The organism is Bacillus bruguierae (assembly GCF_037104725.1).
Lineage (GTDB): Bacteria > Bacillota > Bacilli > Bacillales > Bacillaceae_G > Bacillus_A > Bacillus_A bruguierae.
In genome coordinates, this window is the sequence record NZ_JBAWSX010000008.1 from 57,672 (window position 1) to 173,014 (window position 115,343).

General features: G+C 34.9%; 111 protein-coding genes, 8 pseudogenes, 2 riboswitches and 4 other annotated features (2 of these 125 cut by a window edge). Of the genes and pseudogenes, 42 read left to right on the top strand and 77 right to left on the bottom strand.

Annotation, left to right across the window (positions count from 1 at the left end; all coding sequences use genetic code 11):
• From WAZ07_RS14485 to WAZ07_RS14520, 8 genes are all read right to left on the bottom strand, one after another.
• Positions 1-566, bottom strand: partial view of a kinase gene (locus WAZ07_RS14485; RefSeq protein ID WP_336473032.1) — the 5' portion only. Its footprint begins 28 nt before the window's first position; only the first 566 of its 594 coding nucleotides appear in the window; it begins with the start codon at positions 564-566; its stop codon lies off the left edge, out of view.
• A 107-nt stretch (positions 567-673) separates the two neighbouring features.
• Positions 674-1,414, bottom strand: a complete 741-nt coding sequence (locus WAZ07_RS14490) for an NAD-dependent protein deacylase (protein ID WP_336473033.1) — start codon at positions 1,412-1,414, stop codon at positions 674-676.
• A gap of 185 nt (positions 1,415-1,599) precedes the next feature.
• Positions 1,600-2,142, bottom strand: a complete 543-nt coding sequence (gene lepB, locus WAZ07_RS14495) for a signal peptidase I (RefSeq protein WP_336473034.1) — start codon at positions 2,140-2,142, stop codon at positions 1,600-1,602.
• 221 nt (positions 2,143-2,363) lie between these two features.
• Positions 2,364-3,041, bottom strand: a complete 678-nt coding sequence (locus WAZ07_RS14500) for a copper homeostasis protein CutC (RefSeq protein WP_336473035.1) — start codon at positions 3,039-3,041, stop codon at positions 2,364-2,366.
• Positions 3,042-3,101: 60 nt separating this feature from the next.
• The gene (locus WAZ07_RS14505) at positions 3,102-4,256 is read right to left on the bottom strand and encodes an acyl-CoA dehydrogenase family protein (RefSeq protein WP_336473036.1); all 1,155 of its coding nucleotides are present in this window, start codon (positions 4,254-4,256) and stop codon (positions 3,102-3,104) included.
• Positions 4,257-4,382: 126 nt separating this feature from the next.
• Positions 4,383-5,012: a YdcF family protein gene (locus tag WAZ07_RS14510; RefSeq protein WP_336473037.1), complete on the bottom strand. Its 630-nt coding sequence runs from the start codon at positions 5,010-5,012 to the stop codon at positions 4,383-4,385.
• 525 nt (positions 5,013-5,537) lie between these two features.
• Positions 5,538-6,035 (bottom strand): GNAT family N-acetyltransferase, encoded by a 498-nt coding sequence (locus WAZ07_RS14515; RefSeq protein WP_336473038.1) that lies wholly within the window; start codon positions 6,033-6,035, stop codon positions 5,538-5,540.
• A gap of 12 nt (positions 6,036-6,047) precedes the next feature.
• Positions 6,048-6,626 (bottom strand): GNAT family N-acetyltransferase, encoded by a 579-nt coding sequence (locus WAZ07_RS14520; RefSeq protein WP_336473039.1) that lies wholly within the window; start codon positions 6,624-6,626, stop codon positions 6,048-6,050.
• 98 nt (positions 6,627-6,724) lie between these two features.
• Here WAZ07_RS14520 and WAZ07_RS14525 point away from each other — a divergent pair, with 98 nt between their 5' ends.
• Positions 6,725-7,564 (top strand): alpha/beta fold hydrolase, encoded by an 840-nt coding sequence (locus WAZ07_RS14525; protein ID WP_336473040.1) that lies wholly within the window; start codon positions 6,725-6,727, stop codon positions 7,562-7,564.
• A 64-nt stretch (positions 7,565-7,628) separates the two neighbouring features.
• Here the strand turns inward: WAZ07_RS14525 and WAZ07_RS14530 are convergent, their stop codons facing one another.
• The 11 genes from WAZ07_RS14530 to phaZ all read right to left on the bottom strand — a co-directional run bounded on the left by WAZ07_RS14530 (position 7,629) and on the right by phaZ (position 20,521).
• Positions 7,629-8,483 carry a GNAT family N-acetyltransferase gene (locus WAZ07_RS14530; RefSeq protein ID WP_336473041.1) on the bottom strand — a complete coding sequence of 285 codons (855 nt, stop codon included), beginning with the start codon at positions 8,481-8,483 and terminating at the stop codon, positions 7,629-7,631.
• 102 nt (positions 8,484-8,585) lie between these two features.
• Positions 8,586-10,898, bottom strand: coding sequence for an AAA domain-containing protein (locus WAZ07_RS14535; RefSeq protein ID WP_413788891.1), 2,313 nt, complete (start codon positions 10,896-10,898; stop codon positions 8,586-8,588).
• Positions 10,899-11,175: 277 nt separating this feature from the next.
• Positions 11,176-12,567 carry a sensor histidine kinase gene (locus WAZ07_RS14540; protein ID WP_336473043.1) on the bottom strand — a complete coding sequence of 464 codons (1,392 nt, stop codon included), beginning with the start codon at positions 12,565-12,567 and terminating at the stop codon, positions 11,176-11,178.
• Position 12,568: 1 nt separating this feature from the next.
• Positions 12,569-13,246: a response regulator transcription factor gene (locus WAZ07_RS14545; RefSeq protein ID WP_336473168.1), complete on the bottom strand. Its 678-nt coding sequence runs from the start codon at positions 13,244-13,246 to the stop codon at positions 12,569-12,571.
• A 90-nt stretch (positions 13,247-13,336) separates the two neighbouring features.
• Positions 13,337-14,584 (bottom strand): DUF1015 domain-containing protein, encoded by a 1,248-nt coding sequence (locus tag WAZ07_RS14550; protein WP_336473044.1) that lies wholly within the window; start codon positions 14,582-14,584, stop codon positions 13,337-13,339.
• Between the two features lie 87 nt (positions 14,585-14,671).
• Positions 14,672-15,844 (bottom strand): 3-phosphoglycerate dehydrogenase family protein, encoded by a 1,173-nt coding sequence (locus WAZ07_RS14555; protein WP_336473045.1) that lies wholly within the window; start codon positions 15,842-15,844, stop codon positions 14,672-14,674.
• Between the two features lie 12 nt (positions 15,845-15,856).
• Positions 15,857-16,939 carry a 3-phosphoserine/phosphohydroxythreonine transaminase gene (serC, locus tag WAZ07_RS14560; protein ID WP_336473046.1) on the bottom strand — a complete coding sequence of 361 codons (1,083 nt, stop codon included), beginning with the start codon at positions 16,937-16,939 and terminating at the stop codon, positions 15,857-15,859.
• A gap of 214 nt (positions 16,940-17,153) precedes the next feature.
• The gene (locus WAZ07_RS14565; protein WP_090917139.1) at positions 17,154-17,345 is read right to left on the bottom strand and encodes a DUF378 domain-containing protein; all 192 of its coding nucleotides are present in this window, start codon (positions 17,343-17,345) and stop codon (positions 17,154-17,156) included.
• Positions 17,346-17,830: 485 nt separating this feature from the next.
• Entirely contained in the window at positions 17,831-18,037 is a 207-nt protein-coding gene (locus WAZ07_RS14570; RefSeq protein ID WP_090917069.1) for an NETI motif-containing protein, read from the bottom strand.
• Between the two features lie 4 nt (positions 18,038-18,041).
• Entirely contained in the window at positions 18,042-19,217 is a 1,176-nt protein-coding gene (locus WAZ07_RS14575) for an MFS transporter (RefSeq protein WP_336473047.1), read from the bottom strand.
• Between the two features lie 407 nt (positions 19,218-19,624).
• Positions 19,625-20,521, bottom strand: coding sequence for an intracellular short-chain-length polyhydroxyalkanoate depolymerase (gene phaZ, locus WAZ07_RS14580; protein WP_336473048.1), 897 nt, complete (start codon positions 20,519-20,521; stop codon positions 19,625-19,627).
• Positions 20,522-20,714: 193 nt separating this feature from the next.
• Here phaZ and WAZ07_RS14585 point away from each other — a divergent pair, with 193 nt between their 5' ends.
• From WAZ07_RS14585 to WAZ07_RS14595, 3 genes are all read left to right on the top strand, one after another.
• Complete coding sequence (locus tag WAZ07_RS14585; protein ID WP_090917063.1) at positions 20,715-21,131, top strand: MarR family winged helix-turn-helix transcriptional regulator; 417 nt, start codon at positions 20,715-20,717, stop codon at positions 21,129-21,131.
• A 17-nt stretch (positions 21,132-21,148) separates the two neighbouring features.
• A complete protein-coding gene (locus WAZ07_RS14590) occupies positions 21,149-22,348 on the top strand; it encodes an MFS transporter (RefSeq protein ID WP_336473049.1) in 1,200 nt (399 codons plus the stop codon).
• Between the two features lie 94 nt (positions 22,349-22,442).
• Positions 22,443-23,705 carry a serine hydrolase domain-containing protein gene (locus tag WAZ07_RS14595; RefSeq protein ID WP_336473050.1) on the top strand — a complete coding sequence of 421 codons (1,263 nt, stop codon included), beginning with the start codon at positions 22,443-22,445 and terminating at the stop codon, positions 23,703-23,705.
• Positions 23,706-23,744: 39 nt separating this feature from the next.
• On the opposite strand, the gene WAZ07_RS14600 is transcribed toward WAZ07_RS14595, so the two are convergent.
• The 3 genes from WAZ07_RS14600 to WAZ07_RS14610 all read right to left on the bottom strand — a co-directional run bounded on the left by WAZ07_RS14600 (position 23,745) and on the right by WAZ07_RS14610 (position 24,808).
• Positions 23,745-24,113, bottom strand: a complete 369-nt coding sequence (locus WAZ07_RS14600; RefSeq protein ID WP_336473051.1) for a group-specific protein — start codon at positions 24,111-24,113, stop codon at positions 23,745-23,747.
• The gene (locus tag WAZ07_RS14605) at positions 24,110-24,247 is read right to left on the bottom strand and encodes a hypothetical protein (RefSeq protein ID WP_336473052.1); all 138 of its coding nucleotides are present in this window, start codon (positions 24,245-24,247) and stop codon (positions 24,110-24,112) included. The genes WAZ07_RS14600 and WAZ07_RS14605 overlap by 4 nt, the downstream gene beginning before the upstream one ends.
• A 309-nt stretch (positions 24,248-24,556) precedes the next feature.
• Positions 24,557-24,808: a hypothetical protein gene (locus WAZ07_RS14610; protein WP_090917055.1), complete on the bottom strand. Its 252-nt coding sequence runs from the start codon at positions 24,806-24,808 to the stop codon at positions 24,557-24,559.
• Between the two features lie 100 nt (positions 24,809-24,908).
• Positions 24,909-25,007, bottom strand: a riboswitch (SAM riboswitch).
• A 149-nt stretch (positions 25,008-25,156) separates the two neighbouring features.
• Here WAZ07_RS14610 and WAZ07_RS14615 point away from each other — a divergent pair.
• Positions 25,157-25,348, top strand: a complete 192-nt coding sequence (locus WAZ07_RS14615) for a hypothetical protein (RefSeq protein ID WP_090917053.1) — start codon at positions 25,157-25,159, stop codon at positions 25,346-25,348.
• 65 nt (positions 25,349-25,413) lie between these two features.
• Here WAZ07_RS14615 and WAZ07_RS14620 read toward each other — a convergent pair whose 3' ends face one another.
• The 8 genes from WAZ07_RS14620 to rraA all read right to left on the bottom strand — a co-directional run bounded on the left by WAZ07_RS14620 (position 25,414) and on the right by rraA (position 33,489).
• Positions 25,414-26,136, bottom strand: coding sequence for a YwiC-like family protein (locus WAZ07_RS14620; protein ID WP_336473169.1), 723 nt, complete (start codon positions 26,134-26,136; stop codon positions 25,414-25,416).
• 146 nt (positions 26,137-26,282) lie between these two features.
• Positions 26,283-26,747, bottom strand: a complete 465-nt coding sequence (locus tag WAZ07_RS14625; RefSeq protein WP_336473053.1) for a VOC family protein — start codon at positions 26,745-26,747, stop codon at positions 26,283-26,285.
• 333 nt (positions 26,748-27,080) lie between these two features.
• On the bottom strand, positions 27,081-27,767 hold the full coding sequence (locus WAZ07_RS14630; protein WP_336473054.1) for an ECF transporter S component: 687 nt from the start codon (positions 27,765-27,767) through the stop codon (positions 27,081-27,083).
• Complete coding sequence (locus WAZ07_RS14635; RefSeq protein WP_336473170.1) at positions 27,737-29,395, bottom strand: ABC transporter ATP-binding protein; 1,659 nt, start codon at positions 29,393-29,395, stop codon at positions 27,737-27,739. Before WAZ07_RS14635 ends, WAZ07_RS14630 begins: the two co-directional genes overlap by 31 nt.
• Positions 29,374-30,252, bottom strand: a complete 879-nt coding sequence (locus WAZ07_RS14640; protein WP_336473055.1) for an energy-coupling factor transporter transmembrane component T — start codon at positions 30,250-30,252, stop codon at positions 29,374-29,376. Before WAZ07_RS14640 ends, WAZ07_RS14635 begins: the two co-directional genes overlap by 22 nt.
• A gap of 6 nt (positions 30,253-30,258) precedes the next feature.
• Positions 30,259-31,005 carry a DUF4430 domain-containing protein gene (locus WAZ07_RS14645; protein ID WP_336473056.1) on the bottom strand — a complete coding sequence of 249 codons (747 nt, stop codon included), beginning with the start codon at positions 31,003-31,005 and terminating at the stop codon, positions 30,259-30,261.
• Between the two features lie 54 nt (positions 31,006-31,059).
• Entirely contained in the window at positions 31,060-32,703 is a 1,644-nt protein-coding gene (locus WAZ07_RS14650) for a DUF4430 domain-containing protein (RefSeq protein WP_336473057.1), read from the bottom strand.
• Between the two features lie 300 nt (positions 32,704-33,003).
• Positions 33,004-33,489: a ribonuclease E activity regulator RraA gene (gene rraA / locus WAZ07_RS14655; protein WP_336473171.1), complete on the bottom strand. Its 486-nt coding sequence runs from the start codon at positions 33,487-33,489 to the stop codon at positions 33,004-33,006.
• 121 nt (positions 33,490-33,610) lie between these two features.
• On the opposite strand from rraA, the gene ybaK reads away from it, so the two are divergent.
• Together ybaK and WAZ07_RS14665 are read left to right on the top strand one after the other, a co-directional pair.
• Positions 33,611-34,084: a Cys-tRNA(Pro) deacylase gene (ybaK, locus tag WAZ07_RS14660; RefSeq protein ID WP_336473058.1), complete on the top strand. Its 474-nt coding sequence runs from the start codon at positions 33,611-33,613 to the stop codon at positions 34,082-34,084.
• A gap of 604 nt (positions 34,085-34,688) precedes the next feature.
• Positions 34,689-35,987 (top strand): histidine--tRNA ligase, encoded by a 1,299-nt coding sequence (locus tag WAZ07_RS14665; RefSeq protein ID WP_336473059.1) that lies wholly within the window; start codon positions 34,689-34,691, stop codon positions 35,985-35,987.
• 145 nt (positions 35,988-36,132) lie between these two features.
• Here the strand turns inward: WAZ07_RS14665 and WAZ07_RS14670 are convergent, their stop codons facing one another.
• The 4 genes from WAZ07_RS14670 to WAZ07_RS14685 form a co-directional block, all read right to left on the bottom strand.
• Entirely contained in the window at positions 36,133-36,729 is a 597-nt protein-coding gene (locus WAZ07_RS14670; protein ID WP_336473060.1) for a hypothetical protein, read from the bottom strand.
• A gap of 94 nt (positions 36,730-36,823) precedes the next feature.
• The gene (locus WAZ07_RS14675; RefSeq protein WP_336473061.1) at positions 36,824-37,582 is read right to left on the bottom strand and encodes an SDR family oxidoreductase; all 759 of its coding nucleotides are present in this window, start codon (positions 37,580-37,582) and stop codon (positions 36,824-36,826) included.
• Between the two features lie 57 nt (positions 37,583-37,639).
• Positions 37,640-39,295, bottom strand: a complete 1,656-nt coding sequence (locus WAZ07_RS14680) for a putative ABC transporter permease subunit (protein ID WP_336473062.1) — start codon at positions 39,293-39,295, stop codon at positions 37,640-37,642.
• Positions 39,288-40,013: an ABC transporter ATP-binding protein gene (locus tag WAZ07_RS14685; RefSeq protein WP_336473063.1), complete on the bottom strand. Its 726-nt coding sequence runs from the start codon at positions 40,011-40,013 to the stop codon at positions 39,288-39,290. Before WAZ07_RS14685 ends, WAZ07_RS14680 begins: the two co-directional genes overlap by 8 nt.
• A 226-nt stretch (positions 40,014-40,239) precedes the next feature.
• Here WAZ07_RS14685 and WAZ07_RS14690 point away from each other — a divergent pair.
• Positions 40,240-40,754: pseudogene (locus tag WAZ07_RS14690) on the top strand (Ada metal-binding domain-containing protein).
• Positions 40,755-40,935: 181 nt separating this feature from the next.
• On the opposite strand, the gene WAZ07_RS14695 reads toward WAZ07_RS14690, so the two are convergent.
• The 5 genes from WAZ07_RS14695 to WAZ07_RS14715 all read right to left on the bottom strand — a co-directional run bounded on the left by WAZ07_RS14695 (position 40,936) and on the right by WAZ07_RS14715 (position 45,555).
• The gene (locus WAZ07_RS14695; protein WP_336473064.1) at positions 40,936-41,130 is read right to left on the bottom strand and encodes a hypothetical protein; all 195 of its coding nucleotides are present in this window, start codon (positions 41,128-41,130) and stop codon (positions 40,936-40,938) included.
• A gap of 660 nt (positions 41,131-41,790) precedes the next feature.
• A complete protein-coding gene (locus tag WAZ07_RS14700) occupies positions 41,791-42,657 on the bottom strand; it encodes an MBL fold metallo-hydrolase (protein WP_336473065.1) in 867 nt (288 codons plus the stop codon).
• A gap of 126 nt (positions 42,658-42,783) precedes the next feature.
• A complete protein-coding gene (locus tag WAZ07_RS14705) occupies positions 42,784-43,812 on the bottom strand; it encodes a tyrosine-protein phosphatase (protein ID WP_336473066.1) in 1,029 nt (342 codons plus the stop codon).
• Positions 43,813-43,907: 95 nt separating this feature from the next.
• The gene (locus WAZ07_RS14710; RefSeq protein ID WP_336473067.1) at positions 43,908-44,753 is read right to left on the bottom strand and encodes a hypothetical protein; all 846 of its coding nucleotides are present in this window, start codon (positions 44,751-44,753) and stop codon (positions 43,908-43,910) included.
• A gap of 49 nt (positions 44,754-44,802) precedes the next feature.
• The gene (locus WAZ07_RS14715; protein WP_336473068.1) at positions 44,803-45,555 is read right to left on the bottom strand and encodes a GNAT family N-acetyltransferase; all 753 of its coding nucleotides are present in this window, start codon (positions 45,553-45,555) and stop codon (positions 44,803-44,805) included.
• Between the two features lie 162 nt (positions 45,556-45,717).
• Between WAZ07_RS14715 and WAZ07_RS14720 the strand changes: the two genes are divergently transcribed.
• The gene (locus WAZ07_RS14720) at positions 45,718-46,170 is read left to right on the top strand and encodes an NUDIX hydrolase (protein WP_336473069.1); all 453 of its coding nucleotides are present in this window, start codon (positions 45,718-45,720) and stop codon (positions 46,168-46,170) included.
• A gap of 84 nt (positions 46,171-46,254) precedes the next feature.
• On the opposite strand, the gene WAZ07_RS14725 is transcribed toward WAZ07_RS14720, so the two are convergent.
• Both WAZ07_RS14725 and WAZ07_RS14730 read right to left on the bottom strand, forming a co-directional pair.
• A complete protein-coding gene (locus WAZ07_RS14725; protein WP_336473070.1) occupies positions 46,255-47,013 on the bottom strand; it encodes a GNAT family N-acetyltransferase in 759 nt (252 codons plus the stop codon).
• A 142-nt stretch (positions 47,014-47,155) separates the two neighbouring features.
• Positions 47,156-47,389: pseudogene (locus WAZ07_RS14730) on the bottom strand (tryptophan--tRNA ligase); the annotation flags it as partial.
• A 136-nt stretch (positions 47,390-47,525) separates the two neighbouring features.
• Between WAZ07_RS14730 and WAZ07_RS14735 the strand changes: the two are divergent.
• Both WAZ07_RS14735 and WAZ07_RS14740 read left to right on the top strand, forming a co-directional pair.
• Entirely contained in the window at positions 47,526-47,828 is a 303-nt protein-coding gene (locus WAZ07_RS14735) for a hypothetical protein (RefSeq protein WP_336473071.1), read from the top strand.
• Positions 47,818-48,303: pseudogene (locus WAZ07_RS14740) on the top strand (Rpn family recombination-promoting nuclease/putative transposase); the annotation flags it as partial. The gene WAZ07_RS14735 and the pseudogene WAZ07_RS14740, both read left to right, overlap by 11 nt.
• Before the next feature lie 31 nt (positions 48,304-48,334).
• On the opposite strand, the gene WAZ07_RS14745 reads toward WAZ07_RS14740, so the two are convergent.
• Positions 48,335-49,870: a DL-endopeptidase inhibitor IseA family protein gene (locus tag WAZ07_RS14745; RefSeq protein ID WP_336473072.1), complete on the bottom strand. Its 1,536-nt coding sequence runs from the start codon at positions 49,868-49,870 to the stop codon at positions 48,335-48,337.
• 359 nt (positions 49,871-50,229) lie between these two features.
• Entirely contained in the window at positions 50,230-50,901 is a 672-nt protein-coding gene (locus WAZ07_RS14750; protein ID WP_336473073.1) for a DUF6037 family protein, read from the bottom strand.
• Positions 50,902-51,110: 209 nt separating this feature from the next.
• Here WAZ07_RS14750 and WAZ07_RS14755 point away from each other — a divergent pair, with 209 nt between their 5' ends.
• Both WAZ07_RS14755 and WAZ07_RS14760 read left to right on the top strand, forming a co-directional pair.
• Positions 51,111-51,680: a recombinase family protein gene (locus WAZ07_RS14755; RefSeq protein ID WP_336473074.1), complete on the top strand. Its 570-nt coding sequence runs from the start codon at positions 51,111-51,113 to the stop codon at positions 51,678-51,680.
• Positions 51,681-51,771: 91 nt separating this feature from the next.
• Positions 51,772-52,245: a hypothetical protein gene (locus WAZ07_RS14760; RefSeq protein ID WP_336473075.1), complete on the top strand. Its 474-nt coding sequence runs from the start codon at positions 51,772-51,774 to the stop codon at positions 52,243-52,245.
• 375 nt (positions 52,246-52,620) lie between these two features.
• Here WAZ07_RS14760 and WAZ07_RS14765 read toward each other — a convergent pair whose 3' ends face one another.
• From WAZ07_RS14765 to WAZ07_RS14790, 6 genes and pseudogenes are all read right to left on the bottom strand, one after another.
• On the bottom strand, positions 52,621-54,210 hold the full coding sequence (locus WAZ07_RS14765) for a hypothetical protein (RefSeq protein WP_336473076.1): 1,590 nt from the start codon (positions 54,208-54,210) through the stop codon (positions 52,621-52,623).
• Between the two features lie 945 nt (positions 54,211-55,155).
• Positions 55,156-56,283 (bottom strand): MFS transporter, encoded by a 1,128-nt coding sequence (locus tag WAZ07_RS14770; RefSeq protein ID WP_336473077.1) that lies wholly within the window; start codon positions 56,281-56,283, stop codon positions 55,156-55,158.
• Between the two features lie 163 nt (positions 56,284-56,446).
• A complete protein-coding gene (locus WAZ07_RS14775; protein ID WP_336473078.1) occupies positions 56,447-57,073 on the bottom strand; it encodes an FMN-dependent NADH-azoreductase in 627 nt (208 codons plus the stop codon).
• Between the two features lie 201 nt (positions 57,074-57,274).
• Positions 57,275-57,406, bottom strand: a pseudogene (locus tag WAZ07_RS14780) (DsbA family oxidoreductase); the annotation flags it as partial.
• A gap of 52 nt (positions 57,407-57,458) precedes the next feature.
• Positions 57,459-58,049: a DUF3238 domain-containing protein gene (locus WAZ07_RS14785; protein WP_336473079.1), complete on the bottom strand. Its 591-nt coding sequence runs from the start codon at positions 58,047-58,049 to the stop codon at positions 57,459-57,461.
• 153 nt (positions 58,050-58,202) lie between these two features.
• Positions 58,203-58,787 (bottom strand): DUF3238 domain-containing protein, encoded by a 585-nt coding sequence (locus WAZ07_RS14790; RefSeq protein WP_336473080.1) that lies wholly within the window; start codon positions 58,785-58,787, stop codon positions 58,203-58,205.
• A 651-nt stretch (positions 58,788-59,438) separates the two neighbouring features.
• Here WAZ07_RS14790 and WAZ07_RS14795 point away from each other — a divergent pair.
• Both WAZ07_RS14795 and WAZ07_RS14800 read left to right on the top strand, forming a co-directional pair.
• The gene (locus WAZ07_RS14795) at positions 59,439-61,157 is read left to right on the top strand and encodes an NAD-dependent malic enzyme (RefSeq protein WP_336473081.1); all 1,719 of its coding nucleotides are present in this window, start codon (positions 59,439-59,441) and stop codon (positions 61,155-61,157) included.
• Positions 61,158-61,279: 122 nt separating this feature from the next.
• A complete protein-coding gene (locus tag WAZ07_RS14800; protein WP_336473082.1) occupies positions 61,280-62,236 on the top strand; it encodes an AEC family transporter in 957 nt (318 codons plus the stop codon).
• A 312-nt stretch (positions 62,237-62,548) separates the two neighbouring features.
• On the opposite strand, the gene WAZ07_RS14805 is transcribed toward WAZ07_RS14800, so the two are convergent.
• Together WAZ07_RS14805 and WAZ07_RS14810 are read right to left on the bottom strand one after the other, a co-directional pair.
• The gene (locus WAZ07_RS14805; RefSeq protein WP_336473083.1) at positions 62,549-63,184 is read right to left on the bottom strand and encodes an FMN-dependent NADH-azoreductase; all 636 of its coding nucleotides are present in this window, start codon (positions 63,182-63,184) and stop codon (positions 62,549-62,551) included.
• A gap of 175 nt (positions 63,185-63,359) precedes the next feature.
• The gene (locus WAZ07_RS14810; RefSeq protein WP_336473084.1) at positions 63,360-63,677 is read right to left on the bottom strand and encodes a winged helix-turn-helix transcriptional regulator; all 318 of its coding nucleotides are present in this window, start codon (positions 63,675-63,677) and stop codon (positions 63,360-63,362) included.
• Positions 63,678-64,434: 757 nt separating this feature from the next.
• On the opposite strand from WAZ07_RS14810, the gene WAZ07_RS14815 reads away from it, so the two are divergent.
• From WAZ07_RS14815 to WAZ07_RS14835, 5 genes are all read left to right on the top strand, one after another.
• The gene (locus WAZ07_RS14815; protein ID WP_336473085.1) at positions 64,435-64,908 is read left to right on the top strand and encodes a MarR family winged helix-turn-helix transcriptional regulator; all 474 of its coding nucleotides are present in this window, start codon (positions 64,435-64,437) and stop codon (positions 64,906-64,908) included.
• 432 nt (positions 64,909-65,340) lie between these two features.
• Positions 65,341-65,589, top strand: a complete 249-nt coding sequence (locus tag WAZ07_RS14820) for a DUF2164 domain-containing protein (RefSeq protein ID WP_336473086.1) — start codon at positions 65,341-65,343, stop codon at positions 65,587-65,589.
• 349 nt (positions 65,590-65,938) lie between these two features.
• Positions 65,939-66,106, top strand: coding sequence for a hypothetical protein (locus WAZ07_RS14825; protein WP_336473087.1), 168 nt, complete (start codon positions 65,939-65,941; stop codon positions 66,104-66,106).
• Between the two features lie 26 nt (positions 66,107-66,132).
• The gene (locus tag WAZ07_RS14830) at positions 66,133-66,687 is read left to right on the top strand and encodes a DUF4352 domain-containing protein (protein ID WP_336473088.1); all 555 of its coding nucleotides are present in this window, start codon (positions 66,133-66,135) and stop codon (positions 66,685-66,687) included.
• A 598-nt stretch (positions 66,688-67,285) separates the two neighbouring features.
• A complete protein-coding gene (locus WAZ07_RS14835) occupies positions 67,286-68,524 on the top strand; it encodes a cytochrome P450 family protein (RefSeq protein WP_336473089.1) in 1,239 nt (412 codons plus the stop codon).
• Positions 68,525-68,706: 182 nt separating this feature from the next.
• On the opposite strand, the pseudogene WAZ07_RS14840 reads toward WAZ07_RS14835, so the two are convergent.
• Positions 68,707-68,820: pseudogene (locus WAZ07_RS14840) on the bottom strand (IS6 family transposase); the annotation flags it as partial.
• Between the two features lie 224 nt (positions 68,821-69,044).
• Here WAZ07_RS14840 and WAZ07_RS14845 point away from each other — a divergent pair.
• Positions 69,045-69,530 (top strand): DinB family protein, encoded by a 486-nt coding sequence (locus WAZ07_RS14845; RefSeq protein ID WP_336473090.1) that lies wholly within the window; start codon positions 69,045-69,047, stop codon positions 69,528-69,530.
• A 536-nt stretch (positions 69,531-70,066) separates the two neighbouring features.
• Positions 70,067-70,636 (top strand): annotated as a pseudogene (locus tag WAZ07_RS14850) (recombinase family protein).
• A 101-nt stretch (positions 70,637-70,737) separates the two neighbouring features.
• Here the strand turns inward: WAZ07_RS14850 and WAZ07_RS14855 are convergent.
• The 3 genes from WAZ07_RS14855 to WAZ07_RS14865 form a co-directional block, all read right to left on the bottom strand.
• Positions 70,738-72,636, bottom strand: coding sequence for a lectin-like domain-containing protein (locus WAZ07_RS14855; RefSeq protein WP_336473091.1), 1,899 nt, complete (start codon positions 72,634-72,636; stop codon positions 70,738-70,740).
• A gap of 162 nt (positions 72,637-72,798) precedes the next feature.
• Positions 72,799-73,500, bottom strand: coding sequence for a DUF642 domain-containing protein (locus WAZ07_RS14860; protein WP_336473092.1), 702 nt, complete (start codon positions 73,498-73,500; stop codon positions 72,799-72,801).
• A 584-nt stretch (positions 73,501-74,084) separates the two neighbouring features.
• Positions 74,085-74,558, bottom strand: coding sequence for a hypothetical protein (locus WAZ07_RS14865; protein WP_336473093.1), 474 nt, complete (start codon positions 74,556-74,558; stop codon positions 74,085-74,087).
• 812 nt (positions 74,559-75,370) lie between these two features.
• Here WAZ07_RS14865 and WAZ07_RS14870 point away from each other — a divergent pair.
• A pseudogene (locus WAZ07_RS14870) lies at positions 75,371-75,706 on the top strand (DDE-type integrase/transposase/recombinase); the annotation flags it as partial.
• Positions 75,707-75,777: 71 nt separating this feature from the next.
• On the opposite strand, the gene WAZ07_RS14875 reads toward WAZ07_RS14870, so the two are convergent.
• From WAZ07_RS14875 to WAZ07_RS14900, 6 genes and pseudogenes are all read right to left on the bottom strand, one after another.
• Complete coding sequence (locus WAZ07_RS14875) at positions 75,778-76,452, bottom strand: hypothetical protein (RefSeq protein ID WP_336473094.1); 675 nt, start codon at positions 76,450-76,452, stop codon at positions 75,778-75,780.
• Positions 76,453-76,476: 24 nt separating this feature from the next.
• A pseudogene (locus tag WAZ07_RS14880) lies at positions 76,477-78,549 on the bottom strand (RHS repeat-associated core domain-containing protein); the annotation flags it as partial.
• Positions 78,494-82,117, bottom strand: coding sequence for a DNRLRE domain-containing protein (locus WAZ07_RS14885; RefSeq protein WP_336473172.1), 3,624 nt, complete (start codon positions 82,115-82,117; stop codon positions 78,494-78,496). The gene WAZ07_RS14885 and the pseudogene WAZ07_RS14880, both read right to left, overlap by 56 nt.
• Positions 82,118-82,382: 265 nt before the next feature.
• Positions 82,383-82,814, bottom strand: coding sequence for a hypothetical protein (locus tag WAZ07_RS14890; protein WP_336473096.1), 432 nt, complete (start codon positions 82,812-82,814; stop codon positions 82,383-82,385).
• Between the two features lie 446 nt (positions 82,815-83,260).
• Entirely contained in the window at positions 83,261-83,533 is a 273-nt protein-coding gene (locus WAZ07_RS14895; RefSeq protein ID WP_336473097.1) for an HU family DNA-binding protein, read from the bottom strand.
• Between the two features lie 483 nt (positions 83,534-84,016).
• Positions 84,017-84,655 (bottom strand): DUF3267 domain-containing protein, encoded by a 639-nt coding sequence (locus WAZ07_RS14900; protein WP_336473098.1) that lies wholly within the window; start codon positions 84,653-84,655, stop codon positions 84,017-84,019.
• 917 nt (positions 84,656-85,572) lie between these two features.
• Between WAZ07_RS14900 and WAZ07_RS14905 the strand changes: the two genes are divergently transcribed.
• Positions 85,573-85,863 (top strand): hypothetical protein, encoded by a 291-nt coding sequence (locus WAZ07_RS14905; protein WP_336473099.1) that lies wholly within the window; start codon positions 85,573-85,575, stop codon positions 85,861-85,863.
• A gap of 811 nt (positions 85,864-86,674) precedes the next feature.
• Here the strand turns inward: WAZ07_RS14905 and WAZ07_RS14910 are convergent.
• Positions 86,675-87,661 carry a tryptophan--tRNA ligase gene (locus WAZ07_RS14910; RefSeq protein ID WP_336473100.1) on the bottom strand — a complete coding sequence of 329 codons (987 nt, stop codon included), beginning with the start codon at positions 87,659-87,661 and terminating at the stop codon, positions 86,675-86,677.
• Between the two features lie 41 nt (positions 87,662-87,702).
• Positions 87,703-87,916, bottom strand: a binding site (T-box leader).
• A 140-nt stretch (positions 87,917-88,056) separates the two neighbouring features.
• Here WAZ07_RS14910 and WAZ07_RS14915 point away from each other — a divergent pair.
• The 3 genes from WAZ07_RS14915 (at position 88,057) to WAZ07_RS14925 (ending at position 90,150) form a co-directional block, all read left to right on the top strand.
• Complete coding sequence (locus tag WAZ07_RS14915) at positions 88,057-89,211, top strand: 1-deoxy-D-xylulose-5-phosphate reductoisomerase (protein WP_336473101.1); 1,155 nt, start codon at positions 88,057-88,059, stop codon at positions 89,209-89,211.
• Positions 89,212-89,275: 64 nt separating this feature from the next.
• Positions 89,276-89,728 carry a GNAT family N-acetyltransferase gene (locus tag WAZ07_RS14920; protein ID WP_090917284.1) on the top strand — a complete coding sequence of 151 codons (453 nt, stop codon included), beginning with the start codon at positions 89,276-89,278 and terminating at the stop codon, positions 89,726-89,728.
• A 36-nt stretch (positions 89,729-89,764) separates the two neighbouring features.
• A riboswitch (cyclic di-AMP (ydaO/yuaA leader) is annotated at positions 89,765-89,909 on the top strand.
• Between the two features lie 97 nt (positions 89,910-90,006).
• Positions 90,007-90,150: a hypothetical protein gene (locus WAZ07_RS14925; RefSeq protein ID WP_090917286.1), complete on the top strand. Its 144-nt coding sequence runs from the start codon at positions 90,007-90,009 to the stop codon at positions 90,148-90,150.
• Positions 90,151-90,188: 38 nt separating this feature from the next.
• On the opposite strand, the gene WAZ07_RS14930 is transcribed toward WAZ07_RS14925, so the two are convergent.
• Entirely contained in the window at positions 90,189-90,710 is a 522-nt protein-coding gene (locus WAZ07_RS14930; RefSeq protein ID WP_336473173.1) for a CGNR zinc finger domain-containing protein, read from the bottom strand.
• Positions 90,711-90,848: 138 nt separating this feature from the next.
• On the opposite strand from WAZ07_RS14930, the gene WAZ07_RS14935 reads away from it, so the two are divergent.
• The 3 genes from WAZ07_RS14935 (at position 90,849) to WAZ07_RS14945 (ending at position 92,948) form a co-directional block, all read left to right on the top strand.
• Complete coding sequence (locus WAZ07_RS14935) at positions 90,849-92,036, top strand: MDR family MFS transporter (RefSeq protein ID WP_336473102.1); 1,188 nt, start codon at positions 90,849-90,851, stop codon at positions 92,034-92,036.
• A 134-nt stretch (positions 92,037-92,170) separates the two neighbouring features.
• On the top strand, positions 92,171-92,581 hold the full coding sequence (locus WAZ07_RS14940; RefSeq protein ID WP_336473103.1) for a DUF5391 family protein: 411 nt from the start codon (positions 92,171-92,173) through the stop codon (positions 92,579-92,581).
• 46 nt (positions 92,582-92,627) lie between these two features.
• Positions 92,628-92,948: a YqfO family protein gene (locus WAZ07_RS14945; protein WP_336473104.1), complete on the top strand. Its 321-nt coding sequence runs from the start codon at positions 92,628-92,630 to the stop codon at positions 92,946-92,948.
• Between the two features lie 73 nt (positions 92,949-93,021).
• Here WAZ07_RS14945 and WAZ07_RS14950 read toward each other — a convergent pair whose 3' ends face one another.
• The 9 genes from WAZ07_RS14950 to WAZ07_RS14990 all read right to left on the bottom strand — a co-directional run bounded on the left by WAZ07_RS14950 (position 93,022) and on the right by WAZ07_RS14990 (position 100,339).
• The gene (locus WAZ07_RS14950; RefSeq protein WP_336473105.1) at positions 93,022-93,594 is read right to left on the bottom strand and encodes a histidine phosphatase family protein; all 573 of its coding nucleotides are present in this window, start codon (positions 93,592-93,594) and stop codon (positions 93,022-93,024) included.
• Between the two features lie 291 nt (positions 93,595-93,885).
• Positions 93,886-94,602 carry a class I SAM-dependent methyltransferase gene (locus tag WAZ07_RS14955; protein WP_336473106.1) on the bottom strand — a complete coding sequence of 239 codons (717 nt, stop codon included), beginning with the start codon at positions 94,600-94,602 and terminating at the stop codon, positions 93,886-93,888.
• A gap of 262 nt (positions 94,603-94,864) precedes the next feature.
• Positions 94,865-95,248: a VOC family protein gene (locus tag WAZ07_RS14960; RefSeq protein WP_336473107.1), complete on the bottom strand. Its 384-nt coding sequence runs from the start codon at positions 95,246-95,248 to the stop codon at positions 94,865-94,867.
• 389 nt (positions 95,249-95,637) lie between these two features.
• On the bottom strand, positions 95,638-96,525 hold the full coding sequence (locus WAZ07_RS14965) for a Vgb family protein (RefSeq protein WP_336473174.1): 888 nt from the start codon (positions 96,523-96,525) through the stop codon (positions 95,638-95,640).
• 23 nt (positions 96,526-96,548) lie between these two features.
• The gene (gene vat(I) / locus WAZ07_RS14970) at positions 96,549-97,181 is read right to left on the bottom strand and encodes a streptogramin A O-acetyltransferase Vat(I) (protein ID WP_413788895.1); all 633 of its coding nucleotides are present in this window, start codon (positions 97,179-97,181) and stop codon (positions 96,549-96,551) included.
• 172 nt (positions 97,182-97,353) lie between these two features.
• Complete coding sequence (locus tag WAZ07_RS14975; protein ID WP_336473108.1) at positions 97,354-97,578, bottom strand: hypothetical protein; 225 nt, start codon at positions 97,576-97,578, stop codon at positions 97,354-97,356.
• A gap of 184 nt (positions 97,579-97,762) precedes the next feature.
• Positions 97,763-99,082 (bottom strand): hemolysin family protein, encoded by a 1,320-nt coding sequence (locus WAZ07_RS14980; RefSeq protein ID WP_090917298.1) that lies wholly within the window; start codon positions 99,080-99,082, stop codon positions 97,763-97,765.
• A gap of 123 nt (positions 99,083-99,205) precedes the next feature.
• Complete coding sequence (locus tag WAZ07_RS14985; RefSeq protein ID WP_244548040.1) at positions 99,206-99,586, bottom strand: MerR family transcriptional regulator; 381 nt, start codon at positions 99,584-99,586, stop codon at positions 99,206-99,208.
• Between the two features lie 201 nt (positions 99,587-99,787).
• Positions 99,788-100,339, bottom strand: a complete 552-nt coding sequence (locus tag WAZ07_RS14990; protein ID WP_336473109.1) for a cysteine hydrolase family protein — start codon at positions 100,337-100,339, stop codon at positions 99,788-99,790.
• 125 nt (positions 100,340-100,464) lie between these two features.
• On the opposite strand from WAZ07_RS14990, the gene WAZ07_RS14995 reads away from it, so the two are divergent.
• Positions 100,465-100,890, top strand: a complete 426-nt coding sequence (locus WAZ07_RS14995) for an Lrp/AsnC family transcriptional regulator (protein WP_336473110.1) — start codon at positions 100,465-100,467, stop codon at positions 100,888-100,890.
• A 67-nt stretch (positions 100,891-100,957) separates the two neighbouring features.
• Here the strand turns inward: WAZ07_RS14995 and WAZ07_RS15000 are convergent, their stop codons facing one another.
• Positions 100,958-101,416, bottom strand: a complete 459-nt coding sequence (locus WAZ07_RS15000) for an Lrp/AsnC family transcriptional regulator (RefSeq protein ID WP_336473111.1) — start codon at positions 101,414-101,416, stop codon at positions 100,958-100,960.
• 138 nt (positions 101,417-101,554) lie between these two features.
• On the opposite strand from WAZ07_RS15000, the gene WAZ07_RS15005 reads away from it, so the two are divergent.
• Positions 101,555-101,728 (top strand): DUF1272 domain-containing protein, encoded by a 174-nt coding sequence (locus WAZ07_RS15005; protein WP_336473112.1) that lies wholly within the window; start codon positions 101,555-101,557, stop codon positions 101,726-101,728.
• 283 nt (positions 101,729-102,011) lie between these two features.
• Here WAZ07_RS15005 and WAZ07_RS15010 read toward each other — a convergent pair whose 3' ends face one another.
• The gene (locus WAZ07_RS15010) at positions 102,012-102,836 is read right to left on the bottom strand and encodes an MBL fold metallo-hydrolase (protein WP_336473113.1); all 825 of its coding nucleotides are present in this window, start codon (positions 102,834-102,836) and stop codon (positions 102,012-102,014) included.
• Between the two features lie 371 nt (positions 102,837-103,207).
• On the opposite strand from WAZ07_RS15010, the gene brnQ reads away from it, so the two are divergent.
• From brnQ to WAZ07_RS15030, 4 genes are all read left to right on the top strand, one after another.
• Positions 103,208-104,575 carry a branched-chain amino acid transport system II carrier protein gene (gene brnQ, locus WAZ07_RS15015; protein WP_336473114.1) on the top strand — a complete coding sequence of 456 codons (1,368 nt, stop codon included), beginning with the start codon at positions 103,208-103,210 and terminating at the stop codon, positions 104,573-104,575.
• 488 nt (positions 104,576-105,063) lie between these two features.
• The gene (locus WAZ07_RS15020; protein WP_336473115.1) at positions 105,064-106,038 is read left to right on the top strand and encodes a helix-turn-helix transcriptional regulator; all 975 of its coding nucleotides are present in this window, start codon (positions 105,064-105,066) and stop codon (positions 106,036-106,038) included.
• A 70-nt stretch (positions 106,039-106,108) separates the two neighbouring features.
• A complete protein-coding gene (locus WAZ07_RS15025) occupies positions 106,109-106,567 on the top strand; it encodes an SRPBCC domain-containing protein (protein ID WP_336473116.1) in 459 nt (152 codons plus the stop codon).
• Positions 106,568-106,758: 191 nt separating this feature from the next.
• Positions 106,759-106,962, top strand: coding sequence for a hypothetical protein (locus WAZ07_RS15030; RefSeq protein ID WP_336473117.1), 204 nt, complete (start codon positions 106,759-106,761; stop codon positions 106,960-106,962).
• 275 nt (positions 106,963-107,237) lie between these two features.
• On the opposite strand, the gene WAZ07_RS15035 is transcribed toward WAZ07_RS15030, so the two are convergent.
• A complete protein-coding gene (locus WAZ07_RS15035) occupies positions 107,238-108,149 on the bottom strand; it encodes a DNA glycosylase (RefSeq protein WP_336473118.1) in 912 nt (303 codons plus the stop codon).
• A 208-nt stretch (positions 108,150-108,357) separates the two neighbouring features.
• Between WAZ07_RS15035 and WAZ07_RS15040 the strand changes: the two genes are divergently transcribed.
• The 5 genes from WAZ07_RS15040 to WAZ07_RS15060 all read left to right on the top strand — a co-directional run bounded on the left by WAZ07_RS15040 (position 108,358) and on the right by WAZ07_RS15060 (position 111,482).
• The gene (locus WAZ07_RS15040) at positions 108,358-109,071 is read left to right on the top strand and encodes a 2OG-Fe(II) oxygenase (protein ID WP_336473119.1); all 714 of its coding nucleotides are present in this window, start codon (positions 108,358-108,360) and stop codon (positions 109,069-109,071) included.
• An 88-nt stretch (positions 109,072-109,159) separates the two neighbouring features.
• Entirely contained in the window at positions 109,160-109,780 is a 621-nt protein-coding gene (locus WAZ07_RS15045) for a bifunctional transcriptional activator/DNA repair enzyme AdaA (RefSeq protein ID WP_336473120.1), read from the top strand.
• 1 nt (position 109,781) lies between these two features.
• The gene (gene adaB, locus WAZ07_RS15050; RefSeq protein WP_336473121.1) at positions 109,782-110,315 is read left to right on the top strand and encodes a methylated-DNA--[protein]-cysteine S-methyltransferase; all 534 of its coding nucleotides are present in this window, start codon (positions 109,782-109,784) and stop codon (positions 110,313-110,315) included.
• 36 nt (positions 110,316-110,351) lie between these two features.
• Positions 110,352-111,170: an SPL family radical SAM protein gene (locus WAZ07_RS15055; RefSeq protein WP_336473122.1), complete on the top strand. Its 819-nt coding sequence runs from the start codon at positions 110,352-110,354 to the stop codon at positions 111,168-111,170.
• Between the two features lie 18 nt (positions 111,171-111,188).
• Positions 111,189-111,482: an Ada metal-binding domain-containing protein gene (locus WAZ07_RS15060; protein WP_336473123.1), complete on the top strand. Its 294-nt coding sequence runs from the start codon at positions 111,189-111,191 to the stop codon at positions 111,480-111,482.
• 339 nt (positions 111,483-111,821) lie between these two features.
• On the opposite strand, the gene WAZ07_RS15065 is transcribed toward WAZ07_RS15060, so the two are convergent.
• Entirely contained in the window at positions 111,822-112,922 is a 1,101-nt protein-coding gene (locus WAZ07_RS15065) for a DUF58 domain-containing protein (protein ID WP_336473124.1), read from the bottom strand.
• Positions 112,919-113,848, bottom strand: coding sequence for an AAA family ATPase (locus WAZ07_RS15070; protein WP_336473125.1), 930 nt, complete (start codon positions 113,846-113,848; stop codon positions 112,919-112,921). Before WAZ07_RS15070 ends, WAZ07_RS15065 begins: the two co-directional genes overlap by 4 nt.
• Positions 113,849-114,074: 226 nt before the next feature.
• Positions 114,075-114,306, top strand: a binding site (T-box leader).
• Positions 114,307-114,347: 41 nt separating this feature from the next.
• Positions 114,348-114,578, top strand: a binding site (T-box leader).
• Between the two features lie 42 nt (positions 114,579-114,620).
• Positions 114,621-114,851: a binding site (T-box leader), on the top strand.
• Between the two features lie 46 nt (positions 114,852-114,897).
• Here WAZ07_RS15070 and thrS point away from each other — a divergent pair.
• Positions 114,898-115,343 carry the 5' portion of a threonine--tRNA ligase gene (thrS, locus tag WAZ07_RS15075; RefSeq protein WP_336473176.1) on the top strand. It continues 1,477 nt past the right edge of the window, so 446 of the gene's 1,923 nt are visible here — the first part of the coding sequence; it begins with the start codon at positions 114,898-114,900; its stop codon lies off the right edge, out of view.

The following is a 115,343-nucleotide window of genomic DNA, read 5'->3' on the forward strand; positions in this document are numbered from 1 at the left end:
TTGTCAGGAGCTTCTGTGTTTACATAAAATTCTTCAGCTTTCCAATATCTATTCTCAAACTTTGTAATGTTCTTTTGTGTATCTTCACTTTCACGAAGAAATCTCTTACTTCTCGGACAATCTAGATATACAACATAATCATAGAAGCTTCTCCACTCTTTCCGCTGCAGAAAAACACCTTCTACTATAAGAACAGAAGGATTAGAAAGTTGAACTTCCTGCTGACTATGTGTATTAGATTCATCATCATAAACAGGAAGAATAAGATGGTTAGCGGATTTTAGTTTACCGAAAAAATTGCGACTTAACCAATCCGTATCCCATTGTAAGTTGTAATACTCATACCATTCCTCATTCCCCGTATTGTAACGTTTTTCACGCTCTACAATATAATCATCTATGTGAAAGACATGAAACGAGGTCTTCTTTTCTTTCATTTTATGACTAAGTTTTTTCACGAGTGTTGTTTTGCCAGAACGGCTTAAACCATCTATCCCTAAAATAAACCGACTGCCCACGCCGTTATTCTCAATTATTTCCAGTAATATTTTTTCATTCTCCCCCATATTACTCTCCCCTTTGAAACAAATCTCTTTTTTAGTAGCTACAATGAAATTTTAACGAGATTCAAACATATAAGCTATATGCCTTAACAATTTTGGTTTCCGTACAATTACTCTTCCCTATCTTTACCTACTAAAATTCCATTTACAAATTCACCAATTGTTTCATGAAACGCATAATCAAAATATTGCTCTTGTCCTGTTTGTTCATTATTAACAAGTATTGTTGTTGCTCCTATTTCTCGTTTTGCTATTTGCGGAAAGGATGCCACAGGCTGTACTTTCAATGACGTTCCCATCACAAGTAATACATCCGTTTCATACAACCTTTCAACTGCCATTTGAAATTGCGGCAATGTATCTCCGTATAACACAACATCAGGATTCAAAATGAAATTACACTTTTCACAGCGCGGTACTTCATGTTCAATCATATATTGTAAGTTATATTTTGCACGGCACTTCGGACAATGAGCAGATTGAAGCGTACCATGTAAGTCAATGACATGTGTACTCCCGCTCAATTGATGAAGTCCATCAATATTTTGTGTTAACACTACAATATCTTTTCCCGTCTGCTCTAACTGCGCAAGAAACGTATGTCCTTTATTTGGTTTATATTGATGGAATGTATCAATTTGAAAAATTGCCTTATAATGTTTCCAAAATTCTTTCGGATTTCGATTATAGTATCCTCTTGATAAATACATTTCTACGTTTGCATCTGCATACAAACCATTTGCTGATCGAAAGTCTGGAATTCCACTCTCTGTACTTGCACCTGCTCCGGTTAACACTGTAATCTTCTTAGCATTGTTAATAATAGAACGCACTTCTCCATAATGCTGCACAATATTCACCTCTATGTATCATTCTTTTTTCATTATAACAGGCATACGCAATAACTTGGAAATTTTTCCTTAATAACTTATCCTGACTACTATATAAATATCGATTGCACATTCGTTTGTTCTAATGAAAATAAAAGAAGGAATCAAAACAGCAAATGAGTTTTGATTCCTTCTTTCAAAAATTATTATAACGCTCTAGCATGCTGCAATGGCCAAAATACTGCCGAACCTTTTCCTACAATTTGCTTTTCAGAAACAAAACCAAATCGTCGGCTATCCTTAGATACTTGACGATTATCCCCTAGTACAAATACAGAACCTTTCGGAACAGTTTTCTCGCCAGTTAGTTCTTCTAACGTAAAATCAGGAGTTAACATCTCTCCAGATAATTGCTTTTTAAATTCATCTAAATACGACTCATCCATTGCTTTACCATTTACATATAAAATATCATGTTTGTACTCTATTGTATCTCCTGGTAACCCAATTACTCGTTTTACTAAGTCATGCCCTTCATTTCCGTGAAAAACAATAATCTCAAAACGATCTAACCCTTGTAGGCTAAATCCTATCTTATTTACAACCATCCTCTCATTATTCTCTAAAGTTGGCATCATCGATTCACCTTGGACAAGCGATGGTGTAAATAAAAATGCCCGACAAACAAATGCAATAATTAAAGCTAAAGCAATACTTTTAACCCATGACATAATCTCACTTTTTTTCATATATTCACTATCTCCTTTAATAACTAAATGTATATAAGTTTAAAAAACGACATAAACCCCTTTCTTTTTTTACAGGAGAACGAGAGCAACTGGCCGTGCATAGAAGCGGTCAGGGCCTTTTCCTGCCACATACGAGGTTTTCAAACAAAGAGAGCAAGCAAGTGCAGGTCATGATGTATCCTGCATAGTAGCAACTTATATGTCTAAACATTAAAATGGACTTATATAGTCATTTTTGCGATTTCTCGTACAGTTTGAACAACAACTTCACCAAAGCACGATTTTTCTTCTCTCACCGCTGTACCAACGTGAACTTGTGTAATCCCTGTCTTATGCAGTAATTGTTGTACATTCTCTTTCGTCACACCACTACCAACGATCATTTCTATTTGCCCTTCACTTGCCTCGTGCATATGGCGTAAGACCGAAATGTTATCTTCTATTTTTCCTTGTCCGCCAGATGTTAAAATATGCGTGACCTCTTTAAACTTCCGCAATATTTTAACGTCTTTCACTAAATCTTCCATTTCATCAATTGCACGATGAAACGTCACATTCATTCCCTCTACTACTTCTAATAATTTTGCTAACTTTTCTTCATCAATTTCATTCTCTTCATTTAAAACACCTAATACAACACCAGTTGCACCAAGCTCTTTTGCCACTCGAATATCTTCTCTCATTAATCCTATTTCTTCATTAGAATATATGAAAGACTTGGCATGCGGACGAATCATTACATGCACTGGAATAGAAACAGCAGTTATCACATTTTTTATTAACGCATAGCTTGGCGTAAGACCACCTTCTGTAAATGCTGTAATCAATTCTATCCGTTTCCCACCGCCACGTTCAATCCGTTTGGCATCTTCTAAACATGTAGCGATGACTTCTAGCATTTATTAACTCCTTTTCGTACATTTTCTATTTTAATTATATACGAAAAGAAAGAATTGTACCTATTTTTTAACATCAAAATCTTGCAAAGCATGCCGTGCTAATAGCGAAATTGTCACATCATCCATTGGAGGATTATGAAGTCCAGCGCGTACATGTAAGTAATAACGGTGTAATGGATTTTTTTCAGATAAGCTCCTTGCTCCGACGATGCGCATCGCCTTATCAACAATAGAAATCGCTGCATTTGTCACAACATACTTCACCGCGGCCATCTCTGCTTGCAAACTCTGTATTTGTTCTTCTTCATATCGCTTTGCAACGCTATATAAAAAAGAACGAGCTTGCATGATTTCTAATTCTATTTCTCCTATTAATCTTTGCACATTTGGTAGCATCGCTATTGGTGCTTTCAAGCTATTTGGTTGATACGTTGCTGCAAACTGTAGAGCATACTGGCGTGCAGCTAGGGCAATTCCAAGATAACAAGCCGGAATATGCAGAAGCCATCCTCTTCTCTTTTCTATACTACGCGGAGAAATTTTCTCAACAAAATATTTATATGGAACTGCTACTTGTTCTAAAATCAAATCATGACTTGCTGTACCACGCATAGCTACACTATCCCACGTTTCTTCAATGGAGACACCTTCTGTAGTACGCGGAACAAGAAATTCACCTATTTCTTCCGTTCCTTCTATAGATGCGGAAACAAGAAAATAATCTAATACCGGTGCCATCGTTGTAAATGTTTTTCTGCCTGAAATAATCCACATATCTCCTTTTTTTACTGCTGTTGTCTCTGGCTTTCCTCCTCTTGTCGGACTTCCTGTATTTCGTTCTGTTGCTGCTCGGTTTACAAGCGCTCCGTCCTTCACCTTCTCACAAAGCCAAGAAAACATTTCCTTATCCCATAAACGATTTTCAGAAAGCTCATATATAATTCCAAGGTGCCATCCCATACATAGTGCCGTTGCACCATCGCCCTGTGCAATATATTCTTGAAATAGTAAAAAATCATATAAGGACATTCCTAAACCGCCTTCGTCCTTTGGAACTGTCCATGATGTATACTCAATTTCTTTTAAATCTTCTATATTTTCAAAAGGAAATGAATACAATTTATCTAACTGCTGTTCTCTCTTTGAAAATAGAGTGATATATGGTTGTAATTCACTAAGTCGCTCTTGTTGCTCTTTCGTTCTTACAAAATCCATTTCATCAGCCCTTTACACATTCTTTTTCTTAAACATATTAATCCACACCTCAATTGTTGCACTATTCCGACAGAAAAACAATGCTTTAAACAAAAAAAGATTTCCTAATACATTAGGAAATCTCACTTATCCATCCCCCTTCACAAGCCGGACAGGTAAGGATGCAACATAACCAATATAAGAACATAATTCTTTAAAAAAGAACGGTAACTCTGTGTCTAGACTACGGTAAGCAGACGTTGGTGTTGGTGAAGAATATGCATTCATACCGAGATGCTTAGCGATTCGCATCGCTCGTTTCATATGAAGCGGATCGCTTACAATTGTATACGTTTGTAAGCCATGTTCTTTTCCAATCTGCAGAGCATTTTTCAAATTTTCTTCTGTAAAACGCGATTCCGTTTCAATTAAAATGTCTTCATCTCTCACACCATGCTTTAATGCATATATTTTTGACGTACGCGCCTCTTCTAATTCTGCTTCAAATTTCGTACCACCTGTAAAAATAATTTTTTTAACACTTCCATTTTGATAGAGAGAAATGGCATGATTAATTCTCTCGCGAAGTACCGGTGACGGTTTCCCATTCCAAGAAGCGGCCCCTAACACAATTGCCGCATCTGTATCAACTTGATCTGTCTTAGAACGATAATGCCAAATATCATACGCCGCATAGCTCACAAATACAATAATGGAACCAAGTATGAATAAGAGTGCCTGCACCATCCTTATTTTAATACTTCTTTTTTTCTTCATAAACTGATAGCCCCCGTATTTCATACATACTTTATACAAAAATTCATTTAATTGAATAATTGGTTAATTCGTTATTTGAATTCATTTGAAAGAAGGTAGTTTTCTTAATAGCAGTTCTATAAAAGAGGTTGAAATAAAAAAGAGATTTTTATATCTCACACTGATATATATTCATTTTTTCGCCATCTAAGTCGCTGCTATGCAAAACATAACATGACCGCTACTCGCTTTCTTCTTTTGTTTTAAACCTTGCATGTGGCAGGAAAAGGCCCTGACCGCTTCTATGTACGGCCAGCTGCTCTCGTCTCTCCTAAAAGGAAAGAGGTTTTTATGCCGTTCTTTTAACTTATATATATAAGTAGTCTATTTACAATAACAATTTATATTTCTCTCAAATTCTTAACCTCTATATTGTAGCGAATTTTTCTGCAGAATGGAATCATGAAACAAAAGTATATAAAATCCGTAATCGTTTTGTAAGAAAAAATGCCCCCTAACATGCTAGGGAACATTTCTCTTAAACTATTATTTTAAAATCCAATATTTCATATGCTCTTCCTGTAACACACAACAAAAACCGGATTTTTCTAATACCCTCGCAGAAGCAGTATTACTTGTTAAACATTCCGCTTTAATCGTCGTTACATTTTGTTGATTTAATAACCACTGCACAAGACCTTTTACCATCTCTGTAGCATATCCTTTTCCTTGATAATCCGGAACAATACTGTAGCCTATTTCAACAATCCCATTTACATCTGGACCACCTTTACAGCCCATATCACCAATAATTGTATGATCCTCTTTATGAATAATAAGACCACTCCACCTACTACTTTCCGGTTTTTCTTGTAGTTGCTCTGCTTTCCACGGTAAAATTTCCGCATAATCAGGCATAGGCCATTGCTTAGAAATTTTATAAGGAATTATTTTCGAAAGCTCCTCATTTCCTTTTATAGTAGCCTCTACTAATTCTAATGTGAAAGAAATCATTTTTAAACGCTCTGTTTCTATATACGGCAACTTTATCCCCCTCTACCTATAACACATTAATTTATTTTCTAATCGTTCTTTTACACTTGACCAATCTGATGAGATAATACTATAAACAACTGCATCCCTCACATATCCATTTGGAAGTAGCCGTTCATTTCGCATTACTCCCTCTTTTACTGCCCCTAGCCTTTCGATTGCTCGCTGAGACCTTTCATTGCGAGCATCTGTTTTAATTTGTACACGCAACATTCCTAGCTCTTCAAATGCATAGCGAAGCGTCATATATTTGCACTCTGTATTTACACTTGTACGTTGAACGCTTGGACTGTACCAAGTATGTCCAAGCTCGGTTGTTTTGCAATCATTTGATATGTTGTATAGCCGCGTCGTTCCTACAACCTCATTTGTCGTTTGATCAATTACAGTAAATGGAATGTCAACTCCCCTTTTATACTTTTCTATTGACTCTTCAACTAATATTTCCATATCTTCTAAGCAATCCATTTTCGCTATTAAATATGTCCAAATATCTGGGTGTTTTTCAATAATGGCATACAATGGTCCTACATCATTTATAGATAATAATTGCAATTTTGCTCGATTATATATAAATTCCATAAAACAGTCCCCTTTTCTTTCCATCTCTATTATATAATAGTATTAATTGTATAAATTTTCAAAAGTATCGAACTGAAGCGACTTAGGGGGAATATATTTTGAAACACTATTTTATCAACAATGAAAAAACAGATATACATATTACAGAATGGGGCAATGAAAATAACCCTGTAATCTTTTGTTTACACGGATTAGGCAGTACGAGTCTTAGCTTTATCGAAATTGCCGAGCAACTTAAAGAGGAGTATAGGTTTATTGCAATTGATGCGCCTGGACACGGTAAAACTTCTCCATTTGAACAAGCTGAAGAATACGAAATGCCTCGTTTGGCAACGTGGCTAAACGACTTATTGGATCATCTTGAGATTGGTCAATTTTATTTCTTATCACATTCTTGGGGAAGTTTTTTATCATTATTTTATTTAGCGGAATATCCAGAAAGAGTAAAGGGTTCCATTCTTATTGATGGTGGCTATCAAACGAAAAGACTTAAGGAACAAACTATGGAAGAAGAGATCGCTTACCATGAAAAAGATTTTGAGGAATATGTATTTGATGATTGGAAAGGTTTCTTCAAAAGTGAAAAAGAGGCATATACAAGGTGGTCTCCACTCATAGAAATGGCAGTAAAGGATCTTGGCCTAGAAAAGAATAATAAAGTGTGTTGGCACGCAAGAGGCATAGCAGCTGGAAATATTGTGAAAGCTATGCATAAACACGAAACAGCAGATATTTATGAAAACCTGCCATCCAATATTATTTTACTCAGAGCTACATTACCGAGCAGCATGGATGAATATCGAGATAAGACAGCAAACATTTTTGAGCAGAAAACAAGCGGAACAGTAAAACAAATTCCTAACACTACTCATTTGTTACATTGGGATAATCCAGAGGTTGTAGTAGAGGAAATAAGAAAAAATTGGCCTTGTTCTTAATTCACTATCCCCACCTCTCTTTTTTGCTTTTGTCTATATCTTGAGGTGGGAATCTTATTGTCCGTTAATGCGGGATAAATGTAAAACTATAGTCTGTTACTTCCTTGAAACCAAGTTTTTCGTACAAACTTCTAGCTGATATATTATTAGAAGATGTTTGTAAAATAGGGATTTTACCACAATTCAAGCAATCCGAAATCATATGAGACAATAATATTTTTCCACATTTTTGCCCACGAAATTTTTCTTCAACATAAAATGTTGTGAATTCAATGTAATTCTTTGTATAACTTCCATATCTCCCCATTCCGATTGGCACATTGTCATGCATAACAAAAAAAATCCCTTTCTCAATATCATTGCTTATTTTTTCTTTATTGATCAAACGCTGCAACTGTTCTTCATTACTCGGCTGAAAAAAGTGAATGAAAAATTTATGAATGAACGATATATCATATTCATTATGAATAGCTTTTCTAACTATTGGAACATCTGTATCTTTCGTACATTTCTGACTATATACATAATGAATATCCCTACTAATCTCCTCCTTTATCCCTAAATACTTAAAAATACTTTCTACATATTCACTCTTCCCAGCAAGAAGTATAGAGTTTCTTTTCAAACACTCGATCTGTTTTGCGATAACTAAAAGTTTGGTTTTGTCTTTTATCCAAAACGTAGTAAAATATGTATTCCCTTCATCTTTTATATACAAAATGCTAGTTATTTCATTGTCATCCTTCTCCACATACCATTCTCCAAGTTGTTCATTTTCCAAACCTTGAATCGCTAATGTTTGAAACATCTCTTCCCTATATAAACAACATCGTATTTCTTCTTTACAACTTTCATCTATTTCTGTTAACAATTCCATTTCTTTCACCTCATAACATTTATTCGACAAATTCGAAGTCATTCCTTTACAACCTATGTTTAACCAAAATAACCTCAGACACTTTTGTCTGAGGTTATCTTTGATTTATTTCCCATACTATATAAATCCATTTTGAAGAGAACTCTATATTTTTATATCTAAAAACCCTTTTAGTACTCCAATTGTTTGCGGAGCTTGTAGTCTTGCTGTTATATACGGAAATTCTGGACTACCATCAAAGATCATCTGAGATGTTAATGGGGCACCTACCCACATGATATCGTCATCGATAATAACAAATGGCATTACTTTATTTTGACGATGCACTTGTACGTTTTTTATCGGAACTTGACCTTCTGTATAGATCATTACCGACGCTTCTGCACGCGCTAATACTTGCCATACTCTTTTATCTATACGACTTGAATTAGGAATAGATACAATAATTTTCTTTTTCGCTGAGATCATATCTTTTAATAATACTTTTGTTTCTTCTTTGCTTGTTTGTACAAACCACCGCAATCTTTTCGTAATCTTCCGCTCTAGAATCGCCCTCAATGTTGTACGATCATACACATCTCCTTGCCTTTGTATATGAGACGTTAAATGAGATAAAGCTTGTTTTCGCGAAAGATTTCGCCTCATATATTGACAATCTGATAGTTGAATAAATTTCCCTCTCGCCCTCGTAACTGCGACGTTAACGAGACGGTGGTTTTTTTGATCAAAGAAGAGCACACCCGGTCGTTCTTGCGGATAGCTATCAACTGTATCGAACAAAATCATATCACGCTCAGATCCTTGAAATTTATGAACGGTTGCCGCTAGTACCGGCGCATTTTTGAACTTTGTTTTTTGAAGAAATTCCCTTATGCACGTTGATAAAAAGCGCGACTGAGCACGGTATGGTGTTACAATACCAATTGACGGTATTCCATCCAGAAAGCCAATTAGCGTAAGCTGCATCGCTATTAATCCAGAAAAAATATTATAACGTGAACTTGATGCTACGTCTTTTAATGAATAAGCGCCCATATTACTTGTATCTAGTAAAACCGCTGCTTCTTTCATGAAGGGCTGTAAAGTCGCTATTTTATCTCGCTCTATAACAGAAGGATGATCGAACACTTCGTTTTTATAAATAAATTTGTTCGTAAAGCTTGAAATATGTGGATGCATACGCCGCTGCTCTTGCAGCATGTATAAATTCGGATGCTTTTTACGTTCATTTACCACTTCTACTATTCCCGCATGATAAAACATATCTTCTTTTAACCACTTATTCACAAGCTCATGATTTGATAAAGCAATTGGCGGTAATTGTAGAAAGTCCCCGCACACAACAATACGCTTTCCTAAAGAAGCTGCTAAGGCAATTTGCGGAACATATGCCATACTTACTTCATCGACAACCACAAGATCAAACGTTCTTTCGTAAACAAGTGAATCGATTGCACATTTCGATAATGTTGCCCCAATGACTTTTGCATTTTCAATATACTCTTTTTCAACTTCTTTCACTTTTGCTTTTTGCTTGCGAAGATCTCCTTCTATTTCCTGCATTTTTCTCTTTTCAGCAGAAGTCGCTTTATAAGAAAGAATTTTTTGCCTTAATTCTTGTCTTAATTCTTCTAAATAGAGCCTCTCTTCTTCCCATTCTTCATTTGTTGATTCAACTAATCGCGTAGTTAATAACGTTTCATGATTGCGAATTTGTTCATTTTGACTAAAACCATACCGAATCACATCTCCCGGTACCCACTTCTCTTTTTTCTCAATTTGCTTTGTTACTTCGCTCATTAATACATCAACCGCTGCATTACTATGTGCTAATACAAGAACAGATTTCCCGCTTTGATAATGAGTTGCAATAATGCGCGATAAATTGTATGATTTTCCGGTTCCCGGCGGTCCCCAGACGTACGTTGTTGCATTGTAAAAAGCTCGGTATGCAAGTTCATTTTTCACTGTTTTCATTTTCACAATATGTTTTGGTTCACTAGTTCCTTGTAATAACCGTTTCACACGCTGACGCTTTTGTTTATCTTTCCTTACTTCCTTTAAACGTTCTTGCAATTGTTCTAACAGCTGCCACGGCTCACTATATAACACCGCTTCCTGTATATGTTGCTGCATATAACAATTAAGTTTGACTTCAATGTCCAATCCTTGAACAGATAGTACTTCCCCTGTTGCTTCTTCACCGTCAAATTCAATTCGAATCGGTGTTCCGTCTGGTAAACTCACCTCAGAAATAAGCTGAAATACATAGACACTACTTTCATAGTCCGTATATAAAAACCTTCCATTTATAATAGATAATTTGCTTCCACCAACTGTCTTCCAATGTTTAATTTCATATGTTAACGCTTCATGCCACTCTTTCATCGTTTCTGTTAATGAAGAAGTTTGCGCAGATGTAATCATGTTTAAATCTCCTTCCTCTACTGCAAACATACTTTCTCACTATACCATAAATCTATAGCTTGATTAAAAGTGAAATGCTTCCTGATGAAGAATAGATTAAGTGTTTTGAAATAGAATGTAAAAAAAACGCTGTAACATTTTACCGCGTTTTTTCATTTTATCAATTCTTTTTGTACAAGCTTTCTCCCTTTGTTTTAAACCTCGCACGTGGCAGGAAAAGGCCCTGACCGCTTCTATGCACGGCCAGATGCTCTCATCCCCCTAAAAAAGAGATGGGTTCTTATGACATTTTCAACTCGTATATACCTTAAACATTACTAGTTATTTTCGGAAGATAAATTGTAAACGTAGTTCCTTCGCCTTTTACACTGTGTACAGTAATACTTCCTTCATGAAGGTCAATAATTTTTTTCACAATCGAAAGCCCCAGTCCACTGCCTTCGATTGTTCTATTTCGCGCCTCATCCACTTTGTAGAATCGGTCAAAAATCTTGTCAATCTCATCTTCGCTCATACCGAGCCCTGTGTCAGAAATCGCGAGATACAATTCCGTTTCTTTCTCTTCTCCATAAAATGAAATGGTCCCGCCACTTTCTGTGAATTTAATACTATTCGTCAGTAAATTTGTCCACACTTGATGGAGCAAATTTTCATCTCCGTGCACTTGCATACTTGGAACATCCAATTCAATTGCGACATCTTTCTCACGCCATTGCCACTCTAACATAAAAATAACATCTCTTATTTGCTTCCCAACATCAAATGTTTTCTTATCTAAAACCCTCTCTTCTTTATCAAGAGATGCAAGCGTTAATAATTGTTTACACAAAGTAGACATACGTCTACTTTCTGATTCAATTATTTTCAAATAACGCTTACGCTCGGGTTCACTCATCTCATTTGTTTGTAACGTCTTCGAAAACCCTTGAATTGATGAAAGTGGAGATTGAAATTCATGAGAAACGTTTGAAACAAATTCTTGTCTCATCCGATCTAAATCCTTTAGGCTTTTTGCCATTTTCCGAAAGCTGACAGCCAGTGTTCCGATTTCATCTTTTCGATATTCTGGCAGAGCTACTTCATACTCTCCATTTGCAATTTTTTTAGTTGCACTTGTAAAAAGCTGAATAGGACGTACAATAAACCGTGCTGCAATTGCAATACAAATAATACTTAATCCGACCATTAAACATAATAATACAGCAAAGAAAATACGCATTTCACCAAATTGCTGCTGAATATCTGGGCGAATAAAGAGAGCATATTGCTTTCCATCATGTTGAATTGGAATCCCAATACTATTTAAGAGTTCATTATCAAAAAAACCTGTTATAAATAACCTTGTAGGATACGTCGAAATACCGTTGTATGTATGACCCTTTAATACACTCTCTATCGTTTCGTCACTCACGTTAATTTTTCGAAATGCATTTCCATATCGTTTTCCTTGTTTTTGATCATCTACCACATAAATTTCAAAACCAAGATTAGAAATAGATTGCAAATACTCCTCTCGATTTTGTTCATCGGACTGCTCATATAAATGTTTTACTTCTTGTGCGTATTTTAAAATCTTTTCACTATTATACGGTTTCAAATAAAGATGATAATACACATTTGATAATAAAAAACCAATCGTACTACTAACTAGCATAATGACAATCGAAATGATAACAAATCGTGAATATAATGATCTCATTTTATTTCAACTCCAATTTATATCCAAGACCACGCACCGTCTTAATTTGAAAATCATCTGTTCGTTTCGAAAAACGATCACGTAATCGCTTAATATGGACATCTACAGTGCGCTCATCTCCTGAAAAATCAACTCCCCACACAAGTTCAATTAATTCTTCACGAGAAAAAATCCGCCCTGGGTAACTCGCTAGCTGTGATAACAACTCAAATTCTTTTAACGGTAACAAAATGGTTTGTTCCTGGCAACGTACTTCATAGCTTTTTCGATCGATTGTCGTTCCATGCAATTGAATGACATCTGCACTTAACATTTGATAACGGCGTAATAATGCTTTCATTCGAAATAATACTTCAGCAGGTTCAAATGGCTTTACAATATAATCATCTGTCCCGACGGAAAAGCCCTTCTCCTTATCTACTAACTGATCCTTTGCTGTTAACATAATAACTGGTATATCATAATATTTTCTAATTTCTTCACAAAGTGTGTAACCATCTACATGCGGCATCATGATGTCAACAATTGCCAAATGAATCGTTTCTTTCTCTAATATAGACTGTGCTGCTTTTCCATCTTCAGCTTCCCACACTGTATATCCTTCTTTTTGAAGGTGATAACGAAGGAGCTCTCTTATATGTAAATCATCATCAGCTAACAAAATATGTATCATATATATCAAACCCTTTCCTTCAGTCAGTACGACTATACATTATAAGATAGGTACATAATATGCAAGAAAAAAAGAGAAAGCAATTTGCTCCCTCTTCTATTCCAACGAATGAATAAATAAACCGCTGCGAAGTTTTGGTTCAAACCATGTTGATTTTGGCGGCATTACTTCCCCTGCATCTGCAATAGCTAATAAATCTTCCATTGTTGTTGGATACATTGAAAAAGCAACGGCCCATCCTTCCTCATCAACCATTCGCTCTAACGCTTTCAGTCCTCGTATTCCTCCAACAAAATCAATTCTGTCATTTGTACCTGGATCATCAATTTGTAAAATGGTATGCAATAATTGATCTTGTAAAATTGATACATCTAATCTATTTACGACATCCTTTTCATCAATCCTATCTTCTTTTACAGTCAATTTATACCATACTTTATTCAAATACATTCCAAACGTATGACGCTCTGTCGGTTTAAAAGGTGCTACTTCTGCTTTTTCTACATAAAAAGCTTGAGATATCGCTTGTAAAAATTGTGCTTCTGATAACCCATTTATATCTTTTACAATGCGATTGTAATCCCAAATTGATAATTCCTCTTTCGGAAAAAGTACAGATAAAAAGTAATTAAACTCTTCTTCACCTGTATAGTCTGCATGCGCTTCGCGGCGCATCATTCCAACTTTCACAGCCGATGCAGAGCGATGATGACCATCAGCAATATATAAAAAAGGTATGTCCTCAAACAATTCGATTAATGTAGCGATAACTCTTTCTTCATGAATAATCCACGCTTTATGTCCAATTGTATCATCTGCTGTAAAGTCATAAACAGGGCTATGCGTTATTTTCCAATTCGAGATTACATTTACAATTTCATTGTTCCCGCGATATGTTACAAAAATAGGCCCTGTATGAGCATTACAGACATCAACATGACGGATACGATCTTTTTCTTTTTCAGCTCTTGTCCGCTCATGTTTCTTAATTGTGTCGTTTATATATTCATCAATTGATGTACAAACAACAAGTCCAGTTTGAGAACGACCATCCATTGTAAGTTCATAAATGTAAAAACATGGTCGGTCTTCTTGTATAAGCACACTCTCTTCGATCAAATATTGTAAATTTCCCTTCGCTTTCTCATATACCGCATTATCGTATAGAGAAACAGATGGATCTAAGTCAATTTCTGCTTTGTCAATATGCAAAAACGAATACGGATTATCTTTCGCAATTTCTCTTGCTTCCGTACTATTGAGTACATCATATGGAAGAGCAGCTACTTCTTTTGCACGCTCTTGTATAGGACGAATTGCCCGAAATGGTTTAATTGTTGCCACTGAAATCTCCTCCTTATCTATATTAACGGGTAGTAAGCTCGATTCCCATCAACAGGGGATGAATTCCCTACTGATGGAAAATTCACTTTATACAATCATTCGTACTGCTACGACACCTGCAATGTCTCTAATATTTTCTACAACATCTTCTTTAATAATATCATCTATGCCATTATCAATATCAATCATTGTATATGCAAAAGAGCCCTTACTACGGTTAATCATATCTGCAATATTAATATGATGCTCTGCCAAGCATGCCGTAATTTGTCCAACCATGTTTGGAATATTTTGATGCGCAATTGTAATTCGGTTCTTGCCGATATACGGCAATTCTACATTTGGATAATTAACTGAATTGCGGATATTACCCGTTTCTAAAAAGCTTCGCAATTGCCGGGCAGCCATAACCGCACAATTTTCCTCTGATTCGTATGTAGATGCCCCAAGATGCGGCGTTGCAATCACATTTTTCATTTGCAACACACGCTCGTTTGGAAAATCTGTTATATAATGCTTCACACCCCCCATATGAAGCGCTCGTTCTAATGCATCTTCGTCAACAAGCTCCCCTCGAGAAAAATTTAAAATACGAACTCCTTTTTTCATCACTTGAAATGCATGTTTATTTATAAGACCTCGCGTTTGTTCTACTAATGGAACATGCAAGGTAATATAATCGCACGTTGCAAAAACTTCTTCTAAACTAAACGCTCGCTGCACTTGTCTAGATAATCGCCAAGCTGTTTCAACAGAAACATATGGATCATAACCAACAACGTCCATTCCTAATGATAAGGCATCATTTGCAACAAGAGCACCAATTGCACCTAGTCCAATAATCCCAAGACGTTTCGAGGAAATCTCTGAACCAACATATTGCTTTTTCCCTTTCTCGACAAGTTGCGGCACTTCTTCACCTTGCAGCTCTTTTGTCCATACAATACCATCTACAACATTACGAGATGACATAATTAAACTTGCAAGTACAAGTTCTTTTACAGCATTTGCATTAGCCCCTGGTGTATTAAAAACAACAATCCCTTTCTCTGTACACCGTTCCACTGGTATATTATTTACACCTGCCCCCGCTCTTGCAATTGCTTTTAAATCACTTGAGAACTCCTCGTGATGCAATGAGTAGCTTCGTAATAAAATACCATCAGGATTCTTGGTTGTTTCTCCTATTCTATATCTCTCTTTTGAAAACGCAGCAATTCCTTTTTCAGCAATTTGATTCAACGTTTGAATATGAAACATTTTCTCATCCCCTTATTTGTACTTCTTTTCAAATGCATACATGAAATTCACAAGCGTTTGTACGCCTTCCACTGGCATTGCGTTATAAATACTAGCACGCATGCCGCCAACTGAGCGATGCCCTTTTAATTCTTCAAGACCATGCTTTTTCGCTTCTTGAAGAAACAATGCATTTCGTTCATTAGAAGACGTTGTAAATGGAATATTCATTAAAGATCGATATGTAGTATGTACTGGTGAAGTGAACACACTTGATTCATCTAAAAAGTTGTATAGAATTGCTGCTTTTTTGTAATTTCTTTTTTCAATTTCCTGCACGCCTCCTTGCTCTTTCAGCCACTGTAAAACTAGCTTTGTTACATAAATACTGAAAGCTGGTGGCGTATTATAAAGTGAATTATGTTTACTGTAAGTTTCATAGTTTAACATAACCGGGCAAGAAGAATGCGCAGCACCAATTAAATCTTTACGAACGATGACAATCGTTAACCCTGCAGGTCCTAAATTTTTCTGTGCTCCAGCATAAATAAGACCGAACTTTGCTACATCATACTTTTCAGATAAAATATTTGAGGACATATCAGCAACGAGTGGGATTTCTCCTGTCTCGGGAATGTTTACATAACGTGTACCTTCAATTGTATTATTCGTTGTAATATGCATATAATCTATTTCTTGAGAGAGAAGTGTACGATTTATTTCTGGAATAGATGTAAATCGGTCATTCTCAGAAGATGCAACAACTGAAACCGTTCCGATTTTTTCTGCTTCTTGAATTGCTTTCTTTGACCAGGAACCTGTATGTACATATGCGGCTTGTTTATATCGGTGCATTAAATTTAGTGGAATCATGGAGAATTGTAAAGATGCGCCTCCTTGTATAAAAAGTACTTCATAATTTTCAGGGATATTCATTAATTCGCACAGTAGACTTTTCGTTTCGTCTATAATATCCTGAAAAGTTTTAGATCTGTGACTCATTTCCATTATAGACATGCCTGTTTCCTGATAGTTCAATAATTCTTTTTGTACTTGCTCTAAAACAGGAATAGGAAGTGTAGATGGTCCCGCGGAAAAATTGTATACTCGATGCATCTTATTCCCCTCTTTCTTTTATATTTATAAATTTTAAAACTTTCTGAATTATAACTCATATAAAATACTCGGTCAAATTGTTTTCTCCATTTTATTCTAAGAAGCATTGGAACCGTTCTCATGAGCAGTTTTTATGAAGCTCTTTCCTTTCGTATTAATACAAAAAAGTGTTAAGCACGTCTGCTTAACACTTAAAATAATAATTGTATAATTGCTAACTACTTGCAAAAAAACGGTCGTAAATTTGATATAGTGCAGAAAGACCAATAAGCCAATAAACGGTATCAACAAGTGCCGGTACAGAACCAAAAAGTTTTTCCACTAGATTAAAATCTAGCGCAACAAATAACCAGTTTAAACCGCCAATAATCACCAGAATTGCTGTAAGGTACGACAAAAATTTCATTATGATTGCCCCCTTGGTGAAAAATGGTGAAAGGCCTTTCGCTATATTATATGCATGGAATTCTTGAATTTTCCCATTTTTATTTTTATTTTTTCTCTTTAAAAAAGTATTCATACCTTCTTCGTATGAAATGAACACTCCCGCCACTTATCTCCTTCGAATCTTAAAGTGGGTGGGCTTGCCAGCTTTCCGATAAAAACCATGCAAACTATATATCCATTTTCATTTTTCGACATCTTTGTCTAGCTCTGCCTTCTAGGCCCTCATGTCTAAGACCCTTAGTCAACAGGCCTAAACAGTCGGCTGCGCTTTTCTTTATAAGTCGCTGCTATGCAGAATACACCATGACCACTACTTGCTTTCTCCTTTTGTTTTAAACATTGCATGTGGTAGGAAAAGGCCCTGACCGTTTCTATACGCGGCTAGACGCTCTCGTCCTCCCTTAAAAAGAAAGGGGGTTTATCTTGTATATATAGCATTGCATATTATACCGTTTTTATCTTTCCTTCAAATATTATTTTTCGTCCACAAGGCTCTACAACCGTTTTTCCATCTCTTTTCACCTCATGAAAAATAGGCTCTTCCATGCGGCGGGACGGTGCATACCCTTCCTTTTCCATTCTTTCGAGGCACTGTGCAATTGTTTCATCTGGTAATACTTCAAATTTCTTCTTTTTTAATTGCTTTGTCATTGTTTTACCTACTTTCTACTTTCCTTATCATTGCTTGACTTTTCATATATGTCACATAAACAATCGATATTACTGCCATAATGATCATAACGGCAAAGAAAAAGCTTGTATACTGTATTTTCTCTATAAATATTCCACCTAATACAGGACCAGTAATACTTCCGATACTAAAAGCAATTCCGCACAAAATATTTCCTGCTGGCAATAAATGCTTAGATAATAAATCTGTCATATAACCGAGTCCAAGTGAAAAACATGATCCAATAACCATGCCAGCAAATAACATACATATAAATACAAGCCCATAATATTCATCGAATATAGCTGCTAATAGAAAAATCACTGTACTGACGCTAAATGCCCATGTTAAAATACGCTCTCTTCCAAGACGATCACTAAGTATACCAAGTGGTATTTGCGTAACAATTCCACCAATCGAAAACGCTGGCAATAAAAATGAAATTTGTTCAACTGACCAACCTTTCCTCATCGCATATACAGGTAAATTGCTATTAAGCATCCCTTCTAATACACCATAAGCTAACGGTGCAAGTAACGCAATCCATCCGATTATCCACACTTGCTTATAGCGCTGCAAAGATGATTCACTTTCTTGATTCGCTTCTCCTTGATCAGGAAATGCGTTTTGCGTTGGAATTAACAATAACCAACCTATTAAGCAAAGGACAGTTGATACAATAAATGGTGTTGCAATACCGTATTTTACTGTACTTGCTAAGTAAGGTCCCATTGCAAAACCAATACTGAAAAATGCTCCGTATATAGAAACTTGTTTTCCTACCTTGTGCGGACTAGCAGTTGTAGTAATCCACGTCTGTGTTCCAACATGAAGCATATGATCCCCTACCCCAACTAAAAAACGAAGAACAAACCATACCCAAAAAGAAAATGTTTGCGTAAATACAAATAATGCTCCAACAACAATGAATCCTCCAATTACAATAAGAGGTTTCATTCCAAACTTTTGCATCGGTTTCTCAAGCCAAGGTGAAATAACAAGAATACCAATATATAATGCCGTTGCATGAATGCCATTAAAGCTTGAACTAATTCCCTCCTTCTCAAAAATCATTGCGATTGCTGGTAACAGCATGCCTTGTGAAAGTCCAGAAATCGCAACAATTCCAACCATGATCCAAAACGTATACCTTTTTCCCATTTTATTACGCTCCCTCTACAAACTCACATCCTTTATTATAGCTGGTTAATCCTTAAATCGTATACTTTCAATTTCCACAAAAATAAAGCTAGAAGTCCAGACTTCTAGCTTTCATCCTTCCCCTATTTGAGCTTTTACATATGGCTACACAACTACACCTTGTACTAGATGCAAATAAGAATAGGTCATATAATATTTTGTCCCACACACTAGAAGGAATGTCTAAAAATACAATTGTTGAATATACGTATACCAAACTTTATAACTAATTGATTGAGAAACCGTTACTTCTGGAATCAATATCTGTACGAAAGTAGCTGGTTCTGTATAAAAAATCTCCATAATCTTTCTCTTTTTCAAAACGCCCCTATTACACATTTCTTATTTACAGGTAGGAAACAACGCAGCTACTCTTTCAAAAATTCGGTTACTTCATTGATAAATGCTTCTAAACAATCGATAAATGGAGAATGCCCACAATTTTCTAACACGACCAATTTCGCATTTGGCAAATGCTTTGCCAACTCTTCACCAACTACTTTAGGCACCACATAATCACGATTACCTTGAAGAACTAATGTTGGCACTTGAATACGATTCATATCCCCGTTCCCGGCTACAACTCCATTATGCTCATCGGATATATTAAATGTTACAAGTCCATAATTTACATCAACAAAATTGCGCTGCGTCAACATATCATTAAGATATTTTTCATAGCGATCTGGGCTAGGTTGATGATGCGTATAAATAAGTAAATTCCAGATATTACGATAATACTGCTTATCCTTTTGTTTTAAAGCTTGGACAACTGGTGCAATTTGAACAGGATCTTTAGCTATTTCTTCTTTTGTTTTTAAAAGATTAGATACAATCGGTTGACCATTTATGTCCTTCTTAAAAATTGGATATCCTTTCACTCCTACTGATTCTACCAATATGAGTTTATTCACATTCATCGGATAAGCTGCTGCAAACTGCATAGCAACTCCTCCCCCCATTGACCATCCGACCAATGAAAATTTTTTTAATTGCAGTTCATCCACGAACAACTTCACATCTTCTGCAAATTCATTCAATGAATCAATAGGATGATGATAAGTCGAAAATCCAAAACCACGTAAATCAAGGGCATAAATATGATAAGAATCTTGCAGTTGTTCTATAACTAAATCCCAATGCTGTGAAGATGTCATATTTCCGTGAATAAGCACCAATATTTCTGTTCCATTTCCCGCTTCTTGATAAGCAATTGTTTCTCCATTTGATAATGCTACCGATTTCATAATGGCAGGTTTCATCATTCTGTTTCCCCCTCAAAATTATCAATAACACACATTACAAAAGACAGAAAATTCTAACTCAATAATACCACACAGAATATACGTTCTCAATCTGAATTAACTTATTTTTACATAAGCATAACGATGGACTACTAGACAATTCAGAAAAAAACAGATATAGTTAGCTAGGTAACTAATTAGAAAGGGCAAAAATATGGACGAAAAACAACACTTTTTTCACACTGTCAGCCAAACCGCTCGGAAATTTTCCAAGAGATTCAATGAACGTGTTTCCCCAACTGGTTTATACAGTGCGCAGTGGGCTGTAATCTTCAGACTAAATCAAACTGGATCTTGCACGCAAACAGAATTATGTCAATACTTAAACGTTGAGTCACCAACAATGACTCGTACTTTAAAGCGTATGGAATTAATGGGATGGATTGCTCGAACAGAGGGAACAGATCGACGCGAGAAGCTCATTTCTTTATCAGAAACAGCAATCGCAATGATACCGAATTGGCAAGAAGAAGTAGACTCATTTGAGAAAAAGACATTGCAAGATATTAGCGAGGAAGAGCTTCGCCTTGCTTTTCACGTACTACAAAAAGTAATTCGTAATCTTGATTAAAAATTGGAGGGATGACTATGGAAAGTCAAAAGCTTTGGACGAAAGACTTCATTGGAACATGTTTGAGTAGTCTATTTCTCTTTTTAACATTTTATATGCTGATCACAACCTTGCCTGTATATGTTATTGACGGATTAAAAGGAAGGCCTGAAGAAATGGGTCTTGTCGCAACAGTGTTTCTTATTTCCTCTGTAATCTGCCGACCATTTACAGGTAAATGGCTTGATGATTTAGGAAGGAAGAAAATTTTATTCATCTCCCTTTCGTTATTTTTAGCTGCAACAGTCATGTACTTCGGTACGCAAAGCTTATTTTTACTGCTTGCTCTTCGCTTCTTTCATGGTATCGGATTTGGAATGGCAACAACAGCTACTGGTACAATCGTAACAGATGTAGCACCGCCCCACAGGCGCGGTGAAGCACTTGGTTATTATGGAGTGTTTATGAGCTTACCGATGGTTATCGGTCCTTTTTTAGGTTTAACGATTATTTCTAAATTCTCATTTACAGGTTTATTTATCATTTGTTCTATATTTTCTATACTTGCTTTTCTATGTGGACTATTAGTAAATATCCCTAACGAAAAAACAACTGTCAACAGCGAAAAGAAACAGATGCAATGGAAAGATTTAATTGAGCCTTCCACAATTCCAATTGCTCTCACAGGTTGCGTACTTTCCTTTTCCTATAGCGGTATTCTTTCATTTATTCCCGTTTATGCAAAAGAGCTTGGTATGGCTGATATTGCAAGTTATTTCTTTGTTGTATACGCAGTTGTAGTTGTTATTTCCAGACCATTTTCAGGAAAAATATTCGATCGGTTCGGAGAAAATGTTCTCATTTATCCATCTATTATTATCTTTATGATTGGAATGTTTGTTTTAAGCCAAGCACAAACGCCATTTTGGTTACTTGCTGCTGGCGTACTTATTGGCTTTGGATATGGAACTCTAATTCCAAGCTTCCAAACAATTGCAGTTAGTGTCGCACCAAATCACAGGCGCGGATCTGCAACAGCCACTTATTTCTCATTCTTCGATACAGGGATTGGTATTGGCTCTTTCGTACTAGGAATTATCGCAGCACATTCAAGTTATCATCATATGTATTTTATTTCTTCGATTATCGTTGCATTTACATTACTGATTTACTATTTTCTTCATGGACATAAACAAAAGTTCCAAAAGCAAACAACACAAGAAAAATTATCTGCTTAATACTATAAGAGAGAGTAAACTTCTACGTTTACTCTCCTTTTTTTTGCTTCTTTATAAGCTTATCTCTTATAATAAAATGAGAAGGAGGCTTATTATGAGATTTAAAAAATCCTCGCTTATTTTAATCATTTTAATTTTTGTATGTATATTGACTGGTATGGGATTTACATTATTCAATCCAAATAAAAGTTTTTCTTCAAGACAAACAGCAACGAAAAACAACTGGTTACAAGATCCGTATCTTCGCTGGTCATATTCACATATGCGCGAATTTACTTTAACAAAGATTGTCGCTAAAAATCCAAATTACATATCATCAATCCGGGCTAATTTGCAAAATCTAGATAATCTACAAATTACAGATGAAAATGACCATAATACAACGGTTCAGCAACTATTAGAAAAACATAAAACAGATGCTTTCATTGTTTTGCATGATGGAAAGCTTGTGTACGAACGGTACTTTCATGGATATAAAGAAAACGAACCACACGGTATGGCATCGGTAGCAAAAGTATTTACAGGGTTGCTCGTTAATACCCTCATTGAAGAAGGAAAGCTACAACCTAACGCAACTGCAGAAACTTATGTAAAAGAATTAAAAGGAACACCATTTGGAATAGCAACAATTCAACAACTATTAGATATGCAAGTTTCAGTAGAATATCCAACTCATGGTTTCAAACAAGCTGGATTAGAAAATCAAGATGCACAATTATATTTAGCAAGCAACATTCTTCCTCGCAGTAAAAACTATGATGGACCGGTAACAATTTATGACATGTTGCTAGAAGCAAATGAAACCGCTGCTCCAGGAGAAACATTTTCATATAATAATGGTTCTGCTGAAACACTCGCATGGATTATTCGTACTGTAACAGGAAAATCACTCGCAGATCTAATAAGCGAACGTATTTGGTCGCCGATTGGCGCAGAAGAAAATGCTTATTACGTTGTTGACGAAACAGGAGTGGAACAGGCAAGTGCAGGATTAAATACCACCGCTCGAGACATGGCAAGATTCGGGAAGATGATTATAGACAATGGCGTATATGACGGGAAACAAATTATTTCTTCTTCTATTATTGAAGAAATTAAGCATATACAAAAATACGAACTCCCAGTTGGTGATGGTGAGGGATATTCTTACCATAATCAATGGTGGATCTCCCATAACGAGCACGAAGCATTCGAAGTATTTGGCAGTTATGGACAAAGATTATATATCGATCCAACTGCACATATGGTTATCGTTCATTTTTCTTCCAATGCTAATCATAATGGAGAAATACACTCCGCATATGGAAATATGTATTTACAAATCGCGAATCACTTACAGAAAGAGCCCTCTAATTAAGTTAAAATTTTCAAAGTTTTTGTTACGAAAAGAGCTGTCTCATGACAGCTCTTTCTCTATAATTGAAATTACATATTTCCATTGTTCTTCTGAAAAACATAAAGGTTTTAACTGAAATACCATTGAACAGATCTCTTCTATATAATGAACATTTTCCTGTAAAAATTCCCATCGGAGCAACTTAGGTATATGCAAATCTGCAACTTGTTCACTTTGTTCTACTAAAATGTCTACCTCTCTCTTACAAATACCTCTTATAAGATACTCTTCTCGAACTTCTTGTTTGACTTTAGAAAATTGCTTGCTATTCTCCTTTATACCAAATAAACAATCAAGATAAGAACAAAACAAATCATCATCTCTTTTACATACATTCGCAATTTTGTAGATCAGTTCCCTATTTTTCATAATCTTATTACCTTTTTATATATCTTTTGCAGCCATTTCTCTCTTTTTTCTCGTTTACTATTTTTCACTTGTTTCAAAATTGCACCGTTGAAACTATAAGGCTTTGGATGTGCATATACAATTAATATGTTCATTGTAAACAACACCTTCCTTTAATTCCCTTTTGACTTTTTCTATACTCACATGCTATTCTAATACATGTCGAAGGGCAAGCCCCTTTTACAAAGCAACAGACACCTATTCGGCGATGGTGTCTTTTTTATTTGTTAGCCGAGAACGCCCATCTTTCGGGGCACATTTAATTTTTGAACACTACACACTCAGCACCATTTCCTTTTAAAAAGACTGCATAGCACAGTCTTTTTAACTACATAACACTTATCAAATAAAAGTAATTTTCAAACAAATATTACTATAAAAAAGGGAGAATAACTCCCTCTATATTATTTTACCGTGTAGTAAATACCTTTATCATCTATATATTTGTATGGCTCTGCTAAAGTAATTTTCCCATCCAACTTTAACTCATCTAGCAGTCGTAGTAAGTAAAATTGCTGCAGCATCTTCTTCGCAAATTTCCCTTTATGTTCAGTAGCGATATGTTGTTGAATATCCAATAATGTAATCGGCTCTTCCTTTTCTTCCATATATTTATAAATTGCATTACGTAGTGTAATATATTTTTCAAGCGTCATAGTCCACCTACTCCTTTCTTCTCGTTGCCCATCTTTCATTATCGGTTTTTTTACAATAAAAAAACCTCTTCGATAAGAAGAAGTAGATCATATCTCTTCCTTCTTATCTTTCAGAACAAAACTGTTCTGCTGGAATTAGCACCTGCATCGCGGTTGCTGGGTTTCATCGGGCCAGTCCCTCCACCTCTCTGGATAAGAAAATATTCACTTTATCTCTTACTATAATGAGTGTAATTCAAAAAGTCAATTCTTATAAGAATAATCAGGATTTATTTTTTAGAATGCTATGATATTTTCTTTCGTTTTGCTCATACTACAAATGTATACGCCCAAAGGAGGTGTGCACTCATGCAAAAAAATGCACGCGGTCACGTTCAAGATTCTTGTCAAGCTTTACACGAAGCAAAGAACTGTTTACAAAATGCCTTACAAACAGTAGAGAAATCAGATAATCGTCAACGGATTGAACAATCTTTGCAAGCTGTTCAACATGCACTGCAACAATGTGATAGTACAGCGGAAGTTTTGGCTCAGGAATAAAAAATCTACACCAAAAAAGTAAGCACGTATGAATCATGCTTACTTTTTAACTCATGAACTTACTATCAGCCCTTTAATTGAAATAATACTGTAGTAGCAATGAAAAAATAAACTGAATTGACGATTTCCCACACACCAACCTTTAAAATAGTTACTTTTTTACCATACAACACAATCGCACGAATGCAACTTGGAATAAACGCAATGACAAACCAAGGAGACACAATGAACGTACCAACTACAAGTACTAAATGATATCCCCATGAAATCCACCGATATATTGGATTTTTCTTTTCTCGAATCATCGTTTTCACATAGAACGTACTTCCCATAAAGTATAAAAATGAAACAAGTGCAATCAGCCATGCTGTTTCATCAATTGTTTTCATTGTGAAATAATAACTGATCATGCCACCAATACAAAAAACGATAATAGCACTAACGTCATTCAGTAATGCTCGTTCATTCTTTTGACGAGCAAAATAAATGTTTATAAAAAATAATGGAATCATATATATTGCAAAAAAGAGAATTCTCCACTCGTATGTAAGGGAAATTACACCGAACAAAATAGCAAGACTAAAATATATGAGCGCCCAGTGTAAATAGCGCTTTTGTCGCCTTTGTTTCATATACATTAGAAAGGGATATGTTGCTAAATAGACAAATAACCATGCTAAAAAAAGTGGTATGTGTTGCCATGTTGCTTTGCCAATGAAAGCACTCAGCAAAAACGGAATTAGAAGCATCGCCCATGCACCATGTTGCTTCGGAATTACTGGTTTTATCATATAAACACCTCAAAATCGAAAATGATTTTCAATATTCATTATATATAATTTCATTCTTCGACTTTTTATGAAAATGTGTCTATAATTGAACAATTCCAGTTACAACAACACACTGTAATCCTTTTACATCGTAAAAATTTTTCTTAAATCTTTTTATTCTCTAACTCCTTCTCCCATTCACTTAAATAAGGTACATACCCAAGCTCGTTTGGTTCATCAAATAATAGAGAAATGAATTCCAGCTTGTTCCCATCACAATCGAGAAAATACACACTTGCTGCTGGCATCCAACTTTGGACAATAGGCTCTTCATTCCCTTTTTCTTGGCTTCCAATTACCTCTAATCCTCTTTCTTCTAGCCAAATTTTAGAACACTTTAAAAACTCTAAGTCTACTCCAAAAGCAAAATGTTTAAGCTGAATAGAAGCATCTTTTGACTTTTCCCATAACCCTAGCATTTGGTGTCTATCCTCTCCTATCCAAAAAAAGGCTACTTTCCTTTCAATTGATTTTCTTGCTAGCTTTAATCCTAGTTTATTTTTGTAAAAATCAATTGCCCTTTCTAAATCACTTACCTGTAAATGTGTTTCATATATATTCCTTATCATGTTTTTCATCCCCTTTTTAGTAATAATGCGGTACAATATAACGATGATTAGGAAGACTTTTCCCTCTGTACTAATTCATTTCACTTTGTCGCTATCAGTATATAAAAATATAATCTTTCCAACATCCCTCTGTAGTATCTACTTTTATCTATCAACGCCATACCATAGTATGAAAGATTGTAAGTTTCTAAATAAAAAAGACACCTCCTACAAGATGTAAGAAGTGTCTCAAAAGGCAAACGAATATGTAAGTCGCGATCCTACTGTATATATGTATGCCTTACCAAAAGAACTTATTCACTATTTACGTAAGAAAGCGTGTATGGTATATCCTTATTCTAATATGCCATACTTCTTCTTAAAGCGTGTCAATATTTTAAGCCAAGATGTACTAAACATCCAAAGAAACAGGACATTAGAAAGTGCATGGGCAAGATCAAAGTAAAAGCTTGTAATGTATGCTTTTATAAAAGTATCCCATGTTAATTCCTTCAAAAAGCCAATAAGGAACCATACATTCATAATCCAGTTAAACGCAAATCCTGCGATAAAGCCAAAGAGAACTCTACCCCATAATGTTTTCATCATCCACGTATGCCGCAATAGTCCTGCAAAAAATCCCATCATACCCCAGCAAAACATTTGCCACGGCGTCCAAGGTCCTTGTCCTAAAAATATATTAGAAACAAGTGCAGCTGTTGCACCGATAAGAAAACCTGTCTCACTGCCAAATACAATTGCTGATACGATAATGACAAACGACGTTGGTTGTACACTTGGAATGATGGAAAACGGAACACGGCTAATCGCAGCAATTGCCGCTAGGACAGCTACAAGTACAATTTCACGTGAAACAAACGCTTTTTTCTCAAAACGTACATAAAATGGCAGCATAATCACAATTAAAAAGAATAGACTGCACCATATATAGTATTGATCCGTCACAAAAGACGTAAATAAAAGTGTACTGATCAATACGAACAAAACGGCTAAAACGATACAAGCATATCTTTTGGACACGCCTCAAACACATCCTCCCACGTTAAAGCATACGGCAATTGTTTACGAATAAACCGATTAATAGACGTTGTATAAAAAAAGTTCTCACTAAAAAAGCGCGCCGGTGTTTCTTCCATAATAATTTTCCCATCAAATAACATAATACAGTTATCCACATATTTTGCTGCGAATTCAATATCATGCGTCGCCATAACAATTGTCGTTCCTTCTCTTTGTAATTGTTGAAACAACTTGCCCAGTTCTTCTTTCTTCCCTGGATCTAGTCCCTTTGTCGGTTCATCTAATACTAAGAGATTTGGCTTTGATAATAATACTGTACAAAGAGCAATTAATTGCTGTTCCCCGCCGCTGCAATCATGCGGATGGCGATTACGAATATGAAAGATTGAAAACTTCCGAAGCATTTCTTCTACTTTTTCATTTGCTTCCCTTTTATATAGTTCTTCTGCACGGCTAAGCAACTCGTCCCAAACGGTATCATGCGTAAAATGATAGTAAGGATACTGCGATACATAACCGATTTTTTTAAAGCGTTCTTTCGCTTCTACCTTATGAATAGGCTTTCCTTCCCAAACTACTTTTCCTCTGCGACATTTTTGCACTCCTGCTAGAAGCGTTAATAGCGTTGATTTTCCAGTGCCATTTTTTCCAACAAGCGCTGTCCATTGCCCTTGTTTAACATCCAACGTCAAATCCTGTAAAATGAACGGTCCATTCTTTTCATATTGAAATGAAACATGTTTTGCTTGTAGTATTACATCCCTTTTTTCTATATGCTGTAATGGTATGTCACACCGAAACTCATTTAAAATAGAACGAATTTGTTTCTGTGCATCACGAACGGTAAACGGAACATGTTCAGCCTTCCACTCTAAAAACAACCGTGGAATTTGCGGAATATATGGGCGGAATGCTTCTATTTTCCACATTTCTGGTATCACTTCATTTGGTTTTCCATCATACACAACGGTTCCTTCATCCATAAAAACAATTCGATCGGCAAGAGGAACTACTTCGTCTAAACGATGTTCACTCATAATAATTGTAATTCCTAATTCTTCATGAATTCGTTTCAATAGTCCTAAAAAATCTTTTGCTGCAATTGGATCTAACTGTGCTGTCGGTTCATCTAACAACAACAATTTAGGTTGTAAAACAAGTACAGCAGCTAAATTTACAAGCTGCTTTTGCCCTCCAGATAACGTATGTACAGATTGATGCAACATATCTTGAAATCCTAAAAAACTAATTAATTCAGCAATTCTTTTTTGAATGACAGTTGTTTCATAGCCGATGTTCTCTAATGAAAATGCAAGTTCTTGAATTACCGTATCCATCACAAGCTGATTCTCTGGATTTTGAAATACCATACCGATTTCCTGAGCCGATAATAAGTCTGGTATTGCTTCTAAGGATGCTCCATCATAATACATGTTGCCCTCTCTCATACCAATTGGGAGAAGTTCTTTTTTGAAATGTTTTAATAGCGTCGTCTTACCGCAACCAGAACGGCCTGCTAATACAACAAATTCTCCATGGGAAATAGATAAAGATACATTACATAAAGCAGCAGACTCCTCGTCTGTATATGTAAATGACAACTCTTTTATTTCTGCATGCGCCACCATAACCACTCCCTTCCTTCTATTAGAATTGGTAGACTTATATACATAAGAAATGGAAGCAATACAAATACATCATTTTTCTCTAAAAAGAACGATTCTACTTTTGGATAGATTGTTAAAATACCATATCCCTTACTTACACCGAACAGACAACATACAAATAAGATTACGAACAAACTAAGGATTAACCAATCTCTATGTTCCATACGATACCGAATATATGTACTTCGTTTCGTCACTCCAAATCCACGCGCTTGCATAGAATCAGCCGTTTGAAGTGCTTCTTCTAATGAACAAACTAATAATACTTGTAAGAGCTTCATACCATTCCGTGCCCTTTCTTTCAAGGAACCCGCATCCACTTGAACTCCCTTTGTTCTTTGTACAAGTGTAATATGAGTAAGGCGCCTCATAAATAAAGGTACAAAGCGTACTGTAATCATCGTGAGCAATGCTGCTTTTGGTGAAATACGAGAAAATAAATATAAAAACTTATGACTCGAAATCATTTCATTATAAGAGGTGAACGTAAACATAATGACAACCAACGATAACGCCATTGTGCATCCATATGTTACAGCTTCTAATGTAATTGGATTATAACCAATATAAAATAAAATCGTACTGCCTCGATGCGTTAATAACGGATTGGCTATTGTAATAATAAAAGCGAAAAAAAGTGAACTAGGTAACATTTTTCTCAATTTTTCTCCATTACCTTGCGTAATATTTAATATAAGGATCATACAAATTGCACCAATTAAAAAAACAGGGTGAAGACATACCATACATAGTATCATCACCCCTGCATAATATAGAAAATTGACGAATGGATGCATAGAAGAAAATGCTAGTTTCATTGCCCTTTACCGCTCTTCTTTCCTATAATCTAACGTATAAAACCATTCAATTTTATCTCCTTGTTTCACTTTATACCTACCCGCACCCATATTAGCAACAATGCCATTTACACTATATTTCCATCCACTCCCGGCACCTTTAGCTTTCTCGTATAAGTTATTAATCCCTTGAACATATACACCGCTTCCTGAACCTGTATATTCCATTTGAATTCCTTTTTTCTTCAATGTCCGTCCTAACACTTTAAACACAGTATCTCCGTCTTGAAGTTCTACTTCTGTATCTCCTAAAATTGTACCTTGATCATCCCGTACAGATAACGTAACTATCTTTTTCTCTGGTTCTGGTTTCGGCTCCGGTTTTGGTTCTGGTGAAGGTACTGGATTTACTTGTGTCTGCTGTACATTTTCCTGTTTCGGTGTTTCTTTCGGTTCATTTACAACTTTGGATTGTTCTTTTTGATTTTGAGATGGTTCTGCCGTTTTCGTTTTTGACTGATTTTCTTCTATCGATTTTGGTTCTGCCGTTTTTTCATCTTTTCGTTTCTCTTCTTGTTTCTGTTCTTCTGCTGGCTTTTGTTCTTGCTTACTATCTTCTTGTTTATGCTCTTCCTGTTTATTCCCTTCTTGCTTCTTCTCATCTTTTTTCTCTGTTTGTTTTGTAGTTGTATCGGTTTTCGCCTCATTTTGACTACATCCAGCAATAAAGCTAAATGAGAAAACTAACAAGACAAGCCATTTCATCATTTTCATCTTTCTCACACCTTTCATAACAAAATTAGGAGCAAATATTTGCTCCTAATTTTGTCAAGCCGCTTTTCTTCTCCATAATACATATGCACCGGTCATACATAATACGCCTAGTGCAGTTGACGTAGCAATGTCTCTGCCTGACATACCTGTCTCTGGTAAGTAGCGATTCTCTACTTTCGTATCTTTTTGTACAGATTGGTTTTCATCGTTTGAAGCAGAAGGTTCATTTGTTTTCTTTTGTGGTTCTTCTACTTTAGGCTGTTCATTTATTGGTTGCTTTGACTCGTCAGTTGGTTTATTTCCTTCATTTGTTGACGTTTTTGTCCAATCATAAACAGAGCCTTTCCCCGTTAGAAAGTTCTTATATTGCACAAGTGCTAACATTGCTTGTTCCGTGGTCATGCCATTTTCTTCCGTATCAGCTGGCAACCATTTAAACCCACCATTTTCCAGTTGATAAGATAATAGATTTTGGAACGCATTATAATTATTCTTTGTATATGTAGCACTTGTTGGATCGATACCAGCTGCTGCAAGTCCAAGTACAGCTTGCGCTACACTGTTGGCATTTTCTACACCACCAGATAAAAATCCACCTTTACCTGTTTGGACACGAGCTAAATATTGTTTTGCTTTTTCTAACGATTGCTTTACTTCTGCTTGTTCTTGATATGGTGCTAATGCGACAAGAGCCATCCCTGTTATATCAACATTGCCTGGTTCCTCTAATTCCCCTATATACGCCCAGCTACCGTCTGTATGTTGTAATTTTAAAATACCTTTAATTAAGGCGTCACGGTTCCATTTCGCATTCGCTGGCACTTCGTATTTTTTTGTATCTAGCGCTATTAAACTAAAAATATAATCTGTAATAGATTCTGTTTTTTCAAAGTTATATAGCTTTGAAATTAAGTTGTTATTAGCAATGTTTGTTGGATCTCCTTCTACTGCTGTAACTGCTAAAATTGTACGTGCTAATTCAGTAGAAGAAAATTTATTTTCTTTTTCTTCAACACGTTCTACTAACGATTGTAAGTAACTAGACTTTACATCTTTAGAAACTTCTTGGCCTGATTGAGTAAGTCCAATCATTACCCAGTCACCATCAATACCATCTTGCATCATCTTTTGAGCAGTTTTTGCAATCGCTTCATCAACTTTCTTTGTTACATCAACCTTTGTAGGTTCTTGTGGTTTTGGTGCATCTGGCTTATCTGTATTTGGTTTTTCCGTATCCGGTTGTTTCTTACATGTACCAAGTTTATCTAACACTTGCTGCAAAGTTTCTTGACTCATATTGTTCCAATCAACAACATAGCGATACGCTACAACATCTCCAGCCTTTAATTTATAGCTATCTGCTCCAACCATTGGCGACTGATTATTCACCTCATATGTCCACCCGCTTGTTGCACCAGCCATTAACCCATCAATACCTTTAATATATGGACCGTATTTTGTATTTTCTGCTGTTACTTTATTACCCATTTCTTTTTGCAGTAAACTATAGGCTGTTTCCCCATCTTGAATTGCAACTTCTTTTGGACATAACATAATTCCTTTTTGCGAATCCCCAACTATTGCTAACGTTGCTGTATTTCCTTCAGCAAACGTAATATGTACAGTATTTGCAAAAGACAAGACAACCAATGCAACTGTCATAAATGACGTTAATAACCACTTTTTCATTTTCGTCATACCGCTGAATCCTCCCCTCTCTTGTAAATCACATAAAAAAATGCCCACAATGGGTACACATAAACACGCGTCTAAACGAGTATTCAATATGTGCATCCCCCCTGCTGCTTCCTTTACATAGGAAACAACAACTTTTTACATCATAAAATCTTTTGCTCTTACAAATCCATAATGTTACAAAATTCTGTACTATTTTACTATTTATATATTTTTTTGTCTATCATTTCTCACATTTCCTTCTTAGGAATAACTATATTTTTATTCGACCATTTGCAGACAGTAAGCTCCTCATTTTTTATATCATAATCCATGATGAATTTCTTTTTCACTTACGATTACACCATCTTCGTCAACATAAACATAATTTCCTGGAATCCAAGAAACTCCGCCAAAAGACACCGGAATATTTGTTTCTCCATTCCCTTTTTTCACACTTCGCTTGGGCATCGTCGCAATTGCTAAAATACCAAGTTCAATTTTCTGTAGCTCCACACAATCACGAACACATCCGTAAATAATGATGCCTGATAAATTCCGCTGTCTTGCTATGTTTGCTAAGTTATCACCAAGTAATGCGCAATTTGTTGAACCCTCTCCATCCACAACTAATACCGTTCCCTCTGATACCATCTCTAGCGCCCTTTTTACGAGTACGTTATCATCTTTAACTTTTACCGTTGCGATTTTTCCGTGAAACTGTTTTTTCTTTCCATACGATTGAAATAATGGTTTACATACTTGCACTTCCATTTCATTTGCATCATAAAGATCAGTCGTTCTCCACATCATTTTCCCTCTTTCCTTTTCACGATTTATGTTACATATTCTTGTCCATTCCTATTTTCCCTGTCTTAATTTGCGAAATTTTGTATACTAAAAAGAAGAAATAAAAAAGGAAGTGTGGAAAATGAGTAGTAAAACAAATGCTTGTCGTTTATTAGATAAGCACAAAATCGCATATACAGTTCACGAATATGAATGGGATGAGGAGAACTTAGATGCGAAACATGTCGCTCGGCAAGTTCATTTACAATTAGAACAAGTCTTTAAAACACTCGTCCTTCGCGGCGATAAAACTGGGATAATTATGGCTTGTATCCCTTCACATAAAGAGCTTAATTTAAAAGCGCTAGCATCTGCAAGTAAAAATAAAAAAGTTGAAATGGTTCCAACGAAAGAAATACTCGGATTAACAGGATACATACGCGGCGGTGTGTCACCACTTGGTGTGAAGAAAAATTATCCACTCTTTATTGACGAATCTGCTGCAAATTTAAATCCAATTAGCATTAGTGCTGGAAAAAGAGGATTACAAATTTTTATGAACGGCGCTGACCTAATCAAAATTAGTAACGCAACACCTACTTCCATTGCTTCTTAACAAAACCTGTCTCAACAGATGAGACAGGTTTTGTTTATTTAATTTAAAGTTTGACACCTCTTGTTTTATAGAATTATTTCGTAACTACTCAGCTATACCTTTTAGAAATTTAGAAAAGGGTATGATTCTAGTGAAGATGTGTCTCGCTATTACTTATAAATTCATTTTTTGGCATATAGACTGCTGTCATGCAAAAAGGGCAGGGGCCTGCAACTTATTGGCTACTTTTGTTTTCAAACCTTGCACGGGGCAGGAAAAGGCACTGACCGCTCCTATGCATCGCCAGTACCTCTCGCCCACTTAAAAAAATGCTTTTCTGTCGGTTTTTCATAAAGTAACTGAGTAGTTACTTTATTTCTAAATAAAAAAGTTTGATAATTCAAACATCAAGTAGTATACTACTTAAAAAGCTATAGGAGAGATTGCTTATGTTTAGAATAGATTGTTCTTTCCAACTTCATCATCATACATAAAGCCTTGTATCCGAAGAATTTTTTCTTCGTGGGTACAGGGTTATTCCTGTTTACCCACGAAGCGACTATAAAGCTATGTGGGTATTTTCATACCCGCATAGCTTTTTTTATTTCAAAAAGGAGTGATAAACATGAACTTGCAAAATGTAAAAGGAACAAAAGACTATTTACCTGAAGAACAAATGCTGCGTAATACAATTAAACGGACTTGTGAAGAAACATTCGAAGCTTATGGCTGCAAACCACTAGAAACACCTATTTTGAACATGTATGATTTGATGGCTTATAAATACGGAGGAGGATCCGAAATTTTAAAGGAGATGTATACGCTTCAAGATCAAGGGAATCGCGAACTTGCACTGCGTTATGATTTAACCATTCCCTTTGCAAAAGTTGTCGCTATGAATCCAGAAATCCGCCTTCCTTTTAAACGTTATGAAATTGGGAAAGTATTTCGAAACGGCCCAATTAAGCAAGGGAGATTTCGAGAATTCGTACAGTGTGATGTAGATATTGTTGGCGTTGAATCCGTCTTAGCAGAAGCAGAATTAATGGTAATGGCTCTTGATATTTTTAACAAATTGAACTTAGACGTAACCATTCAATATAATAACCGAAAACTATTAACAGGATTGTTACAAGCGATTCAAATCCCTGAATCACAGGTACAAGATGTTATTTTATCTGTAGATAAACTTGAGAAAATCGGCATTGACGGTGTAAGAAATGATTTAATAAATCGAGAGATACAAAGTGAAACGATTGATATATTATGTAAGACGTTAGAAACATGTACATCTATGCCACTTTCTGAATTTAATAAAGCGTTCCCTAATCCTCTTGTTAAAGAAGGAGTTACTGAACTTCAAGAACTTAGGCAATACTTAATTGCACTTGGAATACAATCTAATACAATGTTTTCTCCTTTTCTTGCACGAGGGCTCACAATGTATACCGGAACGATTTATGAAATTTTTTTAACCGATGGCAGTATTACTTCTAGCATTGGTAGTGGTGGGCGCTATGATCACATTATTGGCGCATTTCGAAGTGATAATAAATCTTATCCGACAGTTGGAATCTCATTTGGTTTAGACGTCATTTATACTGCTCTTATCCAAAAAGAATGTGCCTCCTCTTCTGTCGATATCTTTATCATTCCACTCGGAACACAGGAAAAGTGTTTAAAAATTGCTCACACATTGCGAACAAATGAAAATTTAAAGATAGAGCTTGAACTAACAAATCGTAAACTAAAACGAGCTCTTAACTATGCAAACAAAGAAAACATTCCATATGTACTTATTATTGGTGAAGAAGAAATAAATAACGATGTAGCTGTTTTACGAAATATGAAGGAAGGAACAGAACAAACGATTCCTCTTGCTTGTATTGAAAATGGAACTTTCAAACAATATTTATGTCGTTAATTGAATCCTCCCACACATACTTGATTTTTTTATGTATTTGTTGCAACTAATAATAAAAGGAGAAACGTACACATCTGCTACGTTTCTCCTTTTACTACATAGGGGCTATATATAAGATAAAATCTAATTTTGCATTCATTTTTTATTAAAGCTTATTCAAAAATTGATTTAAATCTTGCTTTGTTTTCGTCGTTAACGTCTTTAGCTTCTTTAAATCTTGTTTTTGTTTTCCCATTTCAACAAGGAGTGGATATAAATTTTGCTCAATTGTTTTATAATCGGTTGCATGCTGCGCCTCAACTTCTTTCTCAACTACATCCCATTTATCAGTAAGTTGCTTGCCAAGTTTATTTACAGCTTCTTGTTTTGGAGTTGCTTTCAATTGCTTATCCACTTCTTCTATTAACTGTACAACTTCTTTTACTCCACTCTTCATACTAGCATTTTGCTTTGCATTTGTTGATTTTGTTTCAGTTGTTCCGTTTTTCTCATTTTTTGTTTGTTCTGCATTCGTTGATTTTGTTTCAGTTTTCCCATCGGCACTTGTTGTTTTTGATTCCTTTTCCTCATTTTTACCCGTATTTGTCTGTTCTGCACTTGTTGTTTTCGCTTCTTCTTGATTGTTTGTTTGTTCCTTTTTACTTTGATTTGCTTGGTCTTTTTCTGTTGAGGTACCGCAAGCTGTAATGGAGAGCATCGCTCCAATTGCCAATGAAGCAATCGATATTTTTTTCAATTTCATAATAAGCCTCCTAATATTACAATTTCGCCTCCCAAATAGTTTTCTATATACTTCCAAAAATCCCTTTTTATTATTTATTGAAAATATAAATTTCTTAATAGAATCCTCCAGTCGAATGAATAACCTGTCCCGTCACCCACACTGCTTCTTCACTTGCTAAAAAAGCAATCAACTGAGCTACACCCTTTGGCTCACCAATTCTTCCTGCTGGAAATCTTGTTACAAGATGCTGTCTCACCTCTTTATTCATCCCCCCTGTATTCGTTACTCCTAGATTAACCGCATTTACTGTAATTCCTTTTTTGGCAGCAACTGGTGCAATCGAAGTCGTAAATGTTTCAATTGCACCCTTTGTTACGGCACATGCAAGTTCATCTGGTAACAAATTTAATGATTGCCCCGACGTAAGGTTAATAATTCTTCCACCGTTTTCTTTTGTAAAGTGCTTTATAAATAGTGAACTTAATAAAATTGGCGCTCTTACATTCAATGTATAATGCGAATCTAGCTTTTCCACATCGATTGATTCGTAATTTGTATTTACAGAATGCGCAGCGTTATTGACTAAAATTCCCGGCTCTCCGAAACGTTCTGATACCATATATAACAAACGATTCGGTGCATAAGACTGCGCCAAATTAACCTCAGCCATATCACAACGTACGCCATAACTTTCAACTTCTTCTTTTAATAAAAACGGTTCATCTCTTTTCATTTCCCAAGGTATCGCTTTATCATAGCGGGAACAATAAGTAAAAAAGATATCTGTCCCTTTCTGAGCTAATTCTTTGCAGACCGCTGCTCCAATACCATGTAACCTTGTTGCACCTGTGACTATTGCAATTTTCCCCATAGCGACTTCTCCCCTTCATATAATAAATCCTCTGTATAGTAACAGAGGATTTACGATTTATTTAATATTTGCTAGGATGCGTTCAGCACCAAGTTGTAAACTACGAGACACAATAACATTTACTATTGTAAAAATAACTAGGATACTGAAAAACATACCCCACATTCCAACTCCTAATGAGAAAAATAACGCACATACTCCGCCAACAGTAAGACCGACTAATAATATATTCGCAAAAAAATTCCAAAGCGTAGTATAACGACCTTTAAACATTTTTTGTTCAGAATCCCAATGAATATCAGCTGTTTGTGCATCCCAGCGTGTACCAATTAAATTGTTTAACCATAACCCATTTGCACAAAGCAAAAACCAAAGTAAGATAAATACTGGTGACACACCGCCTACAATGATAAGCACTAGACCAAAGATCGCTAAAATAGTGGTATTAATGAGCCAAGCTGTAAATACTTTCGCAAAGAAAATACCTTCTGCCTTAACGGGCAAATAACGATTGATAAACCAAGTGCGACCTTCTCTTGAAAAAGATGTTGTCGCAATAACATTAGATCCCATTAAAAACATACCTGCACAAAAAGCAAGACCAAGCGCAAGAGCTGTTGTTTCACTATCTTTTATAAATTTATTTAACCAAGCTAAATTCCCGTCTTGTACAAAAATAATAAAGAAAAACATAATTGGCATCACAAAAGTATGCACAATACAATTAAGAAAAAATTGTGGCGTGCGAGTTAAAATACGAAACTCTTTTTTCACATATGCTTTCCAATGTGAATTTTGCACAGTAGCTTTATTAAAATTCTCGGCAGAAATCACTTCTTTTTTCGCAGTACTATTTGAAATTCCAATAACCCCTTTTAAATATGTACGCTCTGCAACATAGAAAAACAATACATAAAATGCAAACGAAATCGCAGCGAAAAGAAGTAAATATAAAAATCCTTTCCACGAAGCACTTTCTGTTAACGCCATTGCTCCAAAGTATGTCGTCGGAAAATAGTTTGTCATTTCTACTAGAAATGAAGATTGATTATTTGTAAGAAAGTCTGCTGCTGTTTTCCCAGAAGCAGCACTTCTATTTTTCCATTGGATAAATATATTAATGCCGACAATTAGCAATAAAGTAAATAAACCCATTAGCATATTACTTCGATCTTTATTTTTTGCGATATTTGTATAACGCATAATGATTGTCATAAGAAGTGAAGCGAGAACTAACGGAATAATCGGGAAAAATAAGTAAACAATTAAAAAGTAAACATAATATGTAATAAAAGCACCACTTTGTAATCCATACACAATGAAGATTGGAAATAAGATAAACGAAGCCATCACATATTGTGTAATTAAAACAGTAATAAACTTCGCCGTAATAATGTGGGCTGGCTTAAGTGGTAGTGGTAATAACATTTCAACGTCATCGCTATAATAAAAGACTGTTAAAATTGTCGTAATACTAAACAAAAATACCCAGATACTTCCAAACGCTAATCCCATACCAATTAGTAAGTTTTCCTGGTCAACTTGTTTTAATACGCCATACATACCATTCGCAAGTGGACCTATAAATAAAAATCCAACAAACAAAAGACCCAATAATGAAAGTAAAGATACAACGCGCTTCTTCTTATCAGTTAACATATCAGCATAGTTCATCTTTAATAAAACTTTAGTTAACATCCAAATTTTATTCATTTTCCGTCATCTCCAAGAACATTTTTTCAAGAGATTCATTAGATTCAAAATGTTCTCGTATTTCTGCTAAATTCCCTTGAAATTGAAGTGTTCCTTTATTAATAATCGCAACTCGATCACATAATTTTTCAGCAACTTCTAACACATGCGTCGAAAAGAACACCGTTTTCCCTTTATCAGCATGTTCACGCATCATCTGTTTTAATATAAATGCCGATTTTGGATCTAATCCAGTCATTGGCTCGTCTAAAATCCAGACATCTGGATCATGCAAAAGAACTCCAATAATAATAATTTTTTGGCGCATTCCATGTGAATAACTTTGAATTTGATCAGACAATGCTTCGTACAAACTAAAGCGTTCTGCTAGTGTTCGGATCTTTTCCTGACGCACGTCTTTCGGAACATCATACATATCCGCCATAAAATTTAAATATTCAATCCCTTTTAAGCGTAAAAACATATCAGGACTGTCAGGAACATACCCAAATAACTTTTTCGCTTCAAGCGGCTCTTTCGTAATATCTTTTCCATTTACAGAAATCGTCCCGCTATCAAGAGAGTGAATACCTGTTATCATCTTAATTGTCGTTGATTTCCCTGCACCATTTGGACCTAAAAAACCAAATATCTCTCCGCTCGGGACTGTTAAATTCAAATCTTTTACCGCAAATTTGCTACCATTATAGCTCTTTGACACATTAACAATTTCAATCATCCATATCCAGCCCTTCTCTTATTTTCCAATAATTACATTTTAATTATAACATAATACGTTTCTGTATTTTATAATCTTTTAGAATTATCAAACACAAAAGAATCTTCTTTGTGACTTAACCTATAAATTTGCATAAAAGCACATACTTGAAGTTCAAATGCTGTACCAAAATAATCAATAGCTTAATGAAAAAAAATTAGATATACCGATTGAATACTAGAATGCAATCATAGAAAATGATTCCTCTTATGATGTATATTCTTTTATGGTGTAAAAACAACTAAAATATTTTGCCGTCCATCTTGCAAATTCAGAATTCCCAACATAGAAAACGTATATATTTTTCATAATATTAAACAAGCTCAATTCAAAACTTTCCGTCCGTGTAAAAGATGCAAGCCAGATAGTTTATGTTTACCTAATGAAGAGTGGATCCAGCAAATCGTTGAATATATTAATCAAAACTATCACGAACAATTTACCTTAAATAAGCTAGCAAATACATACCACGGAAGTCCCTACCATTTGCAACGTACATTTAAAAAAGGAAAAGGAATTAGTCCACTTGCATACATTCAACAAGTACGTATTACTAAAGCCATGTTTTACCTTGTAACCTCAAACAAAAATATAATAGATATCGGAATAGACATAGGGATACCAAATCCAACTTATTTCATAACATTTTTTAAAAAGAAAACAGGTTTAACACCGACTGATTATCGAAAAAAAAACAACTGATGAAAAGATCCAAACATTAGATTAAACTCAAAACAATTTTAAGAAAGCATCTACTTATATAATCAAAAAGGAAGCATAAGTTTGCATTTTATGCAATGTTATGCTTCTTTTCACATTCTTTTTCTTTATCCCACATTATCAAATAGTAATACCTCTTCACTTTCTACTACCCTATGTTTCCTTATCCATAAAAATATATATACGAAGCTACCCCAACTGCTAAAACAATCCCTAAAAGAAGATAAATGATTGAAAGTCTTGCAATATTTCCTTTCGTTGAAGTTCCATAATTTTCTTCTTCACTTTTTCCTACCATTATTGTCACGATAACTGTCACTACTACTATGATTAATACCCCTAATATCCATGCTAACATTTCTACATCTCCTCCCTTCATTTCTAATTTTACGTTATTTATACTATTTATAACGTGGATATCTTTGTAATTATTTTAACAATTTTCAAACTAATTTTAAAATAAAGAAAAGCACTCGAAAAAAGGACAATTTCCTCCAGCCGAAAAGTAATCGTATATAACCTAAACAAAGGTCCAGTGCATATCCCAAGCACTGGACCTTTGTTTGATATTAGAATTGATGATGAAGATAATACATTCGTCATCAGCGTGGATTTCTCAGCCGCGCCCTCTTTCTCTTCCATGTATATAAAAGAGTTTCTCTCTAAAAGAATAGCCCTATTGCATTTATATATATCCATTTTAATTTTTCGACATCTTTGTCTAGCTCTGCCTCCTAAGCCCTCATGTCTAAGAACCTTCCACACGAGAAGGTAAAAAACACCTTCTGTGTGAAAGAACCTTAGCCAACGGGCCTAAACAGTCGGCTCCGCTTTTCTTTATGACCGCTACTTGCTTTCTCCTTTTGTTTTAAACCTTGCATGTGGCAGGAAAAGGCCCTGACCGCTTCTATGTGTGGCCAGATGCTCTCGCCCACCTAAAAAGAAAGACGGTTTTTATGTCGATTTTTTAATTTGTATTTATATAGTGTCGTTCTTCGGATAATGGAAGATTAAAAAATTACAAGTTAACCATTTCATAACCATTTACAAAGTACTCTATTGTTTCTAACTCATATTCGTTTAATTCTCTATCAAGTTCTTGTTTATACGCTATTTTTATTTTTTCTGCATCGCCTTTATGTGTTTCCGTGTAGGTACCTACTGTTTTCAGCAAACGAATCTCTTGCAAAAATTCATTTCTATCAATTGCTTTCCCGTGTGAAAGAATATAAGTCTCAGCATCAAATTTCTCTAATTCTTGTATTAATTCAAACGTTCGTTTTGTTGTATAGTTCCACTTCGAAGAAAAAATATCTGCATAGATACAATCTCCTAAAAACAATATCTTTTCTTCTTTAATATAAATGACAACGGAGTCATGTGAATGGTTCCCTCCTACATGCTTTAACACACATGTCACATCACCAAGGTCTAATTCAAGTTGTTTCTGAAACGTTAATGACGGTAAGACAATTTGAATATTTCTTGGTTGTTCACTGAATTCTTTTTTTATACAAGTAGCACAAAATTCAATTTCTGTACCTTCTTTTACTCGTGCGTCCAAGGCCTCATCTGTCCATTCATAAGGAACGAGTGTATTCATCTCTTTTTTTGTTTCACTATGTGCGATAGACAAAGCATTTTTTAATACAGGTAATCCAAAAATATGATCCCAATGCCAGTGTGTTAATGCAACGAAATCAGGATTTGAGATGTTCTGTTCGTTTAGCATTTCTAAAAACAAATGTGCATGTGCTTCTGAATTACCTGCATCTATCATCAAAGTCTTTTCTTTTCCAACTACCATTCCTAAAATAGGTCTATCTGTTTCAGAAACAGGTGTCATATACCAAAATGAATCTCCTATTTTTTTTATTTGCTGCATAACTATTGCCTCCATTTATGAATGATAATTTTGCCGTTGGACAAAATTTGACGCTTACAAAGAAAATAAAAAAATAGAGATTCTAAAAAATAATCGTATGACTCTTTAAACTCTCCACCTTCTATTTTATTTTTCTTCTAACAATAAAGCACGCAAAGCGTCTAACTGTTCTTTCGTAAGTCCAATTCCTTTTTCAGCATATTGCTCCGCAGAACCATATACATTGTGAATTTCATCAAATGCCGCTTGTAAATATTCAACCCTCGCTTCAAACATTGCACTTAAAATTGCAATACTTGCTTCATCTTTAAGCTGCGCTCCTAAAAAAGCCACCATTTTCTCATTCAACTGTTCCCGAAATCCATTACTCAGTAAATAATCCTGCATGACTGTCTCTTCGGGCACACCTAATAGCAGTAATAATAAAGCGGATGCAAAGCCAGTTCGATCTTTTCCTGCTGTACAATGGTTTAAAAGCGGTAAGTTGTTTGCATCTTGTATAAGCTCTAAAAATGTCACAAATGCTTCATTACCAGTTACAAAATCCCTGTTCATCTTCACTAAATATTCTCCTGGCTTGCCAAGCATTGATAAATCTCCTAAACGGAAAAACTCATTAATATTTAAGTCTTTTGCTAAATCTTGCATAACTGGTAAAGAAACTTGACGAACATCTTGTATTTCTGGATTTGGTTTATGTTGCACTTCGAAATCTGTACGATAATCGCAAACAACTTTCAAGCCTAAATTATGTATATAACGAATATCTTCTTCTGTTAATCCTGCTAATTCTTCAGAGCGGTACAATTTCCCCCATTTCACCACACGGCCATCTTTTGTTGCATACCCACCTAAATCACGAAAGTTAAATGCACCTTGCAGCGGTAAGCGGCGCTCTGCTACTGTAATACGCTCTCCTTCGTTCGGAACTAATCGAAAATAAACTCGCATAGCTGGATTCGGATCTTCGATTGTAATGGAAGAGGCATCTGTTACAACCGTTAATAATTGTCCATTTTCTTCAATATTCTCTGGGGATGTACTCCAATAAACACGCACTGATTCTTCTGCACTGCCCCAGTTTATAGATAAAGTGTTAGCGTTTTCTCGCTCTACTGTTACATCTAAGCCTGTTCGTTTCATGTTCGTTTTCATTTTTTCACCTATCACTTTCTCTATCGTTTCTACCCCCTATTGTATACCACATCATGTAACGCGTCTTACATATTTCATGACATTTTGCAATCAATTTATAAATACAGAGAAAACATTTCTTGTATATTTGTAAAAGATGTACAAGGTATTCCTCGAAATACATAGGCAATTTGTTCATTCCCCAAATCTTGATATACAACTGTACCTCTTTGCGGGTGCACATAGTATTCACAGTTTCCAATCTTTTGCGGGGAACTATAATTTCTTATCCATGAGGATACAGGGTGATAGCTATAATTAGTATGCCGACATGCCCATAGTGTATATAACTGCTCTTTTGCATCCCAATATACATACTGCGTTTCGTTGTCACCAAAACCAACAGACTCTAATTCCCATGAACAGGGAACTAGAAGCGGTAATGATACAAACTCCTTTTCTTTAGGAGAACTCCATGCAAAGCAACGACTGATTTCGCCTCCGCCCTTTTCTATATGAGCCTGAAAACTTAAACGATGAAATGGTAATTTCATTTGTTGTTTTGCTTTCTCTAATTCAAGTGGCTGTAAACCATATAAAAATCCCTCCATCTGATGCTGCTCAATAACTCCATCATCAATAGAAATTTCAATTTGTGTTTTCCACTTAGAAGTGACGTAACTATCGCACCCTTTATAATTTATACCACGCCAATATGTAAGTTTATTATATTGAAAACACTCGCCCTGTGCATGAGACAAACAACTGTCTGGAAAAGTCGGTTCCATAATATCCAGAAAAAACTGTTTCACGCGAAACATTCCTGTAGGAGTAATCACCTGAAACCAAAGCGTTTCCCACTTTTCACTCTCCTGCCGCTGTGATATGTGCTCTACATGCCAGTCTGGAAATAAAACTTCCGGATATAACGGAACCATTCTTTTAAATACTTGTTTTATCATCAAATTCCCCCTTGAGTTATTTCTTCAATAATTCGAGAGGGATCTTCATTTACCCTTTTCTGATCACTCTTGTGTATTTCTCTATCTTCCCTAACTGTATACAGTTGTTGTTAGAAAACACTCGTTTCATGGCATCGTTCATTTCGTCAGTACTCCCCACATAATATGAAGCACCGATTTCTTTTAAAATGTATAACGCTTTTTCATGAAGCATTGTCCCGTATCGTTTTCCACGCATATTCGGGACAATACCAAGATAAAACAATCTCCCTTCTTCTACCGTACCTGGCTCAATATGCGGCAAAATAACTCCTACTGGATTTTCTCCTTGAAAAGCGACTAAGCAATGTTCGTTCCACCTGCCGCCAATTTCTGTTTGAAAAGCATATAATAATTGGTCTATAGATAATGTTTCTTTCGTATTTAAAGAATCCTGCATAGATTCCAGCCAAATTGTTTTAAATGCGTCTTCGCCTACTTCATCTATTGTTTTCAGCGTAAACGGAACTTCCACCTCTGTAACATCAGATAAATCTTTCAGTACCATCACACAACTTTTTTGATGCTGAAATTGTAAATACTGAAACACCTCTTCATAATGTGTATAATTTGGACTTTTGGGTGAAACAACAAAATGTAAATGTAAAACTCCTTTATTCGTTGCTTTTTCTATCCAATATTGCACTACCTCTGTCACTTGTTCCTTTGTATAGGAAACTGAATTATTTTCTTCAATGGTAATATAATGAGGCTCTCCCACTAATACTTTAAAATCCCGTTCCATATTAACAAATTGATTCATTCTTTAACCTCTTTCTACACAATTTTTAAAATAACATGTTTTCTATTGCATGAGCAGGAGTTCTTACATATATGTAGAATACTATGAAGTTAGGATTTACTCCATACGAAACATACTTACAATTTGTACGTATGAAATATAAATAAAGAAACAGGTGTCTATATGGGATATATCGAAGAAATGCGTAGTTTAGTTGGAAATCGGCCACTCATTTTAGTAGGTTCACATGTGATTCTATTAAACAAAAATAATGAAGTACTCCTTCAACTTCGCAGTGATTACAATTGCTGGGGCATAATTGGAGGTGCGCTTGAATGTGGTGAAACGTTAGAAGAGGCTGCTAAACGAGAAGTCTATGAAGAAACAGGATTAATCGTGAAACATTTAGAACCACTTCAAACCTTTTCTGGGAAAGAATTTTTTAATATTTATCCAAATGGAGATCAAGTATACGGTGTTCTCGTTACATACGTTTGTCGTGATTTTGAAGGAACATTACGTATCGATCACGCTGAATCAAAAGATTTGCAATTCTTTCCCATCCACGATCTTCCTCCAAATGTTGGATCAGTACATAAATTAGTTTTAGACACATTCCTAGAAAAATTTTGTTAAATAATATTGTTGATTTGAGCTATAAAACAAGGGAATCCCTATTTACGGAGTTCCCTTGTTTTATTAAAGCCCACTTTAGTTGAATTAGATTAACTCTTTTAACCGTTTTATTGCAGAGTGAACTGTAAGCCTATGATAGGAAACTAATTCATTCTTATAGATGACTCCATAGATACCATAAGGAGTAGGTGAAAGTCTCAACAATTCTTCTCTGTTTTTTATATCAATAATTTCTGTATGAATACCTAATTTGTTCGCTGCTTCAACAACATTATTGGTTGATACATCTACAAACGGACACTGCTGAGTACGGAGGATTGTTAAACCTGTAAAAAGCTTAAGTCGCTCATCCCAATCTTTTGGAAAATATGAGTCAGGTGAATGTCCAAATTTGTTAACAAGTAACTCAAAACCATAAGGTGCATGATCTACTTCTCTAAAATTATTCTTTATAAAAACGTCCTTACTAGGGGTCCAAGAAGTATTTGGATTTGTAATCACAATAACTCCATCTTTATTTTGTTCCTTAGCATCTTGAATACTTTTATGAATCAATTTTGAGGCATACCCTTTTCCCGTAATAGTTATCCATAAGCAATGGATAACCATATAATTTTCACCATAGACAACTCTCGAGGAATATTCAATAGGTGTATATTCAATAAATCCTGCTGGTTTGCTATTCTCCATTATTTTTATATACTTTAACCCTTCATCAAACCTTCCCATAAGCCATTTGTTTTTATTTATGTAACCTGTTGAAGTTGGCTTGCTACGAAGACAATAACACCCTTCATCTTTTAAATTCCCTTCGTCTAATTCTATCAGCTCGACTTGTGCCAATATACTTCTCCCCCCTTGCGAATACGTTCCTTACCATTTGTTCTAACCTGAAATGCTCACTTTTGTGCAGGTCATAAACGTCCTCCACACCTAAATGAAACAAATCAATTGGCTGTTTTCAGATTAACACCCAATCCGTTTTTTTAGTCACAAATTCTTTATACAACATAAATAATGTTTCAAGTTCTTTCGGTTCACTTGGCAAAGAAGAATCTGTTTTTATTTTGAAAATAAGTTTTTTCAGCTTTTCTGGTTCTTCAAATAATGGAATGACATTTCCATAGCTTTTACTCATTTTTCGTCCATCGAGACCTGGTACAATTGCTCCTTCTTCTTGAATGATATACTCTGGCAATACAAAGATTTCACCAAACGTTCCTATACTTTTAATTATAAATTACTATATAGTAAACTTCTTTCTATTATTAAAAAATAACACCTTAAAACCCCATAATTTATTTGTTATACTGAATATTGTAATGGAACCATGTTGGTTTTAAGGAGGACATATTTTGAAAGACACTGTAAAAATACTAAAATGGGTAAGTGGTGGTTTGGAAGCCCTATTCGGAATACCTGTACTAGGTGGAGCAATTATTGTTTCTTTATTTTGGCTACCCCTTCTCTTCATGTTAGCATTACATATCATTACTTTAGTATTAGCTAAACAGAGTGGTATGAACGCTAACGGTAATGTTTTAGGAATTGTAACATCTTGTATTGCTTGGATTCCATTTGTCGGAATGATTATGCACATTTTATCGGCTATCTTTATTATGATGGACGCAGCTCGTAAAGAAGAAACTTCAATTTAAGGAGTATGATGATTTTCGTACGACGGGGAAACTGTAGAATATGCAACAACAAAAGTTTTTAAGTGATGATATAGAAATACATGTCGTGGAAATTCCAAAATTGCTACAGCAGTGGCGCGAGGAGAAAGTGAATCCGTGGGAAAATTCTTTTGTTCGATGGTTATTATTATTACCAGCCAACGAAGATGAACATTTAACACATACCCTGGAGGAGATTGCGATGAACCAGGATCCAATTTTACAGAAGGCAATGGATAAATGGGAGCATATGAGCCAAGATGCTTCGTTCCGTCAAGCTTACGAAGCACGCGAAAAGATCTTGATGGATGAAGCGGCAGGGATTGCACATGCTCGTAATGAGGGGAAAAAAGAAGGTATTCAAGAGGGTATTGAACAAAGAGTCCAGCAAGGAAAAATACAAATGATCAAAGGTATGTATGAACTAGGTGTATCACTTGAAACAATTTCCAAATAAAGTAAATTAAGTTTAAAAGAAGTGAAACGTATTATAAAACAAAATTCATTACAAACGAATAAAAACTTGGCATTTTATTTACCACCCATTGATTATTTTCATAACTGAATTCTATTTCTACATCTTTTGTTACATTTTCATACTCGTTATATGTCTCCACTTTTGCTGCTAACTTAGCATCCTTTAACTGAGAAGAAGTAATCTTTATATATTTAGTCGCAGCTTTTGAACCTGGATCTCCAATAACATAGTGCATTTTTCCGTCTATTTCTTTTACATATTCACTTTGCATATATTCCGTAATAAATTGTTTTGAGAAATATGTAGTCAATGTAGTTTCTAACGCTTTTTTTGTATTATATGCGGGAATGAGCAATTCCCCGTATGAAAAACGCCCCATTGATTTTGAATTCCCTGTGAATGCTCTAGTTTGGATATAGGTGAGTTCTTTTTGTGCATTTAATACTTTGTTTAACATTGCGTCATTAGTTAACGGTTTATCTTTTATTTCATTTGATTTGTTTGTCTTCAGATTTAAAATAACGCCATTATCTGTATATAGATACATATCTCCTGCTATAAAATATAAATAAGATTTAGAAGGTTCAAGAGCTTTGTTATAGACTAATTCTTCACTTCCACCACTGATTTTTCTCTTATAAACACCGTCATTTTTTACATAATAAAAAGTATCCCCTGTTATGTTCATCTGTAAGACGTCCTGTATTAATAACTTTTCTGTATTTTGCTGAACGTCTAACTCGTATATACCGTGCGTAGCTTTATGTGCTTCAAAAGGGAGCGAGAAATCTACAACAGCATATAGTTTTTCATCATGATATACCACACTAGATATTTCTGCATACTTTTCCTTTGACCAGGTTTTGTTATTTTTGGTAACCTGTGTTCCACGATTTTTATTCCAATGTAGAATACTATCATCTATTGTTTGAGCCCAACCAGTGTATTTAAGTGTAGTGTCCTCTTCTTGTCCTGTTTTCAAATCCATTTTTATAATCCCTACAATATCAAAACCACCATGCTCCGAGTATTTTTTCGGATAAAACAAAGTTTGATCTTTTATATATACGTAACTTGTATCTGTTTTCAATGTATCGAGTTTTTTAGCTGAAATGTCATATTTCATTAAAGAAGGCATTTCATTTGAACCTGTATTATCATTTGTAGCCATATGGATAAAATATAAAGATTGACTGTTTATATTTATATAAGAGGCGTTTACATCTTTTACTAAAAGTTCTGATGTTTGAAAATAATCCTTTGTACGATAAATACCTCTTGTATTCTTACTTCCATTGACCGCATAATAAATCCAACCATCACTTTCGACCATTTTCCCTTTGTTAGAAATGTTCCCAACCGTATTTCCTCTTTTTTCAGGCTCTTTTATTTGCTGCTGTACTATTGAATCAGCTTGTGTTTCCTTTTTTTCTTGTTTGACATTTGTTGTATTTGCTGTTTTGTTCTCTGCTTTACAACCAAAAAGAGAAATTGAAATGGCCATGGTTATAATAGTAACTATTATTTTTTCATAAACGTTCCCCATTGTTTACCTCCCTTATAATATTTCAATAGAATTAAACATTGGTAGTAATTGTCTATTTGTGTTTAATTATACCTATTTTTACAAATATAAACAATTTTCCGTTTATTTTTATAACAAAAATTAGTTTTACAAAAGATAAAAAGTATTAAACTTATAAAAGCCATTGATTTCAAGCGAAAATGCTGATATCAATGGCTTTCTATATAGATATTTAACGAACAGTTTTACAAACAATAAAAAGTTCTCAACTTAGTTTTACTTTTTATAAATAATGCATCCTTAAAAGGATACATAAAAACAACGAATCTTCGCTATATCCTTAGTAAAGGTCTCAAGATGTCTAAGTTTAAAAGCCACTTTCAGTCATTTAAAACTAAGGAGCGATTTCTTTCCGCCCATCGTAGAAGTATAGTTTCATCTGAAGTCTCTCTAGCAGGATCCTCAGAAAAACAAAAACTGATTGTTGAATCATCCTTTAGTTTTTCAAATAATTCCGGTCTCAATAGTGCTGCTTTTTGATTATTTTCAGGCCTTCTTTGCCCTAGTGTACCATCATTTTTAAGTCTGTTTCTTTTGACACCAAAACAGTAGATACCAGAAGAAGACTCGGAATCAGATTTATTCAAATACCCTGTTATAGACTTTTCTAATGACGACTCTTTATTTATGATTAATTGATTTGGAATAAAAGTAGAAAAATATTGTGTGAATTGTTGAATGATATCTCCTAAATTTTCTTGATCAAAATTGATTTCGAAAAACTCTCTAAACGACTTATAAGCTGGAAAATGCAATTTATATAAATCTGCATACGCACATAAGCTTTCGGATCCATTTCCTTTTTTTATAAATTCCAGTTTTACAACCGCATATGGACTATCCTTAGTTTCCCCTTTTGAATAAACTTTTACTAAAACAATATATTCTATCTTTTTATACTGAAATAGAAAAGCATCTACAGCCCAATTTCTTTTCTTTAATTCATCTCGGATAAGTTTTAAATTGTATAAAGGAGCTTTTTGTGAACACATTTTATAATCCTCCATCCCTCTTATTTTTTGAATATTCTAACTTAATCACTTTAAATATATAGTAAAATTTTTACAAATTAAACCATGTCATATAATTTAGTGTCCCAAAAAGTAAAGTTTTTGGAATCCTAGTATTTACCAATCAATTTAAACGTGGTATTCTATGTTTAAGACGTTCCAAAAACTTATTCCAAAAGTGGGGTGGAAATTTGATTCGTGGATATGCCAGAGTAAGTAGTAACGATCAAAATTTAGATACACAAATTGAAGCATTAAAAAAATTCGGAGTAGATGTAATTTATCAAGAAAAGGTAAGTGGTGTGTCTGAAAAGCGACCAGAGTTAGAAAGTTTACTTGATGATCTCCAAGAAGGAGATACAGTTGTTGTAGCTAGAATGGATCGTCTGGCTAGAAGTTTGAAACATATGTTGGAGCTGGTTGAGAATTTAGAAAAACGAAATGTTCATATAGTTAGTCTGGATTATAATTTTGATACCAGAACAGCAACTGGAAAAATGTTATTCCATATTATTGGTGCTGTTGCAGAATGGGAACGTGAACTTTTAAAAGAAAAGCAAAAAGCTGGTTTAGATATTGCCAAGAAAAAAGGTGTGCAGCTAGGCCGACCACGTAAGTATGGAAAAAAGCATGAGGGAATGGATCATGCCATTACGTTATATAAAGAAGGAAAGCATACGATAGGGAAAATTTGTAATATAACACAAGTCAGTCGATCAGCTCTATATCGTGAAATTAACAAAAGAGATTTAAAAAAATAACAGGGTGTTGCAAATACAATACGAAGAGTAGCAAATGCATTTTATGACTTTGCTCTTAATAAATTTTAATTAATAAAATGTGGAGGTGTAGATGGTGAATTATAACGATTCATATTATCAAATGATAGAAAATAAATGTAAAGAATTTGAGGTGCCAACAGATTTATATGCGGGTTGGATAAAACAAAAAAAGGAAAGGGATAGTCAAGCAGGCAATAAAGGGTTCACTAGCTTTGTTCTACATCAAGGAACTTTTTCTAATGGCATATATTTCCCGTTCTTTCTTCAAAAATTTGAAGAAGAAACTTTAGAAACAGGAGTTATAGCCATTAAATTATATTTAGATGGAACGCACAAAATTTTATGGGAATACCGCAAGTTTGGGTATCCAGAGGGGGCGTTGCATGCCGAAGAAGGAAAACGTAAATATCTAAAATCAGATGAATTACAACTTTATATTAACGAGGGATATAAATGGTTAGAAACACTCTCTCCGCCAATTTTAATAAATTTTTCACTTGCGGAACAAGGTATATTTCATTCATCATATGAGGACTTAAAATAAAACAAAAACGCACATTATTGTTATGGTACAAATAATCCTTAACGTGTGTTTTATGTTAGTGCGTTGGCTGCACCCCATTGCCATCAAGTTAAGGTTTTGAAGTACCCCCTAAATAAAAATTTTATTTCTCTATAGTTAGTTATTTTGAGAAATGAGCTCATTTTTTTGTTTTTGGGATGTTTACTTTTCTTAAGTTAATGGGCATGTATGGTGACCCCTTATAAGAAACAATAAAAAACAGTAGTGATTTTATACACTACTGTTTTTTATTGTTCATTTTCAAATGTAAACTTTTCATTTTTAGTTAACTGTATATTTTATACATATGGGGTTAACATAACGTTTCACTACCCCAAAATCACTTTCCCATCAACCTCAGCGTGTTTTGCTAATTGTAAATGATGATGCTTTGTCATTAAAATCAGGCAAGTTAAATACCTTTTCACCGTTCGTATCATTAATTAATTCTTTTGTTTCTCCACCATAGTTAGCGTTTTGATAAAGTACAACTTTCGTATATGCACCTACGATTACCGATGAAGCCATATCGTTAAATGAACTACCAATTGGACTATTATCAAATGAAGGGCGAGAGATTGTTTCTGTATAATTATATCCTGAATTTCCATTGTTTTCGTAACTATGTTGTAAAAACGTTACACTATACGCTGGAAGCTGATCAATCTCATACGATGATGTTCTATTATCAAAAGTAGTTAGGTCGTACGTTTTTACATAATCACTATCATTTATAACAGTATGTCTGTATCCAGATTTATTTGAATTTTCGTGAACCACTAATCTTGTATGTGGCTCCAATGCTACACTAGAAATTTTATCATCAAAGTATGAACCTCCTGGACTATCTCCCACCCAATTTCTTGACATTGTGTCTATATATGATTGACCTGATCCGGATAGATTTTCATAAAACGTTACACTGTGAGATGTTGGAGGCGTAGTACCTAATTCAATAATATACGATGACATTTTGTTATCAAAAGAAGTTAAATTTATTAGTTGATCGACATTTGTAGTATTTGTATAGACAGAGGAAGCTCCACCATAGTTTGCATCCTCAAAAACGGTTAGTTTTGTACCTGGAGTTAGTTTCACGCTTGAAGCTCGATCATTAAATTCGTCCCCGCCAGGACTGTTGGACATAAACTGTCTTGATAGGTATGCTCCTCTTACAGTATCTCTAAAGCTTTGTCCATTGCCATTTAACTCGTCATAAAACAACGCATTGAAATAAACTGGATAAGCATTGTATCCATCTAAATGGTACACAATGTAAGAAGAAGTTTTATCATTATAAACTCCATTCGCTATTGTACTGAGGTTATAGAAAACATCTTGGTCTGTATTATTTGAGAGATAATACGTGGAGCCAGTATAGTTTTCTCCATCATAAATTCTCAATTCTGTTCTAGCTGCCAATGTCACACCTGATATATTTTTATTAAACTTCCAGCCACCAGGACTATTATTCACACTGGATCTGGAGACAGATTCAGTATACTCAGCTCCAGTGTTCTTTCCATTTTCATAAAAAGTAACACTATTCGAACCGATATCCTCAATTTTATAAGACGAAGTTTTATCATTGAAACTTTGCGTTAGGTCGAAAAATTTATCTGCATTCGAAGCATTTGTAACGGTATAAGACACACCACTAAAATTTTCACCATCATATAATGTTACTTTTGTATTCTTTCCCACAGTCAAACTTGAGATTGTATCATTTAAATTTGAGCCACCAGGACTACTTCCAAAATTGTTACGTGAATATGAATCAATAAATTTCGTTCCAATACTTGGATCTTGCACATAGAATGTTACATTATTCTTTGAACTTGTAGCTGCTTCAGCTGTACCTACAGAATTTGATAAATTGATAGAATTTCCTAATACTGCAGCTAATGCAACTGAGATTACTAGAAATTTTTTTCTCAATTTACGCATTTTTTCGCCTCCTAATTTTAAGAAAAATAGAATTATTTAATTAGCAAGGATACTTTCAAAGAGGTCCCACCTTCTTCATCTTATTTCGCTAATCAAATTCCTAAGCATTATCACTAAAGTGAAAAAGCTCAACTAAATATTACCATTTTTCAAGTGGTACCTTATTGAGAAAAAAATCAAGAAATTATATTTATATTTTGGTTTTAAGCTATCGTTTCACATCAATTTGATGCAATTGTGTCTAAACGTACAATTTTCTTTTTTTGATATGGTGACCCCATGCCCATCAACTTAAGAATTCAGAATTACCCCAAAACGAAAAAATGAGCTTTTTTGCTACAAGTTAGCACAAAATTTCGTTCTGGGGGCATTTACCTTTCTTAGCTTGATGGCGATGGGGTACCGCCAGCATTTTGGAAAAAAACCACGTTAAGCAAATTTCGACATAAAAATAAGCGATTTTAACAACGCTAAGGCTGCTTAATGCAGCACAATGTCATTTGTGTTGCATTAGAACTAAAAAAGACTAATGCAAATGGGTGTTAACGCAACACAATTTATCGAAATGATCTAATTTCGAATACAACACAATTTAAATTAGCGTTAAAATGGATCGAAAATCCTTAGCGTGGTTTTTTTCCGTTTTGCGGTCTGTACCCCAGTATGGTCACATATTCAGATGAAAATTTAAATTCATATATTAGGCCCAGTACCAGCGTTCTTGTAACCAGGGGCAAAGTAGCGAATTTTATTAATATATACATGTTTTTCAGTAACAAAAAGGTATTTAATCAATAAAGTTACAAATTATTTTTGATACAGTATTTTGTTACAACAACTTCAATAGTTATAAAAGTGGTTGTTTTTTTAAACGAAACGTAACAAAAATGATCGTTTTTGTTACAGTAACTTTATAAAAAAACCACTCATTATTAGAGTGGCTTCTTATAATGTCTTTTTTACAAACAAAATAAAAATTAATAGACTAATAAATCCTGATATCGCGCAAACAATAAATAACATTTGATATCCCATGAGTTGTGAAACAAATCCTAGAATGATAGATCCTAAACCAATCCCTAAATCAAAAGCAGTAAAAAATGTAGCGTTTGCTACACCTCTTTTCTCTGGTGGAGCTAATCGTATCGTTACTATTTGAAGAGCAGGTTGTGCTGATCCGAATCCAATTCCGTACAAAATAGCTGTAATCACTAGTCCAACAAGCCCTTTTGTCATTGCTAGGACGAATAGTGCAATTATCATTATAAAAAGCGCAGGAACAATAATGATCCCTTCTCCACGCTTATCGGATATTTTCCCTGCAATCGGTCTAATTACTATAAGTGTGACAGCATAAACTAAGAAAAAAGTACCAGCGTTCACTTGAATCTTTGCCGCAAACAGTGGTAAAAATGTTGTAATGCCACCAAAAGTAAGGGATAAGAAAAATGTCACAATAGCGATTGGTAAAACCGTTTTTTCAAAAAATGATATTGGTTGTTTTGAGGTATGCTGAACGGCTGAAATTTTTGTACCAAGCGCAAGTATGAATGCAATAAGTGCTAATGCTGTGCATAGTAGAAATAAATAATGAAATGAAAATGATTTCGCTACCCAAAGACCTACTATTGGTCCTAAAGCCATACCTAAAGTCATTGCAAGTCCGTACCATCCCATTCCTTCTCCGCGACGAGATGGTGGAATCACATCAGTCACAGCTGTTCCGATCGAAGTTGTAGCAACCGCCCAGCCGATTCCATGGAGGATACGTAATACCACTAAAAATATAACTCCTGTTACCCAATCATAAAAATACATTGTAATTGCAAAAAATAGTAGTCCGCTTATTATAAATACGCGCCGACCATATCGATCCATTAATCCTCCAACAATAGGACGGAAAATTACTGCCGATATTGTAAATACTCCAATAATAAATCCAACTTGAGATTCACTCCCGCCTAATTGTTTAATAAATATAGGCAGTGTTGGCATTAGTAAATAAAAACCACTAAATAGTAATAATGCTGTAATTGTCAGCATGATATAGTTTTTTGTCCATAAACGTTCCATTGTAATGTAATCCTGCTTTCTATCGTTGAATAAGTTGAGAATAAAAAACTCGTATCAATTAGGTTCTTACTGCTCCAAAATAGCGAGATAAGCAAATAAAAAAGCAGTACCACCGCTATAGAATTGTTGGTACTGCCATATTGAGTGACAAGTGTTTTGTTAATTAGAACGTAGTTGCTACTTTAACAGCCTTTTCAAGACCTGCAGAGATAATTTCTTCTGCTTTATCAGGGAATTGGTTGTGGCCTTCAATCACGACTTTCTCCATAGCTTTTACACCAAAGAAGCTCATCATACTTGCTACATATTTAACAGCCATTTCTACTTCAGCTTTTGGTCCTTCAGAATATACACCGCCACTTGCGTTTAATAATGCAATTTTCTTATCTCCAATAAGACCAACTGGGCCTTCTGGCGTATATTTAAATGTTTTGCCCGCGCGGTTTAAATAGTCAATATATGTGTGTAGTACAGCTGGGATTGTTAAGTTCCATAACGGGAAACCAAATACAACTTTATCAGCTGCAAGGAATTGGTCTAAATATTTATCAGCAACAGCTACTGCTTTCGCTTCCTTTTCTGTTAAATCAAGTCCTCTACTAGCCTTAAATGTACCGTTAATCATATCTACTCCTACATATGGCAATTCTTCATTGTATAAATCAAGCTCTACCACTGTATCATTTGGATGTGATTCTTTGTAGCTCGCTAAAAAAGCCTCATATAATTTCACACTAACCGCTTGGTCTGCTGGGCGATTGTTTGCTTTTACAAATAAAACTGTTGTCATTCTTTTTTCCTCCTATTATTCACTCTTACGTTGTTATATATTTACTCATTAAAAATGGGTATCCCATTTCTTTTATGACAAAAGCAATGTAGTCAACCGAATTGACTACATTGCTTATATTACAATAGAATTCGAATAAAGTCAACTAAATTGACTTTATTCGAGGAGGTTTTATATATAAATCATCAAGTATTTATATCATTAACATTCTCCATCTACAGTACATTGTGGTCCATCTAACTCATTTTCTTTACTTTTTTCTAGTTCTTGATCAATCACCTTTGCTAATCTTCCTTTGCTAGTAAACCCTTGAATGACCTCGTCTCCAATCATGAATGAATACAAATTTATCTTGGTTCAATAACAATGTGGTAAAACATTGTCTTTACAATGTCTTTTTAAAACTGCACTCCATGTCTCCACCTAGCGCTTCAGCTGTATCACCAGTTTCTCTGAAATCATGTGTATGAATTAGTTCAAACGGGCCAAAATCTGTTTGTTTATAAAATTCATAGCAAGGGAATCCATCATGTTTACCTTCAATATCAACAGTACCATCTTTTTTGACATGCACAGTTAAAAGATAGTCAACAGCAGGTGCATTTATATTTAATGGGTTGCTAGCACTTGCACTCATTTGAAACTTGACGTCATTAGAACTCCATTCAATATCAGTGCATACAATACGTTCTGTACTAGCTTTTCCTGTTCTTTTATTAATGGAACCATCTGGAGTTGTAACTCTTTCTGTTGTTATACCCGTATTCCCATATGTGAAAATTTCTTTTTTGTGAAAATCTACAACTACTTCTTGTTCAACTCTAGAACGCATAGCGTTTACAGCATAAGGGGTAAATTCACGTGAGTCACCTTCGAACTCGATTAAGTCTCCCGTTTGATTAGCTCCAGTCCAACCTATTGAAACCCAGGACATTGGGATAAATACACTTGCTCTAATTTTAACGATATTAGCCATGAGAAACACCTCTGTAAATTTATTTTTAAGTAATACAAAACATTGAATCATTGAGCAAAACAGGTCACAATTTCTTTAGAACAATCAATTGTTTTTCCTTTAATAATCGCTACTACTTGTTAAGTATGATACTCTTCTGATTCATATTTATATTTAAATTGTCTTTTTAAAACTGTATTCCATCTCTCCAGCTAGTGCTTTTGGAGTGTCACCAGTTTTTCTGTAATCGTGTGTATAGATTAATTCAAATGGACCAAAATCTGTTTGCTTATAAAATTCATAGCAAGGGAATCCATCATGAGAACCTTCAATATGCAAAGCTCCACTTTTGCTAACACGTATAGTTAATAAATAGTCAGCCGCAGGTGCTGCTGCATCTAAAGGGTTGCTGGCACTTGCCTTCATTTCAAAAGAAACTTCATTAGCGCTCCACACAACATTCGTACATACAATGTTTTCTGTACTTGTTTTTCCTTTTTTATGCTCAATAGAACCATCTGGATTTGTAATTTTTACAGTTGTAATACAAGCATCTGCAAATGTGAAAATTTCTTTTTTATAAAAGTCAATAATCACTTCTTGCTCTAATCTCGACCGCATTGTGTTTGCGGCGTATGGCGTAAATTCACGTGCATCACCGGTATATTCTAAGATTCTTCCTGTTGCAGAATCCTTAATAGGTTCTAACCAAGCATACGGAGCAAATACACTTCCTCTAATTTTAACGATATTAGCCATGAGAAACCTCCATAATGTAATAATTTTTATTTCGGGGAATCCTATTCCTTTTCACTCAGAAAGTAGTCAATTAATTTGACCACTTTTCGTATAGTACAACAAAATTTTTATATAGTCAACTTAATTGACCTTTTAAGAAAGTTTGAATCATCCAATATTGAGGGAATTGAATTGTACATTACTTTTGTCATTATTCATTATTCACTCTTACTTTTAGTATGATAGACAACAAAGCTAAACAAAGATAACAAATAATAACTAGGTTACAAAAAGGAACCTTAATAATTGATTTATCTAAATATTTTTTATTAATACTTAAACTTCCCTTTCTAAAAAAACGTCTATATAGGCTCTTATTTTCTAAGTTATTTTTATTAACTTTTTGATGTGAGTAAAAAATTAACTCCTTATTTTATAAGGTTTTAATTTATGTTTGTATAGAGGAAACTATTTATTTACTAGCCGATAAAGAATAATCAAAAGAAACAATGAGGAAAAATAAGGAAAAATAAAATCGTTGACTATTTTACTTTCACTTGGTTACTATTAGTGACGTAGAGTTCGCAAGTTACTAATAGTAACCAATATTAACCCAATCAACTAAGACACTTTACAAATACATTAAGGGTTTAAGAAAGAAGGAATAATCATATGAATACATTTAATCTTTCTAGTGAAGGATCTATTCAAACAAATTTGAAAGGGAAAAATCTTCTTGCTCAACCTTTCTTAAATAAAGGATTAGCATTTACAAAACAAGAACGTAAAGATCTTAACTTGGAAGGGATATTACCTCCAACAGTTTTAACGTTAGAAGAACAAGTTAAACGTGCTTATCTGCAATTTAAAGAACAACCTAATAATTTACGGAAAAATGTTTGGTTAAACGATTTATCTAATCGCAATACCGTATTATTCTATCGAGTACTAACAGATCATCTTAGTGAAATGTTACCTATCATTTACACTCCGACTGTTGGACAAGCCATTCAAGAGTATAGTCATGAATATCATCGTCCAGACGGTGTTTATCTTTCTATTAATGATATGGATGGAATTGAAAAAGCATTTGCAAATAGTGGATTTAAAGCAGAGGATATTGATTTAATTGTAGCTACAGATTCTGAAAGTATTCTCGGTATTGGAGATTGGGGAGCAAATGGAATTAATATTTCTGTTGGTAAATTGGCTGTTTACACTGCAGCTGCTGGTATCGATCCCAGTCGTGTGTTACCTGTTGTATTAGATGTAGGGACAAACAACGAAGAGTTGTTACAAGATCCTCTTTATATTGGAAATCGACATGAACGTGTTCGAGGCGAAAGATACGAAGAATTTATTGATGCATATGTTGAAAAAGCATTAGAAATGTTTCCAAATGCTTTATTACATTGGGAAGACTTCGGTAATGTCAATGCTCGCAACATTATTGAGAAATACGGAGATAAGATTTTAACATTTAATGATGACATTGAAGGTACTGGAGCTATTACATTAGCAGCTATCCTTTCTGCTGTTCAAGTTACTGACGTTCCATTGCGAGAGCATCGAGTAGTGGTATTTGGACCAGGAGCCGCAGGGATTGGTAATGCTGATCAAATTCATAATGCGATGGTGTTTGATGGTCTTTCGACAGAAGAAGCATATAGTAGATTTTGGGCTGTTGATTACCGAGGACTTTTAACAGACGATATGGATGGTATTTTAAATTTCCAAAAACCTTACTTACAAAAATCGGAAGAAGTAAAAGGTTGGGCGCGTGAAGAATCCGGTAAAATAACTCTTCTAGAAGTAATTAAACAAGTAAAACCTACTATTCTGATTGGAACATCAGGTGTAACGGGAGCTTTCTCAGAAGAAATCGTAAAAGAAATGGCCAAACATGTGGAACGCCCAGTCATTATGCCAATGTCAAACCCAACGTCATTAGCAGAGGCAACTCCGCAAGATTTACTTACTTGGACAGATGGAAAAGCACTAATTGCAACAGGAAGTCCATTTGAACCCGTTTCTTATAAAGGTACAGTATACGAAATTGGTCAATCTAACAATGCATTTGTATTCCCTGGTTTAGGGCTTGGTTCAATTGTCGTAAAAGCGAAAGTGATTACAAGTGGTATGTTTACTGCTGTCGCAAATGCTGTGACTGATATGACTGATAGTGGTAAAACTGGTGCTTCGTTACTTCCAAGTACAAAGGACTTGCGTTCTGTTTCTATAGCAGTAGCAATTCAAGTTGCAAAAGCAGCTATTCAAGATGGCGTGGCTCAACATGTTCCAGAAGATGTTGAACAAGCTGTAAAAGATGCTATGTGGCATCCAACTTATAAATCAGTCAAAGCTAGTGAAAGTTCGGAGATAACTATGTAGGTTTAAATGAATGCCTATCACTCTGATAGGCATTGGTATTTACTAGAAATTATTCACTTTGAAGTTAAATCGTAATTTAGGGATATATACCTAGATCAAATTGAAGTATGGAGGATCTTAAAATGGAAACGAGTCAAATCTTTATTATTCTAACACCTATTTTCTTTACCATCCTATTAGGATATTTAGCCGGATATTTTAAAAAATTTGATGCGAAGACATCACAAGGATTAAATACATTAGTAACTAAATTTGCATTACCAGCCCATTTGTTTGTGGGGATTACAACAACATCTAAGCAAACATTAATTGAAAAATGGCCATTTTTACTTGCCTTAGTTATTGGTATTGTAGGTTTTTATATTATTTTCCTGTTAATTGCTAAATACGTACTTAAGTTTTCATTAACAGAAGCATCAATGTTTTCTTTAAACTCAGCCCAACCAACTTTTGCATTTATGGGAACTCCTGTTTTAGGAAGTTTGTTTGGAGCAAGTGTGGCTGCGCTTCCAATTGCCATTACAGGAATCGTTGTGAATGCCATGCTAGATCCATTAGCTACTATTATTGGTGCAGTGGGTCAACGTCAGAATGAAGAAAACGCCGAGAAAGAAAGTCTTTTGAAAGTAACTGTTAAATCAATCTTACATGGTCTTTCAGAGCCGCTAGCTTGTGTTCCTTTAATTGGGGTTATTCTTGTACTATGCGGGTTCCAATCACCACATTTATTAGCGAAGAGTTTGGAGCAAATTGGTGGCATTACATCGGGTGCAGCGTTATTTGCTGTTGGGGTCACAATCGGAATTCGTAAAGTTCAATTTAGCCCAACTGCGTTTGGGATTTCACTTCTTAAAGTAATCGTTCAACCGCTTGCCATGCTTGGAATTGCGCTTGCAATAGGATTATCTTCAGGTGACGTAACAAAGTTAGTTTTATTAGTAGCATTCCCAGGATCTGCAGTAGCTGCTATGATTTCGTTGAAATTTGACAGTCTAGCAGGTGAGACAGCCTCTTCCTTTTTTATTAGTGCGCTTATGTCTCTTGTTACCCTTCCCTTTTTGATTTCTTGGTTGATGTGAATAAGTTACTGTCAATCAATTGAGATTGTAAAAAATTGAACTGTCCTTTTTAAAAAGGACAGTTCAATAAAAAGACCTTAAAAAATCAAGCATTAAAAAAGATGGTTTCAGCATTCTGCTGGAGCCATCTCTTTTAGTGTCCACTGATAACGCTTATAATTATAGTCCTCAAATGATCTGATTAAACGACTGAAAATTATTTTGGTGGATTAAGTTGATGTACATAATACTATAGAGCGAGATAATATTGTAGGATAAATTAGATACAAGGTAAGTGAAGAAAAGCCTAGGAGAGTTTTCAGATTGAAATATTTAAAAATATTTAGCAACTTCTTTAGCTCTAATAATAGCTTTTTTCTTAATTTCTTCAGCCTGTTCTGGAAATTTGTTATGTCCTTCGACAAATATTCCTTCAAAGAAAGAGGTTCCAAAGAATTCCATTATAACCTCTAAATACCGATGTCCCATCTCTTTACGTGCTTCTGGTCCTTCAGAATAAATATCGCCACGTGCTTGAATGTGCAATGCTTTTTTACCTGTTAATAATCCTACCGCCCCTTCTTTTGTATACTTAAATGTTTTTCCTGATACAGCCACAGCATCAAGATATGTTTTTAAAATGGCTGGAATAGAGAAATTCCACATTGGAGTGACGAATACATACTTGTCAGCTAATAGAAATTGTCCGCCTAATTCGGCTAGACGTCCTACTTTTGATATTTCAATAGGTGTTAATTCATGTAAAGGAATGCCAGATCTAAGTTTCTTCCACCCACTAAATACATCAGCGTCAAGATATGGAATATCCGCTTTGTATAAATCAAGATGAACAACTTCATCATGGGGGTTTAATTCTTTATAGGATTTAATAAATTCTTTTCCAACTGTCAAACTGTATGATTCGGTATCGTCAAGTGGATGCGCTGTAATATAAAGAAGATTTGCCATTTGTTTCTTCCCGCCTTTCTAAGATGAGGTCAGTTATTACTTTAATATGAAACAGTGTAATTTTTTTAATATGAATTGTCTACTTATTGAATTGATTGACTATATTTTTTTGGAAATTGCACTTTGTCTTTTCTTAATATGTGTTGGATTTATGTATTTGGAAGAACCTTTTTATTTACTCTTTTATCCAACTTTCAGCCCATTGACTAATTGGTCCAAGAATTTTCCCTAATTCTGTTCCTTTTTTTGTTAGTAAATACTCTATTCGTACAGGGCGTTCCGCGCTCACATGTCGCACTACCATATCGTTATCCTCAAGCTCTTTCATTCTTTCTGTAAGCATACGTTTACTTAAATCTGGAATCATTGAATGAATTTCACTAAAACGTTTAGGACCACTCATTAGTACATAAATAATTAATCCTGTCCATCTTTTTCCTATTAATTCAAAGCTTTTTTCTATTTTCGGTCCTATGTCTCGTTGTTCATCCATTTCTCATACCTCCGTATAGAAGATTTGTAATTTTATATTCCCTATGTATTTATTGTAATCACATAAATTATATCAAATAAATAAATAAAATAATTCCTTTATTTTAGTAGGGAATTATAATTAATTGGATATTTAAAGTAACCTGCATATTTTTGTAATGAGGAAGAAATTTTTGGAGAATCGATATTTTCATCATGTTATTTTTTATTAATATGTAATTTTATTGAGTTTTTATGTGAGTAAATATTTTTTGATGTACAATTACCTTAAGGGTATCGTGGTTACATAAGGCAATCCTACTTACTAAAGGTTACCTTGTGTAATACTGTTTTTAAATATTTGAGTATTTAAGTTCTATTACTATAAAAGAAATTTTATTACATAAGACATAAAGAAAGTTCTTTTAATTTCTATAGTGGGTTAATTTCATGAATGTTGTATTCATTAAGTTGAACCGTATGTTCATTTCTGTGAGTATACGTTTTTTAGATTGATGAAAGGATTTTTTGTTTGTATATATGTGTACTTATTATGTTAAAAGTTTAGAATTGCAGAATGGAGAAAAGGCTAAGAGATACGGAAGGAAACTTATTGAAAGTTTTATTATTTCCAGTTTAAAATAATGCGTTGCTGTAAGTGAGGCATATTTCTTTCATAACAAAAACAAAATAGTTAACTTGATTGATTATGTTGTTTGTAGTACAATGAAATTCAAATAAAGTCAACTTAATTGACTTTATTTGAGGAGGTTTTATGTATGAATCATCAAATGTTAAATAACTTGGATCTTACATCACTTTTGTCATTATCCTTTAGTGCATCGATTAATGAACTACATGACAGATTGAGTGAGTTGGGATTTGGAGATATTAGACCTGTACATGGTTTTATGTTTAAATGTATCACTCCTAATGGAGCAACAGGTATAGAACTAGCCGAATATTTAGGAATCACGAAGCAAGCTGTGAGTAAAATGGTGGATTATCTTGAGAAAAGTGGTTATGTAATGCGCCAAACTCATCCAACTGATAAGAGAGGAAAAATTATTGTTTTGACCGAACGTGGTTGGTTAGTAATGAAAGCAAAAGAGAAGATAATAGCTGAGATAGAACAGCGCTGGATTGAAAACATAGGTGTTGAACGAATGCAAATGCTCAAAGAAGATCTAACAAATTTAATTCATGAAGCAAATGAAGGTAAATTATCATCGAGGTTAAGACCTATCTGGTAAATATAAAGAAGATTAACCGTACGCCCATTAGCAACTTAAGAAACAGACAATCATCTAAACGATAAAAGTTTGTTTCCATTTTTCTATCTAAATGGAAACAAACTTTTCTTTATGGTGGGTCTCAAAATATTAGTTTGATGGGTATGGAGTAATTTCGTCTAAAAGATTGTTTGTGGAAATAAAAACCATAACCAATATGTTATTGCCTAAATATATAATGTTTTAAAACCAATATAACACTGTAGGGTGTATGTTGTTTTTTTCATGTTCCACTTCTTATTTTTGCTTTTGTGGGCTATAAGACTTTAATCTGATGATTATAGGATAGAATTCCTTTAGCGTAAGAAAAATCAGCTTCCATCTTCCAGAAAATGTCTTAGCGTGGGTTTTATGTCATTTGGTTGGCGGGACCCCTTATAGGAGTGAATTTTAATGCCTAAATTTAAAAAATTAACCCGTGAGAATCAAGAGATGATAAAGGCACGTCTTGAGGATTTCTTTTATAAAAAATTCGAACTAGACTTAAGTTCAACTGAAGCTGAATATATATTGGAGTTTATGATGAAAGAAATTGGACCACATGTATATAATCAAGCTGTAGAAGATGCATGTAAAACATTGCGTCTTCAGATGGATGTTGTTGAAGAAGAACTTTACGTGCTACAAGTTCCAATAAATTAGAAGTGATACACCCGAGCTACCTTTTTTACAGAACAGAAAAGGTAGCTTTTTTCATCTCACAAATCCTTAACGTAGGAAAATCAGTTATCAAACTTCCAAAAGGGGATAAGACGATAAATATCGTTTTTCCTCTTGTTTTATTTTTATGAGTGGCTCCAAAAAGAAGGAATCGTTGCCGTGCCCCAATCCAGTATGCAATTGGTATATTTTGTCTTATCCCCCCTTTTCGGGGGATGGGCAAAAACACCCTTGCTATCAATAATGAGACGTTATGTTAACTGATCATGTATATTCTATTCATCCAAAATTGTCCTTATTGATGATATAATTTAAATTGTGGAGGGATATTATGGAATTTATTTTATATTTTGTATTTTATTTTGGATTACCGTTTCTTATAATTGGTACTGCATTATTTTTATTTATTATGGCTGCATTACCAAAAATCAGGAATAAAAATCTATCATTCGTAATGATCGGTTTAGGGGTAAATCTATTCACAGTTGCACAAAATTGAGAAATTTAAGGAGACTGATAAATTTTATGAGAAAATTATCCATATTACTTACTTTAAGTCTAGTATTTGTCAGTGTTATGGCTGCTTGCACACAAGATAAAAAAGATAATGCAGTTGAAAATGATTCAATAGAAGAACCCACCGCAAAAAATGAAAATGAAGAATTAATAAATTTTGAAGAAAAAGAAAATATAAGCCGCTTGGAACAAGGTATTTTATTAGTTGGTGAGAGTGCTAAGGGAGGCTATTACTTGACCACCGTTCAAAGTGCATATTTAAATGATAGCAACGATTCTATCGTTGTTAATGTCTCTGTAAAAAATGTACGAGGTCAAATAATTGGACTATCAGAATTAAAATATACCTTAAAAGATGAAAAAAATGGTAAGGCGTATGAAGGAAAGGTGCTTGACCAAAACCCTTCTGATATACAAGTTAAACCAAATGAAACGGTAGAATTGAAAATAGCTTTTGAAGTACCAGGTACCGCAGATGAATATATGTTTTATATTGAAAGCTCTTTAGACTCTCTAGGAACAACACACTGGAAAATTGATAAGCTGCAATCACCAAAAAACTAAGTCTAAATATAATTTGGTGGAAGTGTTCTTTAATATGAATTATATATTCGAAAAGTAAACAATGCTAATTCCAAGCGAGCGGTTAACTTTTTGGACAAATAATTTACTTCCGCTTTCGAATTTTACGTCAACTAGCTCCTCTTGAGGAGCTAGTTGTTTTTTTACAGTAGCAAAGATGAGATCTCACTTTTGGAAACTGTCTTAGCGTATAAAATCTGCATTTTGCCGTCAGTCCCCTAATAGGTCATGCTTGGAAATAAAAGTAAGCCTATGACCTATTTTTACACGTATCTCGGCTGTACCCCCACTTAAATATTTTCCCAGAGTGACCCCTCATACCTAAAATCATTTCCGTACCTCTAAGAGAGGGATTTGCATTAAGGCTTATTTTATGATATTTATAATTAATTGTATTTTAAAACACTGGAACATATTGTTTATATTAAAGTAGGTATATATCTAAGGATTAAATTATTTATTTCACCAAGTAAAGTAATATTTTATCAGAATATTCTTATCTTTTTTAAAGTGAGATGGTTTATAATGCAAAATAGGTGCTGCAGTTACCTAGATATTTATAAAGATGGAGGTTTTATAGATGTCTTCAAAAAACGAGCTAAATCTCAAATTATCATCAGAATCACAGTTATCTTCTCCTGTATTTAAACAGGAAGCATACGATATATATAAAGAATTGCGCGAATTTCACCCTGTTTATCCTTTATCTTCAGGAGAAAAGAGTCAAAGTTGGTTGATTACGAGATATGAGGACGCAATCTCTTTATTGAAAGATGCTAAATTAATGAAAAATATTGAAAACGTATTTAATAACGAAGAAGAAGTGGACGTACCTATTTCATTAGAGAATAGGGAACTTTTAAGAAATCATATGCTGAACTCAGATCCCCCTGATCACAACCGTCTACGATCACTTGCTCAAAAGGCATTTACCCCTAAGATGATCATACAACTTGAAGGCCAAATTCAATATATTGCTGAGACTTTATTAAGTAAAATAGAACATAATAATTCTATAAACCTTGTAAGTGATTATGCTTTCCCTTTACCTATTATGGTGATTAGTGAAATGTTGGGTGTTCCTCTTGAAGATCAGCATAAATTTAGAGTTTGGTCACAGGCAATTATTAGTACTCCACATACGTTAGAAGACATGCAGAAAAACAATCAAAAATTAGGAGAATTTGCTGAATATATACAGCATTTAGTTAATAAAAAGAGAGAACAACCTGCTGATGATTTAATCAGTGCACTAATAAAGGCTGAAAGTGAAGGAACGAAATTAAATACATCGGAGTTATATTCAACAATTACGTTGCTTATTGTTGCTGGACATGAAACAACAGTAAATTTAATTACAAATATGACCTTGGCACTGCTGGAGTACCCAGTTCAGTTACAAAAACTTCGCCAAAATCCCGATTTAATCGATTCAGCAATTGAAGAGGCATTACGCTTTTACAGTCCTGTTGAATTAACGACTTTGCGTTGGACAGCAGAACCATTTACAATGCATGGACAAGATATTCAATCAAAAGATAGAATTATTATATCAGTAGCATCTTCTAATCGTGATGAAAGGATCTTTCCAGACGCGGATGTATTTGATATTACAAGAAAAAACAATCGTCATATTGCATTTGGTCATGGTAGTCACTTTTGTCTTGGAGCACCACTCGCTCGTTTAGAAGCAAAAATTGCAATTTCTACACTATTACACCATTTGCCAAATATACAGATACAAGGTGAAAGAAAGCAAATAAGATGGAAAGAAAACTATCTAATGAGGTCATTAGAAGAGTTGCCTTTAAAGTTTTAACTCATATAGTTATCAATGAAAAAGGTTATTTATTATAGAAGGTAGTATTATCCTCTTTAGGCAGACAGCAAGAAAGAGTTCACCTCGTATGTGAACTATACCCTATAAAATGGACAGTTTGGTTCTGGTGCAAAAATACTTTACCAGAAACATAGAACGACAATGTTCTGTTAACTGAGAGGTTAAACAGCTAATCCAAACAATTTATGAATGAATTCAACTTCATTTCGGGCAGACTTCACCCTTTGGTGAAGTTGCCCTTTTCTCATCATATGCATAGCTTCGACGCCACTTAAATAAATTTTGCTTTTTCATACTGATCACGTCCTTTTGTAGATTGATAATATCAGTATGTCCAAGTTTTATAGATTTTTTGCACCAGAACCTACATTTCTTTGTATCCGGAATTTGTTATTTCTCTTTAAACTATCAATTATTCATTCTTTTACTTAAAATATTTTAAGAGTGTTATTAATAAAATACAATATAAATTGAGTAAAAAAAGGAGGAAGGATAACCAATGAATGTGATTGATCTTTTGCTTTACGAATTAGACCACACCTACAATCAAGATGATTGGTACTCACCGATAAAACTAGCCCTTACTGATCTGACTGTAGAGCAAGCGACATGGAAGCTTGATATTGAAAGTATGAATTCCATTTGGGAAATCGCTGCCCACTTACTATATTATAAAGAGCGTTTGTTATTTCAATTACAAGGAAAAAAAGCAGAATACGGAACAAATAATCAAGATACATTTGCGTTTGAAGGAAATTCTCAATTAGATTGGGATGCTTTCGTAAACAAGATGCATGAAGTTAACCAAAGATTAGGTGAGCATATTCAAAAATTGAGTGAAGCGGATATAGAGAAAGATACATCTAAGTTTTCCCTTTTAAAACGTATTAGTGGTATCATACGTCATGATGCTCATCATGCTGGACAAATTATCATGATTAGAAAATTGCAAGGTGCATGGCCTGTTCATCAGGAAATGGAATAAGTTAAAGTAACAATTAAAAAATATCTATTGGTAAATAATGAATCACTATGATCTGTTTTTACACGTATCCCGGCTGTATCCCTATTACTTCGAAAAGGAAATAGACAGATTGAAGGGTTAAGAATTATTTTCCAGGACAAATAAAGTCAACTTCGAATAAAATAGGGATTTATGTAGTAACTGAATCAAATCATGTACTACACAATCCCAAAATATATAAATTGAATTAAAATTCTGCAGCGGGAAACTCTCGCTGCTTTTTATTTGGGTCTCGACAACATTTCGCGAATTTGGGGTATGTGGGCGATTCGGGGAATGAGCCGCCACATCTGAAAATTTTTCCAAATTCATAAAAACAATTATAATACGATTACCAAAAACCAATATTTTTGTAACATTTCTTATCCTACTTATATTTCTATATTTATAAGGCTTTTCAGGTTACAAAAAATAGTTACCAAAAGTATTACCAAATACCTTTACAATAAATGAACCTTCGGTACAATGAATTTATATAATTGTACAGGAGGAAACAAATGATTATTGGTTATGCACGTGTATCTACTTTTGATCAAAATTTAGATCGTCAAATCCATTCACTTACTGAATATGGATGTGAAAAAATCATCCAAGAAAAATTTACTGGAACAATCCGAGAAAGATAAGGTCTTACAAAATTGTTTGATGTGATAAGGAAAGGAGATACTGTTGTAGTTGAAAGTATTTCACGTTTAGGGCGCAAAACATTAGATATCCTAAGTATTATTCAACAGTTCGAAGAAATAGGAATTCAATTTGTATCATTGAAAGAGAATATGGATACAAGAACTCCTACAGGCAAAGCTATGCTGCAAATGATGTGTGTTATCGCAGAGTTAGAAAGAAATTTGATTGCAGAACGGGTAAAAGAAGGATTGGAAGCGAGTAAAAAGCGTGGAAAAAAGTTAGGTAGGCCAAAATTGGAAAAAGAAAAGCTCTCGATTGCTTTGCGTATGTATGATAGTAAAGAATACTCCATTAAAGAAATTGTAGAAGGAACTGGAATATCACAAGGTTCCCTGTATCGGGCAATCAATCAGCGGAAACTTGAAGAAACACAGAAGTGATAAATCTCTGTGTTTCTTCTTTCTTAATATATTTATTAAAACCAGTGTTTACATTTCTAGGCACTTTTTCTCCGTCTATTACTAAATAAACTTTACAATTCTTACTTTGTAGGCTCTACAATTATTTTAATTCCACCTATCCATCCTGCTAAAAAGTTTTCAATAACTATTATTGGCTTTTTGTAGGGTTCAATTGTTGTTGGTGTAAATGGATTACTTGTTAACTTTCTGTATCCTTTTTGTATCTGCTCTGCACCAAGTAACCTTGTATTTAAAATTTCTTCACTTTCTCCACTAGCAGGATCAGATTTTAAAGATACTTTAACAATATGGTGTGCCACAGTTCCTTCATCTTCTGGTTTAACATATACTGTAATTTGATAAGGGATATTGTTTTCCAACTCCACTTGTTTGTATATAGCTACATGTTTATCTGAATAAAATACCCATTTTCCATTAAGAGCATTTTCTTCATCTTCTTCTAGAGTAATAGATTCACCAGAGAAGAATTTCCATCCCTTTGGATCACCATTCTCCCATCCATCATCAATAACAGGTACCGTAACAAGAATTGATTTTTCATCACTTTCTTCATAGCTATTTACTACTTTATACGTGACATGATATTCACCTGGTTTCGAAGTATCTACATTATTAGATTCTACTGTAACTTTATCTGTTATATCTCCATCAATTGGATCGGTTGCTTTGAGTCTAATTGGTTCATAATTTAGTGGATCAAATACTGTATCTTTTTTGATCTCAACATCATATGCTTCTATAGTTGGTTTCGTATATACTACAACTTCTATTGTTGTTTCATCGCTTTTTTCATAACTATTTACTACTTTATATGTGACATGGTATTTACCTGGTTTCGAAGTATCTACATTATTAGATTCTACTGTAACTTTATCTGTTATGTCTCCATCTATCGGATCTGTAGCTTTAAGACCAATTGGTTCATAGTTTAATGGATCAAATGCTAAGTCTTTTTTTATTGCTACATCGTGTGCAGCTATAGTTGGTTTCGTATATACTACAACTTCTATTGTTGTTTCATCGCTTTCCCCATAACTATTTACCACTTTATATGTTACACGATATGCACCTGGTTTAGATGTATCCACGTCATTAAATTCTACTGTAATTTTATCTGTTATGTCTCCATCTATTTCATCCGTAGCCTTCAGACCAATTGGCTCATAGTTTAATGGGTCAAATGCTGTACCTGCTTCAATATCAACAGGATTCGCTTCTATAGTTGGTTTTGTAAAATATGCTTCGAACAAAGTAACTCCGATTTGATGCTTGTTATTAGCAGCCCCTGTAGCTGAGCCAATAACAAAAGTGTATTTTTGATTTAAATCAAATGCAGGATTTAATAACTCCCATGTTTGATATCTTGGACTAGCTGAACTCGTAGAAGCATCATTACTTTTCTCTTGAAGCCTTGCTGTTAATTTATTGTTACGCGCATCCCAATTAATAGTTAAAACTCTCCATTTGCCGTTAGGTGCAGGGATTCTTTGCATAGGAGCTAAAGCTGTTAAGTAGCTTGCATTTCGATTTGTGCTTACAAAACCTGCATGTGGTCCATTCATTTGACCATGCCCAAATGAATCACCTGTTTCATCTGAAGATGCTTTCCAATACGTATCTATTTCAAATCCTATCCCATTTGGCGCTCCTAGAATTCCTAAGCCTCCACCCATGCTACCAATAAAACCAATTGATCCTCTATGAAACGCTATAGCAATACCATCAGCCCCACTACTTTTAGACCCTAGGTATATATCTGCTACGAGAGTAAAATCATGTCTCATATCTAGCGCGGTTTTCCCAGCAATTGCACCTGCTTGAGAATTTATCGCTTCAGTTAAAGTTGTAATGTTAGTATTAGAATCAAATTTTGCAGAACCATTTATGCTACATATGTTACGGATATCAAGATATTGACTCTTTTGTACCTCTTTTTCGATGGTAGATTTAGAATTCATATTTCTCTTCCCTTCATAAAAGATTAATTGAATATTGTGCGTAAAACCAACCTTTTTTCCATTGAAGATTTACTGGTAAAGAAATAAAATTACAATTTAGTATTTTGTAAAACACCATTCCATCTGAAATATACAATTTATATAACAATTACATATTCGTTTTTATTTTGATGGGCTAACACCATTAAATTCAACTAAAGTTTGTTCTGTATCACCAATCATAGTTTTTAATGTAAATCTTGTGTTAGAATCTTTAGCTTCTGCCCAAGTACCTCCCCAAAATGAAACATCACCACGCCAATATTTGCGTCCAATATCAAATATCATAGACTTTCTTCTTTCTCCGTTTACATACATTGTAAATGTAGTTTGATCACTTAAAGGTGAAGCGAAATTGATTGCAACGTAGCCCCCATTATATACATAGGCACTACTTACTGTTGGAATATCCTGTATTACAACTATATTATCAAATCTTGCTTCTCCACCACTACAGTGTAAAGTCAATTTAAGTAAAGAATCATTTGAGCCAGCCTTAAAGATAATTTCTTTGGATTCCATTTGATTATTTTCATAATGCTCATCAAATAAATTTCCTGTATTATTTGTACCTACTGTCACATTTGATTTCCCGCCTACATAAAGAGCTTGTGTATTGAAACTTAGTGTATAAGTTTTATTTGGCATAATTGTGACTTCCTGAGAGACTCGTCCTAATGAACTAAGTTGTAAAAGTTTATTTACACCAGAATCAATAATCTTTTGCTCTCCTGATAGACCTTCCACCTGCCATCCTGTAAAATTCTGTTCGAAGTCACCATTGATAATCAAATTTTGATTATCAATTTTTACAATATTGTTCATTACGTATCCCCCTTAAAAAATATTAAACAGCATAATTAAAATACCATTTTATGTAATTATCCAAAAGTTAAATCTTATAAAATAGGTTGAGAAATATAGTTATTGAAATTATAAATGAACAAAAAGAATTTGTTTTGTAATTGGCTGAGCGCTTCATGTGTCTTCTATAAGGGGTAATCACAGGGTTCTTGTTCTAGTCCGTCATAACATTCACAAAAAATGGCTTGTTGATTACCAAAAGCACTGGTTTTTGTAACAGAAATTTACTTTTCCATGTATGTTGCATATATGTTGATTTTTGCAACACCTATTGCTGACTCATATTACTGATTAAGTAATAGATAACTTATTTAATGAGTTTTACGCCTAGCATAAAGAAAAGCAGCTTTTTTTTTGCGGAATTTGCTTAGCGAAGAAAAATCCGGTTTTTATTTTCCAAAAAATGTCTTATCGTGGGTTTTATGTCATTTGGTTGGCGGGACCCCTTATATAGGTTAATAAGTAGCAATACACTCTCCTTTTTTCAACAAAGTGTAAAACCTCTTTATATATTCAAAGAGGTTTTACTTTGATAATTTTCATTTTTAATTAAACACAAATATTTCTTTGTGTTTTCTTGCATCAATTTTCCGTCCATCTTTTAACGTATGATACGGTTCTTCTTGCCATGTAATAATTATAGTAATCCCTTCTGCTTTTACAGCTACAGGAAGGTTAGAGTAGAAAAACTCTCCCACGGTAGAAATATTGGAATTATGCCTTGGACTACCAACTATCTCATGTAATGTAGATGAATCTTTATCATTTCGATATACCTCAATTTGAACATTATAAGCGGTTTTTTCAAGACTCTTGACGTTAAGAGTATATACATCATATACACCCTTCTTTGCTTTTGAAATTTTAGGCTCATTTTTAGCTTCTCTAATTTCGACATTCCATCGTTCAGAAGCTTTCGTTAAAGGTAATTCGCTAAATACAGCAGCCTCAGCAATAAAATTACCATTAAATATAAAATAAAAAATGCAGAAAAGTACAAACGTTATGTTTCTGATCATCCTTCGACCTCCAAAGCAAAACGTTCTATCTAAGTTACTATGCCCTAAATCAAAAAGTAATATGTAATAGAAAAGCATAGAAAATTAAATACAAAATTCCCAATATCACAAAATTAAGCACCAATATTTATAATATTTTTTCTTTATATATCAATAAATAACTTTAATCCTTTGGAACCTCGAAATTTAATCCAGTTTTAAAAGATGCACTTTATATAATAGTTCACTTATTTTAGTTTACTCATTGTTTCGTTCTATGCATTTATACTCCCCTCAAATATTTCATATGGCAACATGTTACCTTGTTACCCAACAATCGTTAAAAACCTAAATATTAACAACATGATGCGCCAACTTGTATCCTTTTCTCTACCTACTACTTCAAACAAATTTATCTAAAATAATTAATGAGTATCAGTGTTAAATAAATTAATAAAATAAATAGAGAACGATTTTTTTCTCAAAATGAGAACTTTAACTTCTTTTCATCTAATGTCCAACGTTAGTAAAAAGACTCAGACACAAAAATAGGCTGTGGAAGAAAATTCATCCAAAACCTATAATTCACAGTAATTTAACTTTTTTCGCTTCTTAATATATATGATGTCCTTTAATATTAGTTATTTCTTTAAATTGTATTTTCATCTACAAGCAGGGTGTTTTTTAAGTGATAATTTAGATGAATCATTAATCCATGCGAGTGATGTGTTTTAGGCATATTTATTAAATAATTTTTTGAATCTACAAGATAAATAGCAGGAACATTATTTACTAAATAATCTTTAAATAACATTTTAGATACAATAAAATGTAAACTGTCATTAAAAAATTTTGGAGAACCAACGGTTCTCACTACAGACAAAGCACCGGCATTACTTTGTGCATTTAACAAATTAAGAAAACAAGGATTTTATCAAAAGACAATCCATTGTACAATCAAACATTTAAACAATCTTATTGAACAGGATCATAGGCATGTAAAGAGACGTTTTGCCAAATCCGCAGGATTTCAAAATCTTCGTCATGCTTCACGTACAATAAAAGGTATCGAGACCATTCATGCCTTATATAAACAAAGGCGAAGTCTTCAAAGAGACTCCGCCTTTTCAACATACAATGAACTTCAACAATTATTAGCTACTTCCTAAACATTGTTCCTCATTTACCAACCTGTTTATGCTTTTTTCAAACTTTGCAACAGAACCATGTAATTAAATTATTAAACGTGTACCTCAACTGTCCAACTACTTGTTTTTGATTTAACTACAATTAAATTTTCGTTTTCCCACTTTAAAGTTCCTAGAAATCTAGAATATACGACCTCATTACCTACCTCTTCTACCAGTAATTGATTAATTATTCTGAGCCCTTTTTCATTATAAACTTCGCATCTTAACTGAAAACCTTCCGATCGATGAATACCTTTCAATATAGCAAGTTTTTTACGGTTTGGGCTTTTCCTTGGAGTTTTCCCAATCAAAAATATTCCTTCGTAATTTTGTTTTTTAATTTCGTGTAGAGCTTCTTCTACATAAGCTAAAATAACAGATAATGATAAAGTTGAATATTTTTCAATAGCAGGTACAACATAAAGACGAACCAACTCACAAAAATGTTGATATTTCTCTTCCGTTGATTCTTTATTTAAAAAACACATATAGTCATACGGAACAGATATACGTATTTCTCCTAGGGTATCTTTTAATTCATACGAGATATCTTTATTAGGATTTGCTAAACAATAAATCTCAATGCCTTGTATACCATTCAATCCCATTTCAAATTCACTTAACTTTTTCACAAAAATCAACTCAAAAATTCTCATTTCATGTAATCGATTATAATGCTTTTTAGGTCGGTTCTTTCCCCAATCATAAAACTTAATATCTAACAAATATATCACTCCTTTTTACTTTTACTACCAAGGAAGTGGTCTTCTGTGATACTTACTCTTAAAATTCCCTCCTGCTTTTGCAACTCTATTTACATGACCCTGTTCCCACTTTAAAGCTCGTTTCCTTGTCATATTTTTCTTTACAACTCGAGTATAATACTGTTCTCCAGATTTTTTGGTCCATTTATTAGCTTGTCTAGTTGCTCTATAAGAATATCCTGCTTTACTTATACGCCCACCGCTAATTCCAACTTTCACTACTTGTTTTTGTCCATTAACTTTTTTATAAATTTCATAGCCATGATTAGCTTTTCTGCTTAAAAGGCTATTTCCATTAATTTTTTTTATCAAAGAAGCAGCCTTACCTACTGCTTTAACCCTACTTCCACCAACAAATCCTACGAGCCCTGCTGCCGCAACGCCTTTCCAACTAGCACCAGACTTATATGCTTTATACCCATCATGAATTGCAAAACCCGCATTAACGGCTAACATGAACCAATGTCCATCCGGATCTACCATCATTACAGGATTATTCCCTGCATACGTATACCCATTCTGTGTCAATGGGTCATCCTCATCACCTGGGTCTGGGTCTACCGATAAAAATACACCATGCTCTGGTTGGTAGTAACGAGCAACTAAGTAATACATGTTGATTTCTTTATCATACATATATCCCGCATAGCCAAATGGATTCTCTGCGGCAATACCTTTTGCGTCACTCTTTAAAACATTACCCCATGCATCGTATTCATAGGTTGCTACGACTTGTCCATTTTCATCTGTCATTGCAATGACGTCGCCGCGTGGATTGTAGTGGTAATATACCGTTTGGCCTTGGGATTTCATCGCAAGGCGGATGCCATCTACAGAGTATACATATTGACGGAGAACGTTTCCACTTCCGTCTGTTTCGTATAATGGGTTGATGCTGTCACCGTCGTAGTGGTAACGTGTCGTTGTACCATCTACTGTTTTTTCAATGCGACGTCCATCGTCATCGTATTTATATGTCGCAAATGGTGTGCTTTCCCCTTGCTTTGTGATGGCTACAAGTTGGTCTGCTTCGTTCCATGTGTATTTGTATTTTGCATCGGATGTACGGTTTCCATTTGCGTCATACGTTAGGGATTCGTTGCCAAATTTCGTTAATTGGTTGCCATCGTTAAATACGGCTGTTGTCGATACGGCTGCTTTTCCTGCTTCTGTTACTTGTATGCCTATGCGGTTTCCAAAGCCGTCATAGCTGTATTCCTTACTTGTACCATTTGGCAAAGTTTCTTTTGTTAATTGGTTAATAGCGTCATATGCGTATGTTGTTTTTTCAGTTTTGTCACCGACTTTGCGTTCGATTGCGGTACGGTTGCTTGTTGCATCATACGTATACGATTCTTCTAAAATACGCTGTGAATCTTTTGTACCAATTTGTAAGTTTGTCAGTTTCTTTGTATGGTCATACGTAAATTGAGCCGCTGTGTCATTACCGGCTTGATAACGAACGACGCTTCCAAATTCGTCGTAATCAAAATAGAATGTTTTTCCGCTGTCAGTTACTTTCGTATTTTGATTTAAGGCGTTATATTCATAGTTTGTTGTGTTATTGTAAGAACCATGATTGATTGTTGTATCTTTTAGTTTATGAGATTTTGGTTGATACGACCATTTTACGCTGCCGCCGCGATCTGTCATACTGATGATACGATTGCCTTCGTCATATGCTTTTTCACGTATGATACCATTTACATGGTCCGTTACTTTTGTCTCATTTCCGTTCTCATCATATGCATAGGAGAATGCATCTTTTCCGTTTCGTTTCGCTTTAATCGCTCGGTTTGCCGCGTCGTACTCCCATTCTAACACAGTATTTGTTGACAGAGTTGTTTTCGTTCGGTTCGCATTTGCATCATATTCGTGTAAAATTTTTCGAGATAACGCATCTTGGAAGACCGTTAGTTTGTTATCCACATCATACTCGAAGATGTTCTTTTGCGTTTTTCCGCCGGCTGTCACCAATTTCTCTGTTGTGTTTCCATTATCATCATAACTGTATGAAACAGACGTACCATTTGCGAGTGTTGTTTTTGTTAATTGATTGTGTTCCGCCTTCATGTTCGGCATAGATCCAAACAGAATATCCATTGTTTGGCTGAGATGTACTGCTGTGCTTGACGTTTTCCGCTTTTGACATTGCGGTAACTGTAATGTCTTTTGCTTGACCTTGATTTATCGTAATTTCTTGACGATAATGCAGATCTGGATTTGGATCAGTTGGACCCTTCCGTTCCATCACAAGCGCTGAATGTCCTCCAAACCCTTCCCCTATATTATCTCTCGGTACGTTTTGCCATGTATGCCAACCTTCTAGTTTGTCTCCATAGTATTCAAAACTTGGGTTAGGTACAGGATTAAAGGAAGAAGCAACTGGTCCTTCTTCTAGCTGTAAACTGTCAAACCATGCTGTTCCACTTCCACTTGTATCCGCATGATCCGTAAATAACTCAATTAACAACTCATGTGTTTTTTCAGAAGTCACAATTGGTACTTGTCGTTTTGTCCAATCGGTTGTGCCATTTACTTTGCTATGATAGTTGGAGAATGTCGTTCCTACACGATTTCCATTTTCATCTAGCTCAACGATATGAAAATACGCACTCGCCTTTACTAAATCCTTTGTTTTTATCCAACCACTAAAAATATAGGGACGTTTTGGATCAACTGTTACTTTTTGGCTCGCAATGGTTGCTCCCCAATCTCCAGTAGTCGCTTTCGTTTCCATACGCAAAGAGGATATTTGTCCTAACTCTGGCACGCGAACTGTTCCATCTATTTCATTTTTTCCGCCATCGTTCCATCCGCGCAGTTCCCAGCGATCACCACCTGCTTCAAAAGCAGGATTTCGTAATAAGTTGCCACCCGGCGCTAGTTCTAAACTGCCGCGAATCGGATTTCCATAAGAATCATACTGCGTCACAGATGACGTTTTCGCTTGATAGTCTGTTTCCGAAACGGCATTGGCACCGTTATATGTTACAGACGTCGCTTTATCCTCTGCATCTGTTACTTTTGTTACATCATTATTTTGATTATATTCATATTTTTCTGTCCCAATTGCGTCCGTCGCAGATGTTACGTTTCCTTTACTATCATACGTATAACTTTCGGAAACGCGTTTTCCTTGGTCTTTTGGATCTGTTTTTTTCGTTAGGTTATTTGTTTCGTATTCATAGGTTGTCGTTAATTTTAATCCGTCTGCATCTACAATTGTTTTTGCTGGGTTTCCCGCAAGATTATATTGATGGACATCTTTCACTTGCTTTGGATCTGTAACAGTCACTTCGCGTAATTCTTGATTATACGAAAGCTTTGTTTCCTTTCCAAGTGCATCTGTCACGCCAACTAGACGATTATTTTCATACGTGTACGTAGTTTTATACGGATTTTCTTCTGTATGCTTTGGGTCATACGTATAACGTAGTTTCCCATTTTCATAACCGTATCGATATTGTTTTCCTCTCGGTGTTGTTACACCCACTAACTGGCCATCTTTATACTCATACGTAACTGTACGATTCTCAGGGCCGACAAGCTTTGTTAATAGCCCGTCTGTATTATACTGTAAAGACAATGTACGGTTAGAAGCGTTTGTAATTTCTACAACACGATCATTTTCATAGCGATACGTAAGCGTATTACCATGTTCGTCTTTTACCTTTGTTAAATGGCCTTGTTTATCATATTCTGATACCGTTTGATCTTTATCAGTAACCGTATATCCAGTATCTATTTTCTTCATTTCTAAAAACACACCCGGCGGCGCTTTGTAGGAATTGTCTCCTACTTTTTCAAAACGATCGACTGCACGATCTTCATAAATGAAGTGCAGGTCCCCATTTGGCTGCTCCTGTACTTTTTCATCAAAAGAACTTGTCCAGCCTTTTCCTAATACACCTTGTTCTGTGCTGTTACTGTTGTATACGCGGTCGATGCGTAAGTCAGGGCCGCGGCCTGTTAAGGTGAAGTCCGATTCATCCATGACAAAGTTCCCGTTTGTCGCATTTACTTTACCACCGATGACATCAACAGAAGCAATATAATCTTTTAAACCAAAAATCTCTGTTGGTTCTGTCATTTTAATACCGTAATCTGGAGAATACGTACTTTCAGCATGCCCGATATTACTGTAGGCTTGAATATGGACCCAGTACTTATCGCTTCTAAAATCCCCTGCATTTTGATACAGCTGCGAAGGGTTTAGCGCAAGTTCTTCTCCCATTCCATCCGTGTGGAATTGGTAACGACCACTTTTTAATTCATCTGCCGTTGGATACATTTTCTTTCCTTGTGTAGACCACTTCGTCACATTTCCAACATCAAATACATCATGATTCTTTCCATTATAAAAAATGACGCGATAACCTGTAGCACCAGGAAGTTGATCCCAGTTCAGCTCAATGTATCCCGATTGAGAACCTGTCAAATTGGCAAAAACATTCGATCTTGGTTGTTTCGGTGCCTCTAGCGGTATAAATACCTTTTCTTCATCTGACTCTGGACTCACTTCATCATGAGGGTACTCCGCTACAACTTTTACTTTGTAAGCATGTTTATCATTACTTTGTTCTTGAGAACCATTATTTTGATATAACTGAGAAGGACTCGTTGGAAATTCTCCGCCTAATCCGTCAAAATGGAGTTCATTCCAGCCACGGTTTACATCCTCTTGACTCGGCCAGATTTTTTTATCTTTTGTTGACCACCATGTCGTATTCCCAACGTGATAATAGTTATAATTTTCCCCGTCAAAAATACCTACTCGATAGCCAATTGCTCCTGGTACCGCATCCCAGCTCACATTTATATGTCCTGTGCCGCTTCCCATGCCGTTTGAATAAGCTGATAAACGCGGTTTATTCGGCTTTGGATACGAATACGTAATTTCTAAATGCGGTGCTGCCTCTCCTCCGTTATAAGCCGCAATAAACTTTTTCCAATGCGTTTGCCCTCGCCCGTTCGGATGCAGCTTAAATCCATAGTTCGGTCTCTCGCCGCTGAGCCAAGCTCTCACTGTATCTGTAACATTAAACTCTGCCCATTGATTTCGGCCGACATTCGTAACTGCGATTTCTTGGGACCACGGTTTTGTCTCCCAGTTCATCGTAATATAATCCCAGTCATCTTTGACTTCATCTAACCAAACTTCATTTGGACTATTTGCATAATAATGCCACGCTGCATAAGCATAAAACTTTGCATCCTGTACAATTGCGCCTTTTAAACTGGAAATTTCCGGCTTAATATATGCAAAATTATAGCCAGTTGTATTGTCAAAATAGCCTACTTTTAACGTATGAGCTTGCAGATTTTCATCCCAAAGTACCCACCTTGAATAATTGTTATTTGGATACGCACTCGATACGTAAGCTTCTTGGAAACTTTCCATCGCAATGGAAGGATCAATATAAACCGGATATTTGCGCTCAGGAGCCTCCAGCCATTTCGGATCCGCTGTCACGGTTACATTGTATGTATTGTCTTCTTGTTTCTCTAACGTATACTTTACCTCTTCTGAAATTGGTGCTTCATTCGATTCAGGATGTACATTGGAATCTGTCATAAACGGTTTTGGCAATGTAAATACCGTCTTTTGCTTATCATCTATCATCAAAATAGAACCGTCTTCTTGTAACTTCGGTGTCAATGTGGTTTGTAATTGGAAGGTAAAGATATGATGCCCTGTATATTCATTCAGAACAATATCTTCTTTTACTTTGTCATTAAACGTAATGGTACGTAAATCAATGTTTGGAAAAATATTTTTATACCAAACCTTATTTTTTTCATAAGTAGCTGTAACCTCAGATGGTTGGAGTTGTTCCTTCTCACCCTTTGCCCCTATTAATTTATAGGTAACTTTATGACCATCTACTTCAAAGGTTGCATATTCTTTCTGTTCTAACCTTTTTTGAAACGTTGGTTTTTAACTTTGTTGTTTTTGTCTCAATCGTTTCTGTAGTCTTTGTAACAAGCTCTGGTTGAATCTCTTCTAACTTCCCATTTTTTTCGGTATGTATAGGCTCTGTATAGACTTTCTTTGTAAATGTTCCATTCTTGTTATCAAACACTTTTTCGTGTTCGGTTCGTTCTTCTACCACTTCAGTAGGTTTTTCGTCTGATGTTTGCTTCTGTTCAGTCGTTTCCTTTGCTTGCCCGGTAGAAGAAATCTCGCTTTCTTGCACTGGTTTGTCATTGTTCATCGTTTCAGCAATTGTCTCTATTGGAATAGAGGATACAATTAACGCCATCACGATAAGTTGGATCACATAGCGATACCATCGCCTTTTTCGTTTTTCCCTTTTCATACATTCACCTCGTTATTCTGTTATAAATCTTACAAAGAAGAATATAAAGAGAGGATATATAATGTAAAGACTGTTATATTGATAGGGAAATATTGGACGTTACTTTTTGAATATTTACTGACAGTTGTTAAAAATGTATTCTCAACTACTCTATCTTTTAGTAAAATAAACGTACATGTAAGAAGATATTTCACCTTGTGTACTAATAATTTTATAAACATTTCAATTACGAAAAAAAGGCAGACTCATCATAGTGAGCCTGCTTTTCACAAAAACATCATAGTAAATTATGAAATCAAACTTATGGTGCATACTTCATATAACATAACTGCTTTTTTATGAATCAATCTGTAAGAAAACCACTTTTTCATGGCAATAGAAGCTAGGAAAAAGTGGTTTTCTATTTTTGTATGTATATTCTATCCCTTTGAACAGGTATTTAGCATTTACTTCACTGCTTCTTTCAGCTGTTTCCCAGCTTTAAAAGCAGGCACTTTCGTTGCTGGTAACTGTATTTCTTCTCCAGTTTGTGGATTACGTCCTGTACGTGCAGAGCGTTCTCGCACCTCAAATGTACCAAATCCAATCAATTGTACCGATTCTCCGTTTTGTAAAGTATGTGTGATTTGTTCGAATATTGTTTGTAGACATGTTGCTACGTCTTTTTGAGATAGAGCTGTTTGTTCAGCAACCTTTTTAATCAGTTCTGTTTTATTCATATGTATACCTCCAAAAGCTGTGTTTATGTAGGTTGTAATTATAACGTTTTTACTGTCAATGTACAAACTTATGATGGTGAAATGTAACTTACCGATATAATCTATACAACATAACACATCTTACTAGTATCTATTTGTCGAAGAATAAGGAAAAAATCTATAAAATCACTTGAATATTTAACCTATATAGGTTAAATCCCTGTAAGGAGATAATACAAAAATGAATTTATGAATTAGAGGGGTACAGCCGAGATACGTGTAAAAATAGTCATAGGCTTACTTTTATTTCTAACCATGACCTATTGAGGGACTGACGGCCAAATGCAGATTTTATACGCTAAGACAGTTTCCAAAAGTGAAATATCATCTTTGCTACTATAAAAAAACAACTAGCTCCTCAAGAGGTGCTAGTTGACGTAAAATTCGTTCTCGGAAGTTAAACAGAAAATAATATATATAGTCTCGTAAAAGTTTTTTGTGTCATTATAGTTCAAGTGTTTGTGATTTAACTTTTGTGCATTTCCAGTATGTCTTCGATCCGTTATTTCTTAAAATACTATTTGGAGGTACTTGTTTTAATATTAGTAGAAGTGTAAGCATATCTACTGATGATGCCATTGAGTTCAACAATATTAAACATTTTAAAGTTGTTGTCAATGCACCGAAAACACTTAATAGAAGCGGTGTTAGGATTGAAATGATAAAAAAAGGAGCGATTGTAATAAGCACAAATCTTGGTTTTGAAATCTCTTCTTCTGTTGCAACAAATCCTCCAAAGAGAGTGAGTCCAATCCATGTTTTTTCTGATTTAATGAAATTAGGTATAAAGATTAAATGAATTAACTCGTGAAGGATTACAAGAAAAATAATGAGAAGTAGGGATACTAAGTCGATGGTTATGAATACCCCCTCTGTTGTTAATCCAAACTCACGTAAGGATATATCAGAAAAAATATTGATTGTCCCTATCGAAATAAGTGCATTTATAATCATAAAAGGAACGGACAGCAAAAGAGCGTTGACAAATTTTTTAGGTTCTTTCATTCGAGTCCAACCATCTTGTGTGAGTCTTATATCTAAGGTCTTATCCCCCTTTGGTACACTATTTCTTATTTTCGCCATGTTTTTCACTCCTTTTATAAAATAAACAGCAAACCCCCTTTCTATCAAAAAGAGTGGTATAGTGGCCTTAAAATAAGATATAAGAGATAAAGTCCAAGAAGAATGGCAGTTATTACACGTGATGTTGCCGCCAATCTTTGGTTCTGGTATAACTTATTCAAGAAAAAGAAGAACAGAACTATCCAAATTCCCTTTGAAAAAAACGTATACAGTATATTGAGTATAGTATCAAAAACTTGTATGAGAAAATTCATTAAGCCTCCCCCTTTTCCCTTATTATACCATCCGAGAAGAATGATACGTTGTGTAATTTAGGTTGTATATCCTATACATGTGAGGTTAACATAACGTCTCATTATAAAAAGTTGGATATCGTCAGGAATCCTTTTATACCATGGGATTCTCTTACTCTCGGATATTATAAAATTTGCAGGATTTTATACATTACCGCAATGGTGCGGGTTTTCAGGTTCCCGTTTGTTATTGGATTAGCCGAAAAACTGTATAAGATCCTGCATGCTCTTAGCGTTATTAAAATTACTTATTTTTATGTCAAAAATCGCTTAGCGTGGGGTTTTTCCAAAATGTTGGCGATACAACTCTTTAGAATGAATCATAATCTTTTTGAGTAGCTTCTCGCCTTTACTTCCCACTCAAGACCTAATCCTTTCATTCACATCACTAGATGTATCCCTCTATCGCACCAGAGGGTGGCACACAAGCCCCCTCCTATCAAACTAACAAATTCACGTTCACGTCTTGTACCTTTATCTCGTTGACTCTTTCCCATACTTAAATCTCCATTCTATAAAAGGATTATTTTGTTGACTTTTAATCATGCATACAACCAAAGGTAAACCATGATACAACGTTCTAAATTACATAAATTTACCATTATCCCAAAAGGAGGGTGAAAAATGAATAAATGGATTATCGCTATCATATATGCTTCTCTTTTAACAACATTGTGTTATTTATCAATTAAAACTTTACTTTCACTTGTCTTGAATGCCACTACATTCCCAATTCTTCAGATTTTTGTTGGTATATTAGGATTAATATTTGGTGTGTGGATATTAACATCTGGAATAAAAAAATATATTTCTTTTGCTACCGAAGATGAAAAGGAGCACCGAAAACTCAAAAACTTGTTTTCTATCATCTCAGTTTTATCTTGCTATACTACAATTATGTTATTTTTTATCTAATTCATCTTACAATTTATACATATACTAATTCTGTTTCATGTGAATAAACTTCAATGTTCCGTTAACACTGTAGATACCTTAGTCTCCACTTCCCTTGAGGCTGAGCAGATAGCGAAGGTTATCTGCTCTTTTTTCAAAACAAATTAGCTATATTTACTAATGCTATTTCTCGAAAAATCATGTTAAAGTTGCATAGCATAGGTTTTTACATGTCAGCATTGCATTTTAGGTCTCGTATATTAACGAGACCTCTTTTTTAGCGCAAATACGCACCTTTAAATTGGACACATTTACCAATATATTTTTTTGAAAATTCATGTTAAATTTACTCAGTCGAGCACGCCATTACTTGACACATTACCCGTAGAAGTCCCGTATACCCCGGGACTTCTTTTTTTAAGCATTCCTAAGTTAATCAACCAAAAATTATGTTTCCTTCAAAGGTATAGCATTTTACTGGTTTAATTTCCCCAATATAAGTTTTCAAGATGCGGATGTCCAGTTGGTTTAATTCCTATTAACATAACTTTTTTATTCGCAACTATTGCTCCTTTTACATATAAAAAAGCCCCTCAATCCTAAAAAGGACGAGGGACTCCCGTGGTACCACCTTTATTAGCTACGATTGCATAGCTCTCTTTATGATTTGAATAACGTCGAAATAACCGTCAAAGCCTACTCAATTCAGCTTGCGGCTCCAGAGCCCACTCCATATTTTCCCCTTTTGTTTTAACCTATAATGCTCACTTTTGTGCAGGTCATAAACGCCCTCCACACATAAATGAAACAAATCAATTGGGTGGTTTTTACATTAACACCCAATCCGTTTTTTTATTTCCGCTAAATTCACCTTAGCAATTCCCCTTGCCCGCTCTGCTCCTTTTTCTATTGCTTCTTGAACTAAATGCGGTTCATTCATATACATTTCATATTTCTTCCTTGGCTCTTCTAACTCACGATTGATGACGCGGAATAGCTCTTTTTTTACATCCCCCCAGCCAATGCCTGTTGCGTATCGCTCTTTCATCTTTTCGATTTCCTCAGCTGTCGCAAATTCTTTATACAGCATAAATAATGTTTCAAGTTCCTTCGGTTCACTTGGTAAAGAAGAATCTGTTTTTATTTTGAAAATAAGTTTTTTCAGCTTTTCTGGCTCTTCAAATAATGGAATGACATTTCCATAGCTTTTACTCATTTTTCGTCCATCAAGGCCTGGTACAATTGCTCCTTCTTCTTGAATGATATACTCTGGCAATATAAAGATTTCCCCAAATGCATTATTAAAATACGAAGCAATATCTCTCGCAATTTCTACATGCTGAATTTGATCTTTTCCAACTGGAACATAGTTTGATTGAAATAATAGAATATCGGCAGCCATTAAAATAGGATACGTATATAATCCCATGTTTACACCCGTATCTACATCTACTCCTGCTTCTATATTTTGATCAACCTTTGCTTTGTAAGCGTGAGCGCGGTTCATTAAGCCTTTCGGAGTAAGACAAGCTAAAATCCAGTATAATTCTAAGATTTCTGGTACATCTGATTGACGATAAAAAATTACATGTTCATCTAAGCCTAATGATAACCATGTCGCTGCTACTTCCTTTGTATACTCACGAAACTTTCTTGGATCTTGTACGGCATTCAATGCATGATAATCGGCAATAAAATATAACGCCTCTCTATCCCTTTGTTTAGAAAGTTGCAAGGCTGGTTTAATTGCCCCAATATAGTTTCCAAGATGCGGATGTCCAGTTGGTTTAATTCCTGTTAACATAACTTTTTTATTCACAACTACTCCTCCTTTACCATATAAAAAAGCCCCTCAATCCTAACAAGGACGAGGGACTCCCGCGGTACCACCTTTATTAGCTACAATTACATAGCTCTCTTTATGATTCGAATAACGTCGAAACAACCGTCAAATCCTACTCAATTCGGCTTGCAGCTCCAGAGCCCATTCTATATTTTTCCCTTACTGATTTTCACCAACCATCAGCTCTCTATAAAGTTCCAAATATGTACTCTTCTCTATCATCGCTTTTTCTTTTATTTTCCCCTTATTATACCACAATATTTTTTTAGATAAAAGAGAACTTTCTGTCTTATTAAGCAGGAATTTTCCTTTTTTTAGCTAATTATATATAAGTTCACGGAAAAGATTCATTCAACTACGGAGGATTTATTATGGTAAAATACATTTCAATTCTAGGATCAACTGGTTCGATTGGGACATCAGCTCTAGATGTAGTTGCTGCTCACCCAGAACATTTTCAAATTATTGGTTTAACTGCAAATGAAAATATTGATATGCTAGAACAACAAATCCAAACATTTCAGCCGCGCATTGTAAGCGTAAGCACGAAAGAATTAGCAAATACACTGCGCTCACGAATTTCTACTCAAACAAAAGTTGTATACGGAGAAGACGGCTTAATTGAAGTTGCTACGCATCCCAACACTAACCTTGTCTTAACTTCCGTCGTTGGTGTAGCGGGACTGCTTCCAACAATTGAGGCCTTAAAAGCGAAAAAAGACATTGCGATTGCAAATAAAGAAACATTAGTGGCAGCAGGTCATATTGTTACAGAATTAGCAAAGAAAAATGATTGTCGCCTTATTCCAGTAGATAGTGAGCATTCTGCTATTTTCCAATGCTTAAATGGTGAAAATAATAAAGAAATTGAAAAGTTAATTGTAACAGCGTCTGGCGGTGCATTTAGAGATAAAACACGTGAAGAAATGAAACTTCTCAAAGCGAAAGATGCACTAAAACATCCAAACTGGCTCATGGGAGCAAAATTAACAATTGACTCTGCAACATTACTAAATAAAGGATTTGAAGTAATGGAAGCACGTTGGTTATTTGACGTTCCCTATGAAAAAATCGATGTTATGATTCATAAAGAAAGCATTATTCACTCTCTTGTAGAGTTTGTAGATGGCTCTATTATGGCTCAGCTCGGGGCACCTGATATGCGTATGCCGATTCAATATGCATTCCACTATCCATCGCGTTTAGCATCTTCTTTTAAAAAATTAAATTTATTAGAAATTGGCAGCTTGCATTTTGAAAAACCTAATTTAGAGAAATTCCCTTGCCTTCACTATGCTTATGAATCTGGGAAAATTGGTGGGACAACTCCGGCTGTATTAAATGCTGCAAATGAAATTGCAAATGCTTTATATTTACAAGATAAAATTTCGTTTTTTGACATTGAAAAAACAATTTATTCTGCGCTAGAATCTCATCATAATATTGCAAACCCTTCATTAGAAGAGGTATTAGCAGCTGATCAATGGGCACGTCAATATGCTAATCAATTACTTGTAAAAATGTAAAAATACTGATACGAAAGAGTGAGAATATAAGGTTCTCACTCTTTTCATAAAAGGAGGTCTTCATTTGATTCGAAAATTATCTCCTTCTTCTATTGAAGAAGCTGCGGAAATTTTAGAAGTTCAAATTCCCGCATATAAAATTGAAGCACAGTACATTCAAAACGATTCAATTCCTCGATTATATGATACGATTGTTGATATTCAAAATTGTAATGAAATCTTTTATGGATACTTCATTGATAATACGTTAGCTGGATTTATTTCGTTTCTATATGAGGACGCTGTTGTTGATATTCATCGTCTCGTTGTTTCCCCTACATATTTTCATAGAGGAATTGCAACAGCACTATTGCAACACCTATTTCAACTACATGAAGAAACAACAAACTATATTGTACAAACCGGTAAGAAAAACACGCCTGCACTTTCTTTATATAAGAAACATAATTTTATAGAAACAAAAGAAATTACATTACCAGACGGTCTCGTTCTTGTACAGTTAACAAAGCTAAAATAAATTGATTAACTTGGATAAATATGTTAATTTAATTTATATAACCTTTCGCTTAATCCAAATTTTTGGAACGGGGAAACCACTTCTGTGGCATTTGCCACTTGGGGCGAATCTTTTTTTAGTAGGGATACTCTCACATTCCGAGTCCGACAGCTAACCTCGTAAGCGTATTGAGAGAGGAAGGTGCTTTTTACTTATGCTACAAAGCGTTCCTCCTTAACTCTAACAATATGTTTTTTATTTACTACAAGTATATTGTTAGATAAAAGGAGATGATTTTCATGTTACGTATATCTGACCATGAAAAGAAAACAATGGAGCAAAGAGAAAAATTAGAACAACACCGTCCGTATTATACAATAAAAACAGCAAGTTGCATTCAACATAAATATTTTATGCAACATATTGTTCAGTATAGAAAGTAAGAAAATAGCGGAAGCATTGCATTATTGCAATGCTTCCGCTATTTTATATAACTTGAACTCGCTTTTTTCTTCGCTCGATGCCTTTTTACTTTTGCAATTGTTCCGCAAGCTCGTCCCCCTTCTCCTTCAGCGTACATACCGCACCAACGTTTACTACTGTTACGAGATTGATCGTAAAACACCCATTTACAATCTGGACAAGCTTTTAATCTCCCCCACTGTTTGTTTGTAATGGCAGAGATAATAATCCGCAATATAAATGTATATAAATTTTCCTCACCAATTGCTTGATATGTAATGCCGTTTGATTCATCGTCAATCATTACTTGCAATGGATATTTTTCAAACAACGGCTGTAACGGCTTCTGTTGCTCCACTGCCTCACGAATCGTATCTCGGAAATTTTTCACTTCTTTCACTGAAGCAAAAGGAAGCTTTTCATTCCACTGCTCAATCATAAACTGATGTATATCTTCTTCCGATTCAAAAAAATCAATTGGTTCTCTCGTCTCATTTGGTATTCTCCATGTATTTAAAAGCGCCCTTATACTTTCTAACATCTCTGGTGCAGTTTGGTTGTTACTCAAAATCACCACCAACTTTCCATAGTTTACTTTATCTCTTATTTTCAGTATAATCATAACATAAAAGTGTTAACCGTTATAATTTTTAGATGGTTAACAAAAGGAGTGAATACTTTGAGGTCTTTTTCATTACCTATTCGTTTTGTATTATTTTCTTCTTTTTTTATGACGCTCGGTCATTTTGCTGTGATGGCTTTTTTAGCTATCTATTTATCTAATTTTTTACATTTTTCCGCTATGCAAGTTGGTACAATTTTAACCGCCCTTACGATTACCTCTCGAATATTCCCATTACTTACGGGAATACTTGCAGATCGGATTGGCTATATTACCATGATGATAACCGGAATGATTTTACGAGGTATTGGTTTTCTTTCTTTAGGAATATTTTCTGGATTTCACCCCATTATGCTTGCAACAATATTCATTGGATTTGGAACAGCTTTCTATGAACCTTCTGCACGCGCTGTCTTTGGTTCTCAACCAGCTCATATAAGAAAAGATACCTTTACATACCTAAATCTCTTTTTAAACGGCGGAGCAATTATTGGGCCGATTGCAGGGAGTATACTACTTCAATGGAATCCTATGTATCCATTTATATTTACCGGATCACTCATGTTCGTTCTAGCATTCCTGTTCTTTCTTCTTAGATCTCACTTTCATGTTACTGTGCATAAAACACAACTTTTAACAGGAATAAAAGCAGCCGGACAAAACAAACACTTTCTATCTTTTTCATTCATCATGGTGTTTTTTTATACGATGTTTACACAACTTACAGTTGCACTACCACTTCATATGAATAATATAAGCCACGATCAAAACTTAGTAGGACTCGTCATTACAACAAACGCCATTACAGGTTTTTTATTTATGATTGCATTTAAATATCTTTTCAAAAAATATCATGCACTTTCTCTTGTAAAGTATGGTGTATTACTAATGGGGTTATCTTTTCTTCTTATCCCATTTTCTTTTCATCCAAATTGGCTACTAGTATGTGTCATTTTATTTACGATTGGAGAAACGCTTGTATTACCTAATGCCGATATTGCTGTAGCAAACTTTAGTAACGAACAATACACAGCAACCTATTTTGGTTTCTTCCAGCTATCACTAGCGCTTGGATTTACTATCGGAAACTATACAGGAACTTTCTTTACGAAGTATTGGCAAAATATGAGTTTTCCTTGGATTATTTTTGGTCTTTTAGGCATTGTTGGATTTTCACTTCTTCATTTTTTAAATCGAACTGTTAAAATAGATGAAAATCTATTGCATATAAACCAGAGTATGTAACATTTTTACATACTCTGGTTTTACTTTCACATATGTTAAGTTAATCTACACCACAACCAAAAATACCCTTTTATTCATATATTTGTTACAATATAAAGGGGCAATAAATTACTTCGAAAGGAATGAAACATATCATGACAAAAGAAACAAACAAATCCCGTATTATTTTCATGACTTTAGTTTCCGCGTTATTCTTCTGTTCTTTATTGATTGCGGCTTCACTTTCTCCACTTGCTGATTCCGGGCCTAACGCCAATAAGTTTGGTACTTTTAATATGTGGGTAAGTATAGGTATGGTTCTTGCGTTTTATATTCTGCCTTTAATTTTATATATAGTCGGAGTGCACATCATGAAGCTCATTATGGCCGTATTTTGTGGAGTTGGACTTCTTATGTGCCTGACTACACTCGTAGTCATTTTAACGATGGAGATATCCCCTACTTTACTAGTACTTTGCATAGCTACTTTAATCGTGAATGTTATGTGGTATTTCATAGCTTTTCGTTCCTCATCAAAGCCGAATCATCAAAAACGCTTTATCTAATATAACAAGTTATTTACAATACAACCTGTTTTAAGGAGCTACTAAAATGAAAATTACATTTGTAAAAGTTGAGGTGTTATTACCAGAGGAATGCATAGAAACATTAAGAAATAGATTAAACGAAATTGGTATTTTAGCGGTAGGTAAGTATGATCATGTTATTTCTTACTCACTTGTTAAAGGATCTTGGAGACCACTAGAAGGAGCAAAACCTTTTAACGGTACTACAGGTGAAATATGCTTTGGCACTGAATATAAAATGGAATTTAGGTGTTTGTATGAGAAAATTGAAGAAGTGTTACGTATTATCAAAAGCATTCATCCATATGAGGAACCCATAATTCATGTATTGCCATTATTGTTCTAAGTGAAACATTATAAAATTTGTAAAAGAAAATGCGAAGCAACTCAGCTTCGCATTTTTTAAGTCATACTCAAAATCATTCTGCCCATAATCTCTTTATATCAATTAATTGCTCATTATTAAATTTCATCTTGTATACATCCGGTTTTGATGTCTCCATTAAAAATTCATATCCATATTGACTATCATAATATTCCATCATTAAAGTCATAACAAGTCCATGAGTACCAATTACAATTTTATGCCCTTTAAAATTCTTTAATATCTCTTTCAATACTGCCACAGCACGGCTCTGACAATCTGCTTTTGATTCTCCGCCTCGTAATGAAAAATTCGGATGCGAAAACATCTTCTTTACAAGTGGATACAATTCCTTATCTGATATTATCGTATCCTCACTTGTAAACACACATTCTCTAAGGTTTTCGTCTACTAATATATCTTTCTCATAAAAATGAGCTAACTCCTCTATCGTCAACACAGCTCGGCTGTATGGGCTTGAAATGAACGTGTCTACTCCTTCATCTTTCAATAATTCAGTTATTCTATACGCATCAACCTTCCCCTTCTCAGTCAATCCACGCGTTCGTTCGTTCCCATCTGTTTTAGGCGATTCACCATGCCTAACCATGTAAATGTATGTATACATAATTTCCTCCCAAAATTACTCTGATTTTCTATTCATTAATATCCATTTTAATTTTTCAACATATAAGTCGCTGCTATGCAGAATACACCATGACCTGTGCTCGTTTTCTCCTTTTGTTTTCAACATTGCATGTGGCAGAAAAAGACTCTGACCGTTTCTATGCATGGCCAGATGCTCTCGCCCGCCTAAAAAGAAAGAGTGTTTTTATCTCGATTCTTTAATTTGTATTTATATAGGATTTAACTTCGCTAAAACTTACACAGCCGTAGATGTTGCTAATTTCTTGTATTCTTAGAATCTCTTTTTCTTTGCCTTTATAATTAAAAAACTTGGTTGTTTTAAGAGCTTTTCATAAGATGATGGGTAATTTCTTCTAAATTCTTCCGTAGGGATCGGTTCAATCATTTTTTCAATTTCAAAATGATGAAGTGTATCATTGATAATGTCTTGCAGTGGCCGGCGGTAAAAATACATGTCAACATATTTACCGCTTTTCTTCCATCTATCGTGAAGAAATTCACGCTTAAAGTATTCTTTATTCTCTGAAAAATGAATATCCATTGTTGGATGATGAACGGAGAACAAAAATGTTCCACCTGGCTTTAATAGTCTCACAAATTCAGCAAATGTTCGGTTCCAATCTGCAATATAGTGAAGAGCTAACGAGCTAACAATACAATCATATGTACTGTCTGCAAAAGGTAACGCATTTTCAAAATCTAGTTGATAAACCTCTGCTTTCTTCCCTATTCTTCTTTTTGTAGCCGCAACCATCTCGCTACTAACATCAATCGCGGTTACATTTGCTCCCCTATTTAGAAACTGTTCTGTATACCATCCTGCTGCACACCCAGCATCGAGTACATGTATTCCTTTCATACTGCTAGGCAACTGATCCACCATAGCCGGACGTTCATACTCTGTATTATACGGACTCTCATAATCGACACTATGTTCGTAATGACTAGCTAGTATATCGTATGCATCAATAATTTGCTGTTTATTCATATTCCATCCCCCTCTCGTTCTAAAAGACGTAATTTTCATTTTATCATATTTTTAAATAATTAGTAATATTTACCATAAAATTAAAAAGAATCCATTTTGAAAAAAATTGTTCAAAATGGATTCTTATCCAACAGATTTAAGATTGATCATTTTCTACTTGTATTGCTTCATAATTGTACCCTTTAGTTCATTGAACTACCCCCACCTACCGTTTCGCGCTTGAGGTGAGGGTCTTCTTGCTAGGCATGATTAAAAATGGTAGTTATTTACTCTTTTCCATGACTGCAAAGTAATTTCCTTCACTATCTGCAAAGTTAAATACTCTACCAGAAGGCATATTTACAATTTCTCCGACTGTAACATTTTTATTTGATAAGTCGTTATGTAATTTATCGAGATTTTTTGAGAAAAACATTAAAGAAGGTGTACCAAGGTTTAATTCAGGTTCCATTTTTGAGATTAATTCCTTATCGTGGAGTATAATACTTGTTTCTGCATCATTTGTTGGGGCGATTTCAATCCATCTCATTCCTTGACCGTTATCTTCTTCAGAAATTACACTAAACCCTACTTTTTCAGTCCAAAAATTCACTGCCTCATCTTGATTATTTACATACAGCATAACTTGACCGACTTTATTAATCATTAATTTCCCCCTAAATGTTTTAGTGTTCTTAATTTAATTTCTACAATCACCACAAATAATCCTTTTTATCTAAACTTCTCCAAACTCTACACCAATTTCATTATAAATATCCAATTTTATTAAAAAGCCTTATTCCATGAAATGGCCCGTTTGTGGAACCAAAAATCTGCATACCAATACAGGATTTTTAATCAAACCTTATTATAAATTATCAATCTTTTTCGTTCTTTTTGTTCTGAGGAATAAAAGAATATGAACTAAAACTTTGTTTAGCACCGTCTAGGAATAGTACCCACAATGTAGAAGGAATTTAATGTTATTTCTTAACCCTCAAAGTAGTATCAGCTTAAAACACGTAGATATTTGCGGATATACCTTTTTTCGAACTATTACGTCATGATTGTCAGACGTCCAATTTGATTACACTCTTCAGCGAACCAAATATCGCCATCCGGACAAATCGCGATACCATGCGGCTCTGCATTCTTTGTAGGTATCGTATATTCTGTAATAACTCCTTCAATTGTAATTCGGCTGATTTGGTTACCGCCCCATTCCGTGAACCAGAGATCCCCATTCTTCCCGGATATGATGGCATGAGGGCGAGCGTTCGGCGTTGGTATAACAAATTCACTGACCTCGCCTAAGGGCGTAATTCTACCGATTTTATTACCCATGATTTGCACAAACCATAATGCTCCATCGGTTCCGCTTGTAATACCAACTGGCCCAGAGTTAGGTGTTGGGAGCGGATATTCCGTCACCTCACCTTTGGTGGTTATTTTCCCAATCGTATTGTTCTGATTCTGTGTAAACCATAATGCCCCGTCTGATCCCGAAGTAATAAAAGAGGGAAATGATTTTGGATTAGGCAATTCAAATTCGGTGATTTCCCCTGAATTTGTGATTCTTCCAATCCTACCGCTATTCATTTCTGTAAACCATATTGCTCCATCAGGACCTTCCGTTATGCCAAAAGGTGCAGCTTTCGCCGTAGGGAGTTCATATTCTGCAAAAATACCGTTCATCGACATTTTCCCGATCTTACTCGCGTTATATTCTGTAAACCATAATTCGCCAGTCCTGTCTGAAATGATTGACATAACTCCTGCATTCGGTGTCGGAATGGAAAAAGAATTTATTTCACCTTTAGCATTTATTCGGCCGATTCGATTCCCCTTCTGTTCCGTAAACCACAATGCCCTGTCTTTTCCAGCGGTTATTCCGTATGGTCCTGAATCTTTATTAACCGGATATTCTTGTATCGTGATTCTCATATCATTTACCTCCCAATAAAGCATCATAACTGCTGTTTCATTTTTCTCAGCGTATCCAAATCTCCACTTACGATGGCGCCAATATACTGGTTGATAAGTTCGATATCGTAATCCCACCATTTTATGTCCAATAATTCTTGAATGACCTCTGGTGCGAAACGCTTTCGTATTTCCCTGGCAGGATTTCCACCAACTATAGTATAGGGTGCAACATCCTTTACGACTACGGCTTCAGCGCTTATAATTGCCCCGTCACTGATGCGCACACCCGGCATAATAGTTGCACGTCTGCCGATCCAGACGTCGTTACCAACAATCGTATCCCCTTTAATCGGCAATTGTTTTAAAGATGGCGTGTGTCTTTCCCAACCGTTGCCAAAAATGTTGAATGGAAAGGTTGATCCATCCATTCTGTGGTTACCGCCATCCATCATAAACCTGACTTCGGGAGCAATTGAACAAAACTTGCCGATTATCAATTTTGTCCCAATGACTTCATAATGGTACAAGACTTGATCCTCAAACAATTCTCCGTTCAATGCATCGTAGTAGGAGTAATCTCCAGCTATGATATTAGGCTTTGTTATTGTGTTTCTAATGAACTGTACATTTGTATTTCCGGGTATTGGATACTTATCGTTTGGGTTTGGTCCCATCATTAACATCATTCCTTCAACAGAATTCAATTCACCATTCAACTTTCATGCGAAAGTCGGAGGGACGCCAAGATTATGCACATTTAATCGTTCTCTCTTTATTTTCAAACATTTTTGTCATCTTTATTATATCAGGAAAATACACCCAGAAGAACATAAATATCCCACACAATCATAACCACCCTAATATCCCAGATATGAAACGACGTGCATCTTTTACATTTCGCCTGCCAGTAACCATGTCATGCATCAAATTTAAAGCCATAAAATCCGCTGCTTCTTGATCACATTTAGCCGTAACTTCACCAGCAGTTCGATCTATATATAAACTGCCATCAAACTGTGTCAATTCATCAAAAAATGGAACAGGCGCTTTATAATCAATGGTTTGTGCCAAATAATCAAGATGGGGAATCGGAAAATTATGAGGTACCGTATCAAGATGAACAACCGTACGCTTCCAAGGGCCATTGTTATGTCAAATAATTCTTCTAGAACTTGCTTCATTAGGTAAACCATATTTATTGATTAAAATCGAACGTTTTTTCTATTTTTACATAAAAAAACCAAAGAAGCAGCAACTATACAGTTGCTGCTTCTTCTTGTAAATCCATTTTACGAATTTCGATACGTTTAATTTGATGTACGTCTTTTTCTAAAACTTTAAATTCATATCCTTCTGTTTCAACAAATTGTCCTTCTTGAATTTCGTGATTTTGTGTCATCACCCAGCCGCCAATTGTATCAACTTCTACTTCATCAATGTGTAATCCAAATAAATCTTGAATCTCACTAATCAATACTTTACCGTCAACGATTTTATGATGCTCGTCAACATGATGAATTGGAGGATGCTCATCTTCATCATATTCATCACGAATTTCACCAACAATTTCTTCTAATATATCTTCAAGCGTCACAATTCCCGCTGTCCCGCCATATTCATCATATAACACAGCCATTGGAATCCTCTTCTTTTGCATTTGCAGAAGCAAATCATGGATTGGAATTGTCTCCATTACCTCAATAATAGGACGCATAAATGTTTTGATAGATTGTAGATCTTCTTTGTCGTTTTTCATATAACGAATAAAGAAATCTTTTACGTTCACCATACCGATAATATCATCTTTATCTTCTCCAAAGATCGGGTAACGTGTATACTTTTCACTTCGGATAACTTTCATATGATCTTCTACTGAATCTTCAAGATAGAAACCAACGATTTCTGTGCGCGGCACCATAATCTCTTTTGCAATGCGATTATCAAATTCAAAAATATTGTTTACATATTTATACTCCGCCTGATTAATTTCCCCATTTTCATAGCTCTCTGAAAGAATTAAACGTAATTCTTCTTCCGAGTGTGCTACCTCATGCTCAGAAGCTGGTTTTAATCCGAATAAACCAGTTACAAGACGCGCCGATTTATTTAACATCCAAATAAACGGGAACATGATTTTGTAAAACATAATAAGCGGTGCTGCAAACAACATTGTAATTGTCTCTGCCTTTTGAATTGCTACTGTTTTCGGTGCTAGCTCACCAACAACAACATGTAAAAAGGTAACCGTTGCAAATGCAAGAATATACGATACTGAATTCGCAGCTGCTTCTGGAAAATGTAAATCTTGAAATAACGGTTGTAATAATCGATGAACCGTAGGCTCTCCAAGCGATCCGAGCGCAAGAGCTGTGATAGTAATCCCTAACTGACATGCCGATAAATATTCATCTAAATTTGCTGTTACCTTTTTGGCTGCTAATGCGCCTCGTTTTCCTTCTGCAACAAGTTGGTCAATCCGACTTGAACGCACCTTAACCATAGCAAACTCTGCTGCCACGAAAAATCCAGTAAATGCGATTAAAATCGCAATCATAACTAAATTAAATATTTCCAAAGAATCCCCCCTAGTTCGAAAACTAAGGTGTCCACCTCCTGTATGAATAGTTGCTTTTTTTACTCTCTACATTTAGAAAATAAAACGCTATACAGAAATTAAAAGGGTGGATAGTTCTATCTACTATAAAAGTAAGATAAGAGATTGTATTAAAGCTGTCGTCTGAGTTGATAAATGTTTCGTTAGTTTTTCGCGCTGTGAATCTGTTAACCCATCTAATAACGGTTTTAATTCTACTAATTCCGTCTCCAAACGGTGGATACGCTCTGTTACATCATTTACTTGTTCCGAAACGTCTTTATTAACACCGAGCAGCTTTTTTTTCTCCTCGATCCTATCCTTAATTTCAGAAAGCGGTATATGCATTTCTTTACATCTCTCAATAAAACGTAATGTTTCAATTGCTGTTTCGTCGTAGTAGCGATAATTAGATTGAGATCGCTCCGCTTTCAAAATACCTAGATTCGTATAATAATCAATCGTTCGTTTCGAAACATGAGCCATGTGAGCCAACTGTCCGATTCGGTACACCTTCCCAACGACCTTCCCTCCCCATATATGTTACAAACATCATACAATACATAAACTGTACAGTCAAACGTTATGGTTGGGAATAATAGTTTATAAAAATATTAAGACTCATTTTCTTCTGTACAAAAGAAGAAGCTAATAATCTACATACAGTAAAAAAGTTTCTTTTTCATACTACATTTTATTTGATAAAAATTCTGTTGTTTTTATTACTTTCGCAAACATATTATTTAAGGCACTCATGAATGCCACATGAACATGTTTAGCCTGAATCGTTTTATTATTAAATACAAGATCTTTTGTCGTGCAAGCGTCTTCAATTACTGTGCATTCAAACTCTAAATCGCTGGCAGCTCTAACTGTTGTATCAATACACATATGTGTCATCATTCCACATATCACCAAGTGTTCAATCCCCTCTCGCTGAAGTAACTGTAATAAATTAGTTTTTCGAAAACTATTGGGATAATTTTTTTGTACAACATATTCATTTTTACGAGGCGCTACATGAGGATGAATTTTTACACCTTCTGTATTCGGAAGAAAAAAAGTAGCCCCTTCTTTTACTGAAATATGTTGCACATGAAATACAGGTAGGTTCGCTTTTCTAAAGAAATCTAATACCTTTTTTGTATTTTCTACTGCTTTTAATGGTTCATGTAATTCACATCTTCCAGCTGGAAAGTAATCATTTTGAATATCAATCAATACAAGTCCCGTTTTCATTTTTAGCCCTCCAATATTTTGAAAATTAAGTTATAATCTAATTATAGAGCTTTATCAAGTTAGCTGTAACACTCCCATGAAAGACTTTGATGTCATATGATTTCACCACGAAAGGGTTTGAAGCCATGATTGATTCAACAGATTTGCAAATTCTTGATTTACTAAAGAACAATTCACGAATGCAGTGGAAAGATATTGGGAAAAGTGTTCATATGACAGGGCAAGCCGTTGGAAACCGTATTCGAAAAATGGAAGATGAAGGATTGATAAAAGGGTACACCATTTTAGTAGATCATCTGAAATTAGGCATACAGTACACCGCTTTTATTACTGTTTTTATGAAAACAAATGAGCACGCAAAATTTACATCATTTATTACAAAAGAGGACTCCATCGTAGAAGCACATAAAATTAGTGGTGAAGGATGTTATTTACTTAAAGTACAAATAGATTCTCAAGAAAACTTACATAATCTATTAAATGAGATTTTAATTTTCGGCAACTATCGGTTAAATTTATCAATTCACCAAGTAAAAGAAAACCCGTTATGAATGACAAATAAAGAAAACAAGGATGGTATAGATGCCATCCTTGTTTTTTCATAGCTTATTTGATTCGTTACATCTCATCTGGACTATAATAATCTAGCACATTATTGCCTATTCCTACTTCTGAAAAAATAACATGTGTAACTGTTTCAGCAAATTTTGAAACATCATCAATAAACGCTTCTATTTCTTGAAAGCTTCGAACAGAAATTTTCACTACATAACTAGCAGGCCCTGCTACGCGATAACAAAAAACAGCTCTTGGATAAGCTTTCATGTATGCTCTAAACCTTTCACACTGTCCATTTTTTGTTTTCACTTCTAATACAGCATGAATATGAAAACCTAACTTATCATAATTAATTTTTGTCGTATACCCTTCAATAATCCCCTCATCCTCTAACTTCCGAACTCTTTCAGCCACAGAAGGCGCAGACAAATTAACTTTTTTAGATAGTTCACGAATAGAAAAACGAGAATTTTGAGTTAAACATTGTAAGATTTGTGCGTCAATTACATCTACTTTCATTTGTAATATTCCTCTCATAAATTCGTTTTAAACACAAAGAAAAATCTTAAAATACATTATGTACAGAAAGGAAACTAATTCCATCCTATATTATCATATAATTATAAAATTTATTTCCCTATGTAAGGAGGAAACCCCATGGCACTAGAAATGAAAAAAAATTGTCAAACTTGTAATACTGCCCTTCAAGGAGATTCAGAAGCATACATATGTGTACATGAATGTACCTTTTGCTCACCTTGTACAGAAAGCACAAATCACGTCTGTCCAAATTGTGGTGGTGAATTAGTCCGAAGACCGAAAAAGAAATAACGGTTGTACGCAACAAAAGCGCAAAAATCTATAAGATTTTGCGCTTTTGTTCTTTCAAAACTTGATTTATATATCCATTTTAATTTTTCGACATATAAGTCGCTGCTATGAAGAATACAACATGACCGCTACTTGCTTGCTCCTTTTGTTTTAACCTTGCCTGTGGCAGAAAAAGGCCCTGACCGCTTCTATGCACGGCCAGATGCTCTCGTACACCTAAAAAGAAAGAGGAGTTTTATGTCGATTTTTTAATTTATATTTATATAGATCATTTAAAAGTTTTTTATTTATGTAATAACTTTCCTTCAAGCGCCTCAATATACCTTTTCGCTGATTTTTGAACAGCTTCATTTGCTTTTTCTTTTACAATTCCATGAAATGCATTATACAATCGATTAAACTTCAATTCTTTTACTTTCTCAGCCATTTCTTTCACTTTCCATGCCGGTAATGGAATGAGATTCGGATAACTGTACATAAAGCTTACCCATCTTGAATCAGCGACAACTTGAATAATATCTCCAGTTAATAGAACTCCTCTTCCTTCATCCCCATTTTTCCAATGTAAAACAGAACCACCGCTAAAATGTCCACCTAGACGGTATAATGTTACACTCTCTGAAATTTCCATAGATTCTCCAGACCAAAATACAATCCGATTACTTGGACGTATTACCCATTCTTTATCATCTTCATGAATGTATATAGGAACATCAAATCGTTCTGCCCATTCTACTTGTGTAGAATAATAATGTGGATGCGATAAAGCAATCGCATGAATTCCTCCTAACTCATTTATTTTCGCCACTGTCTCCTCATCAATATATGTAATACAATCCCATAACACATTACACTTATCTGTTTGAACTAAATACGCATTTTGACCAATCGCAAACTTCGGTTTTGTTGTGATGCTATATAAATTTTCTTCTTCTTTTACAATCTCATTCTTATATGTTTTACTTTGCTGTAGACTGTCTAACGTTGTCCATGATTGTCCCATTGGATTTACATATTGACGTTCTTCATTACAAATTACACAGTTTACAGGTGGTTCATCGTAAAGCGGATATTGTACACCGCATGTGCTACAAACATAATGCTTCATCTTTATTTCACTTCCCCTTCTACAAACATTCGTTCTTTTTACAGAATATCACAAAACAAACTTTCAAACCAACGTTTTTTGATAATTTTAAAACGATAGAATATTTTAATTATTATTTTGTTTGTTATATAAAAATAATAATCATCATAAAATATCATGTGATACACTACAGAAAGAAAGCGCTTAATAAACGAAGTTGATTAAATTTTCTATATAATAAAAATGATAGAGAAAATAAATTTACGAAAAATTCATTTTTGTCTTGCATAATAATTTATTTTTGTTATTATCGTAGTAATTCGACAAAAAGTGACTTTGTATCATAATTGTTGTACAAAAGATTCAAAATATTTAAATTTGGAGGTTTTTTCGTGTCAAAAAATGTGCAGACATCACATATTTTTGTGATTGGGCTTATGCTCTTTGCCCTTTTCTTTGGAGCAGGTAATTTAATTTTCCCTGCTATGTTAGGACAAACAGCAGGAAGTAACGTATGGGTTGCTACCGCTGGATTTTTAATTACAGGAGTTGGCGTACCACTACTTGGTGTAATAGCATTCGGTGTTTCTGGTAGTGATGACTTACAAGCAATGGCAAGTCGCGTACATCCATTGTTTGCGAGTGTATATACATTTATTCTGTATTTAGCAATTGGCCCTCTTTTCGCTTTACCAAGAGCAGGAAGCGTGTCATTTGAAATAGGTGTAAAACCATTCGTAGGAGAAAATAGTGGTCATTTACCTTTAATTATTTTCACTATTGTGTTTTTCGGAATTACTTGTCTACTCTCTTTAAATCCTACAAAGATTGTTGATGTTGTCGGAAAGTTTTTAACTCCGATTAAATTATCATTTATCGGTATTTTAGTTGTTACAGCTGTTATAAAGCCAATCGGTGACATTGAAGCACCAACACAAGAATTTGTTACAAATTCCTTCTTCAAAGGCTTTCAGCAAGGCTATTTAACAATGGACACTCTCGCAGCATTCGTATTTGGTATTATCATTATTAATGCGATTAAAGCAAAAGGTGTAAGTGACAAAAAAGTGGTTATCAATGTTTGTATAAAAGCATCGCTTATTGCCGCAATCGTATTAATTTCTGTTTACACTGCACTTGCATTTATGGGCGCTTCTAGTGTTTCTAAATTAGGACATTTAGAAAATGGCGGAGAAGTTTTATCAAAAGTAGCAAATTACTACTTCGGTTCTTTAGGAAATTTATTATTAGGAATGATGATCACTGTAGCTTGTTTAACGACAAGCGTTGGGCTTACTACAGCGTGTTCATCCTATTTCCATAAAGTATTTCCACAAATATCATACAAAACATTTGCTGTTATTTTAGCTATTTTCAGTGCTGTCATTGCAAACCTTGGCTTAACAGAGCTGATTACCATATCTGTACCTGTATTAACAGCGATTTATCCTTTAGCGATTGTGCTAATCTTCTTAACGTTTTTACACCGAGTGTTTAAAGGAAGATCAGAAGTATATCAAGTAAGCTTACTGTTCACTTTTATTGTAAGTCTCTTCGATGGACTAAATACGGCGAATCTAAAAGTTGAAGCAATCAATTCTTTATTCTCTCACCTATTACCTTTATATGATGCTGGATTAGGATGGATTATGCCAGCGCTTATTGGAGCGGTATTAGGCTATGGAATTAGTTTATTACGAGCGAAGAATACTTCTGATGTAGATACTTCTCATGATCTTGCACATAAAAAAACATCCTAAACTTGTTAATTTTATTTAGATTCAAGAAATTTGAATCAATCTTTGTTTTAATAAGAATAAATATATAATGTTACACATTATATAAGAATAAAAGAAGAGGATAGATACAAGCAGAATAATTCTGTATGTTCTATCCTTTTTTTGTACCACAAATGACCTCATTAATAATAGAAAAATCTATCTTCATTACGACAATCCTTATAATAACTGTTAAGTGACAAAAAAGTCGTTTAAAAAATAATAAAGTTGTTAAATAAATGCGGGTCATTCTATTCAATAATCGGGCCAGATTGTTGAATAAGAATATGGTTTATAGCGCAGCAGGATGTTTTATAATAATGTAGAATGTTCTCCAGAATAAGCTCTGTAAGGTGATTAGCGAAATGACAATATTACATATATTTACATTCGCAATTAAATTTTTCAATAAGTTTAATATTTTACTGCAGAATGCTTATCTTGAATTTTCGAGAAAGGAATGCTTACATATGTCTAAAATGGTTAATATGCTTTCTATATTATGGCTCCTCAATACGAGAAAACAAATGACTGCTAAGGAGTTGGCTGAGGAATTAGAAATCAGTATCCGTACGGTGTACCGCTATATTGATGCTCTGTGTGCAAGTGGAGTACCAATCATTTCAGATGCAGGACATAATGGTGGGTACAGTTTACTGAATGAGTTTACAAAGGCACCTTTGTTTTTTAACCCGGATGAGCAGAAAGCGCTTATTCATGCTGCAAAATTTGCGATAGATGCAGGGTATCCCTTTAGTGAAGCATTGGATGAAGCAATTTCTAAGTTGAAAAGGTATACAAACGAGGAACAATTGAAACATATCAATCGTCATTTAAGAGGGTTTGAAGTCATCCATCCTACTGTCGAACCGTCTTTGAAATCTACTCTTCAAGATTTAGAAATTTCTGTTGCCGAAAGTTATAGGTTATTTATTATTTATCATAAAGGAAAGGAAACCGAGCCACAATCACGCCATATTGATCCTTATGGTCTTATTTATTGGAAAGGTAAGTGGTACACAGTCGCTTATTGCCATCTGCGTAAAGAAATTCGAAGTTTTCGAATTGATCGTATTCAATCATTATCCAGAACAGATAAAAAATTTGACCGACCTTTGGGATTTTCAGCACGTTCTTTCTTTCTAAAAGACCTTTTGCCTGATTCAAATCAACTTGAAAAACTCATTTCCGTCCGAATCCAAGGCAAGGCACATGCGCTTGATGATTTATGTCAGCATTGGTTATTTAGCCATGCTTTAATAGAACGATCAAACAATCAAGCCCTTTTTAAGGTTGATAAAGAGTCTATCCATACCTTTGTCCCTTACTTCCTTCTCCCCTATGGTAAATCTATTACCATTCTGGAGCCAACTTTATTACAAGAAAAATTGGTAACTATCAGCTTTGAATTATTCAATCATTATCAAAATACTTCACTTCACTGACCGTATTTGTCAGTGAAGTTTTTTTATGATGTACATGTACAGAATTAAATTTTTAGGAGGCATAAAAATCATGAAGGATTTGAAGTACGAATTTTATATTGCAGGTACACCAAAGGAAGTTTGGAAGGCATTGATCTCTCCTGAGGGTACAAAACAAATTTATTATGGAACCGTCATCAGATCTACATTTCAAGTGGGTGATCTCTTGGAGTATGTCGGTTCTGGAGTAGATGGAGATGAAACGGTGCATGTATACGGAAACGTATTGGAATATGAACCGAATCAGTTACTTCGATTTACTCACTATACCGGAAAGTCGTATATGAAAGATGATCATGCATTTGAGTCAAGAATTTCTTATCTTCTAGAGCCTATTGGCTCATGCACGAAATTGACACTCATTCATGACCAGTGGAAAGAAGGTGACCCCCATTATGAGAACAGCAACAAGGCCTGGTGGATGATTTTAAATAATACAAAGACTTTGGTAGAAACGGGAAGTACTCTAGACTTTGGTGAAGGTTCATAGGTCCGTCACAAATGATTTAACAGAAAGGGAGTAGTGGAGCATAACTCCTTAACTAATTTTTATTTTAAGGTTTATGTTTTTTTAGTCTAGCTCACTGATTGTAAAGTAAACAACTTAAATGTGACTTAAAAAACTTAACTGTGCTCTGGAATTTTTCTAAATAACTGATCTCTTTGAGAGAAGATATATATTTGTTCAACAACCGGGCGCGATTTTGGAAGATCGAAAATTCTATTTATTATTGTTTATTTGTGAATCTTGTTAATGACAATGGCACTTGGACGAGTAAAACATTAAAGGTTATTGAAAATCAAGGTGTTATTGTGATGAAGGCGAAGCATAGTTCTAAAGGTGTTCGCCATAGGAGTGAAATGTTATTAAACAAGTTAATTTAAAAGAACACATTTTCATAATATTAGCGTTTCTTCCACAATCGGGCCATAATTTGGAAGAGTCAAGGCTTCCAGATAGGCTAGGGGCTCTCTAATCTAGGAGTTAAAGCCACTCCCCCTATTAAGAAGGCAAACAACACCTTTTAAAAAGTTTGTCTTATACTTGTCGTCCCTAAACAAGGTGCTTGTATATTTATATAGGATTAATTAATAAAGGGATTAGGATTTAAAGTTCATTCTCTTTTTATTGAGTACATTCCGGTTTAAGTTGTAATTATTCAGTAAAGGACACGCCATAAATAAAAGGTAGCGTATGATTCCCAGTTTTTCCATGGAAACGATATTTCTAAGATTTCAGCTTTCGTAGGCTTTCGGTCCATATTACGTAATATTTTTATCGAATTAATAAGACCCACATCATCGATTGGAAAAGCTGTCTGGAACCTGAGGCAGCGCATTAGAACATAATTGGCTGTCCAAGGACCGATGCCTCGTATTTTAATTAAGTTTTTTTCAGCATCTTTAAAGTTCATTTTCATTAATTTCTCCTTCGATAATTCTTCACTTGCCATTAACCTGGCAATTCCAATGATATATTCACTTTTTTTTACCGTCATTTTAATATCTGCTAGGTCAGTAGGTGTTAACAGTGCAATTCGTTCGTACGGTGGGAACACCCAATACTTTTTACCATTCCATTCGATGGAATCGCCAAATCCTTCTACAAATTGCTTCTTTAAGGAGTACGCAAACGCTAAGTTAATTTGTTGCCCTAAAACTCCCCAACATAAAGCTTCAAATAAGTCGGGAATGCCGACGACTCGCAAACCATAGAATTTTCGGGCAGGCATTTTAAGTAATGGATCTGCTTTTGCCATTTCATAAAATGGGGTTAAATCGTTATCAAGATCAAACCATTCACGAATATATTTTACAATCTCTTCCCGTTGCCACTCTTCAATAGGCCTAGAATCATTTAAGAACTGAATAATCATTTGTTTATTATCGATTACTCTTACCTGTACCAAGGACCGAATTCCCCCAATGGCTATGACTCTTGTAATGATACCGTTCTCGATTTCATACATGCATTCATTTTTTCCCCTTGTTAGATAGCCTAGGTTAGCATTCATGTCAAACTCTTCAGGTAATGTAATAATAATATCATCATTGACTTCATGCCATTTCACTTTTTCATCCCCCTCATCTTAATACTATCTCCTATAATATTCACAAAATAATTAGAAGGAAAACTCACACTGATTGAAGTTTTACTTTATCACATAATAATCTTGATTAATTTCGTTATCTTGCTATTACATTCTAAATACCTTACTTTTTCCTATTTATGAGGTTATAGTGTTAGTTATCAAGAATGCTAAATAGGAAGGGATAAAAATGGTTCAAGATATAAAAACACGTGTTAAAAGCTTAAATTGGGATTCAATTCAAAATGAATTAGATGAGCAAGGATTCGCAAAGCTTCCAGCAATATTAACAAAAGATGAATGTGACTTCTTCATAGAACTTTATAGTAAAGAAGGATCATACAGAACGACAATCAATATGACGAGATATCGCTTTGGGAATGGGGAGTACAAATACTTTTCCTATCCATTACCCGAAATCATCCAAAGTTTAAGAGAATCCTTTTATCCAGAGTTGGCTAAAACAGCAAATCGATGGTTGAGTTATTTAAAGAAACCAGAACAGTTTCCAGATCATCTTCAAGATTTTTTGAAAACATGTGAAGAATATGAACAAACTAGACCAACACCCTTAATTTTAAAGTATGAAAAAGGCGGGTTTAATTGCTTGCACCAAGATTTATATGGAGACGTATTTTTCCCGTTTCAAGTAGTGTTTGTATTAAATCAACGAGATAAAGACTTTTGCGGTGGAGAATCCCTATTAGTGGAACAAATTCCTCGTGCTCAGAGCAGGGGGCATGTGATTACTTTGGAACAAGGTGGTGCGCTGATCTTTCCTACTAACCATAGACCTGCTCTAGGTAAAAAAGGATATTACAAAAATACGGTTCGTCACGGAGTAAGTACGGTTACTTCTGGAGAACGATACGGTCTTGGAATCATTTTTCATGATTCCAAGTAAATATTAAATTTCAATATCTTGCTATTTCATTCCTAGAATTGTACATTCTGAATTTATAGGGAGTATATTGTAAGGAGAGGTGAGATAAATGCCTGATAGCATTAATAATGAATTACAAGAGAGCCATGATCATAGAATTTTGAATGACGTGGACATGATGACAAATGAAAAGTGGCAAGCAATTATAGACAATGATGCTTCGTACAATAATCAATTTTTCTATGCTGTAAAGACCACAGGGATCTTCTGTAAACCGTCATGCAAATCTCGCGTTCCGAAAAAAGAAAATGTACGTATTTTTCCAAACGCAGAACAAGCTCTCCGTGCAAATTTTCGCCCTTGTAAACGTTGTAAGCCTACTAATGTGAGATTGCCTGATAATGAATGGATGACACTTATCACAGAATACATTGATAAAAATTTTACAGAAAAATTAACTCTAGAAACGCTATCAGGTATTGCTCACGGGAGTCCCTATCATTTGCATCGAACGTTTAAAAAGATTAAAGGCATCACACCAGTTGAGTATATACAACAGGTTAGATTAAACGCGGCTAAAGAGTATTTGATTCAGACAAATAAAGCGATTGCGGATATCGCCATATGTGTGGGTATGGCTAACACGCCCTATTTTATTACCTTATTTAAAAAGAAAACCGGACAGACACCAGCACAATTTCGTCAAATGAGCAAAATGGAGGAAATGTAAAATGGAAACAAAGAATACACCAACCGTTTATTGGTCTTTACTAAAGTTTAAGGATTGGAAATTTTATATTGCCTCAACCTCTAAGGGTCTATGCTATGTAGGTTCACAGAGCAAACCATTCGAAGAATTGTGCGAATGGGCTAAGAAACACTTTCCAAAAAGTCCTCTTATTGAAGATGGTGAAAAGCTTGAACCCTATGCGGTTGAAATCACCCAGTATCTAGAAAGAAAAAGGAAAACCTTTACTGTTCCATTTGATTATAATGGGACAGCATTCCAGCTTGCAGTCTGGAACGCACTTTGTGAGATTCCATACGGACAGACGAAGTCCTATTCTGACATTGCAGATTATATAAATAAACCAGCAGCTGTTCGTGCTGTAGGGGCAGCCATCGGAGCTAATCCAGTATTAATCACCGTACCGTGTCATCGTGTAGTAGGAAAGAATGGATCATTAACTGGCTATCGTGGCGGATTAGAAATGAAGACACTGCTTTTGGATCTGGAAAGACAAGCTTCTTCCAGCAATGAGTGATTATTGCCGTACAATGAAGGGAAAGGAGGTTACGTCATGAAAAGTGAATTGTTCTATAAAAACCCGAAAACCATTCTTAATAAAGGTACAGGCTTTCTTTCTGGATATACTCATTCACTAAATCCTTATACAGGCTGTTCATTTGGGTGTTCATATTGTTATGTACGCCAAATGCCTGTATCCCTTTTTCGAGAAGGGGAATGGGGAAATTGGGTCGATGTTAAAAATGGAGCTGCGAATTTACTAAGCAAGGAGCTTCATCGTGCCAAAGCCAAAGGGAATGTAACCATTTTTATGTCATCAAGCACAGACCCGTATCAACCAGTAGAGGATAAGGAAAAAGTAACGCAATCTCTACTAAAGGTCATGGTAGAAGATCCCCCTGACTTCTTATTAGTACAGACGAGGAGCCCGCTTGTAAGTCGAGATATCGATTTGCTGCAGCATTTAAAAGATAGAGTCCGGGTAAGTATGACAATTGAAACGGATTCGGAAACGATACGTAAACATTTTACTCCAGAGGCACCTCCTATTCAGGCACGCTTTAAGACATTGGAAAAATTAGTGGATGCGGGAATACCGACCCAAGTGGCGATAGCACCCATATTACCGAGTGGGGAATATTTTCCTGAGAAATTGAAGTCCTTCGTCGATCGGATATGTATTGATGACTACTTTATGGGCGATGGCAGTGGAGGAAAACGGACGAGAAAGCTTGGAATTGAAAAAAAATACGCCCAACTTGGTTTAGAAGAATGGTATGGACCGCAAGTTATTAAAAAAGTATATAACAGATTTATAGAAACCTTTCCGAAAAATCAGGTTTATGTGAGCCAGACAGGGTTCGAACCGTAAAAAATAGGAAGTAATTGCATGTATAAAGATAATGAGAAAAGTGCTGAAAATAGAAAAAAGACATTCACCCTGTTGGGTGCCGATATGCATCCATATCAAAGTGATACACCGGGTATTTTTGGTGGGTATCGACCGAGTAAATTATATGGAAGATTAGATTGTCCCTCAGCGCTTAGAGCTATAGCAAAAGGTGGATACGTTAAACATCGCGTGTTTTTTGCCGATGAACAGACGGCTATATCAGCAGGTTTTAGGCCATGTGCAGTTTGCATGCCTGAAAAATATGCACGATGGAAAAAAAAGAAAAGATAAGAGGCGCTGTATTTCTTTTCTCTACTTCACTATCCGCTTGTTCAATCGACTCCCCTCCACCTTTTTTGCTTTTCGATTTTGTTTGTATCCGTTTTGCCTTCTCCCAAGGAGGTACCTCTTCTTTCTTCGTAGGAGTTTCAGGAACCTCCCATCTATCTGTATCTTATTTCAATAATTCTTTCAATATAGTTTGCGTATATAGCGCACCGCTTACTATAAACACAGCAAGTAATAAACAAATACTAACTAAAAGCATCTGAAATACAAAACGCTTTCGTTTATATATCATACTCATGTAGGATCAATAACAATAAAAACTATTGATTATCCCCCGCTACTTTATTTCACCACTTGCAGCCATCCCCCATGTTTTTCAGGTGGATTCCCTATAATAATCGGAATTGCTCCAGCCTCTTGCTGGCGGAAACCTGTTTGATAAAAAAAGGAAGAAGATAACGGAACATCTCGATCTGTTAAGGACGATAATAATTGTAATGTTTTGTGCAATTGTTTTCGGTATTTACCAGCCGTTATATGGACAATTCCGTTTTCACACATACTATTCACCCATAGTTCAAATGAACAATCTTGCGCTATTAGTTCCCGGCAAACGCCCGCTGTTACTTCGATTAAATACTCTATATCAGTACGCAGTGTATAACCCGTTGAACCTAATACATTTAAATAGACCGCATACCGATCACCTTGCGTATATTCATACTTTTTTGCACTTAATACACCTGTTTTGGCAGTCGCTCCCCAATGAATGGCACGAAATGACTCCTGTTCGTATGCCTTTACTCCAATGATTTTCGTTTCATCATAAAGAGGCGAAACAGCTGCAGTGCGAAATCCGTGCTTCCAGCTGTTTGTTTCCGGAATATTTACTTTGACAATGCGAGGATATATACGAAAGCACGGCATATTCTCTTTCCTTATTGGGATGTGAATGGTAATAAGATGAAATGGATCAGACAAAATGATTTCGGCTTCTTGCCAGCTATGCAGTCCTCTTTGCTGCGCTGATACATGTAAATCTATGTCTAATGTTTCCTGTTTTTTCAGCTGCAAAAGAATACGATAAGAATGAACCGCTTGTTCTAATTCTCCTTCTGACCATTCCCATTTCATCTGTTCATCTGAGCGAAACCGAAAGGCAACTTCAAAAATCGGCAATTTTGTTGGATTTACAATACGTACACGACAATGCCCGGTCTCATCAATAAAGAGACGTTCATGTTGTTGTGTTATTTCACAATATATTTGTGAAGCTTTCTGAACATACCAATGAGAAAAACTAACCATAAGCAAATAGAAAAAAGCAAGTACAAACAGAAAGAAATGTTGTACAAAGAGCCACATTAGTATTGTAATAAAGACGACGACCCCTGCAACATACGTTTCTACAAACGGACGTTTCATTATTAATTTCTCTTTCATACATTCTCCACTGGAACAGCTACTTGCTCCAAAATCTCTTTCATTACATATGCTTTCGTCGTTTTCATATCTCCTTCAATACTAAGAGTTAATCGGTGAGCACAAACCGGCTCTGCTAGCGTATAAAAATCATCAGGTGTACAAAATTCTCTTCCCTTTAATAGCGCACGGGCTTGTGCTGCTTTCATAAAAGCTAATGAACCACGCGGGCTCACCCCGATTTCAACGAGTTCATGCTGACGTGTCTTTTGCACAATATCCAATAAATAATCTTCCACTTCTTCATGAATTTCCACCTGCTTTGCTTTTTCTTGTAGAGAAAGAATATCCGCAAGAGACACAACACTTTGTAAGCTGCGCAGTGGGTCTTGCTGGCGGAAACGCCGTAACATCTCCTTTTCGTGCACTCGACTTGGGTATCCTTGCCTGATCGTTAATAAAAAGCGATCTAACTGCGCATCCGGAAGCGGAAAAGTACCGGCAGACTCTAGCGGATTTTGCGTAGCAAGTACAATAAACGGCTGCGGCAATACATGCGTCTCCCCAGCAATCGTAACGGTACGCTCCTCCATTACTTCTAATAAAGCAGACTGTGTACGCGGAACGGCACGATTAATTTCATCGACTAACACGATATTAGCGAAAATCGGCCCCATCCTCGTTTTAAAATCAGATTCTTTCATATCGAAATACTCTAAACCTACTACATCTCCTGGTAATGTATCTGATGTAAACTGTACACGCTGAAATTTTCCATCTATACTTTTTGCAAGACTTTTCGCTAATGACGTCTTCCCCGTTCCTGGAACATCTTCTAATAAAACATGTCCATTTGCTACTAATGCGATCATCGCTAAATCAATAACCTCTTCTTTTCCTACAATCACTTGCGAGACATTTTCTCTGATTCTTTCTAAAATTGACATGCCCTCTTCACCCTTTCTCTTCCTATAATAAATTTTCTGTTTTTTCTGATATTTATTTGTAGTATAGCAAAATTCATGTACTAACTGCTTATTTTTTTGAGATTTTTTGTAAAATAAGTTTTCTTCTTACATATACTGAATTATAAAAAATACAATTCATTCCAAAAAAAACATTTGCAAAAGTAATTTGAATACTGTATATTATGAATCAACATACTAATGCTATAAAAAAGCAACGAAAAGGACACGAGATATTCTTTACGGTTTTACAGAGAAGGAAGAATTGCTGAGATCTTCCTAAACGCAGGAGAATACACTTACCACCTTGGAGCTGTATTGGGGAAACATAGTATCCAATACCGTAGACGCTACGTTACAGTGCATGGAGCCATCGACGCTTTTTTAAGTGCGATGGGAATCTGGGTGGAACCACGGGTTTTAACGCACTCGTCCCTATTTTAGGGATGAGTGCGTTTTTTATTTTCTTAATTCCATATAACAATTAGCTATGAAAAGGACACGAGATATTCTTACGGTTTTACAGAGAAGGAAGAATTGCTGAGATCTTCCTAAACGCAGGAGAATACACTTACCACCTTGGAGCTGTATTGGGGAAACATAGTATCCAATACCGTAGACGCTACGTTACAGTGCATGGAGCCATCGACGCTTTTTTAAGTGTGATGGGAATCTGGGTGGAACCACGGGTTTTAACGCACTCGTCCCTGTTTTAGGGATGAGTGCGTTTTTTATTTTTCTCAATTCTATATATCAATTGGCAATGAAAAGGACACGAGATATTCTTTACGGTTTTACAGAGAAGGAAGAATTGCTGAGATCTTCCTAACGCAGGAGAATATACTTACCACCTTGGAGCTGTATTGGGGAAACATAGTATCCAATGCCGTAGACGCTACGTTACAGCGAATGGAGCCATCAACGCTTTTTTAAGTACGATGGGAATCTGGGTGGAACCACGGGTTTTAACGCACTCGTCCCTGTTTTAGGGATGAGTGCGTTTTTTTATATTATGAAATGGAGTGATAATGATGAGTAACAAAATGATTCAAATTCGTTTTCCAAATGGTCGTGAACAGGAGTATATGAAAGGAACTACATTAGAGGCAATTGCAGAATCAATTAGCCCTGGGTTAAAAAAGAAAGCTATTGCCGGAAAAGTGAATCAGCAACTATTTGATTTACGCAGAAGCATACAAGAAGATGCAGAAATTGAGATTTTAACTTTAGAATCAAAAGAAAGCTTAGACGTAATGCGACATACAGCAGCCCACATATTAGCACAAGCTGTTAAAAGAATACACGGTCACGTTAACTTAGGCGTTGGTCCTGTTATCGAAAATGGATTTTATTATGATATGGATCTTCCAAATAGTATTGCAGTTGAAGAGTTAGTTCATATTGAACAAGAAATGCAAAAAATCATTGATGAAAATTTAGAAATTCAACGAATCGAAGTAAGCCGCGATGAAGCAAA

Bases quoted from the DNA above. Each gene is read 5' to 3' on its own strand.
- WAZ07_RS14855 (WP_336473091.1), bottom strand. From the start codon at position 72,636: ATGAATTCTAAATCTACCATCGAAAAAGAGGTACAAAAGAGTCAATAT.
- WAZ07_RS14825 (WP_336473087.1), top strand. From the start codon at position 65,939: ATGGAATTTATTTTATATTTTGTATTTTATTTTGGATTACCGTTTCTT.
- WAZ07_RS14965 (WP_336473174.1), bottom strand. From the start codon at position 96,525: ATGAGAATCACGATACAAGAATATCCGGTTAATAAAGATTCAGGACCA.
- WAZ07_RS14770 (WP_336473077.1), bottom strand. From the start codon at position 56,283: ATGGAACGTTTATGGACAAAAAACTATATCATGCTGACAATTACAGCA.
- WAZ07_RS14960 (WP_336473107.1), bottom strand. From the start codon at position 95,248: ATGATTAATAAAGTCGGTCAAGTTATGCTGTATGTAAATAATCAAGAT.
- WAZ07_RS14955 (WP_336473106.1), bottom strand. From the start codon at position 94,602: ATGAATAAACAGCAAATTATTGATGCATACGATATACTAGCTAGTCAT.
- WAZ07_RS14890 (WP_336473096.1), bottom strand. From the start codon at position 82,814: ATGAAAAGGGAAAAACGAAAAAGGCGATGGTATCGCTATGTGATCCAA.
- WAZ07_RS14530 (WP_336473041.1), bottom strand. From the start codon at position 8,483: ATGACTTCGAATTTGTCGAATAAATGTTATGAGGTGAAAGAAATGGAA.
- WAZ07_RS14540 (WP_336473043.1), bottom strand. From the start codon at position 12,567: ATGAGATCATTATATTCACGATTTGTTATCATTTCGATTGTCATTATG.
- WAZ07_RS14715 (WP_336473068.1), bottom strand. From the start codon at position 45,555: ATGAATCAATTTGTTAATATGGAACGGGATTTTAAAGTATTAGTGGGA.
- WAZ07_RS14665 (WP_336473059.1), top strand. From the start codon at position 34,689: ATGAACTTGCAAAATGTAAAAGGAACAAAAGACTATTTACCTGAAGAA.
- WAZ07_RS14785 (WP_336473079.1), bottom strand. From the start codon at position 58,049: ATGGCTAATATCGTTAAAATTAGAGCAAGTGTATTTATCCCAATGTCC.
- WAZ07_RS14905 (WP_336473099.1), top strand. From the start codon at position 85,573: ATGAATAAATGGATTATCGCTATCATATATGCTTCTCTTTTAACAACA.
- WAZ07_RS14795 (WP_336473081.1), top strand. From the start codon at position 59,439: ATGAATACATTTAATCTTTCTAGTGAAGGATCTATTCAAACAAATTTG.
- WAZ07_RS14505 (WP_336473036.1), bottom strand. From the start codon at position 4,256: ATGGATTTTGTAAGAACGAAAGAGCAACAAGAGCGACTTAGTGAATTA.
- WAZ07_RS14500 (WP_336473035.1), bottom strand. From the start codon at position 3,041: ATGCTAGAAGTCATCGCTACATGTTTAGAAGATGCCAAACGGATTGAA.
- WAZ07_RS14535 (WP_413788891.1), bottom strand. From the start codon at position 10,898: ATGTTTGCAGTAGAGGAAGGAGATTTAAACATGATTACATCTGCGCAA.
- WAZ07_RS14945 (WP_336473104.1), top strand. From the start codon at position 92,628: ATGAAAATTACATTTGTAAAAGTTGAGGTGTTATTACCAGAGGAATGC.
- WAZ07_RS14590 (WP_336473049.1), top strand. From the start codon at position 21,149: ATGGAAAGTCAAAAGCTTTGGACGAAAGACTTCATTGGAACATGTTTG.
- WAZ07_RS14930 (WP_336473173.1), bottom strand. From the start codon at position 90,710: ATGTTAGAAAGTATAAGGGCGCTTTTAAATACATGGAGAATACCAAAT.
- WAZ07_RS14860 (WP_336473092.1), bottom strand. From the start codon at position 73,500: ATGAACAATATTGTAAAAATTGATAATCAAAATTTGATTATCAATGGT.
- serC (WP_336473046.1), bottom strand. From the start codon at position 16,939: ATGCATCGAGTATACAATTTTTCCGCGGGACCATCTACACTTCCTATT.
- lepB (WP_336473034.1), bottom strand. From the start codon at position 2,142: ATGAAAAAAAGTGAGATTATGTCATGGGTTAAAAGTATTGCTTTAGCT.
- WAZ07_RS14695 (WP_336473064.1), bottom strand. From the start codon at position 41,130: ATGTTAGCATGGATATTAGGGGTATTAATCATAGTAGTAGTGACAGTT.
- WAZ07_RS15055 (WP_336473122.1), top strand. From the start codon at position 110,352: ATGAAAAGTGAATTGTTCTATAAAAACCCGAAAACCATTCTTAATAAA.
- WAZ07_RS14585 (WP_090917063.1), top strand. From the start codon at position 20,715: ATGGACGAAAAACAACACTTTTTTCACACTGTCAGCCAAACCGCTCGG.
- WAZ07_RS14680 (WP_336473062.1), bottom strand. From the start codon at position 39,295: ATGAATAAAATTTGGATGTTAACTAAAGTTTTATTAAAGATGAACTAT.
- WAZ07_RS14835 (WP_336473089.1), top strand. From the start codon at position 67,286: ATGTCTTCAAAAAACGAGCTAAATCTCAAATTATCATCAGAATCACAG.
- WAZ07_RS14900 (WP_336473098.1), bottom strand. From the start codon at position 84,655: ATGGCGAAAATAAGAAATAGTGTACCAAAGGGGGATAAGACCTTAGAT.
- WAZ07_RS15010 (WP_336473113.1), bottom strand. From the start codon at position 102,836: ATGAAGCATTATGTTTGTAGCACATGCGGTGTACAATATCCGCTTTAC.
- WAZ07_RS14990 (WP_336473109.1), bottom strand. From the start codon at position 100,339: ATGAAAACGGGACTTGTATTGATTGATATTCAAAATGATTACTTTCCA.
- WAZ07_RS14915 (WP_336473101.1), top strand. From the start codon at position 88,057: ATGGTAAAATACATTTCAATTCTAGGATCAACTGGTTCGATTGGGACA.
- WAZ07_RS14675 (WP_336473061.1), bottom strand. From the start codon at position 37,582: ATGGGGAAAATTGCAATAGTCACAGGTGCAACAAGGTTACATGGTATT.
- WAZ07_RS14760 (WP_336473075.1), top strand. From the start codon at position 51,772: ATGGTGAATTATAACGATTCATATTATCAAATGATAGAAAATAAATGT.
- WAZ07_RS15070 (WP_336473125.1), bottom strand. From the start codon at position 113,848: ATGTCAATTTTAGAAAGAATCAGAGAAAATGTCTCGCAAGTGATTGTA.
- WAZ07_RS14645 (WP_336473056.1), bottom strand. From the start codon at position 31,005: ATGAAAATGATGAAATGGCTTGTCTTGTTAGTTTTCTCATTTAGCTTT.
- adaB (WP_336473121.1), top strand. From the start codon at position 109,782: ATGGAAACAAAGAATACACCAACCGTTTATTGGTCTTTACTAAAGTTT.
- phaZ (WP_336473048.1), bottom strand. From the start codon at position 20,521: ATGATGAAACCTGCCATTATGAAATCGGTAGCATTATCAAATGGAGAA.
- WAZ07_RS14745 (WP_336473072.1), bottom strand. From the start codon at position 49,870: ATGGGGAACGTTTATGAAAAAATAATAGTTACTATTATAACCATGGCC.
- WAZ07_RS14830 (WP_336473088.1), top strand. From the start codon at position 66,133: ATGAGAAAATTATCCATATTACTTACTTTAAGTCTAGTATTTGTCAGT.
- WAZ07_RS15020 (WP_336473115.1), top strand. From the start codon at position 105,064: ATGTCTAAAATGGTTAATATGCTTTCTATATTATGGCTCCTCAATACG.
- WAZ07_RS14670 (WP_336473060.1), bottom strand. From the start codon at position 36,729: ATGAAATTGAAAAAAATATCGATTGCTTCATTGGCAATTGGAGCGATG.
- WAZ07_RS14625 (WP_336473053.1), bottom strand. From the start codon at position 26,747: ATGATAAGGAATATATATGAAACACATTTACAGGTAAGTGATTTAGAA.
- WAZ07_RS14940 (WP_336473103.1), top strand. From the start codon at position 92,171: ATGACAAAAGAAACAAACAAATCCCGTATTATTTTCATGACTTTAGTT.
- WAZ07_RS15045 (WP_336473120.1), top strand. From the start codon at position 109,160: ATGCCTGATAGCATTAATAATGAATTACAAGAGAGCCATGATCATAGA.
- WAZ07_RS15060 (WP_336473123.1), top strand. From the start codon at position 111,189: ATGTATAAAGATAATGAGAAAAGTGCTGAAAATAGAAAAAAGACATTC.
- WAZ07_RS14565 (WP_090917139.1), bottom strand. From the start codon at position 17,345: ATGAAATTTTTGTCGTACCTTACAGCAATTCTGGTGATTATTGGCGGT.
- WAZ07_RS14700 (WP_336473065.1), bottom strand. From the start codon at position 42,657: ATGCAGCAAATAAAAAAAATAGGAGATTCATTTTGGTATATGACACCT.
- WAZ07_RS15005 (WP_336473112.1), top strand. From the start codon at position 101,555: ATGGCACTAGAAATGAAAAAAAATTGTCAAACTTGTAATACTGCCCTT.
- WAZ07_RS14615 (WP_090917053.1), top strand. From the start codon at position 25,157: ATGCAAAAAAATGCACGCGGTCACGTTCAAGATTCTTGTCAAGCTTTA.
- WAZ07_RS14605 (WP_336473052.1), bottom strand. From the start codon at position 24,247: ATGAACATATTAATTGTATATGCACATCCAAAGCCTTATAGTTTCAAC.
- WAZ07_RS14815 (WP_336473085.1), top strand. From the start codon at position 64,435: ATGAATCATCAAATGTTAAATAACTTGGATCTTACATCACTTTTGTCA.
- WAZ07_RS14765 (WP_336473076.1), bottom strand. From the start codon at position 54,210: ATGCGTAAATTGAGAAAAAAATTTCTAGTAATCTCAGTTGCATTAGCT.
- WAZ07_RS14600 (WP_336473051.1), bottom strand. From the start codon at position 24,113: ATGAAAAATAGGGAACTGATCTACAAAATTGCGAATGTATGTAAAAGA.
- WAZ07_RS14635 (WP_336473170.1), bottom strand. From the start codon at position 29,395: ATGGTGGCGCATGCAGAAATAAAAGAGTTGTCATTTACATATACAGAC.
- WAZ07_RS14800 (WP_336473082.1), top strand. From the start codon at position 61,280: ATGGAAACGAGTCAAATCTTTATTATTCTAACACCTATTTTCTTTACC.
- WAZ07_RS14885 (WP_336473172.1), bottom strand. From the start codon at position 82,117: ATGATAGATGATAAGCAAAAGACGGTATTTACATTGCCAAAACCGTTT.
- WAZ07_RS14790 (WP_336473080.1), bottom strand. From the start codon at position 58,787: ATGGCTAATATCGTTAAAATTAGAGGAAGTGTATTTGCTCCGTATGCT.
- WAZ07_RS14925 (WP_090917286.1), top strand. From the start codon at position 90,007: ATGTTACGTATATCTGACCATGAAAAGAAAACAATGGAGCAAAGAGAA.
- WAZ07_RS14720 (WP_336473069.1), top strand. From the start codon at position 45,718: ATGGGATATATCGAAGAAATGCGTAGTTTAGTTGGAAATCGGCCACTC.
- WAZ07_RS15025 (WP_336473116.1), top strand. From the start codon at position 106,109: ATGAAGGATTTGAAGTACGAATTTTATATTGCAGGTACACCAAAGGAA.
- WAZ07_RS14555 (WP_336473045.1), bottom strand. From the start codon at position 15,844: ATGTTTCATATTCAAACGTTGAATCAAATTGCTGAAAAAGGAATTGCT.
- WAZ07_RS14685 (WP_336473063.1), bottom strand. From the start codon at position 40,013: ATGATTGAAATTGTTAATGTGTCAAAGAGCTATAATGGTAGCAAATTT.
- WAZ07_RS15065 (WP_336473124.1), bottom strand. From the start codon at position 112,922: ATGAAAGAGAAATTAATAATGAAACGTCCGTTTGTAGAAACGTATGTT.
- ybaK (WP_336473058.1), top strand. From the start codon at position 33,611: ATGAGTAGTAAAACAAATGCTTGTCGTTTATTAGATAAGCACAAAATC.
- WAZ07_RS14985 (WP_244548040.1), bottom strand. From the start codon at position 99,586: ATGGCTCATGTTTCGAAACGAACGATTGATTATTATACGAATCTAGGT.
- WAZ07_RS14820 (WP_336473086.1), top strand. From the start codon at position 65,341: ATGCCTAAATTTAAAAAATTAACCCGTGAGAATCAAGAGATGATAAAG.
- WAZ07_RS14570 (WP_090917069.1), bottom strand. From the start codon at position 18,037: ATGACAAAGCAATTAAAAAAGAAGAAATTTGAAGTATTACCAGATGAA.
- WAZ07_RS14640 (WP_336473055.1), bottom strand. From the start codon at position 30,252: ATGAAACTAGCATTTTCTTCTATGCATCCATTCGTCAATTTTCTATAT.
- WAZ07_RS14510 (WP_336473037.1), bottom strand. From the start codon at position 5,012: ATGAAGAAAAAAAGAAGTATTAAAATAAGGATGGTGCAGGCACTCTTA.
- rraA (WP_336473171.1), bottom strand. From the start codon at position 33,489: ATGTGGAGAACGACTGATCTTTATGATGCAAATGAAATGGAAGTGCAA.
- WAZ07_RS14845 (WP_336473090.1), top strand. From the start codon at position 69,045: ATGAATGTGATTGATCTTTTGCTTTACGAATTAGACCACACCTACAAT.
- WAZ07_RS14610 (WP_090917055.1), bottom strand. From the start codon at position 24,808: ATGACGCTTGAAAAATATATTACACTACGTAATGCAATTTATAAATAT.
- WAZ07_RS15000 (WP_336473111.1), bottom strand. From the start codon at position 101,416: ATGAAAGTAGATGTAATTGACGCACAAATCTTACAATGTTTAACTCAA.
- WAZ07_RS14595 (WP_336473050.1), top strand. From the start codon at position 22,443: ATGAGATTTAAAAAATCCTCGCTTATTTTAATCATTTTAATTTTTGTA.
- WAZ07_RS14865 (WP_336473093.1), bottom strand. From the start codon at position 74,558: ATGATCAGAAACATAACGTTTGTACTTTTCTGCATTTTTTATTTTATA.
- WAZ07_RS14705 (WP_336473066.1), bottom strand. From the start codon at position 43,812: ATGAAAACGAACATGAAACGAACAGGCTTAGATGTAACAGTAGAGCGA.
- WAZ07_RS14805 (WP_336473083.1), bottom strand. From the start codon at position 63,184: ATGGCAAATCTTCTTTATATTACAGCGCATCCACTTGACGATACCGAA.
- WAZ07_RS14520 (WP_336473039.1), bottom strand. From the start codon at position 6,626: ATGGAATTTATATATAATCGAGCAAAATTGCAATTATTATCTATAAAT.
- WAZ07_RS15040 (WP_336473119.1), top strand. From the start codon at position 108,358: ATGGTTCAAGATATAAAAACACGTGTTAAAAGCTTAAATTGGGATTCA.
- WAZ07_RS14710 (WP_336473067.1), bottom strand. From the start codon at position 44,753: ATGATAAAACAAGTATTTAAAAGAATGGTTCCGTTATATCCGGAAGTT.
- WAZ07_RS14750 (WP_336473073.1), bottom strand. From the start codon at position 50,901: ATGTGTTCACAAAAAGCTCCTTTATACAATTTAAAACTTATCCGAGAT.
- WAZ07_RS14810 (WP_336473084.1), bottom strand. From the start codon at position 63,677: ATGGATGAACAACGAGACATAGGACCGAAAATAGAAAAAAGCTTTGAA.
- WAZ07_RS14650 (WP_336473057.1), bottom strand. From the start codon at position 32,703: ATGACGAAAATGAAAAAGTGGTTATTAACGTCATTTATGACAGTTGCA.
- WAZ07_RS14775 (WP_336473078.1), bottom strand. From the start codon at position 57,073: ATGACAACAGTTTTATTTGTAAAAGCAAACAATCGCCCAGCAGACCAA.
- WAZ07_RS14995 (WP_336473110.1), top strand. From the start codon at position 100,465: ATGATTGATTCAACAGATTTGCAAATTCTTGATTTACTAAAGAACAAT.
- WAZ07_RS14895 (WP_336473097.1), bottom strand. From the start codon at position 83,533: ATGAATAAAACAGAACTGATTAAAAAGGTTGCTGAACAAACAGCTCTA.
- WAZ07_RS14575 (WP_336473047.1), bottom strand. From the start codon at position 19,217: ATGGGAAAAAGGTATACGTTTTGGATCATGGTTGGAATTGTTGCGATT.
- WAZ07_RS14950 (WP_336473105.1), bottom strand. From the start codon at position 93,594: ATGTATACATACATTTACATGGTTAGGCATGGTGAATCGCCTAAAACA.